The sequence below is a fragment of the Pelagerythrobacter marensis genome (assembly GCF_036700095.1).
Classification (GTDB): domain Bacteria; phylum Pseudomonadota; class Alphaproteobacteria; order Sphingomonadales; family Sphingomonadaceae; genus Pelagerythrobacter; species Pelagerythrobacter marensis_A.
Window position 1 is genome coordinate 583,122 of the sequence record NZ_CP144918.1, and the last position, 111,891, is coordinate 695,012.

Genomic DNA, 111,891 nt, shown 5'->3' on the forward strand with positions numbered 1-111,891 from the left:
GCTGCTTTCGGCCCGTGCCGATTACAAGCATTCCTACCCGCATTCGTGGCGCTCCAAGGCCAAGGTCATCTATCGCTGCACCCCGCAGTGGTTCGTGCCGATGGACAAGCCGCTGGCCCCCGCCCCCAAAGGGGGAGGATCGGGTCACGACAATCCTCCCCCTCTGGGGGAGGTGGCAGCCGCGCCAGCGGCTGACGGAGGGGGCGCGACTCTGCGCAGCACCGCCCTCGCCGAAATCGAGCGCGTGCGCTTCGTGCCCGAAAAGGGGCGCAACCGCATCGGCGCGATGGTCGAGGGGCGGCCCGACTGGGTGCTCAGCCGCCAGCGCGCCTGGGGCGTGCCGATCACGCTGTTCGTGAACCGCAAGACCGGCGAGTATCTGGTCGATCCGGCGGTCAACGCGCGGATCGTGGAGGCCGTGCGCGCGAAAGGCGTCGACGCCTGGACCGAGGAAGCCGCGGCCGAACTGCTCGGCCCCGACTACGACCCGGCGGACTACGAACGCGTGACCGACATTCTCGACGTCTGGTTCGATTCGGGCTGCACCCATGCTTTCGTGCTCGAAAGCGGGCGCTGGCCCGAACTGCGCTGGCCCGCCGATCTCTATCTCGAAGGGTCGGACCAGCATCGCGGCTGGTTCCAGTCCTCGCTGCTCGAAGCCAGCGCCACGCGCGGACGGGCGCCTTACGACGCGGTGCTGACCCACGGGTTCACAATGGCGAGCGACGGCAAGAAGATGTCGAAATCGCTCGGCAACACGGTCGATCCGATCAAGGTCATGGGACAATACGGGGCGGATATCATCCGCCTCTGGGCGCTCTCGGTGGACTTTACCGAGGATCACCGGATCGGCGACGAGATCCTGAAAGGCGTTGCCGACCAGTATCGCAAGCTGCGCAACACCTTCCGCTACATGCTCGGCGCGCTCGACGGGTTCGATTACGAGCGCGAGGGCGTCGACCCGGCGGATATGCCGGAGCTGGAGCGCTATGTCCTGGGCGAACTTCACGCCCTGGATACCACGCTGCGGCGCGCGATCGCCGATTTCGATTTCAACGAATATACCCGCGCGCTGGTCGATTTCGCGAACGAGGACCTGTCGGCGTTTTTCTTCGATATCCGCAAGGACAGCCTCTATTGCGACGGCGAGGACGATTTGCGCCGCCGCGCCTATCGCACCGTACTCGACATCCTGTTCCACGCGCTGGTGCGCTATGCCGCGCCGGTGCTGGTGTTCACCGCCGAAGAGGTCTGGACGACGCGCTTTCCGGACCGCGGCAGCGTGCACCTGCAGGAACTCTCGCCCCTGCCCGACAGCTGGGTCGATCCCGCGCTGGCCGAACGCTTCGCCGGGCTGCGCGCGCTGCGCGAGCAGGTGATGGAAGCGATCGAGCCGCTTCGCCGCGAGAAAGTCGTGCGCTCGGGGCTGGAGGCGGAAGTTGCCGTGCCCGCCGCGGCGGTGCCCGAAGGGTTCGGGGATGCCGACCTGGCCGAGCTGTTCATCACCGCGTCAGTCACGCGCAGGCAGGGCGACGGCGTGACCGTGACGCGCACCGACGACCACAAATGCGGCCGCTGCTGGCGGCTGCTGCCCGAAGTGACCGAAGACGGCGCCCTGTGCGGGCGCTGCGCGGACGTGATCGCCCGAACGGATGCCGCCGTATGAACAAGGCCATGAAATACCGCCTGATCGGCTTTGCCATTGCCATCGCCCTGTTCCTGGCGGACCAGGCGATGAAGTTCTACGTCACGCAGACGCTGGCAATGAAGCGCGGCGACGTGGTGGAGCTGCTGCCGTTCTTCGATTTTCGCATGACGTACAACTTCGGCATCTCGCTCGGCATGTTTCAGGCCGATTCGATGGAGATGCGCTGGCTGCTGGTCGGCGTCACCAGCCTGATCGCGCTGGTCGTGACGATATGGATGCTGCGCGAGAAAGTGCTGGGCGAAATCGTGGGCCTCGCCCTGATCCTGGGCGGCGCGCTGGGCAATATCCGCGACCGGTACGAATTCGGCTATGTCATCGACTATGCCGATCTCCATTTCGGCGAGTTCCGCCCCTTCCTGATCTTCAACATCGCCGATGCCGCGATCACGATCGGCGTCCTGATTATCCTTGCCCGTGCGTTTTTCCTGCGCGACAAGGAGGAAACTTCCCAAACCGAGACGGCGCCTGACGCCGCGGAGAGCTGACATGACCCAATTTCCCGGGCGCAAAGCGACCACCCTCGCCCTCCTTGCCGGCGCCGGCGCCATGCTCGCCGCATGCGGCAGCAACGGCGGCATCCTCGCGCGCGAGCGGCCCGACGAATTCGCGGTGCAGCGGCAGGCGCCGCTGGTCGTGCCGCCCGATTTCAACCTCGTGCCCCCCGCGCCGGGCGCGCCGCGCCCCGCCGAAGGCACCGCGGGCGAGCAGGCGCTGGAGGCGCTGTTCGGCGGCCCGTCGCCGCGCAGCGCAGTGGAAACCAGCGTGCTCGACCGCGCCGGTGCGGCCGAACCCGGCATCCGCTCCACCGTCGGCGACCCGGAGACGAACACCGTCGGCAAAGGCAGCGTGACCCGCGACATCGTCGCCGCGCCGGAGGGCGACGGACAGTATGCGCAGGCCGTGATCCCGGGCTGAGGCGCCCCGGGGCTGAGGCACGGGTCCGGCGTGCGAGAACGTGCGCCGGTATCCCCGGCCATCGCTCGCCCTTTCAGGACCCGCCGCTTACTCGGCGACGACCAGCAGCTTGTCGATCTTGCGCCCGTCCATATCGACGACTTCGAAACGCCAGCCCTGATCGGTGAAGCTCTCGCCTTCCTGCGGCAGGTTCTTGAGCACCGACAGGACATAGCCGGCAACGGTCGCGAACTCGCGGTCCTCGCCATATTCGATCCCCAGCCGGTCGGCCAGGTCGTCCGCGGGTAGCGCGCCCGAAACCAGCAGCGAGCCGTCGCTGCGCTCCACGATCCCGGGCTGCTCGCCCTGGTCCTGGTCGCTCGCGAACTGGCCCGCGATGGCCGTCAGAAGGTCCGAGGGTGTCACGATCCCGTCGAGGTGGCCGTATTCGTCGTGCACCATCGCCATCGCGACTTCGGACTGTTGCAGCACGCGCAGCGCGTCCATCGCGTCGAGCTGGTCGGGAACGACCTCGGCCTGGCGCATGATCGCGCGCGGCGACACGGATTCCCCCGCCACCATTCGCGCCAGGACCTCGCGCACCTTGACCACGCCCACGATCCGGTCGGGCGAGCCTTCCGCTACGGGCAGCAGCGAGTGCGGGCTCGCCTCGATCGCCGCACGGATTTCGGCTTCGTCGGCATCGGCATCGACCCAGTCGAGTTCGGTCCGCGGCGTCATCACTTCGCGCACCGGCCGTTCGGCCAGCCGCACCACGCCGGTCAGGATCTGGTGCTGATCGACCTCGATCACGCCCGAGCGGGTCGCTTCCGCGAAAATCATGTGCAGCTCTTCCGCCGTGACGCTCGACTGTCCGCCGGGCCGCACGCCGAGCAGGCGGATAAGCAGGCCCGAGGAAGTGTCGAGCAGCCATACGAGCGGCGCGGCGATCCGCGCCAGCAGCGCCATCGGGCGCGCCATCACCAGCGAGATCGGCACTGCCGCGCGCAGGGCGACCTGCTTGGGAACCAGTTCGCCGACCACCAGGCTGGCATACGTCGTGAGCGCGATGACCGCTGCGAAGCCGGCCTCGTCCGCATATTTCGCCGGCAGCCCCAGCGCCTCCAGCCGCTCGCCGACAGGCCCGCCGAGGCTCGCGCCCGAATAGGCGCCGGCGACAATCCCGATCAGCGTGATGCCGATCTGCACGGTCGAAAGAAACTTGCCCGGTTCGGCGGCCAGCGCGATTGCTGTCGTCGCCGCGCTGCTGCCCTTGTCGGCGGCCGATTTGAGGCGTGCGGTGCGGGCGGAAACGATCGCCAGTTCGGACATCGCGAAGACGCCGTTGAGCAGGATCAGCCCGGCGATGATGAGCAGGTCTGGCCAGGGAAAGGGTGTCACGCGGCAAGCGCTAGCACAATTGCCGCGCCGCGCCAGCCTCCTGCGTGCGAAGCGTTGACGGCATTGGGGAACAGGCGCACCATTCGGACGTTTCGCAATGGCGAGACGCAGGGGGCCACTCGCTCCCGACGGCTTTACGCGTTTGCAGCAGAGGGAGTTACCCATGAAAAAGTCGAGAATGATCGTCGCCAGCCTTGCCGCCATGTCGCTGGTGAGCGTTTCCGCCTGCGTGACCGATCCCAACACCGGAGAGCGCAAGATCTCGCGCACGGCCATCGGCGGCGCCGGCGGCGCGGCGGCGGGCGCGCTGCTCGGCGGCCTGATCGGCGGCAAGACAGGGCGCATCATCGGCGCCGTGGGTGGCGGCGCGATCGGCGGCGTCGTGGGTTACAAGATGGACCAGCAGATCAAGGAACTGCGCGAATCGACCGCCGGATCGGGCATCGACGTGAGCGAAGTCGACAACGGCGAGGCGATTCTCGTCAACCTGCCCGACGGCGTGACGTTCGACGTCGGCAGCGCGACGCTCAAGCCGGCATTCCGCTCCACGCTCGACGATGTTGCCGCCAACCTGGTGCAATATCCCAACAGCCTGATCGACGTTTACGGGCACACCGATTCGACCGGCTCGGAATCGTTCAATCAGGATCTTTCCGAGCGCCGGGCGCAAACGGTCGCCAATTACCTGACCAGCCGCGGCGTGAACTCGGCCCGCATCCGCTGGCAGGGTTTCGGCGAGACGATGCCGGTCGCCGACAATTCGACCGATTACGGCCGGCAGCGCAATCGCCGCGTCGAAATCAAGATCATTCCGCTGACCCAGGCGGAAATCGAGGCAGCGCAGAACCGCTGAGGCTATCGATCGTCATATGAGACCGGAACGGGGCCGATCCTTGCCGGATCGGCTCCGTTTTCGTCGGCGCTACCGCCGGGGCCGCGCCAATGCGTGGGCCCTTGTCGCAAGGCGATCGACCGCCGCCGCGTGAATCGCAGGCGCGCTCACCAGCAGCCCGAAAGCCCGCGGATCGCGCTTGTTGTAATCGAGAGGGTGGCCGAAAGCGTCGCTGATCGCGGCCCCCGCCTCGCGCGCAATCAGCGCGGCAGCGGCGATATCCCACTCGTATCCCCAGCGCAGGGTGGCGAGCAGGTCCGCCTCGTCCGCAGCGACCATCGCCGCGCGCAGGGCGATCGAATTGGGCTTCGCCACGGTGGCGAGGTCGCGATCCTCCTTCGGCAGCGAATCGGCCGGCACCCGCGCGCCGGGAAACGTCGTGCGGCGCGAGGCGCGCAGGCTTTGCCCGTTGCGCCACGATCCCTGCCCCGAAATGCCGATCCATTCCTCGTCCCGGGCCGGCGCCGAGAGCATCCCGATCAGCGGGCGATGCTCGCTGATCAGCGCAACCGACACCGCCCAGCCCGCCCGGCCGCGGATGAAGTCGCGCGTGCCGTCGATCGGATCGACCAGCCAGATCAGCCCCCGATCGAGACGGGCCGGATCGTCGGCCGTTTCTTCCGACAGCCAGCCGGCCGAAGGGAGCAGGCGCCCCAGTTCGCGGCGCAGGAACGCATCGACCGCGAGATCGGCGGCGCAGACCGGATTGCCCGGGGTCTTCTCCCAGCTTTCCAGCGCATGCCCGGCGCCCGGCCAGGCATCGAACGCAATGCGCCCGGCTTCGCGGACGATTCCTTCGAGGCGGGCACGGTCGATCATCGTCGTTCGCTGTTGGGAGCGGACGCCGGACTTTTCAAGCCGGGCAATCCGTGCTTATGCGCGCGGCATCCTTCCTATCCGCAATCAACGGGGCCCGCCTTCCATGAACATCCACGAATATCAGGCCAAGGAACTGCTCGCGAAATACGGTATCGGCATTCCCGCCGGCCATGCCGCGACGACCGTCGAGGAAGCCGTCGAAGGCGCGAAGAAGCTTCCCGGCCCGCTTTACGTGGTCAAGGCGCAGATCCACGCCGGCGGCCGGGGCAAGGGCACGTTCAAGGAACTCGGCCCCGATGCCAAGGGCGGCGTGCGCCTGGCGAAGTCGGTCGAGGACGTCGAGGCGAACGCGCGCGACATGCTGGGCAACACCCTGGTGACCGTGCAGACGGGCGAGGCCGGCAAGCAGGTCAACCGCCTCTACGTCACCGACGGGGTCGACATCGCCCGCGAATATTACCTCTCGATGCTGGTCGATCGTGCGACGGGCCGCGTGGCCATGATCGTGTCGACCGAAGGCGGCATGGATATCGAGCAGGTCGCGCACGACACGCCCGAGAAGATCACGACGATCACGATCGACCCGGCGCAGGGTTTCATGCCCCATCACGGCCGCGCGGTCGCCTTCGCGCTCAAGCTGACCGGCGATCTCAACAAGCAGGCGCAGAAGCTGGCGAAGCAGCTCTATACCGCGTTCATGGATCTCGACTGCGCGATGCTGGAGATCAACCCGCTGGTGGAGACCGAGGACGGCCAGTTGCTGGTGCTCGACACCAAGATGAGCTTCGATTCGAACGCGCTCTATCGCCACCCTGATGTCGAGGCGATGCGCGACGAGACGGAGGAAGATCCGGCCGAAGTCGAAGCGAGCGAATACGACCTCGCCTATATCAAGCTGGACGGGAACATCGGCTGCATGGTCAACGGCGCGGGCCTGGCCATGGCGACGATGGACATCATCAAGCTGAACGGCGCCTTCCCCGCCAACTTCCTCGACGTCGGCGGCGGCGCGAACCGCGAGAAAGTGACCGCGGCGTTCAAGATCATCCTCAAGGACCCGGCGGTCGAAGGTATCCTGGTCAACATCTTCGGCGGAATCATGAAGTGCGACGTGATCGCCGACGGCATCGTCGCCGCGGCCAAGGACGTGAACCTCTCGGTCCCGCTGGTCGTCCGCCTGGAAGGCACCAATGTCGAACAGGGCAAGGACATTCTCAACAACTCCGGCCTGCCGATCGTGAGCGCCGACGATCTGGGCGACGCGGCGCGCAAGATCGTGGCCGAGGTGAAGCAGGCGGCCTGAGAGGGCGAACGGTTCGCACTGCCCGTCCCGTGTTTCGGAAGGGGGCGTCCGGCGGCGATGGATCATCGCAGCCGGGCGCCCCTTTTCCTTTGCGAGCGGTCGCGCACGACGGCACCTTTCCGCCGGCCGCGGCACGAACCGGCCGACCGATCAGTGCTTGACCCCCAAGGCCGCGGAACGCAAGGAGTATGGCCGCATTCAACCAAGGCGACGCGAGTCCTCGCGACTTGACGCTTACGTAAACGCTAGCTAGGCGAACCCTCGTGTAATTCGAGAGGAAGGACAACCGATGAAAATCCTCGTGCCCGTCAAGCGGGTGATCGACTACAACGTGAAACCGCGCGTCAAGGCGGACGGTTCGGGCGTCGACCTGGCCAATGTCAAGATGAGCATGAACCCGTTCGACGAAATCGCGGTCGAAGAAGCGATTCGGATCAAGGAAGCGGGCAAGGCGGAAGAGATCGTTGCCGTCTCGATCGGCCCGGCCAAGGCGCAGGAGACGCTGCGCACCGCCCTCGCCATGGGGGCCGATCGCGCGATCCTGGTCCAGACCGACGACGAGGTGGAGCCGCTGGCGGTCGCGAAGATTCTCAAGGCGATCTACGAGGAGGAGCAGCCGGGCCTGGTGATCCTGGGCAAGCAGGCGATCGACGACGATTCGAACCAGACCGGGCAGATGCTCGCCGCGCTGACCGGGCGGCCGCAAGGCACCTTTGCCAATACCGTCGAAATCGATGGCGACAGCGTGACCGTGAAGCGCGAGATCGACGGCGGGCTCGAAACGGTCAAGCTGACCCTGCCTGCCATCGTGACGACCGATCTTCGGCTCAACGAGCCGCGCTACGCCTCGCTGCCGAACATCATGAAGGCCAAGTCCAAGCCGCTCGATACCAAGAGCCCGGCCGACTACGGCGTCGACACCGCGCCCCGGCTCAAGACGACCAACGTGTCCGAGCCCCCGGTGCGCCAGGCCGGCGTCAAGGTCGCCGATGTCGACGAGCTGGTCGCCAAGATCAAGGCGCTCGGTATCGCGTGAGGTTTATCTCCCGTGCCGCCCGACGCGATTTTTCCGGCCGCGCAGTGCAGCCGCCGGAACGTAAGCCGGGCAGGCGTGGCCGACGACGCTCGGTCCGGGCGGGACAGATTTGAAGGGAAGCTGAGATGAAGACTCTCGTTCTGGTCGAACACGACAATGCCTCGGTGAAGGATGCGACGCTCGCCACCGTCACCGCCGCCGCCAAGCTGGGCGAAGTCGACCTGCTCGTGGCCGGCAGCGGCTGCGCGGCGGTGGCCGATGCGGCCGCGAAGATTGCGGGCGTGGGCACCGTCTACCTCGCCGACGATGCGGCTTACGAGCATCACCTGGCCGAAAACGTCGCGCCGCTCGCGGCCGACCTGATGAAGGACCACGACGCCTTCCTCGCCCCTGCGACGACGACCGGCAAGAACATCGCCCCGCGCGTGGCCGCGCTGCTCGACGTGATGCAGATTTCGGACATTCTTTCGGTGGAAGGCGACAAGACCTTCACCCGTCCGATCTACGCCGGCAACGCGATCGCGACGGTCGAATCGGGCGACGCCAAGCTGGTAATCACCGTTCGCGGAACGGCGTTCGACAAGGCCGAGGCCGAGGGTGGCTCGGGCACGGTCGAAACGGTAACCGGCCCCGGCGATGCCGGTATCTCCAGCTTCGTCGGCCAGGAACTGGCAGAGAGCGAGCGCCCCGAGCTGACCAGCGCCAAAGTGATCGTTTCGGGCGGCCGCGCACTCAAGGACGCCGAAACGTTCGAGGAATATATCATGCCGCTGGCCGACAAGCTCGGCGCCGGCGTGGGCGCAAGCCGGGCGGCGGTCGACGCCGGCTATGTCCCCAACGACTACCAGGTCGGGCAAACCGGCAAGATCGTCGCGCCGGAAGTCTATATCGCCATCGGCATTTCGGGCGCGATCCAGCACCTCGCCGGGATGAAGGATTCCAAGACGATCATCGCGATCAACAAGGACGAGGATGCCCCGATCTTCCAGGTCGCCGACGTCGGACTGGTGGCGGACCTGTTCAAAGCGGTGCCGGAGCTGACCGAGAAGCTTTGATGGTTCCCCGTTGCGAAGGCCGCTCTCGATGGTAAGTTGAGGGCATGGGGGAATTCCTTAAAAGCGTCGGTGCCGCGTGCGCGTTTGTTGCTGCGCTGGCGGGTGGTGTCGCTTCGGCTCGGGACAAGGCGCCTCTTGTCCTCGAGCCGACATCACAATGGCATCTGGACTACGCCGACGATAGCTGCCGGATGGTGCGGATATTCGGCGAAGGCGACAACAAATCCGTATTCTTGATCGAGCGGTATGAGCCCGGTGATTCGTTCTTCCTGCTCGTCGCGGGGGAACCTCTGAAAGCGAGCCGTTATGCCGACGCCGCGCTCCGCTTCGGGCCGGGTGGCCACGAATGGGAGGGACCGATCCAGCCGGCGAACTTCGGCGAGTACTCTCCCGCGGTCATGGCCAACGGAATGTTTCTCGTGACCCCGCCGGGCTTCCACAAAAAGGGGAAGGAGAAGGACTCCGACCTCGAAAAGGAGGAGGAGGAGGAGGCGCAGCCCCCCGATGTCTTCGGGCAACGGATTTCCCCTGAACAGGAAGCCGTGATTTCATGGCTGGAAGTTCGGCGCGAACGGCGGCGGCCTGTCAGGCTTGAACTCGGTTCGATGGAGAAGCCCATGGCAGCCATGCGCCAATGCACTGACGAGCTGCTGACGCACTGGGGAATCGATCTTGAAGCGCATCGTGGGTTATCCAGGGCCGCAACCCCGGCGACGGATTACACGCGTTGGGTGCGATCGAGCGACTATCCCGTCGGTTTGATACATCAGGGCGCACAGGGAATCGTGCAGTTTCGCCTCAGTGTCGGTGCCGATGGCCAGCCGACACAGTGCCATATTCAAAAGTCGACGCGACCTGAAGGCTTTGACAAGGCAGTATGCAAAGCACTGATGCGCCGAGCACGATTCGAACCTGCCCTGGATGCCGATGGCCAGCCGATCGCATCATACTGGCGCAATACGGTCCACTTCATAATGCCATAAACGCAGCGAAGACAGCTGCGTCTACAGCACGCTGCTGACCGCGTGGATCGTGACGCCCACCAATCCGCCGACAAGCGTGCCGTTGATGCGGATGAACTGCAGGTCGCGGCCGACGGCGTTTTCCAGGCGGTCGGTGATCGTGCGCGCATCCCAGCGGCGCACCGTTTCGGACACGAGCTGGACGATCTGCCCGCCATAGCGAGTGGCCACGCCCACGGCGGTGCGGCGCGCGAAGCGGTTGACCTGCATCTGCAAACGGACATCCTGGCGTAGCGCGGCGCCCAGCTCGCTCAGCGTCGAACCGAGCCACCCGTCGAGCGCGGAATCGGGGTCGCGAGCCATTGCGACGAGACGGATCCGCAGGCGTTCCCACACGCCCTGCCACCAGTCGGCCACCGCCGGGTTGTCGAGCAGCTCGCGCTTCATCCGCTCGACTTTCTCGCGCGTCTGGGGGTCGTGCACGAGATCGTGCGCCGCCTTCTCCAGCCCTTCCTCGATCTTGTGCCGCAACGGATGTTCGGGATCGACCAGGACTTCGGCCAGGAGGCGGTAGAGCCCGTCGAGAACCGAGTTCGCGAGCCGTTCGTCCAGCCCGGTCCAGCGCAGCAGGGCATTGGCCCGCTGGTGGATCATGGCGCGAACCATGTCCTCGTTGTCTTCCAGCGTCAGGCCCGCCCAGCGGATGATCGCATCGATCAGCGGGAGATGCCGCTTGTCCGCAATGGCCGCTTCCAGCATCTGGCCCAGCAGCGGCGCGACTTCGAACTTTTCCAGCTGCTGTTTCAGCCCGCTGCGCACCTGGCCGCCGAGCCGGTCGGGGTCGAGCGATTCGAGCACGCCGGCAAACAGCTCGGCTGCGCCTGCGCCGATGCGCGACTGGCTGCCCGCCGGCGCACGGACCAGGAAATCCCCGATCGCGCGGGCCACGTTCATCGCATACATGCGCCGCGCAACGACGGCCGGCGTCAGGAAATTGTCGCGCAGGAACTGCGCCATCGTATCGGCGATCCGGTCCTTGTTCTCCGGGATGATCGCCGTATGCGGGATCGGCAGGCCGAGCGGGTGGCGGAACAGCGCCGTCACCGCGAACCAGTCCGCCAATCCGCCGACCATCGCGGCTTCGGCGAAAGCGTGGACGTAGCCCCAGGCGGGATGGAGATCGAGCAGGCGGTGCGTCGCCAGGAATATCCCGGCCATGACAAGCAGCATGGCCGTGGCCGTCAGGCGCATCCGGCGCGCACGATCGGGTGGGAGCGGAACGCGCCTCATGAACACGGAACGCGCCGGGGGCGGCTGGGTTTCGCCGTTCACTCTGCCGGCTGCGGCCCCGGCGGCGAACGGGGCGTGGCCGGCACCGGCCCGTCATCGACGCTGCCCGGCCCCGGGGGGCCTTCCTCTGCGCCCGGGCGGTAGGTGAGCAGGCGATTGCGCAGCCACGGGCCGAGGCGCTTCTCCAGCCCGTCTGCCAGGCTGAACCCCGCCGGCACGATCAGGAGGGTGAGCAGGGTCGACATGATCAAGCCGCCGATCACCACGGTGCCCATCGGCGCGCGCCAGGCGCCGTCGCCCGACAGCGACAGCGAGACCGGGACCATGCCCGCGGTCATCGCCACGGTGGTCATCACGATCGGCTGCGCCCGCTTGTGCCCGGCGTCGAGAATCGCGTCGAGCTTGCGCGTGCCCTTGTCCATCTCCTCCAGCGCGAAGTCGATCAGCAGAATCGAGTTCTTCGACACGATCCCGAGCAGCAGGAGAATGCCGATATAGACAGGCATCGACTGCGGCTGGCCGACCAGCCAGACAAGGAAGATGCCTCCGAGCGGCGCAAGCGCGAGCGAGGTCATGTTGACCAGCGGGCTCATCAACCGCTTGTAGAGCAGCACCAGCACGGCGAAGACCAGCAGGATCCCCGAAATTATCGCGATCATCAGGCTGCCGAGCATTTCCTGCTGCCACTCGTCTTCGCCGACGAGATCGCGGATCACGCCCTGGGGCAGGTTCTGCAGGATAGGCAGTGCGTTGATCTGCGCATCGGCTTCCCCCTTGACCACGCCCTGCGCGAGATCGGCCCCCACCAGCACGCGGCGGTTCTGGTTGTAGCGCTGGATCGAGGTCGGGCCGGAGCCGAAGCTGACGTCGGCAACGCGCGAAAGCGGCACGGTGCCGCCGGTGCGCGTCGGCACCGGCAGATTCTCGATCGTCGTGAGAACCTCTCGCGATTGTTCCGGCAACTTTACGCGAATCGGTATTTGCCGGTCGGACAGCGAGAACTTGGCCGCGTTCTGTTCGATCTCGCCCAGCGTGGCGATGCGGATCGTCTGGCTCAGCGCCGCCGTCGTAACGCCGAGTTCGGCGGCGAGGTCGGCGCGCGGTTCGATAATGATTTCGGGCCGGTTGATATCGGCGCTGATCCGCGGAGCGACCAGCGTATCGAGGCCCTTCATCTGTTCGACCAGCGTCGCCGCCGTTTCCTCGAGCAACTCGGGGTCCGAACCGGCGAGCATGACGGTCAGGTCGCGGCCGCTGCCGAACCCGCCCGATTGCGACTGGAACCGCACGCGGGCATCCGGGATCTGCGCGAGTCGGGGAGCGAGCGCACGCTCGAATTCGATCGAAGTGCGTTCCCGGTCGGGCTTGAGCGTGATGAAGATCGAGGCATTGCCCACCCGCACGCGTTCCAGCGCGCGCAGAACCTCCGGCTCCTGGTAAAGGATCTGCGCAACCTCGTCGGCCACCCGTTCGGTGGTTTCGAGAGTCGTGCCCGGGACCATCTCGATCTCGACCCGGCTGTTGTCGCTGTTAATCTGCGGCTGGAACTGCGGCGGGACGTTCATGAACAGCAGGATGGTGAGGATCAGCGCGAAATAGCCGGTCATCATCATCCACACGCGGTGGTCGTAGAAACGCGCCTCGAGCCAGCGCCATCGGTCATGGAAGCGACCGCCGAGCAACCGCCAGGGCAGCCCCAACAGCTTGAGCAACGCCCAGCCGAAACCCAACCCGATCACCACGACAAGTAGGAGTTCGACGATCTCCAGCGGTTTGAGGATGACAGAATGGAGCAAACCCTCGCCACTCGCGGAGACAATGCCGGCGATAGCCTCAGGCGCCCCCACCATCTGAAGTAGAGCATATGAGCCGGGAAGTAGTGGGCCCAGGCCAAATGTAACGATATACGGTACAAGGATGAGCAGAAAAACCGTGCCCGCGAATCCCAGGCCATAGAGAAAGCGGCTCCGCGGCGGCTCCAGCCCTTCGCGCCGGGCATACATCTTGCCGCGATCGAGCGACCACGACAGCACGCGCATATAGCGGTCCATCATCGGCCCTTCGCCGTGCGAGGCGTGGCCCTTGGCCTTGAGGAAATAGGCCGCGAGCATCGGCGTGATCATGCGCGCCACGGCGAGCGACATCAGCACCGCGATCACCACGGTAATGCCGAAGTTCTTGAAGAACTGGCCCGAAATGCCCGGCATCAGCCCGACCGGCAGGAACACGGCGACGATACAGAAACTCGTCGCCACGACCGGCAGGCCGATCTCGTCGGCCGCATCGATCGACGCCTGGTAGGCCGATTTCCCCATGCGCATGTGGCGCACGATGTTCTCGATCTCCACAATGGCGTCGTCGACCAGCACGCCGGCGACGAGACCTAGGGCAAGGAGCGACAGCGAGTTCAGGTTGAACCCCATCAGATCCATGAACCAGAAGGTCGGAATGGCCGAGAGCGGGATCGCGATCGCCGAAATCACCGTCGCGCGCCAGTCGCGCAGGAAGAAGAAGACCACGACCACCGCGAGGATCGCGCCTTCGATCATCGCGGCCATCGAGCTTTCGTACTGCTCCTCGGTATATTTGACCGAGTTGAACAGCGGGATGAAGCGCACTCCCGGATTTTCGGCTTCGATCGCCGCGATCTCTTCTTTCGCGGCATCGAATACGGCAACGTCGGACGCGCCCTTGGCGCGCGACATGGCGAAGTTCACCACTTCCTTGTCGCGCACTTTGCTGATCGAGGTCCGTTCGCTGTAACCGTCGCGAACCGTGGCCACGTCGGCCAGTTTCACGGTGCGCCCGTCGCCCAGCTGGATCTGGCGCTGCGACAGTTCGTAAGCGGTTTCGGTGCTGCCCAGCACGCGCACCGACTGGCGCGTGCCGCCCACCTCGGTATTGCCGCCCGCCGCATCGAGATTGGTCTGGCGCAGGACATTGTTGATCTGGCTGGCCGTAACGCCGAACGCCTGCATCCGCTCGAGATCGATGATGACCTCGATCTCGCGATCGACGCCGGCAAAGCGGTTCACTTCCGCCATGCCTTCGACCGACAACAGTCGCTTGGCGACCGTGTCGTCGATAAACCAGCTCAGCTGCTCGATCGTCATGTCGTCGGCTTCGACCGCGAAAATGCCCAGGAAGCCGCCGGCGATTTCCTCTTTGGTCACGCGCGGCTCGATAATCCCGTCGGGCAGGCTGCCGCGGATCTGGTCGATCGCGTTCTTGACTTCCGACACCGCGTCGTTGGGATCGATGCCGATCTCGAACTCGACGAAGGTGCTGGAATTGCCCTCGCTGGCGGTCGAATTGATCGATTTCACGCCGTTGATCGACCGCACCGCCGATTCGACGCGCTGGGTGATCTGGTTCTCGATCTCGGTCGGAGCCGCGCCCGGCTGCGAGATGGAAACATTGACCGCCGGGAACTCGATGTCGGGATTGTTGACCACGTCCATCCGCGCGAACGACAGCATGCCGGCCAGCAGCAGCGCCGTGAACAGGACGAGCGGAATGACCGGGTTGCGGATCGACCAGGCGGAAATGTTGCGGAAGTTCATGCCTCAGTTTCCGTCCGCATCGACCTTGCGCGGCGAGACCGTTTCCCCTTCGGTAAGGAAGCCGCCGGCTCGCAGGACGACCTGTTCGGTGCCCGAAAGCCCCTCGGCAATGGCGATCCCCCTGTCGGTGACCAGGCCGAGGCGGACCGACCGCCGCTGCGCCTTGTTCTCGTCGTCGATCACATAGACGTAGCTTCCGTCGTCGTCCGAAAGGATCGCCGATTCGGGCAGCATCGGCGCGACCATCGTGCCGCTGTTGATGGTGGCGCTGGCGAACCCGCCCGGGCGCAGTTCGGGCGAATAGGACAGGGCGATACGCGCGGTCCCCTGGCGATTGTCCGCCTCGATCGTCGGCGACAGCTGCCAGATCTGCCCGGTGAAGCTGGTCTCCGCACCCACCGGCCTGACGCTCGCCTGCGTGCCGACCGACAGCCGCGCGAGATCCGCTTCGCTGACTTTCGCCAGCATCTCCATCTCGCCGCCCTTGGCAATGGTGAAAAGCGCCGCGCTGCCGGCGCCGACGGTCTGCCCCGGTTCGACATTGCGCTCGAGCAGGAGGCCCGAGGCAGGCGCATAGATGTTGAGCCGCGCGGTCCGCTCGCGCAGCTCGGCCAGTTGCGCGCGTGCGACCTGCACGCGCGCCCTGGCGGCATCGCGCGTGGCGGTGAGCCGGTCGACATCGGCCTTGGAAATGAAACCGCGGTCGACCAGTTGCAGCGCGCGATCGAGATTGGCCTGGGCAAGGTCCGCATCGGCCTGCGCCACGTCGACATTGGCACGCGCGCTGGCGATCTGCTGCACCTGGACCGCGCGGTCGATCACCGCGAGTACCTGGCCCTGGCTCACCCAGTCACCGGCATCGACCGGGACCGAGAGGACGCGTCCGCCTTCGCCGACCGATCCCACCGGCAGCGGGCGGCGCGCGGCGAGCGTGCCGGAGGCTTCGATCTGCCCCTGGATTGTCGTCTTGCCGGGCGTGATCACGGAAATGACCGGCAGCTGCGACTGATCGTCCCCCGCCCCGGCGCCTCCGCCTTCGCCCCCGCGGGCGACGAAGAATGCGATCGCGCCCAGCACGATCAGTGCCAGTACTCCGATGACGATCCACCGCCGGCGGCGCCGGACGCGCGCTTCGCTCTCGTCGACGAGGCCGCCAGGATAGGCCTTGGCCGTTTCCGCAGTCACGGGACTCTCGTAATTCATCGGGCTCTCGGTCTTGTGGATTGCGAAGTGTGTTACAGTGATAACTCACTTCTGACAATAGTGCACATTTCCCTAGGCCGGCCCGCTCGCCCCGACAATGCACCGTTCGACGGAGGGCATATCTGCCCGACGAATGACCGCGCAAAAAGGGCGGGCGCGAAAGTATTTCGCGCCCGCCCCAAGTATTCTGCAGTCCGGTCCGCGAACTAGCGGACGCGCCCGCGCTGCACGAGATTGACGATCGCGAGCAGTACGACAGCGCCGATGAAGGCGATGATAAGGCCGGTTATCGAGAATTCCTGCACGGACCCTGCCCAGCCGAACTGGTTGGCGATGAGGTTGCCGATCACCGATCCGATACAGCCGACCACCACGTTCCAGAAGATGCCCATCGAGGCGTCGCGGTTCATGACGAGGCTTGCGAGCCAGCCGGCGATGCCGCCAACGACGATTGCAATAATCCAACCCATTATCAATTCCTCCTGTTTCAAGCGCTGCCTGGCTCAAACGTTAGGCGACGCCATGCGGTTCCCCGGCATTCTTCGAGCCGTGGGGAGAGGATACGCGAAATGGGAAAGCTCTGCTAGGCCCCGCCCGGACCCCCGGGACCGTCGGCCCGAATCAGTATTTCAGCTGGCGTTCGTAAAGATTGCGGTAATGCTGGATGCGCGTGACGCGCAGGCCCTGCATGCCCGAGCGATCGACCGCGCGCTGCCACGAGGCGAACTCTTCCAGCGTCAGGTTGTAGCGATCGAGGACCTCGTCGATCGTCAGCAATCCGCCACTGACCGCAGCGACCACCTCGGCCTTGCGGCGCACCACCCACCGCTTGGTATTGCGCGGCGGCAGGTCGTCGAGCGTAAGCGGCTCGCCAAGCGGGCCGATTACCTGGTCTGGGCGGATTTTCTGGTTCTCGATCATTGCATCTCTCGGTCGCCGGTGCGCCTGTTATTCGCGGTAGCGAGAACATTGCCGCCAGCGCCTTTGCCATAGGCTAAATCATCAGGGTTAACGATCGGTTCGCAGGACGGAAGCGAGCCTTCGCCGCGGCTGCCGAAGCATTCGAAATTGCCTGCGCGATGCCGGCCCTCGCACGACACCGCCCGGCGCAACTCGTTCGCGGCGGCGAGGCGCGCGACGAGTTCGGCCCACCCCGGAACGCTGAGGGGGCCGCCATCGGCCGCCGAATCGACGACGGCGGGAACGATCTTGCCTTCGAACATGGCGCCCTCGTAACCGCCACATCGTCAATATCGGGTAAAGGCCGCAATATCGGGTAAAGGCCGCCGCCGCGCGACGTTTCGCGCCGCCGGCACCGGGCGGCACCACTTTATGCGCCGCGGGCGAACGTGTATGGGCGCGCGCATGAACGCTCCCGCACGCATTGCCGGCACATCCGATCCCGCCGCCCTGTTCGACCTGCCGCGTCCCGCGCGCGCATGCCGGATCGTCGTTGCCATGTCGGGCGGCGTCGACAGCTCGGTGGTTGCCGCGCTCGCCGCCGAGACCGGGGCGGAAACGATCGGAGTGACGCTGCAGCTTTACGATTACGGCGCAGCCACGGGGCGCAAGGGTGCGTGCTGCGCCGGCGACGACATTGCCGATGCGCGTGCCGTTGCGGACCGTCTGGGCATCGCGCACTACGTATTCGATCACGAGAGCGCGTTCCGCGAGGAGGTGGTGGAGACTTTTGCCGACGACTATCTCGCGGGGCGCACCCCCGTCCCCTGTATCCGCTGCAACATGGGGCCCAAATTCACCGACCTCCTGCGCATGGCGCGCGAGCTGGGCGCGGATTGCCTTGCGACCGGGCATTACGTGCGCCGCGTCGAAGGCCCGGCCGGGGCGGAACTGCACCGCGCGCTCGACCCGGCGCGGGACCAGTCGTATTTCCTCTACGCGACGACCGAAAGCCAGCTCGACTTTCTGCGCTTCCCCCTCGGCGGCCTGCCCAAGAGCGAAGTCCGCCGGCTGGCCGAGGCGGCGGGCCTGCGCAATGCGGCCAAGCCCGACAGCCAGGACATCTGTTTCGTGCCCGACGGCGATTATGCCGCGATCGTCCGCAAGATGCGGCCCGAAGGGGGAACCCCGGGTCCGATCGTGCATGCCGGATCGGGCGAGATCCTGGGGCGGCACAAGGGAATCGTCCATTACACCGTCGGCCAGCGCAAGGGGCTGGAGATCGGAGGCCAGCCGGAGCCGCTCTATGTCGTCGGGATCGATGCGGAAACCTGTGCCGTGCGCGTGGGACCGCGGCGAATGCTGGCGGTGGACGCGGCTCGGATCGTCGATACCAACCGCATCGGCCCCCTGCCCGACGCACCGCTGACGGCGAAAGTGCGCAGCCTCGCCAAGCCGGTTCCGGTGAGGCTGGAAGGGCCGCTGGGCGACGGCGCTGCCACCACCGTTCGCTTCGCCCAGCCCGAATACGGCGTCGCACCGGGCCAGGCAGCGGTCATCTATGCCGGGGAGAGAGTCGTCGGCGGCGGCTGGATCGATTCGACCGAGGGTGGCAGCGCCGCCTAACCCTCCCACGGCTCCATCACGCAGCCGTATCCGTCGCGCAAGGTGGCGGTTTCGGTGGCGAGGAAGGGGAAGCGGGCGGTGACGCTTTTCGTTTCCACATCCTCGGTCAGGCTGACCAGTTCCATCCCGGCAAGCTTGTCCTTTCCGCAATCGTCGAGGCTGCGGCCCGCGACGAAGCGGCACGAGCAGGCCACGCGCGCCGAATAGGCCGCGGCAATGCCCGAATAGCCGGTGATCGGCCCGCGGAAGTACCAGCCGAGAGCGGCGAGCGCTGCCGCGGCGAGCGCGAGCCAGAGCGGCCAGCGGCGACGCCTTGCCGGGCCGGTGCGTCGTCCTGAACGGCGGGAAGTATTAGCCATTGCCAAGCCCGGTTTGCTGCGCGAGGGGGTGCCGCATGCGCCCGCGGCCCGCCCCCTTTATCGCCTGCCTTGCCCTGCTGCCAGCCCTGGTTTCGTGCAGCGATGCCCCGGTTCCGCCGCCGCCGCTGGACGAAACGGCCATAGCCGCGGTGACCGAGAATGCCGGCGCCCCCGCCCGCCAGCTTGCGCGCCAGGTCGACGATCTGTTCACGAAAGAGGAGGTGGGCGAGACCCGCGCGCTGATCGTGATGCACGGCGGGACGATCGCCGCCGAACGCTACGCCCCCGGCTACGACCGGAACACCCGGTTCGTCAGCTGGTCGATGGCGAAGACGGTGACAGCGGTGATGATCGGCATGCTCGTCGCCGACGGGCGGCTGGCGCTCGACGATTCGCCGCCGGTGCCGCGCTGGCAGCGCCCCGGCGACCCGCGCGGGGAGATCACCCTGCGCCAGCTGCTCCAGATGCGCAGCGGCCTGCGCCACACCGAAGGCGGCGATCCGCCTTACGAATCGTCGGAAGTTCGGATGCTGTTCCTCGACGGGCGCGACGACATGGCCGACTGGGCCGAGAGCCAGCCGCTCGAGGCGGAGCCGGGCAGCACGTTCGAATATTCGTCCGCCACCAGCGTGATCCTGGCCGACATCGCCGCCCGGGTCCTGTCGCGCCGCGACGACCCGGAGGCGCGGCGCGAGGCTGTCGCCGGCTATCTCCACACCCGACTGTTCGGACCGCTCGCCATGGAATCGATGGTGCCCGAATTCGACGCCAGGGGCACGCTGATCGGCGGCAGCCTGATCCACGGCAATGCCCGCGACTGGGCCCGGTTCGGCGACTTCCTGCGCCACAAGGGCTCCTATCGCGGCAGCCAGCTGGTCCCGCGCAAGTGGGTCGAGGCGATGACCACGCCCAGCCCCCGGCGCGAGAACTACGGCTTCCAGACCTGGCTCAACCGCCAGGTCCCGGGGGAGAGCGACAATCCGCTGTTCCCCAGCCGCGCGCCGCAATCGATGTTTGCCGCGATCGGGCACATGGGCCAGTATATCCTGGTCTCGCCCGAACAGAAGCTGACCGTGGTTCGGCTGGGCCACTCCGATGCGGAGGAGCGGGCGGCCCTGCTGCAGGAACTGGCCGATATCGTGGAGCTTTATCCGGCCGAATGATCCACCTCACGGCAAGTGGAATGCGCCTTCCACCACGGTGACGCAGGGCCCGCCGAGCCAGGCACGGTCGCCCTCAAGCCGGCAGGCGAGGTCCCCGCCGCGACGCGAGGCCTGATGCGCGGTGAAGCTGTCGCGACCCAGCCGCGCCGCCCAGAACGGCGTCAGCGCGGCGTGGGCCGAGCCGGTCACGCTGTCCTCGTCCACCCCGCCGCCGGGCACGAACACGCGGCTGACCACGTCGACGTCGCGCCCCGGCGCGGTGCAGATGAACTGATCGTCGCCCAGCGCGCCAAGCCCGCGCAGATCGGGGTCGAGCGCGCGCACCTCGTCCTCGCTGGCGAACAGGTAGATCCCGTAGCGATCGGGATTGCGCCAGACTTCGCGTGGCTGTGCGCCGAGCAGGGCGACCGCTTCGGGCCACTCGGAGCGCTCGGTGGGGATCGCCGGCAGGGCAAGCTCGTACCCCGCATCGCTGCGCCGGACTTCCAGCAAGCCCGCCTTGCGCGTGCGAAAGCGCACCCGGTCGCCCCCGTCGCGCCCCAGCAGGACGTGCCCGGCGGCGAGCGTTGCATGGCCGCAAAGGCGAATCTCGCACGCCGGAGTGAACCAGCGCAGCTCCCAGTCGGCCTCGCCACTGCCGTCCCTCACCACGAAAGCGGTCTCGGCAAAGTTGTTCTCTTCTCCGATCGCCTGGAGAACATCGTCGGGCAGCCAGCTTTCGAGCGGCATGACCGCCGCCTGGTTGCCGGCGAACGGCCGGTCGGCAAACGCATCGACGTGCCAATAGGGCAGCTTCATTCCACGTCCTTCCCCAGCTTCTCGAACTCGTCGGCCTCGACCAGCGGGTTGCCGGGTTCGTCGACGTGCCCCTGCGGGTCGATATGGATCAATAGCTCCATTTGCGGGAAATGGCGGCAAAGATCGGCTTCCACCCGTTCGATGATTTCATGCGCCGCAGCCACCGTGGTCGCCCCGGGCAGGTCGACGTGAAACTGCACGAAGTCGCGCGTACCGCTGGATCGCGTGCGCAGATCGTGCAGGTTGGACAGCTCGGGATGGCGCGCGGCGAGTTCGACGAAGCGCTGGCGTTTTTCCTCCGGCCATTCGCGATCCATGATCTGGTCCACCGCATCGCTGCCGGCGCGCCACGCGCCCCACATGAGCCAGGCGGCGATGGCGAGGCCGAACAGCGGATCGGCCGCGGCAAAGCCGAAATACTGGTCGAGCGCGAGCGCAGCGATCACCGCCACGTTGAGCAGCAGGTCCGACTGGTAATGCACGCTGTCGGTCCTGATCGCTAGGCTGCCCGTGCGGCGGATCACGTGGCGCTGCCAGGCGATCAGGGCGAATGTCGCCGCGATCGCCGCCACCGACACCGCGATCCCCTCTTCCGCAGCGGCCGTCTGCCCCCCTTCGACGAGGTGCACGATCGCGCGAAACCCGATACCCGCAGCGGACAGCGCGATCAGCATGACCTGGAAGATCGCCGCCAGCGCCTCCGCCTTGCCGTGGCCGAAGCGGTGATCCTCGTCCGCCGGCATGGCCGCGATCCACACGCCGGCCAGCGTCGCCAGGCTGGCGACGAGATCGAGCGCAGTATCGACCAGGCTGCCGAGCATCGCGGTCGAGCCGGTGCGCCATGTCGCCCAGCTCTTGATCGCGGCGAGGAACACCGCCACCGCGATCGAGGCCCAGGCCGCGCTCCGGGCCAGCGCGGCGCGGCGCGATGCGTCCGCCCCCGTCACGGCCTCCCCCGTCATGGGTAGAGCAGCGTGCTCGTCCACCCGCCGTCGGCGCGGGTGAACAGGCGGCGATCGTGCAGGCGATTGGGCCGGTCGAGCCAGAACTCGATCCGTTCCGGCGCCAGGGTGAAACCGGTCCAGTGCGGCGGGCGCGGCACACGGCCCTGCGCCCGGCACGCTTCGCCCAGGGCCTCCACCCGGGCCACGTAGTCGGCACGGTCGGCCAGCGGGCGCGACTGGTCGCTGGCGGCCGAGCCGACCTGGCTGACGAAAGCGCGCGAATGGAAATAGGCATCGGCCGCCTCGGGCGAGACCTCGCGCAGCGGCCCCTCGATCCGCACCTGGCGGCGCAGGCTCTTCCAGTGGAACAGCAGCGCGGCATGCGGATTGGCGCGAATCTCCTCCCCCTTGCGGCTTTGCGCATTGGTGAAGAAAGTGAAGCCGTCTTCTCCGTGCCCTTTCAGCAGCACCATCCGAACCGAGGGAAGGCCCTCGCGCGTCGCGGTGGCAAGCGCCATCGCATTGGGATCGTTCGGCTCCGCCTCGCGCGCCTCGGCAAGCCAGGCATCGAACAGCGCCAGCGGGTCCGTTTCGGGCAGTTGCGAGCGTTCTTCGTTCATCGCCCACCTGCGATAGCTGGACCGCATGTCGCGCTGCCCCGGCGCGAAGAACCGCGCTGCCCGTGCGAAGGCGCGGCGCAAGGGGGAACGGACGGGAAAGGCATGGGCCGGAGTGTCATCCGGGTCGCCCTAACGCGCGGAACGCATGTAGGAAAGCCTCGCCGCTTGCACCGGCACACTGTTGCACCTAGCTAACACGCCATGGCCGATCCTTACGCAACGCTGGGAATCTCGCGCAATGCGACCGAGAAGGACATCAAGAGCGCCTACCGCAAGCTCGCGAAGGAGCTGCATCCCGACCGCAACAAGGACAATCCCAAGGCCGCCGAGCGTTTCAGCAAGGTGACCCAAGCCTACGACCTGCTCGCCGACAAGGACAAGCGCGCACGCTTCGACCGGGGCGAGATCGACGCCGACGGCAACCCGGCCAATCCTTTCGCGGGAATGGGCGGCGGCCCCGGCGGTTTCGGCGGCGGGGGCCAGCGCGGTTTCCGCGCCGAGGATTTCCAGGGCTTCCAGCAGGACGGCGTCGATCTGGGAGATATTTTCGAAGGGTTGTTCGGCGGCGGCCAGGGCGGCTTCGCCCGCGGCGGACCGCGCGGGCCGGCGGGTTTCGGGCAGCAGCGGCGCCCGCCCCCGCGCAAGGGCGGCGACATCGCCTATCGCCTGCGCGTCCCCTTCATCGACGCGGCCACGCGCAAGGACCAGCGGATCACCCTGGCTGACGGCAAGACGATCGATCTCAAGCTGCCGGCGGGGGTCGAGGACGGCACCCAGATGCGCCTGAAGGGCAAGGGCGAGCGCGGCCCCGGCGGCAACGGCGACGGAATCGTCACGATTGCGATCGACCGCCACAAGTTCTTCCGCCGCGACGGCAACGACGTGCGGCTGGATCTGCCGATCACCCTGGCAGAGGCGGTGAACGGCGCGAAAGTGCGCTGCCCCACGGTCGATGGGCCGGTGATGCTGACGATCAAGGCCGGAACCAGCGGGGGCACGACGATGCGCCTGAAAGGGAAAGGCTTTTCGGCCAAGTCGGGGGGTCGCGGCGACCAGTTGGTCACGCTCCAGATCACGCTGCCCGACGACGCTGCGGAATTGGCCCGGCGGCTGGATGGGTGGCAGGACGATCGCAATCCACGCGCCGAGCTGGGGGTATAGTGGACGGGCTGCCGTCTCTCCACGCAATGGGCCGATGAGCGAAACCGATCTTCCCCAGCCCGAAGAACGCCGGGCGCATACGCTTTCGCCGGAAGAGCGGCGCAAGGAGGCGATAGAGCAGAAGCTGGGCCTGAAAGGCCAGGTGGTTCGCCGGGTCGGCCCCGGAACGCGGGCGTTCGAAGTCGGCAAGCGGGTGTTCGTGGGCACCTACAACGACGGGTTCATCCATGCGGGCAACCTCGCCTACATGTCGATACTGGCCATCTTCCCGTTCTTCATCCTCGGCGCGGCGATCTTCTCGATCCTGGGCGAGAACAGCGAACGCGCCGCAACGATCGAGGCCGTTCTCTATGCCCTGCCGCCGATGGTCGGCAACGTCATCGAACCGGTCGCTCGCAACGTCGTCGAATCGCGCAGCGGCTGGCTCCTCTGGGCCGGCGGGCTGGTCGCTTTGTGGACCGTATCGAGCCTGATCGAGACGATTCGCGATATCCTCCGCCGCGCCTACGGCACCGCCGCGACCGAGGCGTTCTGGAAATACCGCCTGCTGTCGGCGGGGGTGATCGTCGCAGCGGTCATCCTGCTCATGCTGTCGCTGATCGCCCAGGTTGTCATCGGCGCGGCGCAAGAGCTGATCGATGCCTATCTGCCCTGGCTTTCGCATGTGATCGGCGCTCTGCAGATCTCGCGCCTGATCCCCGCTTTCGGGCTGTTCGGATCGCTCTATCTGCTGTTCTTCACCCTTGCGCCCAAGACCTATCGCCAGCGCCGCTATCCCAAGTGGCCCGGCGCACTGGCGACGACGGTGTGGTGGGTGGCGGTCACGATCGCCCTGCCACCGGTGATCCGCCGGTTCTTCAGCTACGACGCGACCTACGGCAGCCTGGCCGGCATCATGATCGCGCTTTTCTTTTTCTACCTCGTCGGCCTAGGGGTGGTGATCGGCGCCGAACTCAACGCCGCGCTGGCCGAAACTCCCGAGGAAGAGGAGAACCGCATCGGCCAGATGGATGATCGTCGGCGGGCGGCACGGCAGGAACAGGAAACGAAAGAGGACAGGGCATGAGCGGGTTGATGGCTGGGAAACGTGGGCTGATCATGGGCCTCGCGAACGACAAGTCGCTGGCGTGGGGCATCGCGAAGAAATTGCGCGAACACGGCGCCGAGCTGGCGTTTTCCTACCAGGGGGACGCGCTGGCCAAGCGCGTGCGCCCGCTGGCCGAGCAGCTCGGCAGCGACTTCGTGTTCGAATGCGACGTGGCGGACATGGACGCGCTCGACGACGCGTTCGGCCGCCTGCGGCAACGGTGGGAGACGATCGATTTCGTCGTCCACGCGATCGGCTTTTCCGACAAGAGCGAACTGCGCGGCAAGTATCTCGACACCAGCCTCGACAACTTCCTGATGACGATGAACATTTCCGCCTACAGCCTGGTCGCGGTGGCCAGGCGGGCGGCGCAGATGATGCCCGAAGGCGGCAATATCCTGACGCTGACATATTATGGCGCGGAGAAGGTGATCCCGCACTACAACGTCATGGGCGTGGCCAAGGCGGCACTGGAAACCAGCGTGCAGTACCTTGCCAACGATCTCGGCCCCGACAACATCCGCGTCAATGCGCTCAGTGCCGGACCGATCAAGACGCTCGCCGCCAGCGGGATCGGCGATTTCCGCTATATCCTCAAGTGGAACGAACTGAACTCGCCGCTGCGGCGCAACGTCACGATCGACGACGTCGGCGGCGCGGGGCTCTACCTGCTGTCCGACCTCTCGTCCGGCGTCACGGGCGAGGTGCACCACGTCGACGCCGGATACCACGTCGTCGGCATGAAACAGGAAGACGCGCCGGACATCGCGCTGGATCGGTAGGGTTCACGCTATCCCTCGGCGGCGGGAGCGATCTTCTGGCGGCCTCCGTTTATCCGCGGGAAACAGCGCGCCAGGATAAGCAGCGCCGTCGGCAGGGCCATGGTGCACGCGATGTCCCACGCGGTTTCGACCATCAGCGCCTTGCCGGCAGAACCGTAAGTCAGCGCGCGGGACCAGTCGAGCAACTCGTTGCAGCATTCCAGCACCAGAACGAGGAGCCACGGCCACCCGCTCGCCAGCCCGCGCCGGGCGAAGGCCGCAAAAACGATCTGCGCCAGAAGGCCCAGATAGACATGCAGCACCGGGTGGCTCAACGCAGTCCAGTCGGACAGCCAGACCTTCCACCCGATCCACTCGGCCGCAACGCGGACGATCCACGGATCCGCCTGCGCCGCCAACGCCATGATCGAAAGGCCGATATCCATCGTCGGGGAGATGGGGAGCGCCCCCGCGGAGAACAATATATCTACGGCCAAATCGGCTTCATCCTGCCTCAGCGCTTGCGGCACGCCGGAGAACGGCTGCGCTGATTTCGGCCGCCCAACGAATCTGCTCATCAGTAACTGTGGGATGAACCAGCCACATAAGGCTCGTTTCCCCAAGCTCGCGCGCGACCGGCAATCGCTCCGGCGGGCGCAGCCCAGTGCCATCGAAGGCGGTTTCCAGATAGACTTCCGAACAGCTTCCCTGAAAGCAGGGAACGCCGGCAGAGCAGATCTCCGCCACGATACGATCACGGTCCCAACCGGAAGCCAGCGCTTCGGGACGTACGTAGGCATAGAACTTGTACTGGGCGTGCACACTGCCGTCTTCGGCCGGTTGCGGAAGCCTGAGAACTCCATCGGGCGCGCTATGGGGCAACAATGTCTTCCGCAGTATCCGGGCGTTATGCGTTCGTGCATCGGTCCACTCCGCCATCCGGCCTAGCTGGATCCGCCCCAGGACCGCCTGCATTTCGAGCATCCGCCAGTTCGTGCCGAAGCTTTCGTGAAGCCAGCGGAACCCCGGAGGATGCGAGCGCTCGTAAACCGCGTCCCAGCTCTTCCCATGATCCTTGAACGACCACATCCGTGACCAGAGATCGCGGTCTCCGGTCGTGACCATGCCGCCTTCGCCACCTGTCGTCATGATCTTGTCCTGGCAGAACGACCAGGCGCCGATGTGACCGATCGAGCCGACACTGCGCCCCTTGTAGCGCGCGCCATGGGCCTGTGCGCAGTCCTCGATTACCTTGATGTCGCGCGATTCAGCCAGTTCCATGATCGGATCCATGTCGGCGGGCCAGCCGGCGAGATGGACCACGATTATCGCCTTCGTACGGTCGGTCACGTGAGGCGCAATCGTCACTGCCGAGAGATTTCCATTGTCGCGATCGACGTCGGCAAAGATCGGAACTGCACCGGCATTGACCACACAGCTCACTGACGCAAGGAAAGTTCGCGGTGTCACGATCACCTCATCCGTCGCGGCCCCGCCATTGGCCGCCCCGATGCCCAGTCCGTGCAATGCGAGATCGAGTGCGACGGTGCCATTGGCCACCGCGATCGCATGCGGGCATTCCGACCATCGGGCAAACTCGCGCTCGAAATGACGGCATTCCTCGCCGGTCCAGTAATTGACCCGGTTGGAGCGGAGCACAGCAGAAACCGCGTTCACTTCTTCCTCGGTGTAACTGGGCCAGGGGGCAAAAGCGGTATTCAGCATCCTATTTCTTTTCCATGATCCTTGCAGGATTGCCGACCACCGTGGCGCCGGGTGGGACGTCCTTGGTCACCACGGCCCCCATACCCACGGTGGCACCGGCGCCGATGACTAACGGCTTTTCAGGGGTGCCCTGGCGAATAATCGCACCAGTGCCGATATAAGCTCCGTCCTCAATCCTGATATTTCCGTTACACATGACCCGCGGGGCAAAGGTCACAAAATCCCCGATAGTGCAATCGTGAGCAACATAACTATAAATATTTGCGTGGAAACTACGGCCAATTTTGATATTGGATGTTAAAGTCACAAATGGCTGTAAGATTGCACCTTCACCAACTTTAATTGCGTCGCCTTGTGAAATGCTATTAGATCTAATTTCGCAAATGGCGATTTGCGCTTGCAAGCAACGATCCGTCAAGATTTTGCGTGTGCGGGAATCCGCAATCGCTATCGCTACGCTGCGATCAGCAGCAGTTCGATCCAAGAATTTGTCCCAGCTCAATATATCGTAGCCGTTGCATGATGCTCTTGAATCGCTGTCATCGATAAAGACAAACTCTGTTTCTGCATCAGAGTATTGTTCTCGAGCAGTCGGCATGACCTCTCTACCGAACCCGCTCGCTCCGTATATTCCAATCAACTTTGTCATTGCTCTCTCCCAGTAAACAGGGGCATGGTCGCCTCTCCATCAGCGCTGATCCCTTCCCGCCTCAAAACTTTCAGGACCGTGAGCCAAAGTATCCACACGTCGAGCATCATGCTGCGATTATCGACATACCATACATCAAGCGCGAATTTTTCTTCCCAACTCAGGGCATTGCGGCCGTTGACCTGGGCCCAGCCAGTCAGCCCAGGGCGCACCTCGTGACGCCGAGCCTGCTCGGCGCTGTAAAGCGGGAGATACTCCATCAGCAGCGGGCGCGGGCCGACCAGGCTCATATCCCCCTTCAACACGTTCCACAGGCCCGGCAGTTCGTCGAGACTGGTCGAACGGAGGAAGCGGCCAAATGGCGTCAAGCGCTCGGCGTCGGGTAGCGGAATGCCGTCCGGTCCAACGGCGTCGCGCATGGTACGGAACTTGAGCAACGCGAACGGGTCGCCATTGAGGCCAGGCCGCATCTGCCGGAAGAAGACCGGCGCTCCCATCTTCAGGCGAAGAAGCCCTGCGATGAGGAGGAGGAGCGGCAGAAGGATCAGCAACGCGCTCGCCGACAGCAGGATATCAAGGATGCGCTTCATGCTCACTGTCCGTCCGTGACCCAGCTCACCCATCGATCAGCAAGCTTTTGCCTTTGAAAATCGCGCTCCGCCAGAATTTCTGCGCGCGACCCCATTGACTTCAATCCGGCGCGATCGTCGGCCGCACGTTCCAAAGCGTCGGCAAACGCCGCCGCGTCGCCGGGCGCGACCACAAAGCCGCAACCTTCCCGATCGATCATTTCGGCTAGCCATCCCGGGTAATTGTTAAGCACGGGAAGCCCGGCAGCGATATAATCGAAAAACTTGTTAGGCGACGTTCCGTAATAGAATGCAGGCACATTGGCCAGAACTTGCATTCCCAGGTCCGCCCCAGCCATCAACCCGGCCAAGCGCTGCTTATCGACCGGCGGATGGAAAATAACGTTCCACAACCCTTCGCGTCGCGCCCGCTCGTCTAGTGCGCATTTCAGCTTGCCGTCGCCGACCAGAGCCAGTTTGATATCCTCACGCCCCCGGTCGAGCAGCACCCGCGCGGCATCGAGCACGGCATCGAGGCCGTTTGCCATTCCGTGCGTGCCGGTAAATATCGCCAGAAGGTCGTTCTCGCCCACACCCTCCGGACGCCACGGCGCGGCACCGGAGCGAAAGATGTCGATGTCGCAGCCGTTGGGGATGGTCGCAATCTTCGCTTCCGGCACCCCCCGGAGCGCAATTCCCCGCGCAATCCCCGGGGCCAGCGCAACGCATCGATCGGCAGATCGATAGGAAATCCATTCGAGTACGGACATGGCACCCAAAACCACAGGATTGGTGACGACCCCCATTGCACGAGGAAGCTCGGGCCACAGATCACGCACTTCGAACACAAACGGTTTGCGACGCAGCCATCGCGCGACAATTGCCGGAATCCCCGCAGTCAGTGGGGTAGTCGTTGCGAATGCCAGATCGTAGCGTTCGGTCAGCGCGATCCGCAAACTGCCCCAGGCATACTTGAGGAACGTGGCGCTACGGCGAAGGAGCCCGTCGCGGTTGGAATAGGACAGATCGAATTCGATCACGTTGATATCGTCGATCGTCCCTCGACGAACTCCGTCACGGAACGGCCCGATCAAACCGGTATGTCCGCCCCCGTAACTTCCGCAGACCATCGTCACGCGATGACCGCGCATAATCAGGCGCCGCGCCATCTCGTAGGACCTTATGCCGACCGCGCCTCGCGGCGTGGAGAAATGCTGGTGGAAATAGAGGACGTGCATCTCAGAAGCTCAACCGCGTTGTTACCAGAGCCGGGGTCACGAGATGGATTTCAAGCACCGGAAGGGGTGTCTTATGCAAGTAGAACCGGGACTCCATCCCTTCGACTAGGCGCAGGTCCATTGGTGAAGTCGCACTTTCCACCTCGATCGTACAGCGCCGCCCGGTCACACGGCGACCGTCCAGGCGCCATTCGCCTGGGTGGAGCCTCCAACGTATGACCACGTCTGCGCCATCGGGGCTGAGTTCGTCCCGACAGATCAGGGCGTTCGGCCCGAGTTCCAGCGATCGGACGTGTCTGGCGCCGAGATAGTCCCGATATCCCGCACGCGCATGCACGACGCCCCCGGTCGTTGCGATCAGTTCCACATCTTCCCCCCGGGGCCATCCACCGAACAGAAAGCGACCGAGCCGGGGCATCTGGTCGCGCCCTTCGAATTGCGCGGTGTTATGCGATTCCACGCCGCTGAAATATCTGATGTCATCCCATCCGCTGTTGTAACTGTACGTTCCGCCATCACGCAGGATGTTTTCCTGCCCCAACCAGAAGTCGACATGGAGCAGGTCGCTCTGGCTCGGCCGAAATCGGAAGCGGGGATAGCGCAAGAACGCTCGTGCCTTTCCGCAGCGAAGGATGTGCAGGCCGCCCTCATCGAAAGACTGGCTTTTCGGTTCATCCAGACGAGCGGGGGGGAGCGCGATGCCGAGCCAAGCCAACTGCTGGTCCCACGGGCCCGATGCGAGTGCAGCCTTTTCGCAGAACAGTGCGCAGGCCCACTGCAGCGAGGGCCGGAAATCGCGATAGTGGGCGTCGGTCAAAGCCAGTATCCGTGCACCGTCATTTGCGCCCAGGTTGGGAGCGTCCCCGCTTTCCGGATCGGTCAATTGCCGCAACCACCACGCCGCCGCGCACAGCCGCTCCCGGAACTCTACCGAGAAACTCTCCAACCCCATGACCCGGCGCCAGCTCTCGGCGAAAGAGAATGTGTCCAGCATCAGCCGGTGATACACTACGGAATACTGGCTGAAGGTGCCGTCCTGCATAATCAGCGTTCGGGCGCGTTCTTCCAGCCATTTGCGACCGATCCGCGCCCATCGCTCTCCGACTTGTTCTCCCTGTGCAGCAAGCCAGGTGCCACCGATAAAAAGGGCTGCCGCTTCAGACGTGCCGTGGTTATTCTGCTGCCCTATCGCATAACCGATCGTTGGAGCAATTCGAGCGAGGTGTATTTGTACGAGATCGAGTAGCGCGCGTTCCGGCGACTGGGCCTGACCGGTCACGACGGCAGCCAATGCCAGGTGCATCACGCGGATCGACGCCTCTTGTCCGCACTTCCAGTTCGCCCCCAGATAGGGCGGGTTCGCGGCGAGCCAATCTGCAAGCCAGGCGTTGAGACGATCGAGTTCCGCACCTTCGCCGGAAGCTGCGCGCTGCGCCATAGCGACCAGCCAGTCAAAGCGTGAAGCTTCCCAAACGGTCTTGATATCGCCAACGCCGGATTCGAAATCGCCAATCTGCGACCAATGCGCCGCCTGCTCTGCCCGCGAACCGCTGCCGAACGGATTGGCATACCAATCCGGCGGATTTTCACACGGAAGGTGGTGATAGCCGAAGTACAGAGCCTCTTCCTGCCATAAGCGACGCGCCAGAAGGCTCGATGAAGCCGGCACTGGGCGGGCGAAGAATGGGCCATCCGGGCTGTTCGAGCGCACTCGCAGCACTGGATGAAGTCGTGACCGCAGCCCGGCACGATAGCCCGCAACGCGGGCAAGGTTCGCCGGACCAAGGGCCAGATAGGTTCTCAGTTTGTCGAGTAATCGCATCAACCCTGATGCCGCAATTGATCCGCGACATCGATTGTCACTTGCGCCACCTCGAACAGTTCATCCGCGGGAATCGGGGTTTGCCCACCATTTTCGATCGCCTGAAGGAAGGATGCCGTGCAACGATCCTGCCCCTTGTCCTGCCGCCAGAGGTTCTGCTTGCGAAAACCGGGCCAGTTGAACCCCTTCAATCCGATGAAATTGTTCAACTGCAATGTGCGACCGGCGGCAAATACCTCGATACGCTCCTTGGGGAACGATGCACCGCCATTGGCCAGGTAGTGGATAGTCCCGAACGAACCATCGGCGAACCCCAGAGTGATGCTCGCTTTGTCTTCCGTGATCGGCACGGCGTCGTTGTCGCCCATGCGGCGCGCACTGACCGCCGTGATTGCTGCGCCAACGAGGAAACGCATGAGATCGATATGATGGCACGCCTCCCCAATGATGCGCCCGCCGCCAATGGCGGGATCCTGGGTCCAGTGGTCTGGCGGTATCGCACCCGCATTCATCACCATCAGCACGGCCTTGGGCTCGGCAACGCTGTCAAGAAGACGCTTCATGGTCTGGACCTGCGGCGCGAACCGACGGTTGAAACCGACCATTAGATGCCGCCCTGCATCCTTATGTGCGGCACGAACCTCGGCCAGTTCCTCATGAGTCAGCGCAAGGGGCTTTTCGACAAACACGTTCTTGCCCTGGGCAAGCGCAGCTACAGTCAAGGCGGCATGGCTGTCGTGACGTGTGGCAATAGCGACCGTATCGATGTCCGGATCGGCAATCAGATCCTGCGCGCTGGACATTGCCCGCGCAAATCCCGAACGCCTGCCATGGACTACCCCGCTGATGCCGCTAGGTGCGGCAATGCTGTGCAGGATCGCCCCTGCTCGCTTGAACGCTGGAATCAGCATACGGGATGCGTAGTTGCCGGCACCGATGACCCCCAGCACCGGCTTCTGACCGCCCGAGGCGATAGCGGAGGCGCCATCGCCCAAAGCCACGGACTTGCCGTGCCGCTCCGCGACCGGGTGAGGGTATTCCAGGACGATGCCCAGCGCGCCCTTGTCGTTTGCCAGAGTGTCGTAGGCCTCCTGCGCCCGGTCGAATACGAACCGGTGGGAGATCAGCGATTCCACATTGAGCTGTCCGGACGCCATGAGGTCCAGCACCGCCTCGAAGTTGCGTTGCTCGGTCCAGCGGACGAACCCTATCGGATAATCCTGCCCATTGTTCTCGTACGCCGGATCGTAGCGCCCCGGGCCATAGGAGCAAGATACCTGGAAGGTCAGCTCCTTCTCGTAGAAATCGGCGCGATTGAGCTCCAAGCCCGTCACGCCGACCAAAACGATCCGTCCACGCTTGCGGCACATGCGCGCAGCTTGGATCACGGGGTCCGACGACTTGGTCGATGCCGTAATGATCACGCCGTCCACGCCAACCCCGCGGCTGAACGTCATGCCGGCGGCGACGGGGTCCTCTCCGTTAGCGGGGTTGCACGTTTCAGCGCCGAACAAGCGCGCGACGGCAAGCTTGGTCTCATCGAAGTCGATCGCCAGCACACGGCAGCCGTTGGCCCGCAGCAACTGCACGGTCAGCAGACCGATGAGGCCCGCCCCGGTTACCACGAACGCTTCCCCCAAGGTCGGTCGCGCCAGACGCACGCCCTGTAGACCGATGGCACCGACGACCGTGAAGGCCGCAGCTTCGTCGCTCACCGCGTCAGGGATACGGGCACAGAGGTTCCTCGGCACCGAAACCACATCGGCATGCGGCCCATTGGAGACCACTCTATCCCCGGGCCGAAACCCTTCGACGCCCTCACCCGCCTCGCTCACAATACCGACGTTGCAATAACCGAGCGGTATCGGCTGGCCGAGTTTCGAACGCACTGCATCGACAGTAGTGAGCAACCCATCCGTCCGGACCTTATCCAGCACCTGGGCGACCTTTTCCGGCTGCTGACGCGCCTTGGCGACCAGGCCCGCGCGCCCGAAATCGACCAGCATCCGCTCTGTCCCGGCGGAGATCAGCGACACGCTCGTATCGATCAGCAACTGGCCGCGCCGAACCGCTGGGGCCGGGCACTCAACCAACTCGGTGGCGCCGCTGGAGAGATCTTGGAGAATTTGTTTCACATGGACCCTTTAAAGATATCGCGAGGGCGACCCCGCTCAGCAAAAATATGACATTGCCCATCACAGAGTAATTCATAATTGGCTGGGTAATAGCCGTTAATAATAGCGCAAACACACCGCCCATAATGACTCTATACATAGGAAAGGAAAGGCGGTACGTTAAAACTATATTCCTTAATCTCAGTAAAATATACAAAATAAAGCCAAAGTATATGGAGAATCCAATAAGTCCAGACTTAAAAGCTACTTCAAGAAACTGATTGTGTGCCGTTCCAAACAAGGAATGCTGAGAGAAGTATCCAAATTTATATCCAAAAAGAGGGGCTCTAAAAATGAGTTCAATCGTCTCCGACCAGATGTCAAATCTTCCAGACGTAATATCTCCTCTTTGAATACCGGCCTCAATGCGAGCTGCCAAACCTCTTCCGATTAGGGTGTTCTGCAGGTATTCTAGAGCCGTTGAGAAAAATACGAGACAAAGAACGGTACCCAACAGTGCGAATTTCCAGTTGTATGCATACAAGAAGAATATAAGAACTATACAAATAGCTAATGTAGCCGAACGCGATAAAGACATGGGGACGATGAATGCAACAATCGCCAAGCCCGCTAAAAAACTGATTCTCTGCAATCTCGTCTTGGCGACAAAGTAGGCGCCTGAGAACAATGACGACATTATAGCCAGATAGGCTGAGGAGCTATTCACGAAACCATATACATCAAATCCAAAAAGGCATCCACCCCAACGACCCTCGGTGCCACAACCGCGAGGAAAGGATCCGAAAAGTAGATCAGAAATGACGAGGGACAGTGCAATTAAAAGCAAGGCATAGGGCGCCGGTCTAAAAAATGAAAATCCAAAGCGACTGTACAATATGCCGCCAACAAGTAAATGAAGTGTGGGAGAAAAAAAGGAAGCGCCAGAAAGAAAATTTGTGTAATCGCCGCCCGAGGTCACAGAGCCTAGAATAGCAAGAAAAATAAAGTAACTGAGAATAAGCATAGCAAAGCCAAATCGCCTCGGAAGAGGCTTTGATAGCAGCAATAATGCAGGAATAAGAAGAATAATAATATCACTAACAGGAAAATCAATTGGCTTTTGGCCTATGGCTCCAAAACTTATAGAAAGCGGAGCGAGGTATAATACCCAAACTATAAAGCTAAGACTGTTTGACTTCATTAATTGCATCCGCAAACGAATTGATAAATTCGCGATAGGAGAAATTTTTCATTGCAAAGTTTCGGGCCTTCCGGGACATTAGCTTTATACTACTATCCGATAGGGATGCCGTCTCTCTAAACATCGAAACCAGAGCCCCTTTGAGTCCATCGTCGGCCCTCAGGACTATCGAAATATCTGAAACCGCCTTGTAACTCTCCAAATTTCTCAATATCGGAATGACGCCACATGCGGCACCTTCCAGTATAGAGCTTGAAAACTGATCAGATTCTGGTACAGATATGCAGAAATGTGATCGGCTAAGATGCTCAATTAGTTTGTCTTGATCTACAAAGCCAGTTATGATTTCGATACTAGAACAGCCCACTGTTGCCGCTCGTACGCGAGCCGCATAGTGAGTATCTGCATCCCCCTCCAGCAGTACCAGCGCCCCTACACCCCCGCTACCGATAAATGTCTTGAAAGCCTCCACAACCGAAATCGTACAGTATAGCTCCGCCATGCGGCGATTGACAAACCAAGTACGAACTTGACCACGGCGATCTTCTTCGTTAGCTTCTAAAAATATTGGATCAAGAAGCATTTTTGAGAATATGCGCTCGGGTCGCAATCCGTACTTTTTTACTATAGTAGACCTCATATGATCGGAGGATGTAGTTACCAGTTTCGAACTTGATATTATTTCTTTAAGAATCCAATTATAGATCAGTCCGCGCTGGTGCGCGTTGTATATCTCAGAGCCATAGACTGTTACAATATAGTCTCGCCCTGATAACAGGGCCGAAAGGCCATAACCAGACGCGTTGTGCGCATGCAGCAAGCCATCGCGCCGGCAAAACCATCGAAGCCACAGTCCCAATGCAGTATATTGGACCAATTTACCGGTGAATCGAAATACTCGTGCTAGTGGAACAATAATCGGGGTAAGCGAGCTGTCGATGATGCTCGGCCGATTGGTGTGGATATCGTAAACAACAACATTAAATCGAGCGGGAAGTACACGTAACCATGTCCGAAGATGGGGGCTGGAAGAGTTTCCTAGGACATTGAGCTTTTTCATACTATAATATCCAGAATATAATTAATAAAAGCAACTGCGCAATCACCGAAACTGCGAGCCATCGTCCAATTAGGAGAGAAAAGACTAAATCTGCAGCGTCCCGGGACGCCCGATCTATACATCTGGATATCCTGGGTTCTATAACAAATGTCAGGAGAAGCGCTCCTAATGCATTGACAATTCCTGATGACTGGCTTATCGAAGCGCGATACTCTGGAATTAGGGCCGCGAGATAAAATGATAGAAACATGCCGGATGAGTATATAGTGAACACAATTATAGAGACGAATAAAACCTGCCGACCTGCCCCTATTTTTAGATCAGCTGCTAATTCCATGCTGGGGATTTTTGGAGAAAAGAATGAAGATATATATTTTCCGGTTTCATCATGGCGAAGCAATATGCCTGAATAGTATTTTACTATAGATTTGCGGAATGAAACCACTACTCCTCCGGCTAGAAACGAGATAATCAAGCTCACATGGGCCATAATTGCATAGCTATCCTTGTCTATTCCGGCATCAATGGCTAGGCCCAGCAATGGCAGCAACATTACAAGAAGCAGCCTTGTTGCCATGTAAACAGACTGCTGCAAGGCATACCCGGACATACTCTTAGAAACCTGTAGTCCTGCAATCCGAGCGAGAATGGCTGACATTTCAATTGCCTGAATTCCACCATACAGTATCGGTACCACAAGCATTATTATGTGAGTTATTTCCATAGAGCACGCACATCAATCAATGTCCCAGAAGGGACAGGGGTGTGCTGAAATTCAGCATGGTCAACTAGAGCGACATGAATTTTTCCATTCTGACGGGCAATATCTTCATTCACTATAGAAATATAATCGTCAGAAAGCGCTTCAAGAGAGACATTTGGATCAACTGCCAGCACACACCCTGGATGCTTCTTGGCTAAGGTTTTTACAATTTGTAGAGCAGGGCTCCCACGAAGATCGTCAATGTCCGCCTTAAAAGTGAGGCCATATGCGGCGATCGTGACGTCACGTGCCGTCTTGTCCGGATTGTTGAGAAGATACTCACCAATCGCCGCCCAAACCTTCTCCACCACCCACTCCGGCTTCGCGTCGTTCACCTCGCGCGCGGTCCGGATAAGGCGCGCCTCGTCGGGCGTCTTCGAGACGATAAACCACGGGTCCACCGCAATGCAGTGGCCGCCCACGCCAGGTCCCGGCTGAAGTATGTTGACCCGCGGATGGCGGTTGGCGAGCGCGATCAGTTCCCAGACATCGATATCCAACTTGTCGCAGATCATCGACAGTTCGTTGGCAAAGGCGATATTCACATCGCGGAAGCTGTTTTCGGTCAGCTTCGTCATCTCGGCGGTCCGCGCGTTCGTCACCACGCACTCGCCTTCCACGAACACCTTGTAAAGCGCGACTGCCGCTTCCGAGCACCGCGGGGTCATTCCGCCGATGACGCGATCGTTGTGGATCAGCTCCTGCATGACCTTCCCTGGCAGGACGCGTTCCGGGCAATGCGCGATGCGAACGTCGGATTGCTCGCCGGCATCTTGCGGGAACGTAAGATCGGAGCGCTCCTCGGCCAGCCAGGCCGCCATCTGCTCCGTAGCGCCGACGGGCGATGTGGATTCTAGCACCACGAGATCGCCAGCCTTTAGGACCGGCGCAATCGCACGCGACGCGGCCTCGATGTAGGCGAGATCAGGTTCGTGATTGTCGCCCTTGAAGGGCGTGGGCACTGCGATCAGGAAGGCGTCTGCCGCCTCGGGTTGCGTGCTCGCGCGCAAATACCCTTCGTTAACGGCCGAGTGGACCGCAATATCGAGATCGGGCTCCACGATGTGGATCTCGCCGCGATTGATCGTTTCGACCGTGCGCTCGTTCACGTCGATGCCAACGACCTTGACCCTGCGCGACGCAAACATGGCGGCGGTTGGCAGGCCGATGTAGCCCAGCCCCACGACCGAAACGGTTTCGAAACGCCAGTTCATGCAGATTGCCCTTTCTCCGCCAGCTCTGCTGCGGCCCAGTTCCGGATCGCATCGACGATCCGCCCCGATGCCTTGCCGTCCCCGTAGGGATTGTGCGCGAAACTCATATCTTCATAGGCCTTCCGATCATCCAGCAGCCGGCCAGCCCCCTCGACGATAAGCGAAACATCGGTGCCGACCAGTCGGACCGTGCCGGCCTCCAGCGCCTCCGGCCTTTCGGTGGTATCGCGCATGACCAGAACCGGCTTGCCAAGCGATGGCGCTTCTTCTTGGATGCCTCCAGAATCGGTCAATATGATCGCAGCCCGATTCATCAGATAGACAAATGGCAGATAGTCCTGCGGTTCGATGAGCCGCACGTTGGACAGACCTGACAGGAGTCTTTCGACCGGCCCCTTTACATTGGGGTTGAGGTGGACCGGATAAATGATTTCAACATCCGACCGCTTCGCAATCCGCGCGAGCGCTTCACAGATTCGCTCAAACCCGCCACCAAAGCTTTCACGCCGATGGCCGGTCACCAATATCAGACGTTTGTGGGGATCGAGGCCGAAGCGGGCGGCAAACTCCTCTTCCAGTGCGGGATCGGTTTCGATCCGCGACACCACATCCTGAAGAGCATCGATCACCGTATTCCCGGTCACATGGATCCGCTCTGCCGGAATGTTCTCGGCAAGGAGATTGTTCTGCGAGCGCGCCGTCGGTGCAAAATGCAGATGGCTGATTACGCCGGCAATCTTGCGGTTCACCTCTTCCGGCCAAGGCGAGAGGATGTTGCCCGTCCGTAAACCGGCCTCCACGTGGCCTACCGGAATCCTTTGATAATAGGCGGCAAGGGAGGCGGAAAGCGTTGTCGACGTATCGCCGTGTACCAGAATCATGTCAGGCGCGAATTCCGCCAACACCGGACGCAGGCCATTAAGAACCTCGACAGTTATATCCGAAAGATCCTGGCCGGGTTTCATCAGATCGAGGTCATAGTCAGGCGCGATACGGAACAATTCGAGAACTTGGTCGAGCATCTGCCGATGTTGCGCCGTGACGCAGGTGCGCGTCTCGATATCGCCGGCCTCCGTCAGCGCCCGCACGACAGGAGCCATCTTGATCGCCTCGGGCCGCGTACCGAACACGGTTAGTATCTTTATCGGGCGGTGCATATCGGCAATTGCTCGTTGCTATTGAGATTGAGAGGATCAGTCGGTTACCGACTGGCGCTGATATCGCGTAGTGCAGTGGCGAGGAATAGCGAAAGCGGAGGAGCCCCGCCGCTGAGCATTACGCCTATTCCCCGGCATGTCAGAGTAAAGTAAAGCTGGCCCAATTTTTCGCACGATCAGCTGGCAGGAGCCGCTACCTTGGAATCGCAGACAATCGCTGAACGATACTCCGGCACAAGTCTGGATAGGAGCGCAATAGCTCCCGAACTATCCCCTTGGTCGAGGAGTGCATCCATCCTTGACAGCGATGCCGCAAGAGCATTCCACGGGATCATGACTTCGTTCGCGCGCCGAATGCGCTCATGAACCGTCGGTTCCGGACTGTCCCCGATTAGAAGCTCCTCGTACAATTTCTCGCCCGGTCGCAGGCCAACCTCGCAGATTTCGATATCGCCATCCGGGTTGGCTTCGTCGCGGACGGTCATTCCAGACAGGTTGATCATGCTCTTGGCAAGGTCGAGGATGCGCACCGGCTCTCCCATGTCGAGGACAAAGACTTCGCCCCCTTTCGCCATTGCGCCCGCCTGAATGACCAGCTGGGCCGCCTCGGGGATGGTCATGAAGTAGCGCGTCACGTCACGATGCGTCAGGGTAACGGGCCCCCCTTCGCTGATCTGTCGCTGGAAGCGGGGGACGACCGAGCCGCTCGAACCCAGGACATTCCCGAACCGCACCATCGTGAGTATCGTGCGCCCCCGTTTGTCCCCGTGCAGCTGCGCCCGTGCCTGCAGGATCAGTTCGCAGACCCGCTTCGACGCGCCCATCACATTGGTCGGGCGAACGGCCTTGTCGGTGCTGATCAGGACGAAATTCGCAACCCCCACCTCTTCCGCCGCCAGACAGGCGTTGAGGGTGCCGAAGATGTTATTGCGCAGGCCGGCAATAGGATTGCTTTCGACCAAAGGCACATGCTTGTATGCCGCCGCGTGAAATACCGTTTGGGGCCGGTGCCGCTCGAATATCCGCTGCACCGATGCGCGTATCCCGAGATCCCCCAGAACCGGCGTGATCGGTACCGGCACATCCAGCGCCGCCGCCGCGGCATCCAGCTCCGTGCCGATCGCATAGAGCGCATATTCCGAGCGTTCGAGCAGGATCAACTCCGCGGGCCGCGCGCGCAATATCTGGCGGCAGAGTTCGCTGCCGATCGATCCGCCCGCGCCGGTGACCATGACCCGCTTGCCCGCGATCGTCTTTCCGATCAGGAGCTCGTTCGGCCGCACCGGCTCGCGCCCCAGGAGATCGTCGATCGAAACATCGCGCAAGTCGCTGATCGAAACCTTGCCGTCGATCAGGTTGCCCATGCTGGGCAGAGAGCGCACCGCAACCGGATATTCCTGCAGTGCCTCGATAATGGCCTTGCGCCGCGAGCGGGTGGCGCTCGGAAGCGCGAGCAGGACTTCGTCGATCTGCCGGTCGTCCAGCAATGGCCCGAGCATCGTGGGCGGGTGAACGGTGATTCCGTCGAGCTGCTGCCCTGCAAGGCGTATGTCATCGTCGACAAATGCCTCGACCCGGACGTGCGGCTCGTGACGAAGCGAACTCGCCAGCTGCTGTCCCGCGCTGCCGGCACCGTATATGGCAACCACCCGACGCGGATTTTCGGCATGCCGGCTGTTGACGATGTCGATCACCGCGAACCGGATTGCCAGCCGGCTGATCGCCATCAGCGCGAGAAAGACGATCGGCTGGATCAGGGCAATGGTGCGCGGGATGCCGTCAAACCCGTTGGCCATGAACACGATTGTCATGGGCAGCGTGTATATGACCACTGTCATGCCCAGAGCGGCCATCGCCCGGCCGCCCGAGAAGCGCACGATCGAACGGTAGACACCCCGCCACAAGGCAATCGGGAACCATACTGCGATCGCCACGGCGGCGACCATCAGGATATTCGACTCTATCCGGTAGAACTCTCCTAACCTCAGCGAAAAGGCGACCCACACCGCAGCCGTGCAGAGCACAGCGTCAATCACGGCGACGATAACCTGACGCACGCGTCGCGGCAGCGCGCCCAGGCGGTCGAACAAGTCGACGATAGCATCGCCCCAGGACCGCTGGAGCGTCGATAGCCGCCGATCGATCAGGTCAGATAGCATTGGGATCCGTTCCAGCCGTTTGTCCAGTTCAGTGCACAGTCGACATGCACCAAGAGCGGCAGTCGTTTATCGAGTTAACATATGTCCTGCATGTGTCATGGCAGAGCCGGGCCATAGGCCTGGCGATAAACACTGCAAAGATATCGTGTGAACGACGCGACCAATCGTTGCTGGTGCGCGATTAAACGCCTGAAGAGCCGAACCATTCGCAAGTCTGATAGTGCGATGCGCTTTACTCGCAAGGCCACGCCTCCAACATTTGATGCCGCCTGTTGCCTTCCTGCAACTTGACCTCGCCTGACCCGGCTGCGACAGCGCGGATCATGCCTGCGTTCGTTTCGCGCGTCCCGTCGCCCTTTCGTTCCAGCCGATCTCTCGCCCCGCTTTATGCGAAAAGGCAAGGATTCTATCGATGAGCCACTCGGCCAGCCAGCGCAGACGAGCAAGCGAAGCGTCGAGCAAGCGTGGCATGCTGTCCGGGATCTTTTCGGCCGACGCGCGCTTGATCGTACTGGCCGCATTCCTGCTCCTGGTGTTTTTGACAGGCGGCAGCTCGCGCGCGGATATGCCCTCGCTGGCTGTCCTGCGCCCTGTCTCGATTCTGGTGCTGGGTTACGCCCTTTTGACCCTCTCGCGCGAACACCTGCTGACCAATCGCGCCGTTGCCCTTATCGCCGCGGCGGCCATGGCAATGGCGCTACTCCACCTCCTGCCGCTCCCGCCCGAGATCTGGCGCGCTCTGCCCGGCAGAGAGGGGATTGCGGCGATCGACAGCGCGCTCGGCTTCACAGACGCCTGGCGACCGCTCACGCTCGATCCGCAGGCCACTCGCAACGCTCTGATGGCGCTGGTTGTGCCGTGCGCCGTCTTCGCGCTGGCGATCCAGCTGACCGAGCGCGGCCGCGAGACGATGCTGACGGTGGTGCTCGCGCTCGGCGCGCTCACTGCGGTGTGGGCCGTGCTGCAACTCATGGGGAGTCCTCGCGGCCCGCTCTACCTGTATAGTCTCACGAATTACGGCGCCCCCGTCGGCCTGTTCGCCAACCGCAATCACCAGGCGGTGTTTCTCGCCAGCCTGATTCCGCTTGTCTTTTGCTGGGCACTCAGAGCCGAGGGCGCGTGGAGCGATATGCGCAGCGCCCGGGGGCGGCGCGGCGGCATCGCTATCGCCTGTACTCTCCTGTTCGTTCCGCTCGTTCTTATCGGCGGTTCTCGCGCCGGTTTGCTTGCACTGCTTCTGTCGATCTGCGCCACCGCTGCGATTGCCATGGCAATATCCGGCGGGGAGAGACGGAACGGCAAAGCGTCTCGCAACAGGGGATCGCGCAAGCGGAGCCGACATGGCCCAGCGCGGCGTTCCGCAATCGCGCGATTCGCACCCGCCCTGGCCGCTGTCGTCGTTGTCGCCGGCCTGGGGCTGTTGACCATCGGGATGGGACGCGATCGTGCGTTCGAGCGACTTGTCGGTTCGGACCCCATCGACGACCTGCGCGGCGATATTCTCCCCGTCGTGTGGGATATCGCGATCGCTCATTTCCCGTGGGGCACAGGTCTCGGTTCGTTCGACGACGTTTTCCGCAGTTTCGAACCCGATGCGTTGCTTACTCCCAGCTATATAAACCATGCGCACAACGACTTCGTTGAAATCTTCATGACCGGCGGGCTCCCCGGTCTCGCCATCCTGTTTGCTGCGCTGGCCGTCCTTGCGGCACGCGCATGGGCCGTGCTTCGCCGCGGGCGCCAAGGGATCCGCGAAGATGCCCTGCCCGCCGGAGCGCTGATCGCGTTGATCCTCCTTCTTATCGCGTCGCTCGTCGACTATCCCCTTCGCACACCCGCATTGGCCGGTTATGCAGTTCTGCTCGCACTTTGGGCTGGCAGAACAAGATCCGCGATAGATTGACCCGGGGAGAATTCGGTTGTTTGCGGCGACGAAAGGTCGATTCCGGTGGTAATTCCCGTTCAAAATGCGCACGCGCCTTGGCGCGGCGAGCGGCTGCTGCTCGGCAAAACCACCTTTTCGGCCCCCTCCGGGGCTTGTTTCTCCGATGCGCTCCAGTAAGGGCGAGGCCAAACCGACGGACTGGACGAAGATGATGTCATTTTTCAGGAATTTCCTGCTGGCGCTCGCCGGCGCCGGCCTGCTGGCCGGGTGCGCGACCGATCGCAGCGCCGGGATGGCCCCGGGCATCGAGTTGACCGACCTCACCAGCCTGCCCGCACCCGAAGGCGGCTATGTCACGCGGATCCGGCCGGGCGACCAGCTGGAGATCACGGTGGTGAATTCCGAGCTGCTGAGCGGCATGTACATTGTCGATGACAACGGCGAACTCGTATTCCCGCTGATCGGAGCAGTCGCCGTCGAAGGCGACTCCCCGACCCGGATCGGGGAGAAGATCGCCCGGCGTCTGTCGGGCCGCTACGTCCGCAACCCGGACGTGCGGGTCGTCCCCAGCGAGGATTCGCAGCCCACCGTTTCCATCGGGGGCGAAGTGGAAAAGCCAGGGGCCTATCCCGCGCGCCTGTCACGAACCCTGGCGCGAGCGATCAACAATGCCGGCGGCCTGTCCGAATTTGCCAAGTCGGAAGACGTTCTGGTGCTGCGTACGGTCGACGGACAGAACTATATCGGCGTATTCAACATCCAGGCTATCCAGCGCGGAAACTATCCCGATCCGCAGATATACGCCGACGACATCATTACCGTTGGCGATTCGCCGGCACGGCGGCGTCTGAGCCAGATCCTCCAGTTCATGCCGCTCCTTTCAACTACCGCGATCCTGATCGATCGCGTCGGACGCTGAGGGCACACGGCGATGGCAAATGCATTTCCTTACGACGCGGAACTGGAGCCGGTCGACGAGGGCGAGGAGAAGCCCGGGATCCTGGCGCTGGAGCGGTATTGGCGCCAGGCGGTCAATTCGCGGGTCTGGATCGCGGCCATTCTCGCCGCCGGTCTCGTTCTCGGCCTGCTGGTCACGTTGCTTTCGACGCCGCTGTATCAGAGCACCGCTGTGATCGAGATCAGCCGCGTATCCTCGAACGTGACCAATATCGACCAATCCGAAATCGAGGAACTCCAGGCCGACGAACAGTATTTTCAGACTCAGTACGAACTGCTGGGATCGCGCTTCCTGGCCGAAGCCGTGGTCGACGCCGGAAACCTGACCGCCTCGGAAGAGTTCCGCAACGCCTTCGCCGGCGACCCCGAGGTTCCGCTCGAACGGCGTGAGGCGGTCAAGATTCTGCTCGATAACGTCAGCATCCAGCCGGTCCGGATGTCGAACCTCGTCAACGTCAGTTTCTCCAGCCCGAGCCGCACGCTATCGGCCGATATCGCGAACCTGTGGGCGGAACAGTTTCTCGCCGCCAACTACGAGAAGCGCTTCGGGGCGAACATCGACGCCCGCCGTTATCTCCGCGACCAGATCGCCGAACTGCGCGAGCGACTGGCGCAGTCGGAAAAGGAACTCGTCGACTACGCAAACGCCAATCAGATCGTCATTATCGACGCGACCTCCGGCAGCAACGACGACAGCAGCAGCAGCACGGCCCGGTCGCTGATCGGCGACAGTCTTACCACGCTCAATGCCGCGCTGGCCCAGGCGACCGCCAAGCGGATCGCCGCGGAAAGCGCGCTGCGCGCTCGCTCGACCTCGCCCGAAACGCGAAACACTTCCAGTCAGCTCCGAAATGCGCTGGCTGCGGCCGAGGCCAAGCTTGCCAGCCTGCAGGCCAATTTCGGCCCCGACTATCCGGAAGTGCAGGCGGCACGGTCGGAAGTCGAGGCGATGCGCGAGGCCATCGCTTCGTCCCAGGGCCGCGATATTTCGGCGCTCGAGGCGGCCTATCGTCAGGCTCGCGGCGAGGAAGCCGCGCTGCAGGCGCAAGTGCAGGAGATTCAGGATCGTTTCCTCGCGCAGCAAGGCGGCGGGATTCAGTACGGCATCCTCAAGCGCGAAGTGGATACCAACCGGGAGCTTTACGACGCGCTTCTTCAACGATCGAAGGAGCTCGAGGCAGCCGGTGCCGGCAAGAACAACATGACGCTGATCCAGCCGGCAGTGCCCGAGGAAGAGCCCTATCGCCCCTCGCTGATCCTCAACCTGGCGCTCAGCCTTCTGGCTGCAGGAGCAGTGGCCGCGGCGTTCGTGTTCCTCCGCGAAACGATGGATCAGACGGTGCGCGATCCCAACGATGTGCAACGGCTGCTCGGGGTGCCCACCCTGGGGCTGATTCCCCGTGTGGACGAGGACGACATTCTCGAAGAGCTGCATCGACGCAGTTCGGAGCTGTCGGAAGCCTATATCGCGGTGCGGTCGAACATCTCGTTCCTGACACCGCACGGCGCGCCCAAATCGCTGATGCTGACCAGCACCCGCCCGAACGAAGGGAAGTCTCTGACGTCGGTCGCAATCTGTCGCAGCTTCGCCCAGCTGGGGAAACGAACCCTGCTGATCGATGCCGACTTGCGCAACACCGCGCTGGCCGACTTCCTCGGCAAGCAGGCGAACGCGGATACCGGCCTCAGCAGCCTGCTTGCGGGACGCGGCGAACCCCAGTCGCATGTTATTCCGATCGAGGAGCACGGCTTCGATCTGATCCCGAGCGGTGCCACTCCGCCCAATCCCGCCGATCTCCTGGCCAGCGATGCGTTGGAGCGTCTGATTCGCGAGTTCGAGCAATCATACGACTTCATTCTGGTCGACGGGCCGCCGGTTCTCGGTCTGGCCGACGCGCTGGAGATTTCCACCGCGGTCGAAGGGGCGGTTTATGTGATCGAATCCAACGACGTGAAGATCCGCGCGATTGACAACGCATTGCGCCGACTGCGGTCGGCCAATGCGAAGATCTACGGCGCAATCGTGACCAAGCTGGACGCTCGCAATTCGGCCTATGGATATGGCTACGGTTACGGCTATGGTTACGGTTATGGCGATCCCGGCCGCGCAGCGAATGCCACCGACAGCTGACACCCCGCGCATCTGGCGCATCGCGCTTGCGCTGCTGGTGTTCCCGGCGCTGGCGGTGCTATCCGCAGCGCAGACGCTGGCCATCGTCGGAGAATCCAGCAAGCCGGCGCAGGCGGCCGCAATCGCCCCCTGGGATGGATCGGTCAAAGCGCACCTGGCAAAGGGCGCCTATCAGGGGCAGCTCGCGGAAAACGCAGCGGCAGTTGTCCCGCCGGAACCGTGGATCGCAGCGCTCGCCCGCGAAGCTTATCGGCGCCAGCCGCTAACGCCCGAAGCACTCGCCGTGATCGGGTCTTCGTTACCCGAAGACGAGCGGGCCGAATTCTGGGATCTGGCCGCGGCGACCAGCCGGCGCGACACGCTGCTGCAGGGCCTGCTGCTCGATTTTCAGCTCAAGTCGGGGGATCTCAACCGATCGATTCGGACGTTGAACCAGATCCTTCTCGTAAGAGCCGACCAGCGCACGCCAGCGTTCGCCGCGCTGACTCAGGCTCTGCACGATCCACAGTCGGTCGACACTTTCGTCGATATCCTTGGATCGGATTCCGAATGGGGCGATGCCTTCCTGCTCGCCGCTTCCCGCGACAAGGAGAGCCTGGAAAACCTCGAACGCATCCGCGAGAGACTGCCCGACGATGTGGTCGAACCGCGTACCGATCGCGCGCTTATTCTGGCCTTCGCAAGGGCAAACCGGCTGCATATGGCCCACAGGCTCTATGCGCGGCTTGCAACCCCTGCGAACGGCGCTGCGCCGGGATGGCGTTCCGATATCCCGCCCTTCGACTGGCAATTCGCCGGAGAAGCGGGATTCCGCGCCCAGGTCGTTGCCGGGTCCGAACGGCTCGGGCTCACTATCGCGCGGGGCAAAGGCGGGGTCATCGCGAGCCGGATTCTCCCGGCGGACGGGGAGTTCTTGCGCATCCGCGGGAAGCACGATCTGAAGCCGCAGCAACAGGTGGAACGCCTGACGATCTCCGCATCGTGCGTCGATAACGGGGCCCTGCTGGGCGAATCATATTTCTCTGCCAGCGGTATCGCCCTCGACACGGCAGTTCCCGCGGATTGCGAATTCGTGGCCATCGTGCTTTCCGGCCGGGCCTGGTCGGATGGGGAGCGTGTCAGCGGCAGTATCGCCCCGCTGGCCATCGCGACAGACAGCTGACGGTTGCCTCTCGGGCGCGGTGCGAATACGCCGCCCGTGCAATCGAAAGGATCGTCGTGCGCAAAGTGCTTGTCACCGGCAGCGCCGGCTTTATCGGCTACCATCTGTCGCAGCTGCTGCTCGACGAAGGGTTTGCGGTCGTCGGCTACGACGGCATGACCGATTACTACGACGTGCGCCTCAAGGAACGGCGCCATCAGATGCTGCTGCAGAACCAGCATTTCAGCGCGACGGTGGGAATGCTGGAAGATTTCGAGGCCCTGCGCGCACTGGCCCTGGCCGAGCGCCCGGACGTCATCGTCCATCTCGCCGCCCAGGCGGGGGTGCGCTACAGCCTCGAGAACCCGCGCGCCTATGTCGAAGCGAACGTGGTCGGCACGTTCAACGTGATGGAATGCGCCCGCGAACTGGGCGTCGATCATCTGCTGATGGCCAGCACCAGTTCGGTCTACGGCGCGAACGAGGACATGCCCTTCGACGAGCGCGAGAAATGCGACACGCCGCTCACCCTCTACGCCGCGACGAAGAAGGCGAACGAGGCGATGGGCCACAGCTATGCGCACTTGTGGAATCTGCCGACCACGATGTTCCGCTTCTTCACCGTCTACGGGCCATGGGGGCGGCCCGACATGGCGCTGTTCAAGTTCACGCGGGGTATCCTCGAAGGCACGCCGATCGACATCTACAACGACGGCGAGATGTACCGCGATTTCACTTATGTCGCCGATCTGGTGCGCGGAATTCGCCTGCTGATCGACGCGGCTCCCGAACGGCCGGAAAGCCCCGACGACATCGCCCCGCACGACAGCCTTTCGCCGGCCGCACCGTTCCGCGTCGTGAACATCGGCAACAGCGACAAAGTGCGCCTGATGGACTTCGTCGAGGCGATCGAGGCCGAATGCGGCCGCGAGGCTGTGAAGAACTTCATGCCCATGCAGAAAGGCGACGTACCGGCCACCTGGGCCGATGCCACGCTGTTGCAGGACCTGACCGGCTATCGCCCGCAGACCGATGTCCGGGAAGGCATCCGCCGGTTCGTCGCCTGGTATCGCGAATATTACCAGATGTAGGGTGCGACGCGCGCGCGCCTGCTCTTCAGCCTTCCGGCTGCGGTGATTCGGTGGGTTCCGCCGGAGCGGGCTCCATAATCGGCTCGCCCGTCTCGCTCGGCAGGATCGCGGGGTTCTCCTCGCCCGGCAGGTCGGCATCGCGCTCGCGCTCCAGCCGCTCCATATATTCGCGCTCGATCTGCTCGACACGCTCCTGCTCGGCGGCGGCGGATTCGTCGATCGTGGAGAGCCGCTCGGCGCGCGCGGCGGCGATCAGTTCGCTGAAGCGGACGTCGGCCCCCGTGGCGCGTTCGCCATAGGCCTGCCGGATCAGTTGCTGGGTGCAGCCGGTAAAGCCCCCCGCGCCGGCCGTGGAGCACGACAGGGTTCCGAAGTCGCCGATCATCTCGAGCGATTCCACGCGCCGGGTCCAGGCGACATTCGCCGGATCGTCGCTGAAGCGCAGGGTTTCGGGAATGCGATAGCGCTCCGATTCGGGAAGCCGGGCCACGACGCAGATCTCGTTCTCGGGGCACTCGGGCGCTTCGTCCTCGCCATAGACGACCGACATCCGAACGTCGTCCGGCAGGTCCTGATCCTGGGCCTGAGCGAATGCGGTCGCGGGCGCGAGGGCAAACCCGGCAAGTGCCGTGGCGACGAAGAGCGATTTCATGACATTTCCCATCGTTGATCGGCGACCGTTGCGCCGGTTTTCGCGATTTCGGCGTGAACTCTATATGAAGCGCGCCGAGCGCGGAAGCGGTTCCTGCACAACCCGGCCATCCGGCGTCAGATGCGTTCGGCGAGCTTGATCGCAACCCGGCAGCCGAGGCGGATCGCGCCCGACAGCAGCGGATAGGCCGGCGCTTCCTCCGCGCCCGCAGCCAGCGCCGCGTCGCGGTGCTGGCGCTCGTCCTCGCGGAACTCCTCGATCATCGCGGACAGTTCCGGATCGGCCTCGCCCTCGGCCAGCCGATCCAGCTGCTGCGAATAGTGGCGGTCGATTTCCTCCTCCACCGCGGCCGTGCACGCCATCGCCGCCTCCGGCCCCAGCAGCGCGGTTCCGGCTCCGAGTGCGTAACCGGCAGCCGACCAGAAAGGCTGCAGCGCGGTCGGACGCACGCCGCGCCGCGCCATCAGCGCATCGAACCGCGCCCGGTGCCCCTGCTCCTGCTCCGCCATTTCGGCGATCTCCGCCGCATGCGGACCGCGATCGCCCATGACGTCGAGCTGGCCCTGATAGATCCGCGTCGCGCCGAACTCGCCCGCCTGGTCGACACGGATCATCCGCGCAATGTCGCGCTCGCGCATCATGCCTTCCGCCCCCGCGCCAGCAGCCACAGGATCGCAAGCCCGCCGGCAGCGGAAAACAGGAAGTTCCATCCTGCAAGCGAGATGCCGAAGAGGTCCCACGGTGCGTGGTCGCAGCGCACGACGGGGGCGTTCATGATCGCGTCCAGCGGGTCGCCGCTCCCCACCTGCGCCGCCGCGGCGCAGGCGGTAATGCCTTCCCACCAGCCATATTCGACCCCCGCATGGAACGCGCCGATTGCGCCGGAAACGAGGATGGCGAGCGCAGTGAGCGCGATCCAGACCCGGCGGGGCGGGGCCACGGTGGAAACAAGCGCCAGTGCCAGCGCCGCAAAATGGGGCCAGCGCTGCCACCAGCACATCTCGCACGGAAACAGGCCGAAACCGTATTGCGAGATATAGGCCCCGGCGAGCAGCAGTGCCGGCACCGCGAAGGCAAGGCGCTGCGCCAGCCGGACATGGGGCGTATCGGTCATCCCACCCGTCCCGCGCGCATCACTTGCGCTGCGCCAGCGCGCCGGGCGTCGTCCGGCGCAAGGTCTGCAGGGCATAGTGGAGCTGGTAGTCCTCGATACCCTGCTCCTCCAGCTCGGCCGCCGTCAATGTGAAACGCGGGTCCTCTCGCTGGTCGCGCTCCATTTCCTCGTCCTTGAGCGCGGCTTCGTTGACCAGGTGGCCGCGCAAGTCCGATTCGCGCATGACGAAGCGGGCGCGCTTCGCAAGGTCGGGGTCCGAAAGCTGCGGCACCGCGATATCGGGCTCGATCCCGCCTTCCTGCACCGAATGATCGTGCGGGGTGTAGTAGCGGGCCGTGGTGAGCTTGAGCGCAGCGCCGCGACCAAGCGGCAGGAGCGTCTGCACGCTGCCCTTGCCGAAACTGCGGTCGCCCATGATCAGCGCCCGCCGGTGATCCTGCAGCGCGCCCGCGACGATCTCGCTCGCCGAAGCCGAGCCGGCGTTGATGAGCACGATCATCGGCACGCCCTTGGCGATCTGGCCGCGATAGACCGATTCGGCATCGAAGACGTAGGTTTCGCCCTGCGCCCGGCCACGCTGCGAGACGATGCGGCCCTTCTCCAGGAAGAGGTCGGACAATGCGACCGCTTCGTCCAGCGCGCCGCCGGGGTTCGAACGCAAGTCGAGCACCAGGCCGTTGAGGCGCCCCCCTGCCTCGCGGTTGAGCGTTTCCCAGGCGGCGAATACGTCGGCCCCGACATCGCGCGAAAACTCGTTGACGAAGATGACCCCGATATTGCCTTCGGCAAGTTCGTGCGTGACCGGCTCGAGCTCGATCACGCCGCGCGTCACGGTAACGTCGAACGGCTCGTCCCGGCCGGGCCGGAAAACGGTCAGGCGAATGGAGGTTCCGGCGGGGCCGCGCATCCGGCTAACCGCCTCGTCCAGCTCGCCGCCGTAGATCAGGTCGCCATCGAGATGGGTGATATAGTCGCCGGCCTTCAGCCCCGCCTCCATCGCCGGGCTGCCGCGGAAGGGCGAGATGATCTTGACCGCCCCGTCGTCCATCTGGACCGACAGGCCGAGGCCGGAGTAGTTGCCGTCGATCATCGTTTCGAGCCGTTGCAGGTCGGACCCGTCGAGATAGGCGGAATGGGGATCGAGGCTTGCCAGCATGCCGTCGATCGCGCCGCGGATCAGCTTCTCGTCGTCGACCGGTTCGACATAGCTGGCCTTGATCCGTTCGTAAGTGGCGAACAGGCGCGCGAACTCGGGACCGGCACGACCGTCGATCTGCGCGATACCGGCAGTCGTCGCCGGGATCAGCGCGACCGCGGTGACCAGTGCTGCCGACCGGGCGAGAGCGGCAAATTTCATCGGCATTGAGACTCCTTGCAAGAACGCTTTTATCGCGCAGGGGGGCTGAACGCCAGATGAGGATTGCGCGAGGCGCACCGGCGCCGGCACGGCCCGCCGCCGAACCGACCTATGCCTTCACCTGACGTATTCCAGCGGATTGACCGGCCTACCGTTGCGCCGCAGCTCCAGCGTAACCACGGGCGCCTCGGTCGCGGCCACGCCCAGGGGGGCGCCGGGAACCAGCCCCTCGCCCACATCGACGTCGGTCCGCGCGAGGCCGGTGACCAGGCTGGTCCAGCCGCCCTCGTGCTCGATAATCACGATCCGGCCGTAGCCGCGATAGGGCCCGGCAAAAGCCACCCGCCCCCGGCCCGGGGCGACGACTTGCGCGCCCGGCCGGGGAGCCAGCGACAGGCCCGTGCTGACGATCCCGTCCGCGGACACCGCACCGAACCCCGAAACCGTCCGGCCGACGACGGGAAGCTGGAAATCCTCCGGCGGCGCGGTGGCTGCGGGAACGGGCGCGGCGGCGGTGTCGAACGCCACCTCGGAACTCTCCGGGCGCGGCGGACGTATGATCGGGCCGGGCAGGGCGGCCAGCTCGCGCCGCAGGTCGCTGGCGCTGTCGAGTTGGCCGACCAGACTATCGAGATCGCGGGCCTGTTCGGCCAGGGCAAGGGCGCGTTCCGTCTCGCGCGCCGCGATCCCGCTGGCCCGGCGCGATTCGAGCCGCTGACGGCTCTCGATCGCGGCCAGCCGGCGACGGCGCTCTTCCAGCGCGCCCTCGCTTTGCCGAAGGCTGGCGAGCGCCTGGCGCGCCTCCGCCTCGAGCCGCTGCCCACGCGCGATCTCGGCGCGCAGCGCGGCGGTGCGTTCGCGCACTGCGGGAATCGCCGTGTCGAGCATGGCCCGCAGATAGACCGTCTCGCGCAGCGATCCGGGGCGCAGCGCGGACAGCGCGAGCGGGCGGCGGGCAAACTTCTGCAAGGCGGCGGTCAGGCGCAGCAACGGTTCGCGCCGCTCGGCCAGGCGGGCGGCCAGCCGGCGCCGCTCGTCGTCGATCAGGGCGATGCGCGCTTCCGCTGCGGCGATGCCGGCTTCGGCCTGCTGGATACGGGCGGCGAGCGCGGCGCCTTCGCGCGCGGTCCTTTCCGCGGCTTCCGTCGCCGCCCGGGCTGCCTCTTCCAGCCGTGCGCCGCGCGTTTCCGCCTCGCGCGCCTCGCGCTGGGCGCGCTGGAGCGCGGCGCGGGCCTCTTCCGGGCCGGAGAGCGTTTCCAGACGCTGCGCCAGGGCATATCCGCCCAGCGTGGCGGCCAGGATTCCGACGATCGCGAAAGGCGTCGTTGCTGCGAACCGCGTCATCGCGCTATCCTGCCCGATGATAGGGGTGACCGGCAAGAATGGCGGTCGCGCGATAGAGTTGCTCCATCAGCATTGCCCGCGCCAGCAGGTGAGGCCAGGTGGCCTTGCCGAAGGCCAGCAGCAGGTCGGCTTCCGCACGCTCCTGCGGTGGATGGCCGTCGGCTGCGCCGAGGACGAACCGCGTCTCGCGCACGCCGTCGTCGCGCCAGCGACCGAGCAGCGCGGCAAAGTCTTCCGACGAAAGCTGCTTCCCGCGCTCGTCGAGCAGAACGGTGCGACCGGGCGTCTGGGTGGGCGCCACCCGTCCGCCGGTCTCGGGCAGCTCGGTGATCGTGCACGGCCAGGTCAGCCGCTTGCGGTAGCGCGCGACCAGTTCCGCCTCGGGCGAGCGAGCGATCTTGCCGCGCGCGATGACGTGCAGCAGCATCCTATCCTCTCCCCCGAAAAGGCGCCGTCGCCGGGCGCCGGCCGGTATCGTTCAGGCCGTGCCGGCGGCGACCGGCGGCGCGTCGCCGAAGGCCCACATGCGTTCGAGGTTGTAAAAGCTGCGCACTTCCGGGCGGAAGAGGTGGACCACGACGTCGCCGGCGTCGATCAGCACCCAGTCCGCCTGGGGCAGCCCTTCGAGCCGCACGGGCCCGTGGCCGTTCTGCTTGATGCGTTCGGCAAGCTTTTGGGCGATCGACGCCACCTGGCGGGTCGACCGCCCTGAGGCGACGATCATGTGGTCGGCCATGCTCGACTTGCCCGCAAGCGGGATCGAAACGAGATCGAGGGCCTGATCCTCCTCCAGCTGATCGATGACCAGGGCGTGAAGCGAACCCGGTTCGGCCTCGATCGCGGACGAACCATGGGCGTTCTGCGGGGACGAATCCTGATTGGACAGGGAAGATTGCGCCGGCGTCATAGGCGGTCGTTGCGCTCCTGCTGGTTGCAAAGGGATAAGTGGGCCGAGGCGGGCGAGCGCATCATGGCGCCTGCACACGCTCCTGAACCGGGATGGCCTGAACCGGGATGGGTCGTATCGGCCGGAATGTTAGCTGGTCGCGCGGCGGAACCTGCGAAAAGCGATCGGCCCAGTCGGGATCGGCACGGCGGATGGCCGTGGCCGATCGGGGATCCGGATCGAAACGCAACGTCACCAGGCTCGGCGCACTCCATTCGCCCCTGTTCCTGAATGCCGCCGCGCCGACACGATGCGGGCGCAGCCATGCCATCGCGGGGCTGGCGAGGGCAGGGCCATCATAGCCCGGCCGGGCAACGACCGCAATCGGCAAGGCACGCGCTATATCGCGCCAATCCCTCCACTGGTGGAACTGCGCCAGATTGTCCGATCCCATCAGCCAGACGAAGCGATGGCGCGGATAGCGTGCGATCAGCGCGCGCAAACTGTCGATCGTATAGCGGGTGCCCAGATCGCGCTCGATCGCGGTCACGCGGATCGGCGCGCCGCGCGCCATTTGCAGCGCCGATTTCACCCGCGCCCCCAGAGGCGCCATGCCGGCCCTGGGCTTGAGCGGATTGCCCGGCGAAACCAGCCACCAGATCTCGTCCAGCCCCAGCGCCTCGCGGGCGAACAGCGAAATTCGGCGATGTCCGCCGTGGGCGGGATTGAAGCTGCCGCCCAGCAGCCCGATCCGGCGCGCGAAAGTCAGGACCGGCCTCGTACCGTGGTGAACATTCCTGGCGCCTAGCAGCCGGAGCGGCTCTTGTCAGTCGGGGATGTCGGTCGACGATTCGAACCGCGCTGCAGGGCGGGCGCAAACACCTTCTGCCGCGATTCGTTCCGGCGGACACGGTTAAATTTTGTAAGGCGGCAACGCTTCACCCCGCCCAGCTTTCGATTCGACCCCTTTGCCAGAGTCGCGATTCGACCCCTCGCGATTCGCGTGTTAGCCGCCCTCCACGCATAAAACGACGGCAAGAGCGGGGTCGGTTTCGAGTGTTCAATTCTACCGTCGGCGATTGGATGGGGCGCCTGCGGACCTGGTTCCCGGATCGCGAATTCTTCATGCGGTCGCAGGGTCAGGTGCGTTTCATCAAGATTTCTTCGCGCGTGCAGATGACCGCGGCCGGCATCGCCGTCGTCGCCCTTCTTGTCTGGGCGCTGAGCATGGCGATCATGGGCTGGACCCAGTATCGCGCCCAGGCCGAACGGCTTTCGCTGCTCGAACGCGAAGCGAAGATCGCGACATCCGAAGAGCGGTTCGAGGCCTATGGCGCCGATCTGAACGCCGTCGCCAGGGAACTGGAACAGCGCCAGACCGTGCTCGAAGAAATGGCAGAGATGCTGCCCGACGATATCAGCACCGCGGCAAAAGTCAGCGATTCGCGCGGCGAAGCGGCGGAGACCGTGGAGAAAGTCAGCGCCGTTTTCCCGCAGGCGCGCGCCTTGGCCGAGATCGAGGCCCGCCAGCTTGCCCTGGTCGAGAAGATGACGCGTTTCGCCGACCACCGGGCCGAGCGGGCGGCGGCGGCCATGCGCAAGCTGGGGCTCGATCCCACGAAAATGCTCCGCTCCGCTCCGCGTGAGGCGATGGGCGGTCCGCTGGAACTGCTCTCGACCGGTTCCGACGGCAAGCCCGACCCGCGGTTCGAGCGCCTCGGCCTCAGCCTCGCCCGGATGGCCGCGCTGGAACAGGGGCTCGACGGCATTCCGCAGTTTCAGCCGGCGAGCATAAAATTCATTTCATCGGGCTTCGGCTATCGGCGCGACCCCTTCACCGGGCGCAGCGCGATGCACAAGGGGCTGGATTTTCGCGGGCCCAGGGGAGCGCCGATCTACGCCGCCGCCGATGGTCGCGTGACGTTTGTCGGCCGCAAGTCGGGATACGGCAACGTGGTCGAGATCGATCACGGCAACGGGCTGACCACACGCTATGCCCATATGTCGAAGTTTTCGGCCCGTGTCGGGCAGGAAGTCGATGCCGGGCACGTGATCGGCGCAATCGGCAGCACCGGCCGCTCGACCGGCCCGCATCTGCATTTCGAAGTTCGCATCAACGGCCGCGCCGTCAATCCGCGGCCCTTCCTGGAGAATGCTCCCAATGTTCTCAAAGAAGTCCGAACCCTCTCCAACGGGAGCCGTACCCATGGCTAGGCAGTCCTCCCCTCCGGGTTCGACTTTCTCGGTGATCGGATCCGACGTCACGATCAAGGGCGATGTTCGCGCATCCACGGAGCTGCACGTCGATGGACGGATCGAAGGCGATGTCGCCTGCGATTCGCTGGTCCAGGGCGAATCGAGCGTGATCGAAGGGGCGGTAAGCGCCGAATCCGCGCGGCTGGCCGGCACAGTGAGCGGGTCGATCACCGTGCGCCATCTCGTCGTCCTCAAGTCCGCGCGGATCGAGGGCGATGTCCACTACGACGCGCTGACGATCGAACAGGGCGCGCAAGTCGAAGGCCGCTTTGCGCATCGCCTTCCCGAATCGCACGCCGGCGACCGCGCCTTGCCGGCCAGCGCGGCTGCGGCCGAGGACGGCGAACCGAAGCTCACCCTGGCACAGTAGCGCCCGCGGATTTCGGACGAGCGGCGAAGACGCCACGGCCCCTGCGGAAGAGCGCCGCTCAGCCTTCGGCGAGGACTTCGATCCTCAACGCCTTGCGGTCGAGCTTGCCGATCATCGTTCGCGGCAGCTCGTCGCGGATCACCACGGCCGAAACCCGCTCGTGCTTGCCGACCCGCGCGTTGAGCCAGGCCTGCAACGCAGTCGCGTCCGTCTCCGAACCGTCCTGCAAGGTCACGTAAGCGCGCGGCGTTTCGCCCAGATAGTCGTCGGGCACCCCGATGACGAGCGCTTCCTTGATCGCGGGATGTTCCAGCAGGACGGCCTCGACCTGGCTCGGGAAGACCTTGAACCCGCCGACGGCGATCATGTCCTTGATCCGGTCGACAATGGCGATGAAGGCATCTTCGTCGATCTCGGCCACGTCGCCGGTCCGCAACCAGCGCGTTCCGTCGATCTCGGCGAAGGCGGATGCCGCGGCGTCGGGCCGGTTCCAGTAACCCTGCATGACTTGCGGCCCCGCGATCGCCAGTTCGCCCGGCTCGCCTTCGGGGGCGAGGCGTGTCGGGTCCTCCTTGTCCAGCAGGATGATCCGGGTCTGCGGTATGACTTGCCCGATCGTGCCCGGTTTGCGCAGGCCGGTATAGGGATTGGTCGATACGACGCCGGCGCTTTCGGTCAGGCCGTAGCCTTCGACGAGCCGCGCGCCGGTCGTCGCCTCGAACTTGTCGCGGACGGGCGCGGGCAGAGGCGCCCCGCCGGAGATCGCCACCTTGAGCGAGGAAAAATCCGTGGGCGCGATGTCGGGATGATCGAGCAGGGCCTGGAACATCGTCGGCACGCCGGGAAACGCCGTGGCCCGCGTGCGCGCGATGGTCTTGAGCACCTGTTTCGCATCGAACCGGGGAACCATGGCAATGCACCCGCCCTTCGCCACCGTGCGGTTGAGCACGCAGGTGTTGGCGAAGACATGGAACAGCGGCAGAGCGCCCATGATGACATCGGGCTCGTCGTCGTCGAACGGATCGATGGCGTCCACTTGCAGCGCGTTGATCGCCAGGTTGGCATGCGTGAGCATTGCCCCCTTGGGCCGCCCCGTAGTGCCGCCGGTATACTGCAACAGCGCGAGATCGGCGGGCGCGATCGGAACGGCGGCCGGCGGGTCGGTCGCTGCCGTCACGGCCGCCCATTCGCGCACGTCCTGCCGGTTCGGAATGGTCGCAATGCTCTTGCGCCCCAACAGCTTCAGCGCGATGCGCTTGGGCCACGGCAGCATCGCCCCGAGCCGGCCGACGACGAGCGTCTGCAGCGGCGATGCCCGAAGCACTTCCAGCGCCGTCGGCAGCAAGCTGGCCGCGTCGATCGTGACCAGCAGGCGTGTGCCCGAATCCTCGACCTGCTGGGCCAGTTCGTCGACCGTATAGAGCGGCGAGAAGTTGACCACGACCGCGCCCGCCATCATCGCGCCGTAGTAGGCCGAGATGTAGATCGGGACATTGGGCAGAAACAGCCCGACCCGGTCGCCGCGCGCCACCCCCATCGCCTGAAGCCCGGCAGCAAAGCGCCGCGCTTCGTCGTAAAGCTCGCGATAGGAGAAAGTACGCCCGAGGAAATCGACCAGCGGCGCGGCGGGACAACGGTCCGCCGTGCGCGCGAACAGGTCGGGCAGCGTTACCGCCTCGAACGGCGTGTCCCAGGGGGCAGCGTGCTGATAAGTCGCCTTACTGACATCCATGTCAACATGGATGCGTCATACGGCTGCAGAGAGCAAGGATTTTCTGCCGGCAAGTGCCGCGCGACCGGGTGGCGTCAGCCCGGCTCGTCGCCGCCTTCGGCCTCGGCAGCGCGTTTTGCCTCCAGCCATGCCGCAGCCTCCGCCTCCTGCGCGGCCTCGGCAGCGGCTTTCTCGTTCGCCTCGCGCTCGGCACGCAGTTCGGCGATCAGCTTCTCCCGGTCGGTGCCCGAATCGGCGACGACCGGGGCTTCCTCCTCGATCCCGGCTTTCTTCGCCGCCTTGGCAACGACCGCATCGAGTTCGCGCTGGGAACACAGGCCCAGCGTAACGGGGTCCTTCGGCTGGATGTTCTGGATGTTCCAGTGGCTGCGCTCGCGAATCGCGGTGATCGTGTTGCGGGTCGTGCCGATCAGCTTCGAGATCTGCGCGTCGGAGATTTCCGGGTGGTTGCGCAGGATCCAGGCGATCCCGTCCGGCTTGTCCTGCCGTTTCGAAACCGGGGTGTAGCGCGGCCCCTTGGTCCGGGTAACCTCGACCGGCGCCTTGTGCATCTTCAGCGCATAATCCGGGTCGGCCTGCCCGCGCTCGATTTCTTCCTGCGTCAGCTCGCCCGCGTGAACCGGATCGCGGCCGGTATATTTGCTGCCCGCGAGATCGTCCGCCATCGCCTGCACTTCGAGTATGTGCAGGCCGCAGAACTGGGCGATCTGCGAGAAGCTGAGCGATGTGTTGTCGACCAGCCAGGTGGCGGTGGCGTGCGGCATCAGCGGGGTGGGTTGGGGCATGGCGAAACTGTCCTGAAAATATAAGGGCCGCCCCTCGCGGAGCGGCCGTAGCGTGTTCGATTTAGGCGATGCGCCCCGCAAGGGCAAGCGTTTAGGCCCCGCCTGCCGGGATCAGGCCATCGCAGGCTCGGGATCGAGCGCCACGAGGCCCGCCAGGAACTGGTCGGTCGCCGCGTCCCACGAATAGCGCGCGCCCAGGGCGGCGCAGTCCGCCCTCTCGCTGAACAGCGCCCCGGCGATCGCGCGGTCGAGGTCTTCCGACAGGGCGCCCACTTTGTCGGTGACGATATCGACCGGTCCCGCCACCGGATAGGCGGCCACCGGCGTGCCGCAGGCCAATGCCTCGATCATCACCAGGCCGAACGTGTCGGTGCGGCTGGGGAACACGAAAACGTCGGCATGGGCATAGCATCCCGCCAGCTCGGCCCCGCTGCGTCGGCCGATGAAATGCGCATCGGGGAAACGGTCGCGCAGCCCGGCGAGCGCAGGGCCGTCGCCGACAACGACTTTGCTGCCCGGATAGCGGCCGCCCAGAAAGGCCTCGATATTCTTCTCCACGGCGACTCTGCCGACGTAGAGCTGAATGGGACGCGGAAGATCGGCAAATTCGGGCGGCGCCGGGGCCTGCGGATTGAAACAGGCAAGGTCGACCCCGCGGCTCCAGGCGTGAAGCCGGCCAAGGCCCCGCCTGCGCAGTTCCTCCCTGACGCTTTCCGTCGCGACGAGAATGCGCCGCGCCGGGGCGTGAAACCATCGGATATAGCGCCAGAACAGCCCGGGCGGCAGCCCGGTGCGCCGGGCGACGTAGTCTGGGAACTGGGTGTGATAGGCGGTGGTGAAAGGGACACCGCGCGCCATGCAATGGCGCCGCGCCGCGACCCCCAGCGGCCCTTCGGTGGCGATGTGAATGGCATCGGGCGCAATCGCGGCCAGCCGCCGCCCGACGGCACCCGGCGGCGCCATCGCCAGCCGGATATCGGGATATGTCGGGCAGGGAACCGATCGGAACAGGTCGGGCGAGATCACCTCCACCGCATGGCCGCGCCGTTCGAGAATCGCGCAGGTGGTGGTCAGCGTTCGCACCACCCCGTTCATCTGGGGCCGCCAGGCATCGGTGACGATCGCGATGCGCTGGGGGAAGGGCTGCCGGTTTCGCGTTTCGTCCGGGAAACCGGCCATTCGGTTCATGCCGCCGCCTTCTCGCCGACGGGCCGGACCGCGACACGCGGTTCGCGGCGGGCCATCTCTTCGGGCCAGTGGAGCAGTTCCATGCGTCCGTCGAAATGTTCGACCAGCGCATTGCAACCTTCGACCCAGTCGCCGTCGTTGTAATACTCGATCCCGTCGAACTCGCGGATTTCGGCCGTGTGGATATGGCCGCACACCACCCCGTCCACTCCGCGCTCGCCGGCCGCGCGGGCGACGACCTCCTCGTACTTGGAAATGAACTCGACCGCGTTCTTGACCTTGTGCTTGGCCATCTTCGACAGCGACCAGTACGGCAGCCCGAGCATCCGCCGGATACCGTTCACGTACCGGTTCAGCTCCATCATCACGTGGTAGAGCGCGTCCCCGACGAACGCGAGCCAGCGGTGCGCGAGCATGATCGTGTCGAACTCGTCGCCGTGGAGCACCATGAGGCGGCGGCCGTCGGCGGTTTCGTGGAAGGCGGCGCGGCGAATCTCCACCCCGCCGAAGTTCATGCCCGAAAACGGCCGCAGCATCTCGTCGTGGTTGCCGGGGATGTAGACGATCCGCGTGCCGCGCTTCGCCCGCTTGAGGATGCGCCAGACGACATCGTTGTGCTCGGCCGGCCAGTAGAACTTCTTCTTGAGGCGCCACCCGTCGATAATGTCGCCGACCAGATACATCGTTTCGCTGTCGGTGCTGTCGAGGAAATCGATCAGCATCTCGGCGTTGCAGCCCTTGGTCCCCAGGTGGATATCGCTGATCCAGATCGTGCGGTAACGGCGGCGCTTCCCCTCCTCGGGCTCGGGAATGGCGCTGCGCATCGGCGGGAAGCTGGCGACGCTCGCCAGTTCGGCCAGTTCTGCGGGAAGGTCTTTTCCGAGCCTGTCGCTCATCGTCGCAACCCCGTCTCGCTAAAGCATTTTTACGGAGCTGCCATGGCAGACGAATGTTACAGTCGATTCACGGTTCGGTGACCGTTCGGCGTAAGCGTGACCGTTTCGCGTCAGGCGGCGAAGCGCTATCCGCCGGCCACTTCGAGCACGATCTTGCCGATATGGTCGCCCGCTTCCATCCGTGCATGGGCGGCAGCGGCCTCGGCCAGCGGGAAGCTGCGATCCATCACCGGGCGCAGGGTGCGATCCTCGAACAGCGGCCAGGCGTTCTTCTCGATCTCTGCCGCCAGCAGCGTCTTGAACGCATCGGACCGCGGGCGCAGCGTCGACCCGGTGAGCGTGTAGCGACGGCTCATCACCACGGCCATGTTCACTTCGGCCTTCATCCCGCCCAGGACCGCGATCGAGACGTGACGGCCGTCTTCGGCCAGGCACTTGAGATTGCGGGGGACATAGTCGCCCGAGACCATGTCCAGCACGACCTCGACCCCCTTGCCGCCGGTGAAAGTCTTCACTTCCTCGACGAAGTCCTGCTCGCGGTAGTTGATCGCCAGATCCGCCCCCAGCTCGCGCGCCGCCGCGCACTTCGCGTCGTCGCCGCAGGTCACGATGACCCGCAGGCCGAACGCCTTGCCCAGCATCGTCGCCATCGTCCCGATACCGCTGGTGCCGCCGTGGACCAGCAGCGTCTCGCCTTCGCTGGCCCAGCCGCGTTCGAAGACGTTGTGCCAGACGGTAAATAGCGTTTCGGGAATCGCCGCGGCTTCGGCCAGCGGCATCGCCTCGGGCACCGGCAGGCAATGGCCGATATGCGCAAGACAGTATTCGGCATAGCCGCCCCCGGCCACGAGCGCGCAGTAGCGCTCGCCGATATAGTCCTCCAATACGCCCGGGCCGACCGCGGCGACGGTTCCCGCCACTTCCAGCCCAGGAATCGGCGATGCACCGGGCGGGGGCGGATAGAGCCCCTGGCGCTGCGCCACGTCGGGCCGGTTCACCCCGGCCCAGGCGACGCGGAGCAGGACCTGCCCTTCCCCCGGTTCGGGCACTGCCATCCGCTCCGGTCGCAGCACCTCGGGCCCACCGGGCGCCTCGAAACCGATCGCAATCATTTCATCGGGCACTTGCGCCGCCATTGGCAATTCCCCCATGACCCCCTGTGGCCAAGCCGTCACGCAAACGCACCTAACGCGCTGCCCCATTGACAGCAAGCGCAGCGAATTGCGAGATTGGAGGCAATGGAAGAGGACGACCGTCCGCGCCCGCGGGGCGACGCTGCGAGCAAGCTCGCCGGCGAGGACCTTTCGCCTTATTCGCGCGACGAACTGGGGGAGCGAATCGCCCTGCTCGAGGCCGAGATCGCCCGGGTGGAAAAGCACCGCCGCTCGGTCGACGCGCATCGCGATGCCGCCGACGCGCTGTTTCGAAAGCCCGCCCGGTGACAGGCGCCATTCGCATTTCGCGACGGTCGCCCCATATGGATACGACCAGCCACGCCGGCCCCCGTTTGCCCCCTGGACGGAACCGGCATTCCGCCACGAAAGATCGATAGATGCCCAGTTTCGCCCCGAACCTCGAAAAAACATTGCACGCCGCGCTGGAGAACGCCGGCGAGCGCCGGCACGAATACGCCACGCTGGAGCATCTTCTGCTCGCGCTGGTGGACGACGAGGACGCGGCGCAGGTCATGGCCGCGTGCGGCGTCGATCTGGACGAACTGGGCGAAGCGGTGCGCCAGTATCTCGATCAGGAATACCAGTCGCTGAAGACCGAGGACGACGGCGATCCGCAACCGACCGCGGGTTTCCAGCGGGTTATCCAGCGCGCGATTCTCCACGTCCAGTCGAGCGGCAAGGATACCGTGACGGGCGCGAACGTGCTCGTCGCGCTGTTTTCCGAACGCGACAGCTACGCGGTCTATTTCCTCCAGCAGCAGGATATGAGCCGGCTCGATGCGGTCAGCTTCATCAGCCACGGTATCGGCAAGGGCGGCAAGCAGCTCGAAAGCCGGTCGCCGCAGGGCGCCGACGAAGCGGGCAAGACCGACGAGAAAGCCGACAACAAGAAGGAAACGGCGCTCGACCAGTTTACGGTCAACCTCAACGCCAAGGCCCAGGCGGGCAAAGTCGATCCGCTGATCGGGCGCGGGCCGGAAGTCGACCGCACGATCCAGATCCTCTGCCGCCGGTCGAAGAACAATCCGCTCTATGTCGGCGACCCGGGCGTCGGCAAGACCGCGATTGCCGAAGGCCTGGCGCGCAAGATCATCGAAGGCGAGGTGCCCGAAGTTCTCACCGACGCGGTGATCTATTCGCTCGACATGGGCGCCCTGCTCGCGGGCACGCGCTATCGCGGCGATTTCGAGGAACGCCTGAAGCAGGTCGTCAGCGAGCTGGAAGGCATGCCCGATGCCATTCTCTTCATCGACGAGATTCACACCGTGATCGGCGCCGGCGCGACCAGCGGCGGGGCGATGGATGCCAGCAATTTGCTGAAACCCGCGCTGTCCAGCGGCGCGATCCGCTGCATCGGATCGACCACCTACAAGGAATTCCGCAACCATTTCGAGAAGGACCGCGCCCTGCTGCGCCGGTTCCAGAAGATCGACGTCAACGAGCCGACGATCGAGGATACGATCAAGATCCTGCGCGGCCTCAGGACCGCGTTCGAAACGCACCACAACGTCAAGTACACGCCCGACGCGCTCAAGACGGCGGTCGAGCTGTCGGCGCGCTACATCAACGATCGCAAGCTGCCCGACAAGGCGATCGACGTGATCGACGAAGTCGGCGCGATGCAGATGCTGGTGCCGCCCAGCCGCCGCAAGAAGAAGATCACCGCGCGCGAGATCGAGGCCGTGATCGCGACGATGGCGCGGATTCCGCCCAAGACGGTGTCGAGCGACGACAAGAAGGCGCTGGAGAACCTCGAGCGCGACCTGAAACATGTCGTGTTCGGCCAGGACGAGGCGATCGAGCGGCTTTCCACCGCGATGAAGCTCAGCCGGGCCGGCCTGCGCGATCCCGACAAGCCGATCGGCAGCTTCCTGTTCACCGGCCCCACCGGCGTCGGCAAGACCGAAGTCGCGCGCCAGCTCGCCAGCGTGATGGGGATCGAGTTGAAGCGCTTCGACATGTCCGAGTACATGGAGCGCCATTCGGTCAGCCGGCTGATCGGCGCGCCTCCGGGCTATGTCGGTTACGACCAGGGCGGCCTGCTGACCGACGCGGTGGACCAGAACCCGCATTGCGTGCTCCTGCTCGACGAGATCGAGAAGGCCCACCCGGACCTGTTCAACATCCTGCTCCAGGTGATGGATAATGGCCGACTGACCGATCATCACGGAAAGACGGTCGATTTCCGCAATGTCGTACTGATCATGACGACCAATGCCGGCGCCGCCGACATGGCGCGCCAGGGCATCGGCTTCGGCGACGTGAGCAAGGAAGACGCGGGCGAGGAAGCGGTGAAGAAGATGTTCACCCCCGAATTCCGCAACCGCCTCGATGCCATCGTCCCGTTCGGCTATCTCGGCAAGGGCACGGTTGCCCGCGTGGTCGACAAGTTCATCCTGCAGCTCGAACTGCAGCTGGCCGAACAGAACGTGCATATCCAGTTCGACAAGGATGCGCGCGAATGGCTGGCGAACAAGGGATACGACCGCCTGTACGGCGCCCGCCCGATGGGCCGCCTGATCCAGGAGAAGATCAAGCAGCCGCTGGCCGAAGAGCTGCTGTTCGGCAAACTCGCCGACGGGGGCGAAGTCCACGTCAGCGTCAAGGGCGGCAAGCCGGCGTTCGAGCTGACACCGGCGCCGCCCAAGGCGCGGCCCAAGCGCAAGGCGGCGAAGAAACCGGCCGCGAAGAAGGGCGAGGCCGACAAGGCGCCGGACGCCAGCGAGGGCGCCGGGGGCGACAAGGGCGAATAGCGCGGACGGAGGGTGTCGCTGCGCCCTCCGCCGTCCTCGCCCGCGGGGGCGACGCAGGCCTTTCCCGACCGGCCGGCGGAACCGCAGCGCACCGCCGCCATTTTTCACCGTATGGCACGCGATTTCGCATGGATCCGGCCCGAGCCGCACGGCATCCATGTCGTTCCCGCCGATTGCTGGATCGATCCCTCGCAGGCGGTCGATCATGCGCTGGTGACCCACGGCCATGCCGACCATGCGCGCGGCGGGCACGGGCGGACTGTGGCCACGCCCGAAACGCTGGCGATCATGAAGTTGCGCTACGCAACTTCGCACGGGGCGGTTCCAGTCGCATACGGGGAAACGATCCGTCTGCCCGGCGGCGTGGACGCGACCTACATCCCCGCCGGTCATGTGCTCGGCAGCGCGCAGATCCTGCTCGAACACGCGGGCGAGCGGGTGGTGATAACCGGCGACTACAAGCGCGTGTCCGACCCGACCTGCCCCCCGTTCGAGGTCACGCCCTGCGATATTTTCATCACCGAGGCGACATTCGGCCTGCCCGTCTTCTGCCATCCGCCGATCGCAGCCGAGATCGGCAAGCTGCTCGACCGCCTCGCCGCCCATCCGGATCGCTGCGTGCTCGTCGGCGCCTATGCCCTGGGCAAGGCCCAGCGCGTGATCGCCGAGCTGCGCGCGGCCGGGCACCGCGATCCGATCTATCTCCACGGCGCGATGGAGAAGATGTGCCGCCTCTATGAGGATTTCGGCGTCGATCTGGGTGAGCTGCGCCTGGTGAGCGATGCGAGGAAGGAGGACATGCGCGGGCACGTCGTCGTCTGCCCGCCGTCCGCGCTCAACGACCGCTGGAGCCGCCGCCTGCCCGACCCGATCGCCGCCATGGCGTCAGGCTGGATGCGCGTGCGCCAGCGCGCCCGCCAGCGGAACGTCGAACTGCCGCTGGTCATCTCCGATCATGCCGACTGGGGCGAACTGACGCGAACGGTGGAGGACGTCGACCCACACGAGACCTGGATCACCCACGGGCGGGAGGAAGCCCTGCTGCGCTGGCACCAGCTGCACCAGCGGCGCGCACGCGCGCTCGCGCTGGTCGGTTACGAGGACGAGGACGACTAGCGGTGGAAGCGTTCGCCGCTCTGCTCGACGCGCTCGTCTATACCCGCAGCCGCAACGAGAAGCTGCGCCTGATCGCAGACTATCTGCGCGAGGCAGGCGATCCCGACCGGGGATGGGCGCTGGCGGCGCTGACCGGCGGGCTCGATTTTCCTGACGTCAAGTCGTCGACCATTCGCAACCTGCTCAAGGAACGGATCGACCCGGTCCTGTGGACGCTCAGCCGCGATTTCGTGGGCGATACGGCGGAAACCGCCAGTCTGCTGTGGCCGGCGGGGGAGGCGCCGTCCGATCCCCCATCGGTGACAGAGGCGGTCGAAGCGCTGCGTGCGACGACCCGCAAGAGCGCACCGGCCGACCTGGCGAAACTGCTCGACCGGCTCGACGCCTCGGGCCGCTACGCCCTGCTCAAGCTGGCGACGGGCGGCATGCGGATCGGCGTTTCGTCGCGGCTTGCCAAAGTCGCGTTCGCGCAGGCCTTCGCGGTGTCGGTGGAGGACGTGGAGGAACACTGGCACGGCCTCTCCCCGCCCTATCCCGCCCTGTTCGCCTGGGCCGCAGAGGGCGCCGCGCCGCCCGACACCGCCAACCTGCCGACTTTCCGCCCCTTCATGCTCGCCCATCCGCTGGAGGACGCCACGGTCGATCTCGCCGACTATGTGGCCGAATGGAAATGGGACGGCATCCGGGTGCAGCTCGTGCGGATCGGTGGCGAGACCCGGCTCTATTCGCGCGGGGGCGACGATATCACTGCCACCTTTCCCGAGTTGATCGACGCGCTTGCGTTCGATGCCGTGCTCGATGGCGAACTGCTCGTGCGGGGCACGGCCCAGGGCGGCGAGAAAGGCGGTGCGGCCAGTTTCAACGCCTTGCAGCAAAGGCTGGGACGCAAGACCGTGAGCCGGAAGCTGCTGGCCGAAGCGCCGGCCTTCGTCCGTCTCTACGACGCGCTGATCGTGGAAGGGAAGGACTTGCGCGAATTGCCCTGGACCGCCCGGCGCGCGCGGCTGGAGGCGCTGATGCCGCGCCTTCCGGCGGCGCGCTTCGACCTGAGCGAAGTGGTCGAGGCGGCCGATTTCGACGACCTCGCCCGCATCCGCGAAGGCGCGCGCGACGATGCGATCGAAGGGCTGATGCTCAAGCGGCGCGATTCACCCTATGTCGCCGGCCGCAAGGCTGGGTTGTGGTACAAGTGGAAGCGCGATCCCCTGCTGATCGACTGCGTGCTGATGTACGCCCAGCGGGGCAGCGGACGGCGGTCGAGCTTCTTTTCCGACTACACCTTCGGATGCTGGGACGGCGACCCCGACGAGGGGGCCGATCTGCTGCCGGTGGGCAAGGCCTATTCGGGTTTTACCGACGAAGAACTCAAGCGGCTCGACCGCCACGTGCGCACCCATACCGTCAACCGCTTCGGCCCGGTGCGCGAGACGGACAAGTCGCTGGTGTTCGAAGTCGCCTTCGATTCGGTGCACGAAAGCCGGCGGCACAAGTCCGGCCTCGCCATGCGTTTTCCGCGCATCCACCGGATCCGCTGGGACAAGCCGGTCCACGAAGCCGACCGGATCGAGGCCCTGCGCGCCCTGGTTCGGGATTAGCGAAAGTCGCGCGGCACGACTTCGGTTCCGCTCAAAGCCCCGCTTCGACGACAGCCGCCGCGTGAGCCTTCCCATTCTCGACATAGTGGGCGACGCCGGCGCGCATGCCGGCAATGGCCGCGTCGTCGAGGTCGCGCATCTTGCGCGCCGGGCGGCCTCCCCACAGCTCGCGCGCGGCCATCGCCTTGCCTTCGGTCAGCATCGCGCCGGCCGCCAGCATGGCGTCGGAGCCGATCACGGCCTTGTTCATCGCGATCGCGCCCAGGCCCACGAAGCCGCGATCCTCGATCACGCAGCCGTGGACCATCGCCATATGGCCGATCAGCACGTCGTCGCCGATCAGCAGCGGCGAGCCGTCGGGATCGCCAGGCCGTTCGGGGTCGCAATGCAGCACGCTGCCGTCCTGGACATTGGTCCGTTCGCCGATCACGATCCGGCTGACATCGGCGCGCAGCACGCAATTGTACCAGATCGAGCTGTCGGCACCGATCGTGACGTCGCCCACCAGAACGCAGCCGGGCGCGACGAAGGCGCTGTCGTGGATGGTCGGGCGCTTGCCGTGGATCGGGACGATCGTCACGCCGGGGCGGGTGGTCATGTCCTGCTCTCCCATTGTTTGCGGGTGATCGAATAGAGGATCGTCGGATTGTCTTCCGGGGCAAAGTTCGGATCGGTGAAATCGAGATCGGGCCGGCGTTCCATCCCGAGCTTTTCCATCAGGCGCCAGCTGCCCCGGTTGGCGAAGCTGGTGAGCGCGACGATCGCCGGGGGATCGATCCGCGCAAAGGCGAAATCGAGCACGGCGACGACCGCCTCCCAGGCATAGCCGCGGCGCCAGCGGTCCTCGCGGATCAGCCAGCCAACCTCCATGTCGCCCGGATTGCGGGCGAGCGGATTGTCCACTCGCTTGAGCCCCGCGTGACCGACCAGCGCGCCGCTCTCGCGCTCTTCCAGCATGCAGAAGCAGAAGCCTTCGGCCGCATGGAGCGCGCGGGCCCGGGCGTGCTTTTCCGCGATGAACGCGCGCGGCCTCGGCCCGCCGAGATGTTTCATCACCGTGGGGGTGTTGAGACAGGCCATCTGCCGCTCGACGTCGCCCTCGCCCGGCACCCGCAGCACCAGGCGGTCGGTTTCGAGGAGGATCGGGCCCGTCACCGCCGCGCGCCGGGATCGATTGCGTAGAGCACATGCGGCCGCAGGGGATCGCCCTCGGGCACGCGCGGATGATCGAAGTCGCGCTCCGGCCGGCGGGTCATTCCCAGACGTTCCATGAGCGCCCGGCTGCGCGCATTGGCCCGCGCCGTGATCGCGACGACCGGCTCGCCGGACCGATTCGCCTTCGCCCAGTCGAGCGACGCCTCGGCCGCCTCGCGTGCGTACCCCTGCCCCCAGCAGTCGGCGGCAAGACGCCAGCCGATCTCCAGCTCGCCTTCGATCTGCGCGATATTGCCGCGCACGAGCCCGGTGAAGCCGATCACCCGTCCATCGCTCTTGCGCTCCAGCGCCCAGAAGGTGTGTCCGAAACGCGCGGCCCGATCCTGCAGATCGGCGATCAGTTTCGCCGTCTCGCCCCGCGACATGACGGGGCCGAGCGTTGCCATCACCCGCGGATCGCCGCAGACGCGGTGGAAGTCGTCGCAGTCGCCATCACGCCAGTCGCGCAGCCACAGGCGCCCGGTCTCGTGGCGAAAGTCAGCCATTCAGCAACCGGGCCGCGTGCGCGGCATGGTAGGTCAGCACACCGCTGCACCCGGCGCGTTTGAAGGCGGTCAGCGTTTCGAGAACCAGCGCGTCGCGATCGCCGGCGCCGGCGGCAGCTGCAGCCTCGATCATCGCGTATTCGCCGCTCACCTGATAGGCGAAGACCGGAACTTCGAACCGTTCCTTCACCCGGCGCACCACGTCGAGATAGGGCAGCCCCGGCTTGACCATGACGCTGTCCGCCCCTTCGGAAAGATCGAGCGCGACCTCGCGCAGCGCCTCCTCCCCATTGGCCGGATCCATCTGGTAGCTTTTCTTGTCGCCCTTCAGCAGGCCGCCCGAGCCGACCGCGTCGCGAAACGGGCCGTAGAAAGCGCTGGCGTACTTCGCGGCATAGCTCATGATCTGGACGTTGTGATGGCCGCCCATTTCCAGCGCCATGCGGATCGCCTTCACCCGCCCGTCCATCATGTCCGACGGGGCAATCACGTCGGCCCCGGCCTGCGCCTGGTTGAGCGCCTGGTCGACCAGGATCGCAACGGTATCGTCGTTGACCACATAGCCGTCGCCGTCGAGCAGCCCGTCCTGCCCATGGGCCGTATAGGGATCGAGCGCGACATCGGTGAGGATGCCGATATCGCGTCCGCACGCGTCGCGCACCGCCCTGATCGCCCGGCACATGAGGTTGTCGGGATTGAGCGCCTCGGCCCCATCGTCGCTGCGCCTGTCCGCCGGCGTGTTGGGGAAGAGCGCGATACAGGGAATGCCCAGATCGACCGCCTCCTTCGCCCGGGCCGCGATGCCGTCGACCGACCAGCGGGACACGCCGGGCAGGCTGGCAACCGGGTCTTCGACGCCCGATCCCTCGGTCACGAAGAGCGGCCAGATCAGGTCGGCGGGCGTCAGCACGGTCTCGCGGTGCAGGGCGCGGCTCCAGGCCGTCGCCCGCGTGCGGCGCATCCGGAGGGAGGGGTAGGAACCGGTCATGCCGGTCTGTTGCCGGAATTGCCCGCAGCGAACAAGCCGCGAGTCTCAGGCCCCGTGTTCTCCGGTGCGCGACGGCAGTACCGCCCGCAGGATCACCGTATGCGCTGAGGCGCCTCGAGGCGGTCGATCTCGCGCGCCGGCGCCGCCGGCGCCTCGGAAGCGGCAGGCGCCAGATCTTCCAGCGCAGCGCCGGCCTCGACCGTCTTGAGATCGGCGAGCGCGGCCCGGAAGCGCCGCAGTTCCGCCCCCGACAGCTGCGCGCGCGTGACGAAGCGGACCGAGGCGGGATCGACCGCCCGTCCGCCGCGATACATTTCGTAGTGGAGATGCGGCCCGGTCGACAGCCCGGTGGAGCCGACATAGCCGATCACCTGTCCGCGGCGGACGCTCTGCCCCGCGCGCACCGCCATCCGGCTCATGTGGCAATATCGCGTCGCCAGCCCGCCGCCGTGATCGAGCCTGACGGCATTGCCGCAGCCGCCCGCGCGGCCCGCGCTGGTCACCCGCGCATCGGCCACCGCGACAATCGGCGTGCCGTAGCCGGCGCGGAAATCCATGCCCGAATGCATCCGGCGATAGCCGAGGATGGGGTGCCGCCGCATCCCGAAGCCCGACGACACCGGGCCCGGAACCGGCGCGACCAGGCCGTTGCGTTGCTCGCCCACGCCCGACGCTTCGTAAAAGCGCCCCTCGCTGCCCCAGCGCATCAACTGCGCGGTCGGCTCGCCTCCTCGCTCGATACCGGCGTAGAGCAGCTCGCCCGCCTGCCGCTCCCCGGTCGCCGCACGGCGATACTGGACGATCAGGTCGAACGTATCGCTCGAACGCACCGCACGGTCCATGTCGAGCTGGTCGCTCAAAACCTTGAGATACTGCTGCACCGCGCTGGCGGGGGCCCCGGCCGCGCGCATCGAACGGTAAAGGCTCGACCCCACCGTGCCGCGAATCCTCAGCGGGGTGTCGTCCACCCGGATCGGCTTGCGCGAAAGCGCAAGGTTCCCGGCGGCATCGCGGGCGATTTCGAGTTCGAGATCGAACCGTGCGCGGAACGTCAGCGCATCGAGCGGCCTGGCAGCGCCCGGTCGCGGCCGCCGGCCGAGCGTGATGTCCACTTGCGTCCCCGGTTCGATCGTGTCGAGCGCGATCGAGCGCGCGACGAGATCGGCGACCCGCTCGGCATCGTGCGTCCCGACGCCGGCGCGCTGCAGCATGCGAGTGAAGCTGTCTCCCTGCGACAGAGTGGCCAGCAGCTCGACTTGCGGCCTTTCGGGCGCCGACTTCAGCGGTACGACGCGCTCGGTCGCGCCCATGCGCCGGCCGCTGTCCGCACCCAGCGCCAGCGGCATGATCATCTGGCTGCGAAACTCGTCGCGCGCGCTTTCGGTCATCGCCATCGCGGGGGCGGCTTCGACCGGCGCGAAATCGGGCCAGAACGCCAGCGCCAGCGCCGAAAGGCCGATCAACGTGCCCAGCCCGCGAAACCAGCGCCTGCTGCCGATCGCTTCCGCCAGGTCGGGGGCGATATCCGCCCGGGCAAGACGCGCGGACAGATCCTCGCGCCAGGTATCGACCCTTTCGGCGAGAGTCCGTGCCCTCGGAATGACATGCGGCACCGCGTCCGGCAGAATCTGCGCGTGCGAAAGCGTGGCAGGACGCCACAGGTCGTCGCCGAAACCGGCGTTGACCCGCGCCCCTCCATCGCCCTGCTTGTACACCGCGCCTCCTCCGGCTGGCTGCGCGAGGTGTCGCAACCCGATCCCTGGCGTCATCTATGCCGCAATCCCTGCCGGATTAAAGTAAAGGCGCGCTTAACCCGCGACAAGGCGAGTCGCCTTCACGACGATCCGTGGGAACCGCCGTGCCCGGCCCCGCCCTGGCCACGGTGCTGTTGTCGGGAGCGGTCCGCGATGCCACATTGGCAGACGTGACCCCCAATCGAGACGGTTCCGGCATCAAGGCGGTCCTCGGCCCGACCAACACGGGCAAGACCCACCTCGCGATCGAGCGGATGTGCGCGCATTCTAGCGGCGCGATCGGTTTTCCGCTGCGCCTGCTGGCGCGCGAAGTCTACGACCGGGTCGTGGCGATCAAGGGAGACAGGCAGGTCGCCCTGATAACAGGGGAGGAGCGGATCGAGCCGCCCGGCGCACGCTATTTCCTTTGCACGGTGGAGGCCATGCCCCTGCGCAGCACTGTGCGAGCACATGGGGACGGTGCGCAGAACGGGTCGCTGGCCTTCGTCGCGCTCGACGAGGCGCAACTGGCGGCCGACCGCGAGCGCGGCCATGTGTTCACCGATCGCCTGCTCCACGCGCGCGGCCGCGAGGAAACGATGCTGCTGGGAGCGGCGACGATCGAGCCGCTGGTGCGCTCGCTGATCCCCTCCGCGGCGATCGAAACGCGGCCCCGGCTCTCGACCTTGCGCCATATCGGATCGCGCAAGCTCTCGCGCCTTCCCCCGCGCAGTGCGATCGTCGCCTTCTCGGTCGAGCAGGTTTATGCCGTGGCGGAAATGCTGCGCCGCTATCGCGGGGGCGCCGCCGTGGTCATGGGCGCGCTCAGCCCCGAAACGCGCAACCGGCAAGTGGCCATGTTCCAGTCGGGCGAGGTCGACTATATCGTCGCCACCGATGCGATCGGCATGGGTCTCAATCTCGACGTCAACCATGTCGCCTTCGCCTCGCTGACCAAGTTCGACGGCATTCGCCAGCGCCGGCTCATCCCGGCGGAGATGGCGCAGATCGCAGGGCGTGCGGGCCGCCATCAGACGGACGGTACCTTCGGCACTCTGGCGGGCGCGAAGGGGCCGGCGCCCGAATTTTCCGAAGAGGAGATCTATGCGATCGAGGAACATCGCTTCGCCCCTCTGACGAAGCTGTTCTGGCGCGAGGCGCAGCCCCGCTTCGATACCCTTGGAATGCTGATCGCCGATCTGGAATCGCCGCCGGCGCAGCCGGAACTGGCGCCGGCCGTCGAGGCGATCGACCTTGCGGTGCTCAAACGGCTTGCAGGGGAAGATCTCGCCGATGACGTCAAGGGGCCGGGCATGGTGCGCCGGTTCTGGGAAGTCTGTTCGCTGCCCGATTTCCGCCAGCTCGGCCCCGATGTCCATGCGCGCTTCGTGGCCCGGCTGTGGCAGGAACTGCGCGGCGGCTATCTCGGCGCCGACTACGTCGCCGCGCGCATTGCGGAACTGGACCGGGTCCAGGGCGATATCGACACGCTGCAGGGCCGCATCGCCGCAATCCGCAGCTGGGCCTATATCTGCCAGCGGCCCGACTGGGTCCTCGCGCGCGACGAAATGGCGGCACGCGCACGGGGAGTGGAAGCGCGCCTGTCCGATGCGCTACACGGGCGGCTGACCGAGCGTTTCGTCAACCGGAGGACTGCGATTCTGATGAGAACCCTGGGCACCGATCCGGCCCTGCTGCCCGTCAGCCTCGCGCAGGACGGAGCCCTGCTGGTGGAAGACGAGCCGATCGGGCGCATCGACGGCTTCCGCTTCACGGTCGACCACAGCGCCAGCCACGACGACCGCAAGATGCTGCTCGCCGCCGGCGAGAAGGCCCTGCCGCGCATCCTGAGCGAGAGGGCGGACGCGCTCGTCGCATCCGGGATGGAAGGTGTTTCCCTCGCCGGGGGCGCCTTGCACTGGGAAGGCCACGAGCTGGCGCGGGTGGAGGACAACGGCGATCCGCTCGATCCGCGGCTCGCCCCGGCACGCGAGCTGGGCTTTCTTCCCGAGAGCGTGCGCGCGCGGCTGCTGTCGGCGCTGTCCGAATGGTTGAGCGGACAGCTAGTGCCGCTCGCGCCCCTGGCGAAACTGGCCCAGGCCGCAAGGAACCCCGAAGCGGGATCGCAGGCTCGCGCGCTCCTGCTCAACCTTCTGGCAGGGCACGGGGTCGTCGCGCGCGAGAACGCGGGAATCGAGCATCTGCCCAGGGAGATGCGACCGTTCCTTCGCCGTCTTGGCGTCACTTTCGGCGCGCTCGATGTTTTTGCTCCGGCGCTGCTCAAGCCCGCGCCACGCGCATTGCTTCACACGTTGGGGCGCGACCGGCGGCCGTTGCAGGAATCGATGCAGCCGGTGATCGAGACGGGCGGCCGGTTGCCGGCCGGCTATCGCCCTCTCGGCAAGCAGGCGGTGCGGGTCGACGTGGCCGAGAAGATCCTGCGCGCGGCGCACCGGACCCGCGCCGAAACGGCGAAGCGGCGATTCGCGCTCGATCCCGCTCTCGCGATTTCGACCGGGCTTACCCGCGAAAGCTGGATGCGGCTGCTGGCCGCGGCCGGCTTTCGCTGCCTGCCCGCACGCCGGATGGCGGAGGGCGCCTTCGGCCCGCCGGCGCCGGACCTGTGGCAATGGCAACCCGGGCGCGGCCGCAAACCGCGGACGAAACCGGCCTCGCGAGCGCCCGCCAACAGCGCTTTCGCCGCGCTGGCGGACCTCAAGGTGCCGTGATGCGGATCGACCGGCTGCTGTGTCAGCTGCGGTTCTTCAAGACCCGCAGCCGCGCGCAGGCACTGGTCGAAACGGGGCGGGTCCGGCGAAACGGCCGGCGCGTGACGCGCGCCAGCGAGACGGTCGCCTGCGGCGATACGCTCACCTTTCCGCTGGGCAGGGGCGTGCGAGTGATCGAACTCGTCGCCCTTCCCGTGCGGCGCGGACCGGCGGATGAGGCGCGAGCCTGCTATCGCGTGCTTGACCCGGAGGGGCAAAGCGCCATAGCAGCGAGCGGACCCCCTGTTCGGGCCCCAGCCAGGAAGGAAAGCGATCCGAAATGACCTATGTCGTCACCGATGCCTGCATCAAGTGCAAGTACACCGATTGTGTCGAGGTCTGTCCGGTCGACTGCTTCTACGAAGGCGAGAACATGCTGGTGATCAACCCCAGCGAATGCATCGACTGCGGCGTCTGCGAGCCGGAATGCCCGGCCGAGGCGATTCTGCCCGACACGGAAGACGGGCTGGAAAAATGGCTCGAGATCAACACCAAGTATTCGGCGGAATGGCCCAATATCACGAGCCAGAAGGAACCGCCCGCCGATGCGGACGAGCACAAGGGCGAAGAGGGCAAGTTCGAGAAGTTCTTCTCACCCGAGCCGGGCGAGGGCGACTGAACCGGGGCGACAGGCGCACCGCGACGCGGGGGGCGCATCCCGGACTCGCAATTTTGTTACGAGTGTGTTATATAATGCACCAACTGCATCGGCGCCCGTCCGATCGCAGGCGTGACATGTAGAAAGGTCCGGCCCAATCGCGACAGGACAAGTTGGCAATCGCCCGCGCTTTGCCGAGCGCGGCCGGAGGCCGATTCGACTGTTCGCTCCAGGCCCCGACCGCAGAAAGGACTTGTGCATGGCCAGCAAGGCTCCCGCCTTCGATGTCGGCGACTATGTCGTATATCCCAAGCACGGCGTAGGCCGTGTGATCGAGCTGCAGAACGAAGAAATCGCCGGAATGCAGCTCGAACTCTATGTGCTCCGGTTCGAGAAGGAGCGCATGACCCTGCGCGTTCCCACCAACAAGGTCGAAGCGATCGGTATGCGCAAGCTCTCGAGCGACAAGACGCTCAAGGAAGCGATGGAAACGCTCAAGGGCAAGCCCAAGGTCAAGCGGACGATGTGGAGCCGCAGGGCGCAGGAATACGAAGCGAAGATCAATTCCGGCGATCTGGTCTCGATTGCCGAAGTGACCCGCGATCTGTTCCGCCCCGACGACCAGCCCGAGCAGTCGTATTCCGAGCGGCAGATTTTCGAAGCCGCTTCCAGCCGGCTCGCACGCGAACTGGCGGCGATGGAGAAGACCGACGAACCTGCCGCGCTGGAGAAGATTCTCGCCGTGCTGCGCGAACACGCGCCGCAGTATTACGAGAATACCGAGGACGCCTGACGCGTCGCACCGCAACCGGGTTCCGAACGGGACAATGAGGGCCGCCCCGCCGGGCGGCCCTTTTTCTTTGCTGCGGTTGCGGAGTCCGCCCCACTGTATTACATCGGCAATACGGACTGGGATGAACCCCGGACAGCGGCCTTCCAGGCCTGCGACCGGGCCGAAGATGAGGACGACAGGCAATGCTGGACAAGATTCTGAAGGGCGCGGCTCCGTTCGCGGCAATGTTGCTCGCGACCGGCTGCAACGGAATGGTCAACATCAACGGGTCGGACGGCGTGCCGCTCTCCGAACTCGATATCGCCGGCAAGACCCCGACCGAGGTGGTTCTGGCCGGTCCCGACGACGTCGTGGTGGCACGCGGCGAAGCGTTCGACATTTCCGTGACCGGCGACGAACCCGCCATTGCGGACCTGCGCTTCACGCTCGACGACAAAACGCTCGGCATCATGCGCGAGAACGACAGCTGGCGCAGCGCCGATGGCCGCGCGACGGTGCGGGTCACATTGCCCCGGGTGGAAAAGCTGGTGGTCGCCGGATCGGGCACGATCGAGGCAGACCTTCTCGAAGGCAATCCGGAAGTGACCATCGCCGGCAGCGGCACCGCGCGCACCGACAGGGTCGAGGCCGGTTCGCTGGACGTGACGATAGCCGGTTCGGGCACGTACCGCGCAGCGGGGCGGGCCAAATCGCTCGACCTGAACATTGCCGGCTCGGGCAATGCCGAGATGGGCGGGCTTCGGGTCGACGTCGCCGAAGTCACTATCGCCGGCTCCGGCGATGCAGACTTCGCGTCCGACGGGACCGTCGAGGCGAAGATCATGGGATCGGGCGATGTCGCGGTCACCGGGTCGGCCCGGTGCACGGTCAGCACGATGGGTTCGGGCACCCTCACCTGCACGAACGGCAGCGCCGCGACAGGTGGCAATGCCCCGCCACCGGCAGCCCCCGAACCGCGGCAAGCGCCCCAGCCGCAATAAAATTTGCCGGCGTTCATCGCGCCTGCACAAACAATCGGCTATGCCGCGCTCGAGGAGACGACCCGATGCGCGGCATAGCCCTGATTTCGACTTTACTGCCCCTGGCACTCGCTCTCAGCGGGTGCCTTGCCAAGACCGCCCTCGACGTGGCGACTGCGCCGGTGCGCGTGGCCGGCAAGGCGGTCGACGTGGCCACGACCAGCCAGTCCGAAGCCGACGAAAAGCGGGGACGCGAACTGCGCAGGCGCGAGGAACAGCTCGGCCGGCTCGAGCGGCAATACGACAAGGAAATGCGCCAGTGTGCCGACGGCGATCGCCGGGCCTGCGACAAGGCGCGCAAGACCTATGCCGAAATCCAGGTCCTCCTGCCCAGCGTGCCGCGCGAGCCGGAGCCACGCTGACCCGCCACCGTACCGGCCCGGTACTGCCGAGCGGAATCAGGCGGCCGCGCGGCGCAACCGGTCGTTGATCGCGATACCGATCCCTTCGCTGGGCACCGGGGCGACCGCTATGCGCGGTTTGTTCGATCGCGCCGCCTGGTGAAGGCAGGAATAGAGGCGCGCTGCCGCCTCCGCCAGATCGCCTGTGGCGGACAAGCTGACGTCTCCGGGAAACGGTCCGAATCCGATTGCGAATTCGTCGGGCGCCGGCTCCAGACAGTTCAGCCGGACCGGCTTGCCCGGGGCGTAGTGGCTGGCGAGCTGGCCGGGCGCCTCGATCCGCCCGCCCCCGCGGTCGTCTTCCCCCGTCCCGGCAGCCGGCAGATCGCGCAGGGCGGCGAGATCGATCGGTCCCGGGCGCAATTCCTCCCAGCTATCGTCATCCCGGATCGCCAGGATCGTCGATTCCACGCCGGCCTCGCAAGGTCCCGCGTCGAGCACGAGGTCGACTTTTCCGTCGAGCGAGGCGAGCACGTGTGCCGCAGTGGTCGGCGAGATGAACCCGCTTCGGTTGGCGGACGGCGCGGCAAGGGGAAAATCGCATTGGGCGAGCAACGCGCGCATCGTCGGATGGGCCGGCACGCGCAGGGCCAGTGTGGGCAGGCCGGCGCTCACGGCCGGCGCAAGGCCCGCGTCGGCACGGCGGGGAAGAACCAGGGTCAGCGGCCCGGGCCACCAGGTCTCGGCCACCTGCGCCGCCATGCCGGTCAGCTCGGCATAGCGCGCAGCTTCGCCTGCGTCATACACATGGACGATCAGCGGGTTGAAATCGGGGCGGCCCTTGGCCTCATAAATGCGAGCAACGGCCCGAGCGCTGTCGGCGCGCGCGGCAAGGCCGTAAACCGTTTCGGTCGGAACCGCGACCAGCCCGCCCGCGCGCAGTATCGCCGCGGCACGGGCGATCCCGGCCCGGTTTGCTGGTGCGGTTTCCGTAGCGTATTTGCCGCTCATGCCCGCGCGCTATATCTGACGCTGCGCAAAGCCAAGAGGAATGCCTGTGACTTATACCGCCGCAACCCAGGATCAACTGCTCGCGATCCGCGTCAATGCCGGCATCGCGGAACTCGCTGCGTCCGAGCGCTTTGCCGCGGCGGAGCCCGATATGGTCGAGGCGATCGTCGAGGGGATTGGTCAGTTCGCGGCCGGCGAATGGGCTCCGCTCAACCGTTCCGGGGACGAAACGGGGGCAAAGCTGGAGATCGGGGAGGTGCGGTCGCCCGAAGGTTTTGCCGAGGCCTATCGCCACTATGTCGAGCAGGGGTGGAATGCGATCGCAGGCCCGACCGCTTTCGGCGGCCAGGGGCTTCCCTTCACCCTCGCTTGCAACGTGCTGGAGAACCTCGGTACCGCCAACATGGCCTTCAGCCTGCTGCCGATGCTCTCCGTCGGCGCGACCGAAGCGCTCGAACATCACGGCAGCGAGGCGCAGAAGGCAAAGTACCTGCCGAAACTCATCAGCGGCGAATGGTCGGGCACGATGAACCTGACCGAACCGCAAGCGGGTAGCGACCTCGGCGCGCTGCGCACCACCGCCACGCCGATCGAGGACGGCGAGCACGCCGGCAAGTATCGCATAGCGGGTCAGAAGATCTTCATTACCTGGGGCGAGCACGAGTTGGCCGAGAATATCGTCCATCTCGTGCTGGCGCGCCTGCCCGATGCGCCCGAGGGAAGCCGGGGCATCTCGCTGTTTCTCGTGCCCAAGTATCACGTCGGCGAGGATGGCACGCTGGGCGCGCGCAACGACCTGCGTTGCGTCAGCCTGGAGCACAAGCTCGGCATCCATGCCTCGCCCACCTGCGTGATGAGCTATGGCGATAACGATGCGTGTATCGGCGAGCTGGTGGGAGCGGAGAATCGCGGTCTCATGGCGATGTTCACGATGATGAACAACGCCCGCATCAATGTCGGCAGCCAGGGCGTGCAGATCGGCGAGCGCGCCACGCAGGCGGCTGTCGCCTATGCCCGCGAACGCATCCAGTCGGCGCGCGCCGGCGCCGCGGACAAGACCCCCGTGCCCATTATCGAGCACCCTGACGTGCGCCGGATGCTCCTGCGGATGAAGGCCCTGACGGAGGGGATGCGCGCCCTGCTCTACTACACCGCGGGTCAGGTCGACCGGGGCACGCTGGGCGACGAGGCGGCGGCGCGCAGGGCCGAAGTTCTCGTTCCCCTGATCAAGGCCTGGGGAACCGATGCCGGGGTCGAGGTCGCCAGCCTGGGGATCCAGGTCCACGGCGGCATGGGCTTTATCGAGGAGACCGGCGCAGCGCAGCTCTATCGCGACGCGCGGATCGCCCCGATCTACGAAGGGACCAACGGCATCCAGGCCGCCGACCTCGTCACGCGCAAGCTCGGGCTGGAAAACGGCGCCACGTTTGCCGGACTGATGGACGAGATCGTCCGCGACGCGGGCGGAGAAGACGGTCTTGCCCAACTCGCCGGCGCCTGCCGGACCGTCGGCGAGTGGATGCGCGACGACGCCAGTCTGGACGATCGCCTCGCCGGCAGCGTGCCGTTCTGCACCATGAGCGCGGTCGCCGTCGCCGGATGGCAGCTGCTGCGCCAGCTGCGTGCGATCGACGCGGGCGAGTTCGCCGGTCTGGCCGATGCCAAGCGCGCCACCGTGCGCTTCTTCCTCGATCGCATCGTGCCCGAGGCTGCCGGCCTCAAGGCGTCGGCAGCGGCCGGGGCGGACGGTCTCTACGCGCTCGACAGCGCACAGTTCGCCCGCTGATGGCCGATCAGGGCGATCCGCTGGCCCGTATAGCCGACGCGCTGGAGCGTATCGCGGGGCCTCCCCCCGTCGATGTCGACTGGCGGACAGCACCGGCCTATGTCTGGGACGGTGCGACCGGGCGGGCGATCGAGACTTTCGCGTCCGTGCGGCTCGACCTCTTGCGCGGGGTGGACGCCCAGCGCGATGCGGTTGCCGCCAATGTCTCGCGCCTCGCCCGGGGTTATGCGGCCCACGACATGCTGCTGTGGGGCGCCCGGGGCATGGGAAAATCGGCGCTGGTGCGCGCGGCGGTTGCCGCGGCGCAGAAGGAGGCCGGCGACGCACTCGCTCTGGTTCAGGCCGGCACCGACGCGCTCGACACATTGCCGCGCCTGTTCGCCGAGCTGGCCCGTGTTCGGCGCGCTTTCCTGGTCTTCATCGACGATCTGGGGTTTTCCGACGACGATTCGGTCGGCCCGCGTCACTTGCGCTCGTGGCTTGAGGGCGGGGTCGAGGCCCGCCCCGCCAATGTGCGGCTGGCCGTGACGTCCAACCGTCGCGCGATCGTCGCACGCCAGGCGAGCGAGCAGGACGATCCGATCAACCCGCGCGATGCGGTGGACGACAAGCTGGCGCTGGCGGATCGCTTCGGCCTCGCGCTCGGCTTCCACAACTGCGGACAGGAAGACTATCTCGCGATCGTCGCGGGCTACGCCGACGAGTATGGTCTCGCCTGGGACGAGCGCGACGCGCTGGAATGGTCGCGCCGCCGCGGCGCGCGTTCGGGGCGCACTGCCTGGCAGTATGTCGTGGAACTGGCCGGGCGCGCCGGCCGGGCGCTGTAGCGCGCCGCCGTGCCGAAACGCCTTACGGCTGAACGGTTTCGCGCGCGTAATCGTCGCTGAAAGTCGCGCTGGCATTGCCGCTCAGTTCGCGCTGGGGCGGCAGCGAAGTCCCCTTGATCCGCTCGATCGGCGGGGCCGGTTCCGCTCCGGGGGAGACCACCCGCCAGATGATTCCGCCGGTGTCGTCGCTGACCAGCAAGGCGCCGTCGCCGGCCCAGTCGACCCAGGTCGGGCGCCCGCGCGTCGTTCCCTCGCCGGTAAGGAAGTCGGTCAGCACCGGCACCGGTTTGCCCAGGGGATTGCCGCGTTCGTCGAAAGCGACATAGACCACGTCGTAACCTGCGGCCGGAATGCGGTTCCACGATCCGTGGCGCGCGATAAAGGCGCCGTGGCCGAAACGCGGCCCCATCCGGGCCCCTTCCTTGCTGAACACCAGGCCCAGTGCGGCCACATGCGGCCCCAGGGCATATTCGGGACGGCGAGTGTATTCGACCAGGAAATTCGGCATCGGCGCGGTTACGCGCCGGTCGAAATTGTCCTTCCAGTATATCCAGGGCCAGCCGTATTGCGCCCCGATCGGGACATTGGTGAGGTAGTCGGGCACGAGGTCCGAACCCAGCATGTCGCGCTCGTTGACGGTCGTCCACAGCTCGCCGCTCCACGGATTCCAGTCGAGCCCGTTGGGGTTGCGCAGGCCGGTGGCAAACAGGCGCTGGCGATCTTCGACCAGATCGTATTCCCAGATCGCGGCGCGGCCTTCCTCGGCCTCCATTCCCTTCTCCGCGATATTCGAAGCCGATCCGACCGCCACGTAGACATGCTCCCCCTCGGGATCGAGGACGATATTGCGCATCCAGTGATTGCCCCCCGCTGGCAGCGCCATGAGCTGATGCGGCTCGGCAGTGATCCGCGTCGACCCCAGCTCGTAGGGGACGGAGAGCAGAGCGTCGTGATTGGCGATGTAGAGCGTGTCTTCCGCCCAGGCGATGCCCGATGGCGAATCGAGCGAATCGGTCAGCACGAAACGCTGTTCCGCCGCACCGTCGCCGTCGCCGTCGCGCAGCAGGACAAGCTGGTTCGGCGATTCGCCGCGAGCGCCGGCGCGCGACATCAGCAGCCCGGCGACCCAGTCCACGAAGCCGCCCGCTTCCTCTTTTGCCGGCGCCCGGGTCAGGGTGACCAGCACATCGCCATTGGGCAGAGTATGAATGACGCGCGGATGTTCCAGCCCCTCGGCGAAGCGGTTGACCGCCAGGCCTTCTGCAGCGTGCGGGGCCTCGCCATCGTTCCAGCCGACAGGTTCGGCAATGCGAACGGTCGGCACCATCTCGGACTCCGGTTCGGCCAGGACCGGGTCCGTCCCCGTCACCTCTTCCACCGCAAGCTCCGCCTCGTCCCCTTGCAGCAACCACACCGCAGCGAAAATCAGGGCCAGGAGGAGGACGAGGATCCAGATCAGGATCTTGCGCTTGGTGCTCATGGGAACCCGATTTACGCGCTGCAGGGCCTTGCGGCAATGCCCCGAGAGCCTAGATGGCGGGGATGTACGATTTCTCTGCCGATCCCGGGTTGTCCAAGGACGAACTCTATCGCCAGCTGCACGCCGCAGCCGATGCCCTGACTGCGGACGAGCGCGACGGGATCGCCAATATGGCCAATGTCGCCGCGTTGATGTGGGAATTCCTTCCCGATCTCAACTGGGCCGGCTTCTACCGGATGATCGACGGCGAACTCGTTCTGGGCCCCTTTATGGGGCGCCCCGCCTGCATCCGCATCCCGGTCGGGCGTGGTGTCTGTGGCACGGCCGCGCAATCGGGGGAAACGCAGCTGGTGGAGGATGTCCACGCATTCCCCGGCCATATCGCCTGCGACGCCGCCAGCCGGTCGGAGCTGGTCGTTCCGCTGCTCCGCAACGGCACGACGATCGGCGTGATAGACCTGGACAGCCCCACCCCTGCGCGTTTCGACGATGCGGACGCCGCCGGCGTCGGCCGGCTTGCACAGCTTCTGATTAACCGCATCTAACCCGAGTCCGCCCCGAAACGGGACAATCCGCGCGTGCGCGTGGGCTTTGGCGCGTTGCAATGGTAGATTTTCCGTTAAGTCCGGGAGTAGACCCGGCCTAACGAGCAAGGGGAATCGACCATGACTGCCCGCCATGTGATCTTCCTGAGCGCTGCCGCGGGTGCGCTTTCGACGGCTCTTCCGGCCTCCGCAGAGCCTGAAATGACGTATGAATACGCATATCCCGAACCGCAGGGCGAGATCGTCTATCGGCGCGATCCGGTCATCCAGCCCTTGCCCAACCCGGCGGAACCGGCGGAAGTTCATCGCAAGGCGGCACCCTACGTCGAAGACGATCGGAATTACCCGTACGATCCCGAAGAATACGAATACGAGTATGAGTACGAAGACGCCCACGATCGCAACCGCTATGCCGAGGCTGCGCCTCCGCCGCCTGTCGCTCACCGGCCGGCGCCGCACCGCTACGGCGCCTTCGACCGCGAGGCCTGGCTCGAGGACTGTCGCGCCCGCTATCGCGCGCAGAGCGGACGGCGGGACGGCGGTGTCGTCGGCGGATTGCTCGGGGCCGCGACCGGCGGGCTGATCGGCAATCGGGTCGCCGATGGCGAGCGGTTGGCCGGAACGCTGATCGGCGCCGGCGTCGGCGGCCTGGCCGGGCTTGCGATCGGCAGCGCCATCAACGCCGCGGCAGATCGCGACGAAGCGGCCGAGTACTGCGAAAACTGGCTCGACCGCCACCGGCAGGCCTACGCTCCTGCCCCCGCCTACCCGCACCCGGCCCCCTATGGTTACGCCCAACCCGCCGCCTACTATGGCAGTGCCTGCGCCTGCGCGCCGGCCATGGCGTACATGCCGGTCCTCGTGGCGGTCCCCCAGCGGGCGATCGTGCGCGAATATGTGACGGAGGAATGGGTCGATGCGGAACCTGCTCTCCGCCCCAAGAAGCGGCGTGTTCACCGAACCGCACCCGCGGGCGACAAGCGCATCAAATATGTCAAGGGCCGCTAGCCCGAGATCCGCTACGCTGCCGAGACGGCGTTTGGGGCGACGGCCGATTATCCAGCCGTCGCCCCTTTTTTCAACGACTTACTGGTCTGCTAGATGTCGCCGCCGGTAAGCCGCTGGCAGATCAGATCGAGCTGGTCGAGCGTGCGGTAGCGGATCGTCACGGCGCCCGATCGCGGGTCGGCATCGGTTTTGATCTTGACGCTCAGGCCGAGAAATTCCTCGAGATGCCTTTGCACCGCAGCGATATCGGCATCCTTGGCCGGGTCGCGCGAGCTGCGCGGTTTGCGCCTCTGCTCGGGCGAAAGCGAACCTGCCGCCAGCTTTTCCACCTCGCGCACCGACAGTTTCCGCTCCGCCGCGCGTCTGGCCAGCTCGATCGCCGATTCGTGGCCGATCAGGGCACGCGCGTGCCCCATCGAGAGGTCCCCGTCCTCGACCAGGTCGAGCACTTCCTCGGGCAGGCTGAGCAAGCGCTGCAGATTGGCAACGTGGCTGCGCGACTTGTCGACCAGCCGGGCAATCTCTGCCTGTGTCATCCCCTGCCGCTCGGAAAGCCCATGATAGGCTCGCGCCTCTTCGACAGGATTGAGATCCTCGCGCTGGATGTTCTCGATCAGCGCGAGCGCCATGACCTCGGTTTCGTCGAGTTCGCGCACGATCGCCGGAATCTCGTGCACTTTTGCCTTCTGCGCCGCGCGCCAGCGACGCTCTCCGGCAACCAGCTGATAACGTCCGCCCGCAAGAGGCCTCACGATCACCGGCTGGATCACGCCGCGCTGCGCGATCGAGGCGGCCAGTTCTTCAAGCGCATCTTCGTCAAAACGACGGCGGGGCTGCCCCGGCAACGGTTCGATGGCCGAAGTCGCTATCGAGGCAAGGCCGCCGCGCGCGGCATAAGCATCGTCGCCGCCCTCGGTTCCGCCACGCGTCAGCGGCTCTTCGCGCTGGGTTTCGCCCAGCAAGGCGCCGAGCCCGCGGCCGAGCTTCTTCTTCCGATCTGCGGGATTGCGCGCGGGCGCGGAAATACGAATCGGGCCTGCGGGATTGCTCATGCCGCCTTCCTCCTTTCGGGCAGGCGGCCGATCAATTCGCGCGCGAGGGCGATATAGGCCCGGCTGCCGGCGCATGCGTGATCGTAGACGAGCGCCGGCAAGCCATGGCTGGGCGCTTCGGAGAGACGCACATTGCGCGGTATAACCGCTTCGAACACCAGATTTCCGAGGCAGTCGCGCACGTCGTCGGCGACCTGGTCGGTAAGGCGGTTGCGACGGTCAAACATCGTCAGAACGACGCCCACGATGCCCAGATCGGGATTGAACCGTTGCTGCACCCGCTCGACCGTTTGCAACAGCTGGCTCAGGCCTTCCAGCGCAAAGAACTCGCACTGAAGCGGCACTAGCAGGGTGTCAGCCGCCCCAAGCGCATTGAGCGTCAGGAGGCCGAGCGACGGCGGGCAATCGATGAAACAGATTTCGTGACCCCGATGATGCTCCAGCGCCGACCGCAGGCGCGCCGTGCGATCTTCGACCGAGACCAGCTCGACTTCGGCCCCGCTGAGGTCGACCGTGGCCGGTACGATATCGAGGCCGGGGATCGTGGTTTCGTGAACGCATTCGGCGAGCGGTACCTGGTCGACGAGAATATCGTAGCTCGATCCCTCGCGATCCGCGGCCGCCACGCCCATTCCCGTCGAGGCATTGCCCTGGGGATCGAGGTCGACCAGCAGCGTACGCCACCCGGTAGCGGCCATGGCCGTGGCAATGTTGATCGCGGTCGTCGTCTTGCCGACCCCGCCCTTCTGGTTTGCAATCGCGATGGTGATCATGACCCCGCCTTCCCGGCCAAGCGGCCGACGATAATGCCCGACCCCGGGTCGGTTTGCGACTGTTCCACGTGAAACAGCGCCCTCTGCCGCTTCGGCAGGTCCTGCAATTCTTGCGCTGCCGACTGCCCCTTGGGCAACAGCCATATCGTGTTGCCTGTGGAAAATCGCGCGGACAACCTGATGATACGTTCGAGCGGTGCGAAGGCGCGGGCCGAGATCACGGCCGCCGTGAAGGTGTCGATGCTTTCCAGGCGAGCACCTTCAACGCGGCAATGCGCAAGCGAAAGCGCGTCCACCATGCGCTCCAGCCATTCGATCCGCTTTCGCCGGGACTCCACCAGAACGATCGGCCAGTCGGGCCGCATCGCCGCCACTATCAGGCCCGGCAACCCCGCCCCGCTCCCCAGATCCAGCCAGGGCTTTGTTCCACGTGAAACATGGTCGAGCAACTGCGCCGAATCGGCGATGTGCCGCTGCCAGACGGTGTCGAGCGTCGCCCGTGCGACGAGGTTCTGCCGAGTGTTCTCCTCGCGCAAGGCCGCAATGAATCGCTCGATTCGCTCGAGCGCCGCAGCGTCGCACCGCGCGGAGACGAACGCCCGTGCTTCCGCTTCGCCGCCGATCACGCGGCCTGCTGCCGGTGATGGCGCCGTGCGTGCACGAGCAGTGCGGAAAGTGCCGCCGGCGTTACACCCGGCACCCGCCCTGCGGCGGCCAGAGTATCCGGCCGTGCGGCGGTAAGGCGCTCGATCATTTCGTTGGACAGGCCCGGGACTTCGGCGAAGGGGAAGTCGAAACCGAGGCGAACGCCCTCGCTGGCACGCAAGTCGCGCAGTTCGGCTTCCTGTCGCTCAAGGTAGGGCGCGTAGACGGCATCCTCGACCATTTCCTGCGCCACGTCCTCGTCCGCTTCGAAGCCGTCGCGCAGCCATGGAGAGAGCGCCTCCAGCTCGATCCCGTTGTAGCGGAGCCAGACCTCGATCGTGTTGCTGCCTGCGTCTCGCCGGATCGGACGGCCAGCGGCCGCCAGGTCGCTGGCGGCGATCTCGCGCTCGAACTCGGCAGCCCAGGCGCTACGACGTTCCTCGCGCTGCGCAAACCACTCGCGTCGCTCCCGTCCGACACAACCGGTCGCGATCGCCGCCGGCGTCAGGCGCGTCGACGCATTGTTCGCGCGCAGGCGCAGTCGGTACTCTGCCCTGGACGTCAACATGCGGTAGGGTTCGCTGACGCCCTGCAGCGTCAGATCGTCGACCATCACCGCAATATAGGAGTTGGCCCGATCGAGGGGCGCCGGATCGCGGCCGAGAACATCCGCCGCTGCATACATGCCGGCGACAAGCCCCTGCGCCGCGGCTTCCTCGTATCCGGTCGTTCCGTTGATCTGGCCGGCGCAATAGAGCCCGGCGAGATTGCGCAATTCCAGTCGCGGCGTTAGCGAGCGCGGATCGACGTGATCGTACTCGACGGCATAGCCCGGAACGACCATCTCGACCTCGCCCAACCCCTCCATGCTACGCAGCATCGCGAGCTGAACGTCCACCGGCAGCGAAGTGCTGATACCGTTCGGATAGACAAGGTTCGTATCGAGACCCTCGGGCTCGAGAAAGACCTGGTGCCCCTCCCGGTCGCCGAAGCGATGGATCTTGTCCTCGATCGATGGGCAATAGCGCGGCCCCTGCGCATCGATCGCACCGCTGAAAAGCGGCGATCGGTCGAGGCCGCTGCGGATGATATCGTGACTGCGGGCATTGGTGCGGGTGATCGCGCAGAAGACCTGCGGATTGCGGCGCCCCGGCGTCAGCGGCGACATCGTCCAGTCGGCTCCATCCGATGGCTGCTCGGGAAGCCGGGCCCAGTCGATCGTGCGCCCATCGAGCCGGGGCGGTGTCCCGGTCTTGAGGCGCGCCATGGGCAGCGCCGTCTCGCGCAACTGCCCGGCCAGGCGGTGGGCGGCATTCTCGCCGATCCGTCCGCCCTCGAAACGCTCTTCCCCCCGGAACAGACGTCCTCCCAGGAACGTCCCGGTGCAAAGGATGACGGCGGGCGCGGCCAGCCGACTGCCATCGCCCAGCTCGATCCCCGCAACGCGCCCGCTGCGGACCGTCAAGGCGACGGCTTCGCCGGAAATCACATCGAGCCCGGGCTGGTCGCGAACCATGCTCTGCACTGCGGCGCGAAACAACTTGCGATCCGCCTGTACGCGCGGGCCCCAAACTGCGCTCCCTTTCGACAGGTTGAGCATACGATAGTGGATCGCCGCCGCATCGGCCGCCCGCCCGATCACGCCGTCGAAGGCGTCGACTTCCCGCACCAGATGGCCCTTGCCCAGCCCCCCAATCGCCGGGTTGCAACTCATTGCGCCGATGCCGTCAGGGTCGAACGTCACCAGCCCAACACGCGCGCCCATGCGGGCGGCGACGCTCGCCGCCTCCACACCGGCGTGGCCGCCGCCGACTACCAGGATATCGTGGGAGTGCATAGGTGCGCAGATAGGCGATCGATTCGGCCCGGTCAAAGAATGTGTTTCACGTGGAACGTCCCAATTGCGCGCCGCCGCTACGTTCCACGTGAAACGCTACTTCCCGATGCAGAACCGGCCGAACAGCGCATCGAGCATGTCCTCGGTCGAAGCCCTCCCGATGAGCCGATCGAACGCGCTTCGTGCCAGCCGCAGATGCTCCGCGACAATCAGCGGATCGAGATCCTTGCCGATACCTTCCAACGCCGCGCGGGCCTCGCCCAGCAACCCGGCCTGCCGTTCGGTCAAGGCAACTTCGCCCGGAGCCGGCATTGCCGCGCGCGCATGAGCGATCAGTCGCTCGCGCAAAAGGTCGAGGTTCCACCCGGTCTGCGCCGAAACGGCAATCGCGTCGCCGCGCTTGGCCTCGCGCGCCGGATCGTCGGCCTTGGCATCGATCTCCCAGGCCCCGCCCGGCCCCCGCCCCTCTTCGCCGAGCCAGAGCACCAGGTCGGCACGGGCAAGCTGGGCCTCGGCCCGCGCAATGCCGATTGCCTCGATCGCGTCGCCGCCGGCCTTGCGCAGCCCGGCGGTATCGACAAACGTGAAGGGCACCCCCGCAATCGCCACCGATCGTTCTATGATATCGCGTGTCGTCCCCGCCACCGGCGAGGTGATCGCCGCCTCATTCTCCACCAATGCATTGAAAAGTGTAGATTTTCCTGCATTGGGCGGCCCCGCGAGGACAACTCTGTAGCCTTCGCGCAGGAGCTTCGCACGCGGGCGGTCGAGCCAGGCAGCCAGCTCCCCGGCCAGGCTCCGCGCCCTGCCGAAGAAAGACGAAGGCAGCTCCGCCGCGTCTTCCTCGTCCGAAAAGTCGAGCACCGCCTCGACTTCGGCGGACAACGCCAGCACCCGATCGCGCCATTCGTCCGCCTTGTTCGACAGCGCTCCCCCGGCAAGGGCCATGGCCGCGCGTCGTTGCAGCTCGGTTTCGGATTCCAGCAGCTCCGCCAGGCCCTCGGCTTCGGCGAGGTCGATTCGCCCGTTGGCAAAGGCGCGGCGGGTGAACTCGCCGGCAGCGGCCGGACGAAGGCCCGGACACAGAGCCAACGCCCGCTGAACCGCGCCGACAACCGCACGGCCGCCGTGGAGATGGAATTCGGCAACATCCTCGCCCGTGGCCGTCGCAGGCCCGGGCAGCCAGAGCACCAGTGCGCGGTCGAGTTCGCTCCCGTCGGCGGCGCGAAGAGTGCGCGCGCAGGCTCGGCGTGCAGGCGGCAAGCGCTCGCCCGCCAGAGCGCGCAGCGCATCGCCCGCTCCCGGTCCGCTGACACGGACGACTGCGATCGCGGCCGGTGGCGCGCCGCTCGAGAGCGCGAAAATCGTCTCGCCGGACAAGTGTGCCGACCTTATTCCTTGCCGCCTTCGGGCTTCTTTTCCGCCTTCGATGCGCCTTCGACGAAGCTCTGGAACATTTTCAGCCCCATCTGCCCCATCGGGGCCAGCTGGCGGGCATAATCCTGCAACTGGTCGGGGTTGTTGACCCCTTTCATCGCCTTGGTGATCATGTCGACATAGACGTCGTTCGCCTTGCCCACGTCGGGCAGGCCCATGAAGGTCCGCGCTTCTTCGGGTGTGCAGTCGATCTCGATATGGACCTTCATCGCGTTTCCTCCGTTGGGGTCGGGAGATAAACTGGGTTTGGCATTGACCCCGCGCAAGCGTTAAGCCCGGCGCGGGCAATCGCAACCGCGAATGATGGAAGGACAAGGGATATGAGCGAGACCGCCACTATCGAGACGCTTTCGGACGACGGCAGCTTTTCCGCCTATGTGGCGCGGCCCGATGGCACACCCCGCGCCGCGATCGTGGTGATTCAGGAGATCTTCGGCGTGAACGCCGGCATTCGGCGCAAGTGCGATCGCCTGGCCGAAGACGGCTATCTCGCGGTCGCGCCCGATCTGTTCTGGCGCCTCGAACCCGGCGTCGAGCTGGACCCCGACATCGAACCCGAATTCAAGCGCGCCCTCGACCTGATGGGCAAGTTCGACCAGGACACCGGCATCCGCGACATCGAGGCGACGATCCACTGGATCCGCCGCAGCGAGGGCGTGGAGAAAGTGGGCGCGGTCGGCTACTGCCTCGGCGGCCGTCTCGCCTATATGACCGCGGCGCGCACCGATATCGACGCATCGGTCGGCTATTATGCCGTGGGCATCGACAACCTTCTGCGCGAAAAGCACGCGATCGCCCGCCCGCTGATGCTGCATATCCCGACCGAGGACGGGTTCGTCGATGCCGAAACCCAGGCCGCGATGCACGAGGGGCTCGACGATCATCCCAAAGTGACGCTGCACGACTACCCCGGCCTCGACCACGGGTTTGCAACCGAGTTCGGCAAGCGGCGCGACGAAAAGGGGGCCGAACTGGCCGATGCCCGTACGGCCGATTTCTTTGCCCGGCATCTCGGCTGAAGCGGCACCGCGGATGATCAATCGCGCGCCCTGGCGATTCTCAGGCAAGATCGCGGGCCGTTTCGCTGCCCCGATCCTGCTGCTCTTCCTGTCGATTCTGTTCGCGATCTGGGAGCCTTTGCGCTGGGGGCTCGTCGTCACCCTCCCCCTCCTCGCGCTCGCGGCGTGGGATTTCGTCCAGCGCAAGCACACGCTCAGGCGGAATTACCCGCTGCTAGCCCGCGTGCGCTGGATCATGGAAGACTTGCGCCCCTATGCCCGCGCCTATGTGGCGGAAGGCGATCTGGAAGGGCGCCCGTTCAACCACGACGAACGCGCGCTCGTCTACGCCCGCGCCAAGGGCGAGCTGGATTCGCATCCCTTCGGGACCGAACTCAACGTCTATTCCGACGAATACGAGTGGCTGGCCCATTCGATCGTTCCCAACGAGCAGGCTCCCCCCTCCTGGCGGGTAGACGTCGGCAGCTCGCAATGCGCGCAACCCTATTCGGCCTCGCTACTGAACATATCGGCGATGAGCTTCGGATCGCTTTCGGCCAACGCCGTGCTCGCGCTCAACAAGGGCGCGGCGGCGGGCGACTTCTACCACGATACCGGCGAAGGCGGCATCGCGCGCTACCACCGCGAGCATGGCGGCGACCTGGTGTGGGAAATCGGCAGCGGCTATTTCGGATGCCGCGACAGCGAAGGGCGCTTCGATCCCGCGCGTTTCGCCGACAATGCCCGGATCGACCAGGTGAAAATGGTCGAGATCAAGCTGAGCCAGGGCGCCAAGCCGGGTCACGGCGGCGTTCTGCCGGCGGCCAAAGTGACCGCCGAAATTGCGCAAGCGCGCGGCATATTGCCGGGAAAGGATTGTGTCTCGCCCGCGGCGCACTCCACCTTTTCCACCCCGGTGGAACTTCTCGAATGGGCAGCCCAGCTGCGCGATCTCTCCGGAGGCAAGCCGGTGGGGATCAAGCTTTGCGTGGGAAAACCGCACGAAGTGTTCGCCTTGATGAAGGCAATGCGCGAAACGGGTATCCGGCTCGATTATATCGTCGTCGACGGCGGCGAGGGCGGCACCGGCGCTGCGCCCGTGGAAATGTCCAACCGTGTTGGAATGCCCCTGCGCGAAGGTCTGATTCTGCTGCGCAACGCATTGATCGGTTGCGACCTGAAAGGCGAGGTGCGTCTCGCAGCGGCAGGCAAGATCCATTCGGGCGCCGGCATGGCCATGAGTTTCGGCCTGGGCGCCGACTGGTGCAACGCCGCGCGTTCGTTCATGTTCGCGCTCGGGTGCGTGCAGTCCATGCGCTGCCACGACGACACTTGCCCCACGGGCATTACGACGCAGGATGCAACCCGGCAGCGCGGGCTGGTGGTGGAAGACAAGGCCGAGCGGGTTGCGCGTTTCCACCGCCACACCCTGCACGCCTTGCGCGAACTCGTGGTCTCGATGGGTCTCGACAATCCGTGGCAGATCGAACCGTGCAATATCTCGGAACGGCAGAACAGCGCGCGGTCGGACAGCATCGACCAGATCTACGGGTTCCTGGGGCGGGGACAGCTTCTGGCCGATCCCGCGAGCACCCAGTACGCACGCGATTGGCAGGTCGCGCGGGCCGACAGCTTCAAGCGAGCGCTCTGATCGCCCATCTGCAGTGCCAGATAGCGTCTTCCACGACAAAGTCGGCCACCGTTCGGCGCTGTTCGCGATCGCGATTTCCCTGCAGTCGGGCGTAGCGACGGCTCACGGTGCGACGGGCAGATGCGACATCACGAAATCGGCCCTTTGCGCCGGATCGGCCAGCGGCAGATCGATCGGGGAATAGCCATATTCGCGCCATGCCGCCGACACCGCGGCATCGCTGGCGACCGCGGCATCCCAATCCTGGATCCGCTCGGCATCGCGGCGATAGATCGCACTCCACGGAGGCGCCCGGAAGATCGGGCCTTCGTAGCGAAGTTCGCGGCAGGCCCGATCGATCGCAGCGGGCACGGGCAACCCTTCGAGATGCAGGAATCCCGCGATATCGGGGAAGCCGCGATCGAACAGGATCGGGCAGGACCCGGCTTCCGCCCTGCGATAGGCGGAAAGTTCGGCATCGAACATGGCATCGGCAAATCCGGCCGGATCGCCGGCGCGCAGCGCCATACCGCCATCCTTGCGCAGAATGGCCCGGGCCACCTCGGGCTCGGTCGCCAGACCCCGCCGCGCCAGCTCGTCGATCAAAGTCGACTTTCCGGTGCCGGGCCCGCCGGTCACGACCATGCGACGCAAGGCCGCCACCGGTCGGCCTTACTGGTTCATCGTCGCGAAGAAATCTTCGTTGGTCTTCGAATCCTTCATCTTGTCGAGAAGGAATTCCATCGCGTCGACCGTACCCATCTGCATGAGGATGCGGCGCAGGACCCACATCTTCGACATGATATCCTTCGACACCAGCAGCTCTTCCTTGCGCGTGCCGGACTTGCCGACGTCGAGCGCGGGGAAGATCCGCTTGTCCGCAACCTTGCGGTCGAGCACGATCTCGCTGTTGCCCGTGCCCTTGAACTCTTCGAAGATGACCTCGTCCATCCGGCTTCCGGTATCGATCAGCGCGGTGGCGATGATCGACAGCGAACCGCCCTCTTCGATATTGCGCGCCGCGCCGAAGAAACGCTTGGGCCGCTGCAAGGCGTTGGCGTCGACACCGCCGGTCAGGACTTTGCCGGAACTGGGCACCACGGTGTTGTAGGCGCGGCCGAGGCGGGTGATCGAATCGAGCAGGATCACGACGTCCTTCTTGTGCTCGACCAGCCGTTTCGCCTTCTCGATCACCATTTCCGCGACTTGCACGTGGCGCTGCGCCGGCTCGTCGAAAGTGGAGGAAATCACCTCACCGTTCACGCTGCGCTGCATGTCGGTCACCTCCTCCGGCCGTTCGTCGACCAGCAGGACCAGCAGGAACACTTCGGGATGGTTGTCGGTGATCGCCTTGGCGATGTTCTGCATCAGCACGGTCTTGCCGGTCCGCGGCGGTGCAACGATCAGCGCACGCTGGCCCTTGCCCTGGGGCGAAATGATGTCGATCACCCGCGCGCTCTTGTCCTTCACTGTCGGGTCGAGCGTGTCGAGGTTCAGCTTCTCGTCTGGATAGAGCGGTGTCAGATTGTCGAAATTGGTCCGGTGGCGGACCTGTTCGGGATCGTCGAAATTGACCTTGCTGAGGCTCGTCAGCGCGAAATAGCGTTCGCCATCCTTCGGCGCCCGGATCTCGCCTTCGACCGTGTCGCCGGTTCTCAGCCCCCATTTGCGGATCTGATTGGGCGAGACATAGATGTCGTCGGGTCCGGCGAGATAGTTCGCCTCTGGGCTGCGCAGGAAGCCGAAACCGTCCTGCAGCACCTCTATGGTGCCCACGCCCATGATCTTCTCGTCGTATTCCTCGTCTTCGGCCAGTTCGCGCAGGATGCAGAACATCAGGTCCTGCCGGCGCATGGTCGAAGCGCCTTCGACGCCCAGCTCTTCGGCCATCTCGACCAGGTCGGCCGGGGCTTTCTGTTTCAGTTCTCTCAGATGCATTGTTCGGTTTCCGTGGTGGAGATGGCCGGCAGGTCGGTTGAGTCCCGCGATCGAACGCGAGGACATGCTTGGGGAAAGCGGACCCGGCAACCGCGCGAGAGCGGCGCCTCAGCCGGAAAAGGAAGCTTCGGAATAATCCTGCGCCGCCGCGCCGTCAATTCGGATTACGCGCAGTCGGGCGCGAATGGCCCGCCGTTCAGAACGGGCGGACGACGACCAGCACGACGATCAGGGCAACCGCGATCCCCGGCACTTCATTAAGCAGGCGCAGCTTGCGGCCTTCGAGCGCACGCTCGCCCCGCCCCAGCTTGCGCGCATAACCCGCCATCCAGCCATGGTAGCCGGAAAGCGCGAGAACGAGCGCGAGCTTGGCATGGAACCACCCCTGGCTCCAGGCATCGACGCTGAAAGCCAGCAGCAGCCCCAGGAGCCACACGACGGCGATCGACGGTGCGAGGATGATCCGCAGCAGCCGCTGCTCGCGTTCGGCCCAGGCGGCATCCTCAGCCGATCCTGGAGCGCTTTCCTGGTGATAGACGAAGAAACGCGGCAGCATGAACAGGCCGGCCATCCAGAAGATCACGAAGATCAGATGGCCTGCCTTCAGCCAGGGATAGAGCGTGCCGAGAATCTCCTGCATGGGCGCGATGTACGATGCTGCGCGGCTTTCGTCACCCCCTCCAGCCGCGCACCGTACCGATCAGCGTTTCGACATGGGCGATCGGCGTATGCTGGCCGATACCGTGGCCGAGATTGAACACATGGGGGCGTTCGGCAAAAGCCGCGAGGATGGCAAGCGTGCGCTCCACCAGCCGGTCGCCACCCGCCAGCAGAAGCAGGGGATCGAGATTGCCCTGAACAGGCATATCCGCCGGCAGTTCGCGCGCGATCCAGGCCGGATCGACAGTCTCGTCGACACCGACCGCGGCGACCCCCGTTTCGCGTGCGTAAGCGGGCAGTTTTTCGCCCGCCCCCTTGGGGAAACCGATCACCGGCAGGCCGGGAAAGCGCTCCGCAATCGCGCCGGCGATCGCGGCGTTGGGGGCGATGACCCAGCGTTCGAACTCGTCGGGGGCAAGGCTGCCCGCCCAGCTGTCGAACAGTTGCACGGCTTCCGCCCCCGCCTCGATCTGTCCGGCAAGGTATTCGACCGTTACCGATGCAATGCGGTCGATCAGCATCTGAAAGGCCGGCGGATCGCGATAGGCCATCGCGCGCGCTTCGTGCTGGTCGCGGCTGCCCTCGCCGGCCACCATGTAGGTTGCCACGGTCCACGGGCTGCCGGCAAATCCGATCAGCGTCGTCGCGGCGTCCAGGCGGGCCCGGACGCGGCGGACGGTTTCGTAGATCGGGGCGAGCCGTTCGGGCACCGATTCCAGCTCGCCCAGCGCGACATCGACCAGCGGCGGCGAAAGCCGCGGCCCCTCGCCGGCCACGAACGACAAGTCCTGACCCATCGCATAGGGCACGATCAGGATGTCGGAAAACAGGATCGCACCGTCGAAACCGAAACGGTCGATCGGCTGCATCGTGATCTCGGCAGCGGCCTCGCTATCGTAAACAAGCTCGAGGAATCCGCCCTTTTCCGCCCGCAGCGCACGGTATTCGGGCAGATAGCGGCCCGCTTGCCGCATGAGCCACATCGGAACGCGATCGCCGGGCTTTGCGTGCAGGGTGTCGAGGAGAAGACCGGGCATTCAGGAAGGTCCAATCAAAATAATAAGATTCTTTAAGAAGGATTATGGAGTCTGTTGGTCCTGTGGATTTCGGGGACGGCGCCGCACTGCCCGATTTCTCCCGCCCTGAACAGACCTGCGGCGTTCGGGACTCGCCGGGATCGCGCGTCAATCGATCGTTTTCCCCGCTGTCCCCAGCCTGTCGACAAGCCTTCCGGCCTGTCCATAAGCCCGACGGGGGGAAGCCGGCAGTGGGCATGAATTGGGCGCGCGAACTTGTCGCCAGGCCTGTCCCATGGTTTATGCCGCACATTCTCCACAACCGATCGCGCCAGAACGCATATACTCCGAATGACCCGTCTTCACCTCCATCTCGTCTCCGATTCCACCGGGGAAACGCTCGAAATGGTGGCCAAGGCGGCGCTGGCGCAGTTCGACGATGCCGAGATCGTGCGCCACTTCTGGCCGATGGTGCGCTCGCGCCAGCACCTCTCGCGCATTCTGCCCGATCTTGCGGACAATCCGGGATTGGTGCTGTTCACTCTGGTCAACCCCGAAACGCGTGCGACGCTGGAGGAACATTGCCGCCAGGCCGGGCTGCCGGCCGTGCCCGCGCTGGATGCGGTGACCGAGGCGCTCGAAACGCAGCTGGGCCAGGCCGCGCATGGGCGGCCGGGGCGCCAGCACGCGATGGACGACGCCTATTTCCGCCGCGTCGACGCCATCCATTTCACCATCGCACATGACGACGGGGTCGGCTGGGAAGACTGGGAGGAGGCGGACATCGTGCTTGCCGGCGTGTCGCGTTCGTCCAAGACGCCAACCAGTATCTATCTCGCCAACCGCGGGTACAAAGTCGCCAATATTCCGCTCGTGATCGAAAGTCCGCCACCGCCCGCGCTGTTCGCGTTGCGCCGCCCGCTTGTCGTGGGGCTGACCACCGCGCCCGAGCGGCTGGTGCAGATCCGGCGCAACCGGCTTCTCAGCCTCAACGAAGGGACCGAGACATCCTATGTCGACAACGAGCGTGTGCGCGAGGAAGTGCAGTTCGCCCGGCGCATGTTCGCCGACAACGGCTGGCCGGTGATCGATGTGACGCGCCGCTCGATCGAGGAAACCGCTGCGGCCGTGATCCGCCTGCACTCCGAACGCGGCGATTCGCGCGACGAGGGACAGGCGGGATTGTCGGGCGGCAAGCCGATATGATCGTGCTCGCATCGAAAAGCGCCTCGCGCGCGGCCATGCTCGCGGCGGCCGGGGTCCGGTTCGACGCCCGGCCGGCGGCGATCGACGAACGCGCGCTCGAAGCCGGGATGAAGGACGCGCGGCCGGAGCAGATCGCGCTGGCCCTGGCCGAAGCCAAGGCGCTGGCGCTCGATGCGCCCGAAACGGTCGTCCTCGGCAGCGACTCGCTGGTGGTGGTCGATGGCCGGCGCTTCGACAAGCCGGCCTCGCGAGACGAAGCCGCCGAACACCTGCAATTCTTTTCGGGACGCGCGATGCAGCTCCATTCGGCCGCCGCGATTGCGCGCGGCGGAGAGATCGCCTGGCGCCATACTGCGATGGCGACCCTGCATGTGCGGACGCTCTCGTCGCCGTTCATCGAATCCTACCTCGATGCCGAATGGCCCGCGGTCGGCCACTGCGTTGGCGTGTTTCGGATCGAGGCGATGGGCGTGCAATTGTTCGAGCGTATCGACGGGGACCATTTCACCGTGCTGGGAATGCCGCTGCTTGCTGTCCTCGGCGCGCTACGCGATCTGGGCGAGTTGCCTGTATGAGCACGCCTTATGCCGAAGTGATCGGCGATCCGATTGCCCATTCCAGATCGCCTGCGATCCACGGCTTCTGGATCGCGCAACTGGGCCTTGCGGCGGACTATCGCGCGCACCGCGTGCCGGAGGGTGCGCTGGGCGCCTATCTCGACGCGCGCCGTGCCGATGCCGACTGGCGCGGGTGCAACGTCACGATGCCCCACAAGCAGGCGATCATCCCGCTGCTCGACCGGCTCGATCCGCTGGCGGAGGAGGTCGGGGCGGTCAACACGGTCGTTCGCGAAGGCGAGCTGCTGCTCGGATACAACACCGATGTCGCCGGCTTCCTCGAACCGCTCGGCGAAATTCTCGCGCAACGGCACCTCTTTCGCATGGCGCGAGTGCTGGGCACGGGAGGTGCCGCGCGGGCGGTAATCGCCGGCCTGTCGAAGCATGGCTTCACTCTGGTCGTGGCCGGCCGCAATCCTGCCAAGGCCCGCGCCCTGCTCGACGAGCTGGTTCCCGATGGCGAGCATCATGCAGTCGATATCGGGCATTTTGCCGAACCGACCGATTTCGCTTTCGACGAGCGCGAGCAATGCTGCGACCTCGTGGTCAATGCCAGCCCGCTGGGCATGAAGGGCCAGCCGCCGCTGGCGTTCGACTGGAGCCATGCCCCGCCGGGCAGCGTCGCCTACGACATCGTGACCGACCCTGTGGAGACCGATTTTCTCGCCAAGGCCCGCGCTGCCGGGTTCGCCGCAACCGACGGTCTGGCGATGCTGATCGGCCAGGCTGCGGCGGCGTTCGAGCGGTTTTTCGGCGTAGCGCCGCCCCGCCGGCACGACGCCGAACTGCGCCGGAGGATCGGCGGATGACCCGTCCGCGTATCGTCGGCCTTACCGGTTCGATCGGCATGGGAAAATCGACGGTCGCGGCGATGTTCGAACGCGCCGGCGTACCGGTCTTCGATGCCGATGCGCAGGTGCGGGCGATGCAGGGGCCCGGCGGCGAGCTGGTGGGGGCGATCGAGGCGGCCTTCCCCGGTACGACCGGCCCCGAAGGCGTGTTGCGCGATCGCCTGGGCCAGCTGGTATTCGGCGATGCGGCGGCCCTCGCCCGGCTGGAAGCGATCGTGCATCCGGCAGTGGCGCGGCGGCGCGCGGAGTTCCTGATCGAACATGCCGCCGCCCCGCTGGTGGTGTTCGACATACCCCTGCTGTTCGAAAAAGGCGGGCACGACCAGGTGGACGCCGTCGTCGTCGTATCCGCCCCAGCCGAAGTTCAGCGCGCCCGCGTGCTCGCCCGGCCGGGAATGACGCCCGAGAAGTTCGGCCAGATCCTGGCGCTCCAGGTTCCCGACGAGGAAAAGCGCGAACGCGCCGACCACGTGATCGATACCGGCGTGTCGCTGGCCGAGACCGAGGCCGCGGTGCACGATCTCGCTGCGCGGCTTGCGCACCCACAGGATTGAACCGGCAGGATCAAAAAAGCCGCCTGTCACCCCTTGTCACGGGGCTGTCGGAGTCCGATAGATAATCCGATGCGTGAAATCGTGTTCGATACCGAAACCACCGGCCTCGACCCTGCCAGCGGGGACCGGATGGTGGAAATCGGATGCGTCGAGATGATCAATCGCGTCCCCACGGGCGAAACGTTCCACGCCTATTTCAACCCCGAACGCGATATGCCGGCCGGTGCGGAGGCGGTGCACGGCCTGTCCAGCGCTTTCCTGGCGGACAAGCCGCTGTTTCGCGACACGGCCGATGCCCTGCTGGAATTCATCGCCGATTCCCCGCTCGTCGCCCACAACGCCGCCTTCGACTTCGGCTTCCTCAATGCGGAGCTGGCCCTGTGCGAGCGAATGGCGATTTGCACCAGCCGGATGATCGATACCGTCGCGCTGGCGCGCAAGCGGCACCCCGGGGCCAAGCTTTCGCTCGATGCGCTCTGTTCGCGTTACGGCGTCGATCGCAGCCACCGCGTGAAACACGGGGCCTTGCTCGATGCCGAGCTTCTCGCACAGGTCTATGTCGAGTTGACCGGCGGGCGGCAGATCGGTCTCGAACTCGCGGCGCACACGACCACGAGTACCGATGCCATTGCCGCAATGCGCCGCGCACCGGTTCGCCGAACGCCGCGGCCTGCGCGGCCGCATACGGCCAGTGCGGAAGAGCTTGCCCGGCATCGTGCGTTCCTCGCACGGATGGACGCACCGCTTTGGGGCAGTTGACCCGGGATCGGGGGGTCTCGCATTAGCAACGGAGAACACCGTCGATGGATATTCGCGTATCAGGCCACCAGATCGAGACCGGCGCCGCCCTGCAGGATCATGCCACGGACCGCCTCAACGGAATCGTCGAGAAGTATTTCAGCCGTGCGCTGACGTCGCAGGTCACGTTCGGCAAGGCGCCGGCGGGCGCGTTCAGTTGCGATATCGTGACTCATGTGATGCAGGGAACCGTGGTCAAGAGCCATGCCGAGGCGCAGGATGCCCATCAGGCTTTCGACCGCGCGGCGGAAAAGATCGACAAGCAGTTGCGCCGGTACAAGCGGCGATTGCAGGATCGCCACGCGCAGATGGTCCACGCCCAGCAGGAAGAAGAGGCTGGCTATACGATCTTCGCCGCGCCGGAAGACGATGCGGAAGAGATCGAGGGCGGCGATACGCCGATGATCGTCGCGGAAACCACTGCCGATATTCCCGAAACCAGCGTGGCGGATGCGGTGATGATGCTCGATCTGCGCGACACCAACGCGCTGTTCTTCAAAAACGCTGGCACGGGGCGGCATAATATGGTCTATCGCCGCCGGGATGGCTCGATCGGCTGGGTCGAACCTCGTTGACACGCAAGGCATGCGAGCCGCGCGCCTGAAAATCCGCCGGATTGCAGGGATATAATCCCCGGAGGTCGCGTTATCCACGCTCGCACCGGCCGATCCGCGGACCGCTGGACAGAATCACGACCGAACGATGAATGTACATTTCAGACTGATTCCCGAAGCTATCGCGACCAGCGATGCCTCTTCCAAGGCCGGTGTGCTGGCGGATCTCGCGGGCTGTTTCGAACATGCTTACGGCTTCGCGGCGGCGGACGTGCTCGAAGCGCTCGAGGAGCGGGAAAAGCTGGGCAGCACCGGCTTCGGCCGCGGTGTCGCGATCCCGCACGCCCGGCTCGCTCACGTCAATCGGCCCGTTGCCGCCCTGCTCAAGCTGTCCGCCCCGGTCGAATTCCATTCCGCCGACGGCATGCCGGTGGAGCTGGCATTCGGTCTGATTTCCCCCGAAACCGCGGGCGCGGCCCATCTCCATGCGCTCGCGGCGATATCGCGGATGATGCGCGAGGAAACGATCCATCGCATGCTGATGGAAGCCACCGACGCGGAAACGCTGCGCGCCTCGCTCGCCAACGCCAACGACCGTGACGTTGCCTGAGGCCCCCTCGGGCGCGGCGCCGCATTACCGCGCGCTCGAATCGCTCTACAGCTCGGCGCCGGTCAATGCGCTGTTCGATTCCCGGCTCGAAATCGTCGGCGAAGGGCAGACCCGGATCGAATTCGTCGTGACCGAGGCCGCCTATCACGCCGCCGGGGCGGCCCACGGCACGATCTACTTCAAGATGCTGGACGATGCGGCGTTCTATGCCGCGAATACGCTGGTGACCGACCGTTTCCTGCTCACGACCTCGTTCAACCTGCATTTCACCAAGCCGGTGCGCGCGGGCAAAGTCTTTGCCGAGGGGCGCTGGGTCAGCGGCAAGCGGCGCGTCCTGGTGGCGGAATCGCGCCTGATCGATGGCGAGGGAGACGAGATCGGTCGCGGGACCGGCACGTTCATGCGCTCGCGTATCGCTCTCTCGAGCCTGCCCGGCTATCGTTCCAACGCCGGCTGACGTGGGGGACGGCCGCCTGCCCGCGCATCTGGAAGCCGGAGCGATTCTGCGCCTGGCAGAGGCCCAGGGGGGATTCGGCACGGTTATCGAAAAAGGTGAACGGGACGCAGGCACGATATTGATCGTAACGATATTTCGCGGCGAGCCGTCCCGCCTTTACGAAAGAATGCCCCAGCGGGACGGAACGCGTCCATTCCGATTGTCTCGGGAGCAGGACGTTGAAAACAATACAGAATTTTCCGAGTATCTGGCTCGCAGAAAGCGCCAGGATCCCGATATCTGGATCATCGAGGCAGATGTCGCGGACAGCGAACGGTTCATCGCATCCCTGCCGCAATAGGTTGACATGAAAAAGCCACAGTCTATCTGGCCGCGCAACTTCCGATGCGCAGGCGGTTCGGGCGGCACGTGGTCGCGCGGCTAGCACGCAGACGGGGAACGGCCGGCAGGCCCGAAAACTGGACCAATCCCAAAACGCAAGAAACCGCATTCAGGTCCCAGCCTGCGACAGTGCTCGTTCACCGCCGAGATATGACGGATATATGAGTCGCAAGACCCGCATTTCCATGTACGCGGCCCTGGCCGCATGCACGATTTTTACGATTGCCAGCGTCGAAGGTTCCGACGCCAACGCCCAGCCGGGCGAGAACCAGCAGATTTCCGAAGAACGGCTGACCGAAGAGGTCGTGCCCGTCTTCGTCGAAAACGAAGTCGTCCAGCCCCTGCCGGAGGAAAAGGTCGAGGCACCGCTGGACATCGCCGCGCCTTCGCTGAGCGCGCTGGTCGCGCGCATCCCCGATCGCGAAACGCTGTCGCCCGAAATGGAGTGCCTCGCCGGTGCCGTCTATTTCGAATCGCGCGGCGAACCGCTCGCCGGCCAGCTTGCGGTCGCCCAGGTCGTGATCAACCGGGCGGAATCGAATCTCTTTCCCGAAAGCTATTGCGGGGTCGTGTTTCAGCGTGCCCAGTTCTCGTTCGTGCGCGGCGGAACGATGCCGCGCATCCGCCGCAACTCGGCCGCATGGAAGCGCGCGAAAGCCGTCGCCCGCATCGCTCACGAGGCGCTGTGGGAGAGCGAGGCTGCCGATTCGCTCTATTTCCACGCGAAGTATGTAAAGCCGTCCTGGAGCCGGAAAAAACAGGCGCGGGCGACGATCGACACCCACATCTTCTATCGCTGAAGGCGCGCATCGTCGCCTGCGTCAGTCGCGGATCTCGACCCAGACCGGCGCGTGGTCGCTCGCCTTCTCGCGGCCGCGATGGTCCTTGTCGACGCCGGCGGCGACCATTCGGTCGGCCAGTTCCGGGCTGAGCAGGAGGTGGTCGATGCGGAATCCGTGGTCGCGCTGCCAGGCCCCGGCCTGATAGTCCCAGAACGTCCACACGCCGCCGCGCGGATTGAGGGTATCGATCGCATCGGTCCATCCATCGGCGAGGAGGCGGCGATAGGCGGCGCGCGATTTGGGCTGCATCAAAGCGTCGCTGGCCATCGCGGCGGGCGACCAGACGTCCTTGTCTTCCGGGATCACGTTGAAGTCGCCCACAACGGCGCACGGAATTTCGAGCGCCCACAACTCGGCCATACGGGCCCTCAGGCGCTCCATCCAGGCGAGCTTGTAGTCGAATTTCGGACCCGGCTGCGGATTGCCGTTGGGCAGATAGAGGCACGCGATGCGAACGCCTTCGACGTCGGCTTCGATATAGCGCGCGTGCAAGTCGTCCGGGTCTCCGGGCAAAGTGCGCTGTGCCTCAACGGGCTCAACCCCCTCGGCCAGGATGGCGACGCCGTTGAAACCTTTCTGTCCGTGCCAGATGGCACGATAGCCGATCTTTTCGAACTCGGCGGCGGGGAAGCCCTCGTCCTGGCTCTTGATCTCCTGCAGGCAGGCCACTTTGGGCCGCGTTTCCTCGAGCCATTCGAGAAGCCGCGGCAGTCGCGCCTTGACCCCGTTGATATTGAAACTGGCGATACGCACCGGGTCCCCTTTCGGCAGGTCGGCCGCGCCGGCGGCACGAGCTTTCGATACGATCGCAGCGCTAGACAATAAAGCGGGGGCGCGACAAGCGCGCTGCCGACGGAACGCTCAGATTCCGAAGCTCGATCCGCAGCCGCACCCTGCCGCCGCGTTGGGATTTTCCACCCTGAAGGCCGCGCCGCCCAGCGATTCGACGAAATCCACCGTGCTTCCGGCGACGAGGTCGAGGCTGACCGGGTCGATCACCAGGCGAACGCCGGCGGTCTCGCTGACGATATCGTCGGCCTCCGGGGCTTCGGCGAGGTCGAACCGGTACTGGAAGCCCGAGCAGCCGCCGCCCTCCACCGAAAGGCGCAGAATCGCCGGCCTGGACTGGCGCTCTGCAATCCAGGCGACACGCTTGGCAGCGGCGGGGGTCAGCGAAGGGGTTTCGATCATGGCCGGGATATGGGGTCGTGGTCGTCCCGTCTCAAGCCGTGCGGATGTAATCGCGCATGGCGGCCGCTTCGCGCTCGGCCTCGTCGATGCGCGACTTGACCAGATCGCCGATCGAGATGAAGCCGCACATGACCTCGCCTTCCATGACCGGCAGGTGCCGAATGCGCCGCCGGGTCATCAGCGCAAGCGCCTCGTCGACTTTGGTCGCCGGGGTCGCGGTGATGGCGGGGGCTGTCATGACATCGCCGACGGTCCGGTCGAGCGCGGCCCCGCCTTCCTCTGCCAGACGGTAGAGAACATCGCGTTCGGACACGATTCCGACCACGCGGCCGCCCTCCATCACCGGAAGCGCGCCGATCCGGCGCCTGGCCAGCGTAGCGACGGCCTGGCGCACCGGGGTGCCCGTTTCGCAGCGCACGATGTCGCTGCTGGAACGGCCTGCAATCAGCCTTGCTATGTCCATGGATTTTCCGACCTCCTTCGCGGAAGGGGAGAGGATGCCACGAAATGCGCGCCATTGCCAATTGCCTGCGCGAGGGCCAAGTGAGGCGGATGGTTCCGCGCTCCCCACTCGAAGATCCGGACCGGGCCGCTTTCGCCTGGGCCCGCTACAAGCGGCTGATGCGGGCAATGGTGCTGGTCACCCTCGTGGTGGTCGTGCTGGCGCTGGGTTATCTCTATGTAACCGACAGCGCCCTTTCGATTCACTTCTACATTGCGACCGGGCTCGGCGTGGGGGTGGCGATGCTGCTCACGGCGGCGCTGATGGGGCTGGTATTCCTTTCCAGCGGCACCGGCCACGACGAAAGCGTGACCGACCTGATGGACGAGGACGAGGATCGGCGCTTCTAGAGTCGTTTTCAGCGAGGCTGAAGCGGCACCGGCCGTCAGCTGCGATAGAGCGCATCGAGCCGCGGGCCGTACCGCTCGCGGATCTTGTGCCGGCGAATCTTCATCGACGGCGTCATCTCCTCGTTCTCGATCGAGAACGGCTCGTCGGCGAAGGCGAACTGGCGGATCTTCTCGATCACCGACAGGTCCCTGTTCACATCGTCGATCACGGCGCGGATCGCGCTGCGGAAGGCGGGCAGGTCCTGCAAGGCCTTGAGATCGAACTTCTCATCGTTCGCCCGCGCCCATTCTAGCGTCCATTCGGCATCGGGAACGATCAGGCCGACCACATAGGGCCGCTTGTCTCCGCTGACCATCGCCTGCGCGATTTCCGGCCGCAGCGTCAGCATCCCTTCCAGCTTCTGCGGGGCGACGTTATCGCCCTTGTCGTTGACGATCATGTCTTTCTTGCGGTCGGTGATCACGATCCGGCCCTTCTCGTCGAGATGGCCGATATCGCCGGTGTGCAGCCACCCGTCCTGCAAAGCGCGCGCGGTTTCCGCCTTGTTCTGCCAATAGCCGTGCATCACCAGTTCGCCGCGGCAGAGGATTTCGCCGTCTTCGGCAATCGTGATCTCCACCCCGCGAAGCGGCGGCCCCACGGTGTGCATCGCGATCCCGGCGCGCGGGCGGTTGCAGCTGATGACCGGCCCGGCCTCGGTCTGGCCGTATCCCTGGAGCATCGTCAGGCCCATCGCCTGGAAGAACACGCCGACTTCGGGATTGAGCGGTGCGCCGCCCGAAACCATGGCCTTGATCCGCCCGCCGAAGCGCTGGCGGATCTTGGGCCGAAGCAGGCGTTCGAGCACGAAGTCGAGCGTCTTGTCGCCGAGCCGATAGCGGCCCTCCGCCTTGCGCTGGCCCAGGGCAAGTGCGCGATCCATCAGCATCTTGGCGGCCCCGCCCTGCTTGTCCACCTGCTTCATGATCCGCTGGCGCAGGACCTCGAACAGGCGGGGCACGACGACCATGATCGTCGGCTTGGTTTCCTCGATATTGCTTGCGAGCTTTTCCAGGCCCTCGGCATAGAAGATCTCGGCCCCGACCGCGATCGGCAGGCACTGGCCGCCGGTGTGCTCGTAGGCATGGCTGAGCGGCAGAAACGAGAGGAAGCGATCGTCGGCGTCGAGTCCGAAATCGTTTTCGAGAATCTCGGCGGCGCCGGCCACATTGCACAGGATCGCGCCGTGGTGCTGCAGCACCCCGCGCGGGGCGCCCCCGGTGCCGCTGGTGTAGATGATGCAGGCCGTGTCCGAGCGGCCGATGGACGCGACCCGTTCCTCCACCGCCTTGCGAGCGGCCGCCGGGTCTCCGCGGGTCATGTCCGACCAGGCATGGCAGGCGAGACCGCCCGACTGGTACTGGCGAATGTTCTCGATCGAGATCAGGTGCTCGGCAATACCCGTACGCATGATTGCGGGCAGCAATGGCTGCGACAGCCTGTCGGTCGATACGATGGCCGCGCGGGCCCCCGAATTGTCGAGGATATGGACGTGATCGCGTTCGGTGTTGGTCACGTAGGCGGGAACGGTCACGCAGCCGGCGGCCATGATCGCGAGGTCGGCCATGCACCATTCGGGCCGGTTTTCGGAAACGAGCATGACCCGGTCGCCGTCTTCCAGGCCGAGTGCGCGCAGGTTCTCGGCCAGGACGCAGACGGTCTCCGCCGCTTCGCGCCATGAAATGGTTTGCCATGCCCCTTCGCGCTTGACGCCCAGAAAAGCTGCCTCGCCCTTGGCATCCGCGCGCTTGAGAAACAGTTCGACGAGGTTGTTCGCCGCATCGATGTCGGACAATTGCAAGTTTCTCGGCTCCTGATCCCGCCCGGCTTCGTCGACGGCCGGTTGCGGACACGATTACGCGCCTCGCGCCGTGCCAGCAAGCTTGCGCTGTTTCCCGCGAATGCGCGATGCCGCTGGCCGTTCCCCCGTCAGGGAACGACGACTTGCGCTTCGAGCCGCGGATCGCGCGCGCCGGTCCAGCGCCCGCCCCGGTTCAGCACCGCATTGGCCTTCAGCCCGACTTCGCGCGCCACCACTTTCGCGTGTCCGAGAGCCTCGAGGTGCGGGATCGCCTGTTCGAGCCAGGTGCCCTGTTCGACCACGACCGTGCCGCCGTATGCCATCGCGAACGGCATGGCGAGCGCGTCTTGCGCGTTCATCCCGAAGTCGATCACGCCGATGATGCTGCGCGCGGTCTGGACCGGTATCGTGCTGCCGCCGGCGGCGCCGACCGCCAGCAAGGGGCGCCCTTGCGGGTCCCATACGACCATCGGGGCCATCGAGCTGCGCGGCCGCTTGCCCGCCTCCACGCGGTTGGCGACCGGCCTGCCGTCGATCCGGGGCGTGCGGCTGAAATCGGTCATCTCGTTGTTGAGAAAGAACCCGCCGCTCATCAGCCCCGAACCGAACGCGCTTTCGACGGTGGACGTATAGCTGACCATCGTGTCGCGCGCATCGACCACTGCGAAATGCGAGGTGCCGCGTTCCTCGGGTTCGTCGCCGTCGGCGAGCGCGACAGGTGCGCCGGCCGGCACGCCTGCGGCAACCGATTGCATTGTCGATTCCGGGTCGATCAGCGCGCTGCGCCGCGCGATGTAGGTCCTGTCGATCAGGCCGGCGACAGGCACCGACACGAAATCGCTGTCCGCGAGGTAGAGTTCGCGGTCGGCGTAAGCGAGGCGCTGCGATTCGACGAACAGGTGCCAGGTCACCGGATTGTCCGCGCCCAGCGCGGCAAGATCGAAGCGTTCGAGCTGGCCGAGTATCTGCAGCACCGCGATCCCGCCCGAAGTCGGCGGACCCATCCCGCAGATGCGATAGTCGCGGTACGTCCCGCAAACCGCCTCGCGCGATTTCGCCTCGTAAGCAGCGAGGTCGGCTGCCGTCATCGCCCCGTCGCGCGGCGTTGCGGCGGCAACGATACCTGCCAGTTCTTCCGCCCGCGGGCCGTGGTAGAAGACGTCCGGCCCGCCCGCGGCGATCGCCTCCAGCGTCTTTGCAAGTTCCTCGTTCACCACCAGATGGCCGGCGGGGAGCGGCTTGCCGTCATCGTCGAAGAACAGCTTGCGGCCGGTCTCGGTCCAGCCGGCGCGGTCGGCGGTGCTCGCCAGCGACCGGTTCAGGCGCGGCGTGATCCGAAAGCCTTGCCGGGCGAGGGCGATCGCCGGTTCGAACAGCGCCGCCCAGGCGAGTTTGCCGTGCCGTTCGTGCGCCATCGCGGCCAGTGCCAGATTCCCGGGTACGCCGACGCTCAGCCCGCTTTTGATCGATTGCGCGAACGGTGGCACTTCGCCGTCGGCATCGAGGAACCAGTCCGGCGTGGCACCCGCAGGGGCCGTTTCGCGCCCGTCGAACGTCTCGACCCCGCCATCGGCAGTGCCGCGCACGAGGAAGCCGCCCCCGCCAATGCCCGAGCTTTGCGGTTCGACCACCGTCAGCGCCAGCATCGTCGCGATTGCCGCGTCGGTCGCGCTGCCGCCCCGGCGCAGCATGGCCATGCCCGCTTCCTCGGCACGGGGATCGGCGGCACTCACCGTGCCGGCGAAACCGGAGCCGCCGCCGACGTCGGCGGTGGGGGGTGTGGTGGTGGTGGCGCAGCCGGCGAGGAAGAGCGCGGCGGCGAGCGGCAGGAGCGTGTTGCGGATCATGGCCTTCGGGCTATTCGCTCCCGACCGCCTCGGCAAGCGTTGCATAGCCATCGCGCCGCATAAGCTCTTCCAATCCCCGGGTTATGCGGCGAGCGAGCCCCGGCCCTTCGTATACCATCGCGCTGTAGAGCTGGACCAGGCTGGCCCCGGCGCGGATGCGGACCCATGCATCCTCGGCACTGGCGATGCCGCCCACCCCGATCAGGGGGATCGCGCCGCCGGTCGCCCGGCGGAAGTCCCGCAACCGAGTGTGCGCCAGATCGCGCAAAGGAGCGCCCGAAAGGCCTCCGCCCTCGCCCGCATGGCGCGAAACCAGCGGCGGGCGAGAGATGGTGGTGTTGGAAACGATCAGCGCGTCCAGTTGCCTGTCGAGCGCGATCCGCGCAATGGCGTCCACATCGGCCGGTTCCAGATCGGGCGCGACCTTGAGGAAGACCGGCGGCCCGTCTGCCGGCCGCGCCTCGAGCACGGCATCGAGCAGCGCGACCAGTGCCCCTTCGTCCTGCAGGGCGCGCAGGCCCGGAGTGTTCGGGCTGGAGATATTGACGGTGAGGTAGCTGGCGACCGGTGCGAACCGGCGCGTCAGCAGCGCATAGTCGGCCACGCGATCGGCCGAATCCTTGTTCGCACCGATATTGACCCCGACGATGCCGGCGCGGCCCTCGCGTCGGCGCAGGCGCGCCTCCGCCGCTTGCGCGCCGCCGTTGTTGAAACCCATGCGGTTGATCACGGCCCGGTCTTCGGCGAGGCGGAAGAGGCGCGGTTTCGGATTGCCGGCCTGGGGTCGCGGCGTGATCGATCCGATTTCCACCGAACCGAAGCCGAGCCCCAGTATCGCATCGGGCACCTCGCCGTCCTTGTCGAATCCTGCGGCCATCCCGACCGGGTTGGGAAACCGCAGGCCGGCCACCTCGATCGCGAGCGGGCCGGGCGGGGCCGGCTTGCGGACCGGCGACATCTTCAGCGCGGCGATCGTGGTGCGGTGTGCGACTTCGGGGTCGAGCGCGAAGAGCGCAGGGCGGGCCAGCCGGAAAAGCATCGCAGCAACCTATGGCAAGCGGATACAGCACTGTCGACCGGCCTTGCGGCAAGCGCGAGACTCGTTCGACGAAACGAAATTTCGTGCACGCTTGTCGCATACATACAATCGTTCGTTGCGGATTCGTCTAGTGGAAGCGGCGCGACCCGAGGGGGCTCGGCGCAATGATGCGGCGAGTCCCTTGCCTTTCTGGACGGTTTCCTCAGGGAGACCGTCCACTTTTTTCCGTCTCCTCTGGCCACTTTTCGCGTTTCGCGTCACAACCGCCGGCGTTTGCCAGGATCAAGGAGGGCGCAAATGATGAAACGGCTGGGATTTTTCGGTGCTTCGGTGGCCGCGATGGCGCTTGCAGGCGGTGCCGCAGCGCAGGAAGCGCATTCTTCCGCACCGGAAGCCGCCATGCCGCGGCCCGAGGCGGGGATAAATGCGCTGTTCGAGGCCTACGACGAGGCGCAGCTCGCGCTCTCGCCGCTGTCGAAGGCCTATCGCGGCATTCGCGACGAGGACTACGGCGAATGGGGCGATTTCAGCGATGCGGCCGCGCTTCGCCAGCACCGGCTGCTGCAGGCGACCGCGGCGACGATGCGGGCCAATTTCGATCCGCACGCGCTCCCGCCGCAGGATGCGCTCAGCTACCGTCTGTTCGACGCCCTGGCGGAGCGCCGGGCTTCGTTGTTCCCCTTCCGCGAATACGGATACATTTTCGACCAGATGAACGGCGCGCAGAGCGACCTGCCCGCTTTCCTCATCAATATCCATTCGATCGCGAACGAGCGGCAGGCGCACGACTATATCAGCCGGATCGAGGGGCTGGGGAAAGTGCTCGACACGCTGATCGCCGAATCGCGCGAACGGGCCGCGAACGGCGTGATGCCGCCCGACTGGGTCTATCCCTATGTCATATCGGATATCGAGAATCTGCTGGATGCGGGCGACGACAATGCGGTGCTGGAGGATTTCGAAAGCAAGGTCTCCGCACTCGATCTGTCCGCCGCCGACGCTGCGGACCTCGTCGCCCGGGCGCACGCGGCCTGGAACAGCGCCGCCCGCCCCGCCTATCGCCGCCTGCTGGCCGAGATGCGGCGGCAGCAGCCGCTCGCGCCGACCGACGACGGCGTGTGGCGCTTCGATCGGGGGGACGAATATTACGCCGCGCTCCTGAAAAACTACACCACGACCGATCTCACCGCTGACGAGATCCACCGGATCGGCCTCGACAATGTCGCCCGCATCCACGGCGAGATGCGCGCGATCATGGAGCAGGTCGGCTTCGAAGGGACCTTGCAGGATTTCTTCGAGCACGCCCGCACCGATCCGCGCTTCTACTACGAAACGCGCGAGGACTATCTCGCCGATGTCGAGAAGCACCGGGTGGCGATCGAGGCGGTTCTGCCGCAGTTCTTCGCCACCCTGCCGACCGATCCGATGGTGGTGAAGCCGGTCGAGGCGTTCCGCGAGAAGAGCGCCGGCAAGGCGTTCTATTCGCGGCCCGCGCCCGACGGTTCGCGCCCGGGAACCTATTACGTCAACCTGCACAACCTCAGGGATATGAGCCGGAACGAGCTGGAGGCGCTGTTCTATCACGAGGGTCTGCCCGGCCATCACCTGCAGCTCTCGATCCAGACGCAGCTCGGCGACGTGCCGGCCTTTCGCCGGTTCGGCGGAGTCACGGCCTATTCCGAAGGCTGGGGCCTCTATGCCGAGGAGCTGGGCAAGGACATGGGGTTCTACACCGATCCCTATTCGGATTTCGGCCGCCTGGGGATGGAACTGTGGAGAGCCTGCCGGCTGGTCGTGGATACCGGCATCCACCACAAGCGCTGGAGCCGCGAGGAGGCGATCGCCTATCTCACCGAGAACACGCCCAATCCCGAAGGCGATATCCGCAAGGCGATCGAACGCTATGCCGTCTATCCCGGCCAGGCGACCGCATATATGATCGGCAAGCTCAAGATCATGGAACTGCGCGAGAACGCCCGGGCCGAGCTGGGCGAGCGATTCGACATTCGCGGGTTCCACGACGCCATC

Annotated in this window: 109 protein-coding genes (2 of these 109 running past the window's edge); 48 read left to right on the forward strand and 61 right to left on the reverse strand. The window is 65.3% G+C overall.

The window, feature by feature from the left end; all coding sequences use genetic code 11:
* The 3 genes in view from ileS to V5F89_RS02725 are tightly spaced (at most 1 nt apart) and all read left to right on the forward strand, a layout consistent with a single transcriptional unit that may run on beyond the window.
* Window positions 1-1,666, forward strand: partial view of an isoleucine--tRNA ligase gene (ileS, locus tag V5F89_RS02715; protein ID WP_338446724.1) — the 3' portion only. The gene continues 1,301 nt to the left of window position 1, outside the view; the window shows 1,666 of its 2,967 coding nt (coding positions 1,302-2,967); its start codon lies off the left edge, out of view; its stop codon occupies window positions 1,664-1,666.
* Entirely contained in the window at window positions 1,663-2,193 is a 531-nt protein-coding gene (lspA, locus tag V5F89_RS02720; protein ID WP_338446725.1) for a signal peptidase II, read from the forward strand. Before ileS ends, lspA begins: the two co-directional genes overlap by 4 nt.
* A gap of 1 nt (window position 2,194) precedes the next feature.
* Window positions 2,195-2,623: a DUF3035 domain-containing protein gene (locus tag V5F89_RS02725; RefSeq protein WP_338446726.1), complete on the forward strand. Its 429-nt coding sequence runs from the start codon at window positions 2,195-2,197 to the stop codon at window positions 2,621-2,623.
* Between the two features lie 87 nt (window positions 2,624-2,710).
* On the opposite strand, the gene V5F89_RS02730 is transcribed toward V5F89_RS02725, so the two are convergent.
* On the reverse strand, window positions 2,711-4,003 hold the full coding sequence (locus tag V5F89_RS02730) for a hemolysin family protein (RefSeq protein WP_338446727.1): 1,293 nt from the start codon (window positions 4,001-4,003) through the stop codon (window positions 2,711-2,713).
* A 163-nt stretch (window positions 4,004-4,166) separates the two neighbouring features.
* Between V5F89_RS02730 and V5F89_RS02735 the strand changes: the two genes are divergently transcribed.
* A complete protein-coding gene (locus tag V5F89_RS02735; RefSeq protein WP_338446728.1) occupies window positions 4,167-4,856 on the forward strand; it encodes an OmpA family protein in 690 nt (229 codons plus the stop codon).
* 69 nt (window positions 4,857-4,925) lie between these two features.
* On the opposite strand, the gene V5F89_RS02740 is transcribed toward V5F89_RS02735, so the two are convergent.
* Window positions 4,926-5,714, reverse strand: coding sequence for a 3'(2'),5'-bisphosphate nucleotidase CysQ (locus V5F89_RS02740; RefSeq protein WP_338446729.1), 789 nt, complete (start codon window positions 5,712-5,714; stop codon window positions 4,926-4,928).
* 103 nt (window positions 5,715-5,817) lie between these two features.
* Here V5F89_RS02740 and sucC point away from each other — a divergent pair, with 103 nt between their 5' ends.
* The 4 genes from sucC (at window position 5,818) to V5F89_RS02760 (ending at window position 10,091) form a co-directional block, all read left to right on the forward strand.
* Entirely contained in the window at window positions 5,818-7,017 is a 1,200-nt protein-coding gene (sucC, locus tag V5F89_RS02745; RefSeq protein WP_338446730.1) for an ADP-forming succinate--CoA ligase subunit beta, read from the forward strand.
* Between the two features lie 289 nt (window positions 7,018-7,306).
* Complete coding sequence (locus V5F89_RS02750; protein ID WP_338446731.1) at window positions 7,307-8,053, forward strand: electron transfer flavoprotein subunit beta/FixA family protein; 747 nt, start codon at window positions 7,307-7,309, stop codon at window positions 8,051-8,053.
* Between the two features lie 125 nt (window positions 8,054-8,178).
* Window positions 8,179-9,108 carry an electron transfer flavoprotein subunit alpha/FixB family protein gene (locus V5F89_RS02755; RefSeq protein ID WP_338446732.1) on the forward strand — a complete coding sequence of 310 codons (930 nt, stop codon included), beginning with the start codon at window positions 8,179-8,181 and terminating at the stop codon, window positions 9,106-9,108.
* A gap of 44 nt (window positions 9,109-9,152) precedes the next feature.
* Window positions 9,153-10,091 (forward strand): energy transducer TonB, encoded by a 939-nt coding sequence (locus tag V5F89_RS02760; RefSeq protein ID WP_338446733.1) that lies wholly within the window; start codon window positions 9,153-9,155, stop codon window positions 10,089-10,091.
* Between the two features lie 21 nt (window positions 10,092-10,112).
* Here V5F89_RS02760 and V5F89_RS02765 read toward each other — a convergent pair whose 3' ends face one another.
* The 6 genes from V5F89_RS02765 to V5F89_RS02790 form a co-directional block, all read right to left on the reverse strand.
* Window positions 10,113-11,360: a DUF445 domain-containing protein gene (locus tag V5F89_RS02765; protein WP_338446734.1), complete on the reverse strand. Its 1,248-nt coding sequence runs from the start codon at window positions 11,358-11,360 to the stop codon at window positions 10,113-10,115.
* Between the two features lie 38 nt (window positions 11,361-11,398).
* Window positions 11,399-14,923 carry an efflux RND transporter permease subunit gene (locus V5F89_RS02770; RefSeq protein ID WP_338446735.1) on the reverse strand — a complete coding sequence of 1,175 codons (3,525 nt, stop codon included), beginning with the start codon at window positions 14,921-14,923 and terminating at the stop codon, window positions 11,399-11,401.
* 3 nt (window positions 14,924-14,926) lie between these two features.
* A complete protein-coding gene (locus tag V5F89_RS02775) occupies window positions 14,927-16,126 on the reverse strand; it encodes an efflux RND transporter periplasmic adaptor subunit (RefSeq protein WP_338446736.1) in 1,200 nt (399 codons plus the stop codon).
* 206 nt (window positions 16,127-16,332) lie between these two features.
* Window positions 16,333-16,596, reverse strand: coding sequence for a GlsB/YeaQ/YmgE family stress response membrane protein (locus tag V5F89_RS02780; protein ID WP_338446737.1), 264 nt, complete (start codon window positions 16,594-16,596; stop codon window positions 16,333-16,335).
* A gap of 151 nt (window positions 16,597-16,747) precedes the next feature.
* Window positions 16,748-17,047 carry a DUF1153 domain-containing protein gene (locus tag V5F89_RS02785; protein ID WP_338446738.1) on the reverse strand — a complete coding sequence of 100 codons (300 nt, stop codon included), beginning with the start codon at window positions 17,045-17,047 and terminating at the stop codon, window positions 16,748-16,750.
* Window positions 17,044-17,349, reverse strand: a complete 306-nt coding sequence (locus tag V5F89_RS02790) for a hypothetical protein (RefSeq protein ID WP_338446739.1) — start codon at window positions 17,347-17,349, stop codon at window positions 17,044-17,046. The genes V5F89_RS02785 and V5F89_RS02790 overlap by 4 nt, the downstream gene beginning before the upstream one ends.
* A 142-nt stretch (window positions 17,350-17,491) precedes the next feature.
* On the opposite strand from V5F89_RS02790, the gene mnmA reads away from it, so the two are divergent.
* The gene (mnmA, locus tag V5F89_RS02795; RefSeq protein ID WP_338446740.1) at window positions 17,492-18,652 is read left to right on the forward strand and encodes a tRNA 2-thiouridine(34) synthase MnmA; all 1,161 of its coding nucleotides are present in this window, start codon (window positions 17,492-17,494) and stop codon (window positions 18,650-18,652) included.
* Here the strand turns inward: mnmA and V5F89_RS02800 are convergent.
* Entirely contained in the window at window positions 18,649-19,011 is a 363-nt protein-coding gene (locus V5F89_RS02800) for a hypothetical protein (protein ID WP_338446741.1), read from the reverse strand. The two genes, mnmA and V5F89_RS02800, sit on opposite strands and share 4 nt — an antisense overlap.
* Window positions 19,012-19,046: 35 nt before the next feature.
* Between V5F89_RS02800 and V5F89_RS02805 the strand changes: the two genes are divergently transcribed.
* The gene (locus V5F89_RS02805; RefSeq protein WP_338446742.1) at window positions 19,047-20,174 is read left to right on the forward strand and encodes a serine hydrolase; all 1,128 of its coding nucleotides are present in this window, start codon (window positions 19,047-19,049) and stop codon (window positions 20,172-20,174) included.
* Window positions 20,175-20,180: 6 nt separating this feature from the next.
* Here the strand turns inward: V5F89_RS02805 and V5F89_RS02810 are convergent, their stop codons facing one another.
* The 3 genes from V5F89_RS02810 to pdxH are packed head-to-tail and all read right to left on the reverse strand — an operon-like array spanning window position 20,181 to window position 22,536.
* Entirely contained in the window at window positions 20,181-20,972 is a 792-nt protein-coding gene (locus tag V5F89_RS02810) for a PhzF family phenazine biosynthesis protein (RefSeq protein WP_338446743.1), read from the reverse strand.
* Window positions 20,969-21,934 carry a cation diffusion facilitator family transporter gene (locus tag V5F89_RS02815; RefSeq protein ID WP_338446744.1) on the reverse strand — a complete coding sequence of 322 codons (966 nt, stop codon included), beginning with the start codon at window positions 21,932-21,934 and terminating at the stop codon, window positions 20,969-20,971. The genes V5F89_RS02810 and V5F89_RS02815 overlap by 4 nt, the downstream gene beginning before the upstream one ends.
* Complete coding sequence (gene pdxH, locus V5F89_RS02820; RefSeq protein ID WP_338446745.1) at window positions 21,931-22,536, reverse strand: pyridoxamine 5'-phosphate oxidase; 606 nt, start codon at window positions 22,534-22,536, stop codon at window positions 21,931-21,933. Before pdxH ends, V5F89_RS02815 begins: the two co-directional genes overlap by 4 nt.
* 201 nt (window positions 22,537-22,737) lie before the next feature.
* Here pdxH and V5F89_RS02825 point away from each other — a divergent pair, with 201 nt between their 5' ends.
* From V5F89_RS02825 to fabI, 3 genes are read left to right on the forward strand one after another with little or no spacing between them, the layout of a single operon-like run.
* On the forward strand, window positions 22,738-23,697 hold the full coding sequence (locus V5F89_RS02825; RefSeq protein ID WP_338446746.1) for a DnaJ C-terminal domain-containing protein: 960 nt from the start codon (window positions 22,738-22,740) through the stop codon (window positions 23,695-23,697).
* 34 nt (window positions 23,698-23,731) lie between these two features.
* Window positions 23,732-24,763: a YihY/virulence factor BrkB family protein gene (locus V5F89_RS02830; RefSeq protein WP_338446747.1), complete on the forward strand. Its 1,032-nt coding sequence runs from the start codon at window positions 23,732-23,734 to the stop codon at window positions 24,761-24,763.
* Window positions 24,760-25,566, forward strand: a complete 807-nt coding sequence (fabI, locus tag V5F89_RS02835; RefSeq protein ID WP_338446748.1) for an enoyl-ACP reductase FabI — start codon at window positions 24,760-24,762, stop codon at window positions 25,564-25,566. Before V5F89_RS02830 ends, fabI begins: the two co-directional genes overlap by 4 nt.
* 8 nt (window positions 25,567-25,574) lie before the next feature.
* Here fabI and V5F89_RS02840 read toward each other — a convergent pair whose 3' ends face one another.
* The 13 genes from V5F89_RS02840 to V5F89_RS02900 all read right to left on the reverse strand — a co-directional run bounded on the left by V5F89_RS02840 (window position 25,575) and on the right by V5F89_RS02900 (window position 41,216).
* Window positions 25,575-26,042: a hypothetical protein gene (locus V5F89_RS02840; protein ID WP_338446749.1), complete on the reverse strand. Its 468-nt coding sequence runs from the start codon at window positions 26,040-26,042 to the stop codon at window positions 25,575-25,577.
* A 7-nt stretch (window positions 26,043-26,049) separates the two neighbouring features.
* Window positions 26,050-27,270, reverse strand: coding sequence for a DegT/DnrJ/EryC1/StrS aminotransferase family protein (locus V5F89_RS02845; RefSeq protein WP_338446750.1), 1,221 nt, complete (start codon window positions 27,268-27,270; stop codon window positions 26,050-26,052).
* A 1-nt stretch (window position 27,271) separates the two neighbouring features.
* Window positions 27,272-27,919 (reverse strand): acetyltransferase, encoded by a 648-nt coding sequence (locus V5F89_RS02850; RefSeq protein ID WP_338446751.1) that lies wholly within the window; start codon window positions 27,917-27,919, stop codon window positions 27,272-27,274.
* Window positions 27,916-28,509 (reverse strand): sugar transferase, encoded by a 594-nt coding sequence (locus V5F89_RS02855; RefSeq protein ID WP_338446752.1) that lies wholly within the window; start codon window positions 28,507-28,509, stop codon window positions 27,916-27,918. The genes V5F89_RS02850 and V5F89_RS02855 overlap by 4 nt, the downstream gene beginning before the upstream one ends.
* 2 nt (window positions 28,510-28,511) lie before the next feature.
* Complete coding sequence (locus V5F89_RS02860) at window positions 28,512-29,726, reverse strand: glycosyltransferase family 4 protein (RefSeq protein WP_338446753.1); 1,215 nt, start codon at window positions 29,724-29,726, stop codon at window positions 28,512-28,514.
* Window position 29,727: 1 nt separating this feature from the next.
* Window positions 29,728-31,548, reverse strand: coding sequence for a heparinase II/III-family protein (locus tag V5F89_RS02865; RefSeq protein ID WP_338446754.1), 1,821 nt, complete (start codon window positions 31,546-31,548; stop codon window positions 29,728-29,730).
* Complete coding sequence (locus tag V5F89_RS02870) at window positions 31,548-33,683, reverse strand: bi-domain-containing oxidoreductase (RefSeq protein WP_338446755.1); 2,136 nt, start codon at window positions 33,681-33,683, stop codon at window positions 31,548-31,550. Before V5F89_RS02870 ends, V5F89_RS02865 begins: the two co-directional genes overlap by 1 nt.
* Window positions 33,634-34,863, reverse strand: coding sequence for an O-antigen ligase family protein (locus tag V5F89_RS02875; RefSeq protein WP_338446756.1), 1,230 nt, complete (start codon window positions 34,861-34,863; stop codon window positions 33,634-33,636). Before V5F89_RS02875 ends, V5F89_RS02870 begins: the two co-directional genes overlap by 50 nt.
* Window positions 34,844-35,923 carry a hypothetical protein gene (locus tag V5F89_RS02880; protein ID WP_338446757.1) on the reverse strand — a complete coding sequence of 360 codons (1,080 nt, stop codon included), beginning with the start codon at window positions 35,921-35,923 and terminating at the stop codon, window positions 34,844-34,846. Before V5F89_RS02880 ends, V5F89_RS02875 begins: the two co-directional genes overlap by 20 nt.
* 1 nt (window position 35,924) lies before the next feature.
* Window positions 35,925-36,647, reverse strand: a complete 723-nt coding sequence (locus V5F89_RS02885; protein WP_338446758.1) for a lipid II flippase family protein — start codon at window positions 36,645-36,647, stop codon at window positions 35,925-35,927.
* On the reverse strand, window positions 36,638-37,900 hold the full coding sequence (gene wecC / locus V5F89_RS02890; RefSeq protein WP_338446759.1) for a UDP-N-acetyl-D-mannosamine dehydrogenase: 1,263 nt from the start codon (window positions 37,898-37,900) through the stop codon (window positions 36,638-36,640). Before wecC ends, V5F89_RS02885 begins: the two co-directional genes overlap by 10 nt.
* On the reverse strand, window positions 37,897-39,057 hold the full coding sequence (wecB, locus tag V5F89_RS02895) for a non-hydrolyzing UDP-N-acetylglucosamine 2-epimerase (RefSeq protein ID WP_338446760.1): 1,161 nt from the start codon (window positions 39,055-39,057) through the stop codon (window positions 37,897-37,899). The genes wecC and wecB overlap by 4 nt, the downstream gene beginning before the upstream one ends.
* A 176-nt stretch (window positions 39,058-39,233) precedes the next feature.
* Complete coding sequence (locus tag V5F89_RS02900) at window positions 39,234-41,216, reverse strand: nucleoside-diphosphate sugar epimerase/dehydratase (protein WP_338446761.1); 1,983 nt, start codon at window positions 41,214-41,216, stop codon at window positions 39,234-39,236.
* 412 nt (window positions 41,217-41,628) lie between these two features.
* Here V5F89_RS02900 and V5F89_RS02905 point away from each other — a divergent pair, with 412 nt between their 5' ends.
* The 5 genes from V5F89_RS02905 to V5F89_RS02925 all read left to right on the forward strand — a co-directional run bounded on the left by V5F89_RS02905 (window position 41,629) and on the right by V5F89_RS02925 (window position 48,421).
* The gene (locus V5F89_RS02905) at window positions 41,629-43,119 is read left to right on the forward strand and encodes an O-antigen ligase family protein (protein WP_338446762.1); all 1,491 of its coding nucleotides are present in this window, start codon (window positions 41,629-41,631) and stop codon (window positions 43,117-43,119) included.
* Window positions 43,120-43,309: 190 nt separating this feature from the next.
* Complete coding sequence (locus tag V5F89_RS02910) at window positions 43,310-44,020, forward strand: polysaccharide biosynthesis/export family protein (RefSeq protein ID WP_338446763.1); 711 nt, start codon at window positions 43,310-43,312, stop codon at window positions 44,018-44,020.
* 12 nt (window positions 44,021-44,032) lie between these two features.
* A complete protein-coding gene (locus V5F89_RS02915) occupies window positions 44,033-46,189 on the forward strand; it encodes a GumC family protein (RefSeq protein ID WP_338446764.1) in 2,157 nt (718 codons plus the stop codon).
* Window positions 46,173-47,351: a hypothetical protein gene (locus V5F89_RS02920; protein WP_338446765.1), complete on the forward strand. Its 1,179-nt coding sequence runs from the start codon at window positions 46,173-46,175 to the stop codon at window positions 47,349-47,351. Before V5F89_RS02915 ends, V5F89_RS02920 begins: the two co-directional genes overlap by 17 nt.
* A 56-nt stretch (window positions 47,352-47,407) precedes the next feature.
* Window positions 47,408-48,421, forward strand: a complete 1,014-nt coding sequence (locus V5F89_RS02925) for an NAD-dependent epimerase/dehydratase family protein (RefSeq protein WP_338446766.1) — start codon at window positions 47,408-47,410, stop codon at window positions 48,419-48,421.
* Window positions 48,422-48,446: 25 nt separating this feature from the next.
* On the opposite strand, the gene V5F89_RS02930 is transcribed toward V5F89_RS02925, so the two are convergent.
* The 8 genes from V5F89_RS02930 to V5F89_RS02965 all read right to left on the reverse strand — a co-directional run bounded on the left by V5F89_RS02930 (window position 48,447) and on the right by V5F89_RS02965 (window position 54,543).
* A complete protein-coding gene (locus tag V5F89_RS02930) occupies window positions 48,447-49,073 on the reverse strand; it encodes a hypothetical protein (RefSeq protein ID WP_338446767.1) in 627 nt (208 codons plus the stop codon).
* A 116-nt stretch (window positions 49,074-49,189) separates the two neighbouring features.
* Window positions 49,190-49,711 (reverse strand): demethoxyubiquinone hydroxylase family protein, encoded by a 522-nt coding sequence (locus tag V5F89_RS02935; RefSeq protein ID WP_338447496.1) that lies wholly within the window; start codon window positions 49,709-49,711, stop codon window positions 49,190-49,192.
* Window positions 49,711-50,187 carry a disulfide bond formation protein B gene (locus V5F89_RS02940; protein WP_338446768.1) on the reverse strand — a complete coding sequence of 159 codons (477 nt, stop codon included), beginning with the start codon at window positions 50,185-50,187 and terminating at the stop codon, window positions 49,711-49,713. Before V5F89_RS02940 ends, V5F89_RS02935 begins: the two co-directional genes overlap by 1 nt.
* 19 nt (window positions 50,188-50,206) lie before the next feature.
* Window positions 50,207-51,544: a S41 family peptidase gene (locus V5F89_RS02945; protein WP_338446769.1), complete on the reverse strand. Its 1,338-nt coding sequence runs from the start codon at window positions 51,542-51,544 to the stop codon at window positions 50,207-50,209.
* A 117-nt stretch (window positions 51,545-51,661) separates the two neighbouring features.
* Entirely contained in the window at window positions 51,662-52,888 is a 1,227-nt protein-coding gene (locus V5F89_RS02950) for a murein hydrolase activator EnvC family protein (RefSeq protein WP_338446770.1), read from the reverse strand.
* Window positions 52,889-52,892: 4 nt separating this feature from the next.
* On the reverse strand, window positions 52,893-53,315 hold the full coding sequence (locus tag V5F89_RS02955; protein ID WP_338446771.1) for a 23S rRNA (pseudouridine(1915)-N(3))-methyltransferase RlmH: 423 nt from the start codon (window positions 53,313-53,315) through the stop codon (window positions 52,893-52,895).
* 51 nt (window positions 53,316-53,366) lie between these two features.
* Window positions 53,367-53,795, reverse strand: a complete 429-nt coding sequence (gene rsfS / locus V5F89_RS02960) for a ribosome silencing factor (RefSeq protein ID WP_338446772.1) — start codon at window positions 53,793-53,795, stop codon at window positions 53,367-53,369.
* A gap of 61 nt (window positions 53,796-53,856) precedes the next feature.
* A complete protein-coding gene (locus V5F89_RS02965; protein ID WP_338447497.1) occupies window positions 53,857-54,543 on the reverse strand; it encodes a nicotinate-nucleotide adenylyltransferase in 687 nt (228 codons plus the stop codon).
* A 356-nt stretch (window positions 54,544-54,899) separates the two neighbouring features.
* Between V5F89_RS02965 and V5F89_RS02970 the strand changes: the two genes are divergently transcribed.
* Window positions 54,900-55,988 carry a M23 family metallopeptidase gene (locus V5F89_RS02970; RefSeq protein ID WP_338447498.1) on the forward strand — a complete coding sequence of 363 codons (1,089 nt, stop codon included), beginning with the start codon at window positions 54,900-54,902 and terminating at the stop codon, window positions 55,986-55,988.
* The gene (locus V5F89_RS02975) at window positions 55,981-56,400 is read left to right on the forward strand and encodes a polymer-forming cytoskeletal protein (RefSeq protein WP_338446773.1); all 420 of its coding nucleotides are present in this window, start codon (window positions 55,981-55,983) and stop codon (window positions 56,398-56,400) included. Before V5F89_RS02970 ends, V5F89_RS02975 begins: the two co-directional genes overlap by 8 nt.
* Before the next feature lie 58 nt (window positions 56,401-56,458).
* Here V5F89_RS02975 and V5F89_RS02980 read toward each other — a convergent pair whose 3' ends face one another.
* From V5F89_RS02980 to V5F89_RS03000, 5 genes are all read right to left on the reverse strand, one after another.
* Complete coding sequence (locus V5F89_RS02980) at window positions 56,459-58,132, reverse strand: long-chain fatty acid--CoA ligase (RefSeq protein WP_338446774.1); 1,674 nt, start codon at window positions 58,130-58,132, stop codon at window positions 56,459-56,461.
* Between the two features lie 74 nt (window positions 58,133-58,206).
* A complete protein-coding gene (locus V5F89_RS02985; RefSeq protein WP_338446775.1) occupies window positions 58,207-58,917 on the reverse strand; it encodes a DUF1013 domain-containing protein in 711 nt (236 codons plus the stop codon).
* A gap of 111 nt (window positions 58,918-59,028) precedes the next feature.
* Window positions 59,029-60,105: a glycosyltransferase family 1 protein gene (locus tag V5F89_RS02990; protein ID WP_338446776.1), complete on the reverse strand. Its 1,077-nt coding sequence runs from the start codon at window positions 60,103-60,105 to the stop codon at window positions 59,029-59,031.
* Entirely contained in the window at window positions 60,102-60,929 is an 828-nt protein-coding gene (locus V5F89_RS02995) for a UDP-2,3-diacylglucosamine diphosphatase (protein ID WP_338447499.1), read from the reverse strand. Before V5F89_RS02995 ends, V5F89_RS02990 begins: the two co-directional genes overlap by 4 nt.
* A gap of 197 nt (window positions 60,930-61,126) precedes the next feature.
* Window positions 61,127-62,137, reverse strand: a complete 1,011-nt coding sequence (locus tag V5F89_RS03000; RefSeq protein ID WP_338446777.1) for an NAD(P)H-quinone oxidoreductase — start codon at window positions 62,135-62,137, stop codon at window positions 61,127-61,129.
* 102 nt (window positions 62,138-62,239) lie between these two features.
* Between V5F89_RS03000 and V5F89_RS03005 the strand changes: the two genes are divergently transcribed.
* From V5F89_RS03005 to V5F89_RS03020, 4 genes are all read left to right on the forward strand, one after another.
* Window positions 62,240-62,443 (forward strand): DUF1192 domain-containing protein, encoded by a 204-nt coding sequence (locus V5F89_RS03005; protein WP_338446778.1) that lies wholly within the window; start codon window positions 62,240-62,242, stop codon window positions 62,441-62,443.
* Between the two features lie 110 nt (window positions 62,444-62,553).
* Complete coding sequence (gene clpA, locus V5F89_RS03010) at window positions 62,554-64,929, forward strand: ATP-dependent Clp protease ATP-binding subunit ClpA (RefSeq protein WP_338446779.1); 2,376 nt, start codon at window positions 62,554-62,556, stop codon at window positions 64,927-64,929.
* A gap of 111 nt (window positions 64,930-65,040) precedes the next feature.
* Window positions 65,041-66,045 carry a ligase-associated DNA damage response exonuclease gene (locus tag V5F89_RS03015; protein ID WP_338446780.1) on the forward strand — a complete coding sequence of 335 codons (1,005 nt, stop codon included), beginning with the start codon at window positions 65,041-65,043 and terminating at the stop codon, window positions 66,043-66,045.
* Window positions 66,046-66,047: 2 nt separating this feature from the next.
* Window positions 66,048-67,640, forward strand: a complete 1,593-nt coding sequence (locus V5F89_RS03020; RefSeq protein ID WP_338446781.1) for a cisplatin damage response ATP-dependent DNA ligase — start codon at window positions 66,048-66,050, stop codon at window positions 67,638-67,640.
* A 31-nt stretch (window positions 67,641-67,671) separates the two neighbouring features.
* Here V5F89_RS03020 and V5F89_RS03025 read toward each other — a convergent pair whose 3' ends face one another.
* The 5 genes from V5F89_RS03025 to V5F89_RS03045 form a co-directional block, all read right to left on the reverse strand.
* Entirely contained in the window at window positions 67,672-68,238 is a 567-nt protein-coding gene (locus tag V5F89_RS03025; RefSeq protein WP_338446782.1) for a gamma carbonic anhydrase family protein, read from the reverse strand.
* Window positions 68,235-68,795: a GNAT family N-acetyltransferase gene (locus V5F89_RS03030; RefSeq protein WP_338446783.1), complete on the reverse strand. Its 561-nt coding sequence runs from the start codon at window positions 68,793-68,795 to the stop codon at window positions 68,235-68,237. The genes V5F89_RS03025 and V5F89_RS03030 overlap by 4 nt, the downstream gene beginning before the upstream one ends.
* The gene (locus V5F89_RS03035) at window positions 68,792-69,340 is read right to left on the reverse strand and encodes a GNAT family N-acetyltransferase (RefSeq protein WP_338446784.1); all 549 of its coding nucleotides are present in this window, start codon (window positions 69,338-69,340) and stop codon (window positions 68,792-68,794) included. Before V5F89_RS03035 ends, V5F89_RS03030 begins: the two co-directional genes overlap by 4 nt.
* Window positions 69,333-70,328 carry a porphobilinogen synthase gene (hemB, locus tag V5F89_RS03040; RefSeq protein WP_338446785.1) on the reverse strand — a complete coding sequence of 332 codons (996 nt, stop codon included), beginning with the start codon at window positions 70,326-70,328 and terminating at the stop codon, window positions 69,333-69,335. Before hemB ends, V5F89_RS03035 begins: the two co-directional genes overlap by 8 nt.
* A 92-nt stretch (window positions 70,329-70,420) precedes the next feature.
* Window positions 70,421-72,097, reverse strand: coding sequence for a peptidoglycan DD-metalloendopeptidase family protein (locus tag V5F89_RS03045; protein WP_425334369.1), 1,677 nt, complete (start codon window positions 72,095-72,097; stop codon window positions 70,421-70,423).
* A 239-nt stretch (window positions 72,098-72,336) separates the two neighbouring features.
* Here V5F89_RS03045 and V5F89_RS03050 point away from each other — a divergent pair, with 239 nt between their 5' ends.
* The 6 genes from V5F89_RS03050 (at window position 72,337) to V5F89_RS03075 (ending at window position 77,601) form a co-directional block, all read left to right on the forward strand.
* A complete protein-coding gene (locus tag V5F89_RS03050) occupies window positions 72,337-74,790 on the forward strand; it encodes a helicase-related protein (RefSeq protein ID WP_338447500.1) in 2,454 nt (817 codons plus the stop codon).
* Window positions 74,790-75,113 (forward strand): S4 domain-containing protein, encoded by a 324-nt coding sequence (locus V5F89_RS03055; RefSeq protein WP_338446787.1) that lies wholly within the window; start codon window positions 74,790-74,792, stop codon window positions 75,111-75,113. The genes V5F89_RS03050 and V5F89_RS03055 overlap by 1 nt, the downstream gene beginning before the upstream one ends.
* A complete protein-coding gene (gene fdxA, locus V5F89_RS03060) occupies window positions 75,110-75,448 on the forward strand; it encodes a ferredoxin FdxA (RefSeq protein ID WP_338446788.1) in 339 nt (112 codons plus the stop codon). The genes V5F89_RS03055 and fdxA overlap by 4 nt, the downstream gene beginning before the upstream one ends.
* Window positions 75,449-75,686: 238 nt before the next feature.
* Window positions 75,687-76,220 (forward strand): CarD family transcriptional regulator, encoded by a 534-nt coding sequence (locus tag V5F89_RS03065; protein ID WP_338446789.1) that lies wholly within the window; start codon window positions 75,687-75,689, stop codon window positions 76,218-76,220.
* 182 nt (window positions 76,221-76,402) lie between these two features.
* The gene (locus V5F89_RS03070; protein WP_338446790.1) at window positions 76,403-77,200 is read left to right on the forward strand and encodes a head GIN domain-containing protein; all 798 of its coding nucleotides are present in this window, start codon (window positions 76,403-76,405) and stop codon (window positions 77,198-77,200) included.
* Between the two features lie 65 nt (window positions 77,201-77,265).
* Window positions 77,266-77,601, forward strand: coding sequence for a hypothetical protein (locus V5F89_RS03075; protein WP_338446791.1), 336 nt, complete (start codon window positions 77,266-77,268; stop codon window positions 77,599-77,601).
* Between the two features lie 36 nt (window positions 77,602-77,637).
* Here V5F89_RS03075 and V5F89_RS03080 read toward each other — a convergent pair whose 3' ends face one another.
* Window positions 77,638-78,591, reverse strand: coding sequence for an L-threonylcarbamoyladenylate synthase (locus tag V5F89_RS03080; protein ID WP_338446792.1), 954 nt, complete (start codon window positions 78,589-78,591; stop codon window positions 77,638-77,640).
* Window positions 78,592-78,637: 46 nt separating this feature from the next.
* On the opposite strand from V5F89_RS03080, the gene V5F89_RS03085 reads away from it, so the two are divergent.
* Both V5F89_RS03085 and V5F89_RS03090 read left to right on the forward strand, forming a co-directional pair.
* Window positions 78,638-80,377, forward strand: a complete 1,740-nt coding sequence (locus V5F89_RS03085; protein ID WP_338446793.1) for an acyl-CoA dehydrogenase — start codon at window positions 78,638-78,640, stop codon at window positions 80,375-80,377.
* On the forward strand, window positions 80,377-81,204 hold the full coding sequence (locus V5F89_RS03090; RefSeq protein WP_338446794.1) for a DUF815 domain-containing protein: 828 nt from the start codon (window positions 80,377-80,379) through the stop codon (window positions 81,202-81,204). Before V5F89_RS03085 ends, V5F89_RS03090 begins: the two co-directional genes overlap by 1 nt.
* A 22-nt stretch (window positions 81,205-81,226) precedes the next feature.
* On the opposite strand, the gene V5F89_RS03095 is transcribed toward V5F89_RS03090, so the two are convergent.
* Window positions 81,227-82,684: a sorbosone dehydrogenase family protein gene (locus tag V5F89_RS03095; RefSeq protein ID WP_338446795.1), complete on the reverse strand. Its 1,458-nt coding sequence runs from the start codon at window positions 82,682-82,684 to the stop codon at window positions 81,227-81,229.
* 62 nt (window positions 82,685-82,746) lie between these two features.
* Here V5F89_RS03095 and V5F89_RS03100 point away from each other — a divergent pair, with 62 nt between their 5' ends.
* Both V5F89_RS03100 and V5F89_RS03105 read left to right on the forward strand, forming a co-directional pair.
* Window positions 82,747-83,229, forward strand: coding sequence for a GAF domain-containing protein (locus tag V5F89_RS03100; protein WP_338447501.1), 483 nt, complete (start codon window positions 82,747-82,749; stop codon window positions 83,227-83,229).
* 120 nt (window positions 83,230-83,349) lie between these two features.
* The gene (locus V5F89_RS03105; protein WP_338446796.1) at window positions 83,350-84,237 is read left to right on the forward strand and encodes a hypothetical protein; all 888 of its coding nucleotides are present in this window, start codon (window positions 83,350-83,352) and stop codon (window positions 84,235-84,237) included.
* An 89-nt stretch (window positions 84,238-84,326) separates the two neighbouring features.
* Here the strand turns inward: V5F89_RS03105 and V5F89_RS03110 are convergent, their stop codons facing one another.
* The 6 genes from V5F89_RS03110 to V5F89_RS03135 all read right to left on the reverse strand — a co-directional run bounded on the left by V5F89_RS03110 (window position 84,327) and on the right by V5F89_RS03135 (window position 90,190).
* Window positions 84,327-85,289, reverse strand: coding sequence for a ParB/RepB/Spo0J family partition protein (locus tag V5F89_RS03110; RefSeq protein WP_338446797.1), 963 nt, complete (start codon window positions 85,287-85,289; stop codon window positions 84,327-84,329).
* Window positions 85,286-86,062 carry an AAA family ATPase gene (locus tag V5F89_RS03115; protein ID WP_338446798.1) on the reverse strand — a complete coding sequence of 259 codons (777 nt, stop codon included), beginning with the start codon at window positions 86,060-86,062 and terminating at the stop codon, window positions 85,286-85,288. The genes V5F89_RS03110 and V5F89_RS03115 overlap by 4 nt, the downstream gene beginning before the upstream one ends.
* Window positions 86,059-86,688 carry a 16S rRNA (guanine(527)-N(7))-methyltransferase RsmG gene (gene rsmG / locus V5F89_RS03120; RefSeq protein WP_338446799.1) on the reverse strand — a complete coding sequence of 210 codons (630 nt, stop codon included), beginning with the start codon at window positions 86,686-86,688 and terminating at the stop codon, window positions 86,059-86,061. The genes V5F89_RS03115 and rsmG overlap by 4 nt, the downstream gene beginning before the upstream one ends.
* Entirely contained in the window at window positions 86,685-88,544 is a 1,860-nt protein-coding gene (mnmG, locus tag V5F89_RS03125; protein ID WP_338446800.1) for a tRNA uridine-5-carboxymethylaminomethyl(34) synthesis enzyme MnmG, read from the reverse strand. Before mnmG ends, rsmG begins: the two co-directional genes overlap by 4 nt.
* Window positions 88,545-88,640: 96 nt before the next feature.
* Window positions 88,641-89,924 (reverse strand): tRNA uridine-5-carboxymethylaminomethyl(34) synthesis GTPase MnmE, encoded by a 1,284-nt coding sequence (gene mnmE, locus V5F89_RS03130; RefSeq protein WP_338446801.1) that lies wholly within the window; start codon window positions 89,922-89,924, stop codon window positions 88,641-88,643.
* A gap of 11 nt (window positions 89,925-89,935) precedes the next feature.
* Window positions 89,936-90,190 (reverse strand): DUF6489 family protein, encoded by a 255-nt coding sequence (locus V5F89_RS03135; protein WP_338446802.1) that lies wholly within the window; start codon window positions 90,188-90,190, stop codon window positions 89,936-89,938.
* Between the two features lie 111 nt (window positions 90,191-90,301).
* Here V5F89_RS03135 and V5F89_RS03140 point away from each other — a divergent pair, with 111 nt between their 5' ends.
* Window positions 90,302-91,000 carry a dienelactone hydrolase family protein gene (locus V5F89_RS03140; protein ID WP_338446803.1) on the forward strand — a complete coding sequence of 233 codons (699 nt, stop codon included), beginning with the start codon at window positions 90,302-90,304 and terminating at the stop codon, window positions 90,998-91,000.
* A 13-nt stretch (window positions 91,001-91,013) separates the two neighbouring features.
* Window positions 91,014-92,630, forward strand: a complete 1,617-nt coding sequence (locus V5F89_RS03145) for an FMN-binding glutamate synthase family protein (RefSeq protein WP_338446804.1) — start codon at window positions 91,014-91,016, stop codon at window positions 92,628-92,630.
* Between the two features lie 102 nt (window positions 92,631-92,732).
* Here the strand turns inward: V5F89_RS03145 and V5F89_RS03150 are convergent, their stop codons facing one another.
* From V5F89_RS03150 to hemE, 4 genes are all read right to left on the reverse strand, one after another.
* Complete coding sequence (locus tag V5F89_RS03150; protein WP_338446805.1) at window positions 92,733-93,272, reverse strand: AAA family ATPase; 540 nt, start codon at window positions 93,270-93,272, stop codon at window positions 92,733-92,735.
* A 9-nt stretch (window positions 93,273-93,281) separates the two neighbouring features.
* Window positions 93,282-94,547 carry a transcription termination factor Rho gene (gene rho, locus V5F89_RS03155; protein WP_338446806.1) on the reverse strand — a complete coding sequence of 422 codons (1,266 nt, stop codon included), beginning with the start codon at window positions 94,545-94,547 and terminating at the stop codon, window positions 93,282-93,284.
* Window positions 94,548-94,743: 196 nt separating this feature from the next.
* Entirely contained in the window at window positions 94,744-95,187 is a 444-nt protein-coding gene (locus V5F89_RS03160; protein WP_338446807.1) for a CopD family protein, read from the reverse strand.
* Window positions 95,188-95,218: 31 nt separating this feature from the next.
* Window positions 95,219-96,244, reverse strand: a complete 1,026-nt coding sequence (hemE, locus tag V5F89_RS03165) for a uroporphyrinogen decarboxylase (RefSeq protein ID WP_338446808.1) — start codon at window positions 96,242-96,244, stop codon at window positions 95,219-95,221.
* 330 nt (window positions 96,245-96,574) lie between these two features.
* On the opposite strand from hemE, the gene V5F89_RS03170 reads away from it, so the two are divergent.
* The 10 genes from V5F89_RS03170 to V5F89_RS03215 all read left to right on the forward strand — a co-directional run bounded on the left by V5F89_RS03170 (window position 96,575) and on the right by V5F89_RS03215 (window position 103,051).
* A complete protein-coding gene (locus V5F89_RS03170) occupies window positions 96,575-97,429 on the forward strand; it encodes a pyruvate, water dikinase regulatory protein (RefSeq protein WP_338446809.1) in 855 nt (284 codons plus the stop codon).
* A complete protein-coding gene (locus V5F89_RS03175; protein ID WP_338446810.1) occupies window positions 97,426-98,004 on the forward strand; it encodes a Maf family protein in 579 nt (192 codons plus the stop codon). The genes V5F89_RS03170 and V5F89_RS03175 overlap by 4 nt, the downstream gene beginning before the upstream one ends.
* On the forward strand, window positions 98,001-98,855 hold the full coding sequence (locus V5F89_RS03180; RefSeq protein ID WP_338446811.1) for a shikimate dehydrogenase: 855 nt from the start codon (window positions 98,001-98,003) through the stop codon (window positions 98,853-98,855). The genes V5F89_RS03175 and V5F89_RS03180 overlap by 4 nt, the downstream gene beginning before the upstream one ends.
* On the forward strand, window positions 98,852-99,451 hold the full coding sequence (coaE, locus tag V5F89_RS03185) for a dephospho-CoA kinase (RefSeq protein ID WP_338446812.1): 600 nt from the start codon (window positions 98,852-98,854) through the stop codon (window positions 99,449-99,451). Before V5F89_RS03180 ends, coaE begins: the two co-directional genes overlap by 4 nt.
* A 69-nt stretch (window positions 99,452-99,520) precedes the next feature.
* The gene (gene dnaQ, locus V5F89_RS03190; RefSeq protein ID WP_338446813.1) at window positions 99,521-100,210 is read left to right on the forward strand and encodes a DNA polymerase III subunit epsilon; all 690 of its coding nucleotides are present in this window, start codon (window positions 99,521-99,523) and stop codon (window positions 100,208-100,210) included.
* A 44-nt stretch (window positions 100,211-100,254) separates the two neighbouring features.
* On the forward strand, window positions 100,255-100,824 hold the full coding sequence (gene hpf / locus V5F89_RS03195; RefSeq protein ID WP_338446814.1) for a ribosome hibernation-promoting factor, HPF/YfiA family: 570 nt from the start codon (window positions 100,255-100,257) through the stop codon (window positions 100,822-100,824).
* A gap of 127 nt (window positions 100,825-100,951) precedes the next feature.
* Complete coding sequence (locus V5F89_RS03200) at window positions 100,952-101,413, forward strand: PTS sugar transporter subunit IIA (protein ID WP_338446815.1); 462 nt, start codon at window positions 100,952-100,954, stop codon at window positions 101,411-101,413.
* On the forward strand, window positions 101,400-101,870 hold the full coding sequence (locus V5F89_RS03205) for a PaaI family thioesterase (protein WP_338446816.1): 471 nt from the start codon (window positions 101,400-101,402) through the stop codon (window positions 101,868-101,870). Before V5F89_RS03200 ends, V5F89_RS03205 begins: the two co-directional genes overlap by 14 nt.
* 1 nt (window position 101,871) lies before the next feature.
* Window positions 101,872-102,210 (forward strand): DUF1491 family protein, encoded by a 339-nt coding sequence (locus V5F89_RS03210; protein WP_338446817.1) that lies wholly within the window; start codon window positions 101,872-101,874, stop codon window positions 102,208-102,210.
* Between the two features lie 202 nt (window positions 102,211-102,412).
* Window positions 102,413-103,051, forward strand: a complete 639-nt coding sequence (locus V5F89_RS03215) for a cell wall hydrolase (RefSeq protein ID WP_338446818.1) — start codon at window positions 102,413-102,415, stop codon at window positions 103,049-103,051.
* 21 nt (window positions 103,052-103,072) lie between these two features.
* Here the strand turns inward: V5F89_RS03215 and xth are convergent, their stop codons facing one another.
* The 3 genes from xth to V5F89_RS03230 form a co-directional block, all read right to left on the reverse strand.
* Window positions 103,073-103,846, reverse strand: a complete 774-nt coding sequence (gene xth, locus V5F89_RS03220) for an exodeoxyribonuclease III (protein WP_338446819.1) — start codon at window positions 103,844-103,846, stop codon at window positions 103,073-103,075.
* 108 nt (window positions 103,847-103,954) lie between these two features.
* Complete coding sequence (locus tag V5F89_RS03225) at window positions 103,955-104,284, reverse strand: iron-sulfur cluster assembly accessory protein (RefSeq protein WP_338446820.1); 330 nt, start codon at window positions 104,282-104,284, stop codon at window positions 103,955-103,957.
* Between the two features lie 31 nt (window positions 104,285-104,315).
* Window positions 104,316-104,747, reverse strand: a complete 432-nt coding sequence (locus tag V5F89_RS03230) for a CBS domain-containing protein (protein ID WP_338446821.1) — start codon at window positions 104,745-104,747, stop codon at window positions 104,316-104,318.
* A gap of 44 nt (window positions 104,748-104,791) precedes the next feature.
* Between V5F89_RS03230 and V5F89_RS03235 the strand changes: the two genes are divergently transcribed.
* Window positions 104,792-105,136, forward strand: a complete 345-nt coding sequence (locus tag V5F89_RS03235; protein WP_338446822.1) for a hypothetical protein — start codon at window positions 104,792-104,794, stop codon at window positions 105,134-105,136.
* Between the two features lie 35 nt (window positions 105,137-105,171).
* On the opposite strand, the gene V5F89_RS03240 is transcribed toward V5F89_RS03235, so the two are convergent.
* The 3 genes from V5F89_RS03240 to V5F89_RS03250 form a co-directional block, all read right to left on the reverse strand.
* A complete protein-coding gene (locus tag V5F89_RS03240) occupies window positions 105,172-106,977 on the reverse strand; it encodes a long-chain fatty acid--CoA ligase (RefSeq protein ID WP_338446823.1) in 1,806 nt (601 codons plus the stop codon).
* 128 nt (window positions 106,978-107,105) lie between these two features.
* Complete coding sequence (ggt, locus tag V5F89_RS03245; RefSeq protein WP_338446824.1) at window positions 107,106-108,824, reverse strand: gamma-glutamyltransferase; 1,719 nt, start codon at window positions 108,822-108,824, stop codon at window positions 107,106-107,108.
* 10 nt (window positions 108,825-108,834) lie between these two features.
* Window positions 108,835-109,863 (reverse strand): quinone-dependent dihydroorotate dehydrogenase, encoded by a 1,029-nt coding sequence (locus V5F89_RS03250; protein WP_338446825.1) that lies wholly within the window; start codon window positions 109,861-109,863, stop codon window positions 108,835-108,837.
* 297 nt (window positions 109,864-110,160) lie between these two features.
* On the opposite strand from V5F89_RS03250, the gene V5F89_RS03255 reads away from it, so the two are divergent.
* Window positions 110,161-111,891, forward strand: the 5' portion of a protein-coding gene (locus V5F89_RS03255; RefSeq protein WP_338446826.1) for a DUF885 domain-containing protein. It continues 78 nt past the right edge of the window; the window shows 1,731 of its 1,809 coding nt (coding positions 1-1,731); the start codon lies at window positions 110,161-110,163; the stop codon falls past the right edge of the window.

Excerpts from the sequence above, each read along its gene's own strand:
- V5F89_RS03105 (WP_338446796.1), top strand. The coding sequence starts at position 83,350 with ATGACTGCCCGCCATGTGATCTTCCTGAGCGCTGCCGCGGGTGCGCTT.
- V5F89_RS02950 (WP_338446770.1), bottom strand. The coding sequence starts at position 52,888 with ATGACGCGGTTCGCAGCAACGACGCCTTTCGCGATCGTCGGAATCCTG.
- lspA (WP_338446725.1), top strand. The coding sequence starts at position 1,663 with ATGAACAAGGCCATGAAATACCGCCTGATCGGCTTTGCCATTGCCATC.
- V5F89_RS03140 (WP_338446803.1), top strand. The coding sequence starts at position 90,302 with ATGAGCGAGACCGCCACTATCGAGACGCTTTCGGACGACGGCAGCTTT.
- V5F89_RS03175 (WP_338446810.1), top strand. The coding sequence starts at position 97,426 with ATGATCGTGCTCGCATCGAAAAGCGCCTCGCGCGCGGCCATGCTCGCG.
- V5F89_RS02980 (WP_338446774.1), bottom strand. The coding sequence starts at position 58,132 with ATGGATGTCAGTAAGGCGACTTATCAGCACGCTGCCCCCTGGGACACG.
- V5F89_RS02780 (WP_338446737.1), bottom strand. The coding sequence starts at position 16,596 with ATGGGTTGGATTATTGCAATCGTCGTTGGCGGCATCGCCGGCTGGCTC.
- V5F89_RS02935 (WP_338447496.1), bottom strand. The coding sequence starts at position 49,711 with ATGCGCGAGCGCGACATTGCGCGGATGATCCGTGTCGACCAGGCGGGC.
- V5F89_RS02940 (WP_338446768.1), bottom strand. The coding sequence starts at position 50,187 with ATGACCGATACGCCCCATGTCCGGCTGGCGCAGCGCCTTGCCTTCGCG.
- V5F89_RS03145 (WP_338446804.1), top strand. The coding sequence starts at position 91,014 with ATGATCAATCGCGCGCCCTGGCGATTCTCAGGCAAGATCGCGGGCCGT.
- V5F89_RS03110 (WP_338446797.1), bottom strand. The coding sequence starts at position 85,289 with ATGAGCAATCCCGCAGGCCCGATTCGTATTTCCGCGCCCGCGCGCAAT.
- V5F89_RS02915 (WP_338446764.1), top strand. The coding sequence starts at position 44,033 with ATGGCAAATGCATTTCCTTACGACGCGGAACTGGAGCCGGTCGACGAG.
- V5F89_RS02760 (WP_338446733.1), top strand. The coding sequence starts at position 9,153 with ATGGGGGAATTCCTTAAAAGCGTCGGTGCCGCGTGCGCGTTTGTTGCT.
- V5F89_RS02785 (WP_338446738.1), bottom strand. The coding sequence starts at position 17,047 with ATGATCGAGAACCAGAAAATCCGCCCAGACCAGGTAATCGGCCCGCTT.
- rsfS (WP_338446772.1), bottom strand. The coding sequence starts at position 53,795 with ATGACGCCGGCGCAATCTTCCCTGTCCAATCAGGATTCGTCCCCGCAG.
- V5F89_RS03215 (WP_338446818.1), top strand. The coding sequence starts at position 102,413 with ATGAGTCGCAAGACCCGCATTTCCATGTACGCGGCCCTGGCCGCATGC.
- V5F89_RS02810 (WP_338446743.1), bottom strand. The coding sequence starts at position 20,972 with ATGAAGCTGCCCTATTGGCACGTCGATGCGTTTGCCGACCGGCCGTTC.
- V5F89_RS02905 (WP_338446762.1), top strand. The coding sequence starts at position 41,629 with ATGAGCCACTCGGCCAGCCAGCGCAGACGAGCAAGCGAAGCGTCGAGC.
- V5F89_RS02725 (WP_338446726.1), top strand. The coding sequence starts at position 2,195 with ATGACCCAATTTCCCGGGCGCAAAGCGACCACCCTCGCCCTCCTTGCC.
- clpA (WP_338446779.1), top strand. The coding sequence starts at position 62,554 with ATGCCCAGTTTCGCCCCGAACCTCGAAAAAACATTGCACGCCGCGCTG.
- V5F89_RS03045 (WP_425334369.1), bottom strand. The coding sequence starts at position 72,097 with ATGACGCCAGGGATCGGGTTGCGACACCTCGCGCAGCCAGCCGGAGGA.
- V5F89_RS03025 (WP_338446782.1), bottom strand. The coding sequence starts at position 68,238 with ATGACCACCCGCCCCGGCGTGACGATCGTCCCGATCCACGGCAAGCGC.
- V5F89_RS02865 (WP_338446754.1), bottom strand. The coding sequence starts at position 31,548 with ATGCGATTACTCGACAAACTGAGAACCTATCTGGCCCTTGGTCCGGCG.
- V5F89_RS02945 (WP_338446769.1), bottom strand. The coding sequence starts at position 51,544 with ATGAAATTTGCCGCTCTCGCCCGGTCGGCAGCACTGGTCACCGCGGTC.
- mnmG (WP_338446800.1), bottom strand. The coding sequence starts at position 88,544 with ATGCACTCCCACGATATCCTGGTAGTCGGCGGCGGCCACGCCGGTGTG.
- V5F89_RS02855 (WP_338446752.1), bottom strand. The coding sequence starts at position 28,509 with ATGAAGCGCATCCTTGATATCCTGCTGTCGGCGAGCGCGTTGCTGATC.
- V5F89_RS03135 (WP_338446802.1), bottom strand. The coding sequence starts at position 90,190 with ATGAAGGTCCATATCGAGATCGACTGCACACCCGAAGAAGCGCGGACC.
- V5F89_RS03005 (WP_338446778.1), top strand. The coding sequence starts at position 62,240 with ATGGAAGAGGACGACCGTCCGCGCCCGCGGGGCGACGCTGCGAGCAAG.
- V5F89_RS03015 (WP_338446780.1), top strand. The coding sequence starts at position 65,041 with ATGGCACGCGATTTCGCATGGATCCGGCCCGAGCCGCACGGCATCCAT.
- V5F89_RS02860 (WP_338446753.1), bottom strand. The coding sequence starts at position 29,726 with ATGCACGTCCTCTATTTCCACCAGCATTTCTCCACGCCGCGAGGCGCG.
- hemB (WP_338446785.1), bottom strand. The coding sequence starts at position 70,328 with ATGACCGGTTCCTACCCCTCCCTCCGGATGCGCCGCACGCGGGCGACG.
- V5F89_RS03250 (WP_338446825.1), bottom strand. The coding sequence starts at position 109,863 with ATGCTTTTCCGGCTGGCCCGCCCTGCGCTCTTCGCGCTCGACCCCGAA.
- V5F89_RS03115 (WP_338446798.1), bottom strand. The coding sequence starts at position 86,062 with ATGATCACCATCGCGATTGCAAACCAGAAGGGCGGGGTCGGCAAGACG.
- V5F89_RS03230 (WP_338446821.1), bottom strand. The coding sequence starts at position 104,747 with ATGGACATAGCAAGGCTGATTGCAGGCCGTTCCAGCAGCGACATCGTG.
- V5F89_RS03235 (WP_338446822.1), top strand. The coding sequence starts at position 104,792 with ATGCGCGCCATTGCCAATTGCCTGCGCGAGGGCCAAGTGAGGCGGATG.
- V5F89_RS02775 (WP_338446736.1), bottom strand. The coding sequence starts at position 16,126 with ATGAATTACGAGAGTCCCGTGACTGCGGAAACGGCCAAGGCCTATCCT.
- V5F89_RS02770 (WP_338446735.1), bottom strand. The coding sequence starts at position 14,923 with ATGAACTTCCGCAACATTTCCGCCTGGTCGATCCGCAACCCGGTCATT.
- V5F89_RS03225 (WP_338446820.1), bottom strand. The coding sequence starts at position 104,284 with ATGATCGAAACCCCTTCGCTGACCCCCGCCGCTGCCAAGCGTGTCGCC.
- V5F89_RS03065 (WP_338446789.1), top strand. The coding sequence starts at position 75,687 with ATGGCCAGCAAGGCTCCCGCCTTCGATGTCGGCGACTATGTCGTATAT.
- V5F89_RS03080 (WP_338446792.1), bottom strand. The coding sequence starts at position 78,591 with ATGAGCGGCAAATACGCTACGGAAACCGCACCAGCAAACCGGGCCGGG.
- V5F89_RS03055 (WP_338446787.1), top strand. The coding sequence starts at position 74,790 with ATGCGGATCGACCGGCTGCTGTGTCAGCTGCGGTTCTTCAAGACCCGC.
- hpf (WP_338446814.1), top strand. The coding sequence starts at position 100,255 with ATGGATATTCGCGTATCAGGCCACCAGATCGAGACCGGCGCCGCCCTG.
- fdxA (WP_338446788.1), top strand. The coding sequence starts at position 75,110 with ATGACCTATGTCGTCACCGATGCCTGCATCAAGTGCAAGTACACCGAT.
- V5F89_RS02845 (WP_338446750.1), bottom strand. The coding sequence starts at position 27,270 with ATGCTGAATACCGCTTTTGCCCCCTGGCCCAGTTACACCGAGGAAGAA.
- V5F89_RS03000 (WP_338446777.1), bottom strand. The coding sequence starts at position 62,137 with ATGGCGGCGCAAGTGCCCGATGAAATGATTGCGATCGGTTTCGAGGCG.
- V5F89_RS02805 (WP_338446742.1), top strand. The coding sequence starts at position 19,047 with ATGCGCCCGCGGCCCGCCCCCTTTATCGCCTGCCTTGCCCTGCTGCCA.
- V5F89_RS03200 (WP_338446815.1), top strand. The coding sequence starts at position 100,952 with ATGAATGTACATTTCAGACTGATTCCCGAAGCTATCGCGACCAGCGAT.
- wecB (WP_338446760.1), bottom strand. The coding sequence starts at position 39,057 with ATGCACCGCCCGATAAAGATACTAACCGTGTTCGGTACGCGGCCCGAG.
- V5F89_RS02740 (WP_338446729.1), bottom strand. The coding sequence starts at position 5,714 with ATGATCGACCGTGCCCGCCTCGAAGGAATCGTCCGCGAAGCCGGGCGC.
- V5F89_RS02825 (WP_338446746.1), top strand. The coding sequence starts at position 22,738 with ATGGCCGATCCTTACGCAACGCTGGGAATCTCGCGCAATGCGACCGAG.
- pdxH (WP_338446745.1), bottom strand. The coding sequence starts at position 22,536 with ATGAACGAAGAACGCTCGCAACTGCCCGAAACGGACCCGCTGGCGCTG.
- V5F89_RS02900 (WP_338446761.1), bottom strand. The coding sequence starts at position 41,216 with ATGCTATCTGACCTGATCGATCGGCGGCTATCGACGCTCCAGCGGTCC.
- dnaQ (WP_338446813.1), top strand. The coding sequence starts at position 99,521 with ATGCGTGAAATCGTGTTCGATACCGAAACCACCGGCCTCGACCCTGCC.
- V5F89_RS02815 (WP_338446744.1), bottom strand. The coding sequence starts at position 21,934 with ATGACGGGGGAGGCCGTGACGGGGGCGGACGCATCGCGCCGCGCCGCG.
- sucC (WP_338446730.1), top strand. The coding sequence starts at position 5,818 with ATGAACATCCACGAATATCAGGCCAAGGAACTGCTCGCGAAATACGGT.
- wecC (WP_338446759.1), bottom strand. The coding sequence starts at position 37,900 with ATGAACTGGCGTTTCGAAACCGTTTCGGTCGTGGGGCTGGGCTACATC.
- V5F89_RS03170 (WP_338446809.1), top strand. The coding sequence starts at position 96,575 with ATGACCCGTCTTCACCTCCATCTCGTCTCCGATTCCACCGGGGAAACG.
- V5F89_RS02850 (WP_338446751.1), bottom strand. The coding sequence starts at position 27,919 with ATGACAAAGTTGATTGGAATATACGGAGCGAGCGGGTTCGGTAGAGAG.
- V5F89_RS02975 (WP_338446773.1), top strand. The coding sequence starts at position 55,981 with ATGGCTAGGCAGTCCTCCCCTCCGGGTTCGACTTTCTCGGTGATCGGA.
- V5F89_RS02885 (WP_338446758.1), bottom strand. The coding sequence starts at position 36,647 with ATGGAAATAACTCACATAATAATGCTTGTGGTACCGATACTGTATGGT.
- mnmA (WP_338446740.1), top strand. The coding sequence starts at position 17,492 with ATGAACGCTCCCGCACGCATTGCCGGCACATCCGATCCCGCCGCCCTG.
- coaE (WP_338446812.1), top strand. The coding sequence starts at position 98,852 with ATGACCCGTCCGCGTATCGTCGGCCTTACCGGTTCGATCGGCATGGGA.
- fabI (WP_338446748.1), top strand. The coding sequence starts at position 24,760 with ATGAGCGGGTTGATGGCTGGGAAACGTGGGCTGATCATGGGCCTCGCG.
- V5F89_RS02985 (WP_338446775.1), bottom strand. The coding sequence starts at position 58,917 with ATGCCCCAACCCACCCCGCTGATGCCGCACGCCACCGCCACCTGGCTG.
- V5F89_RS03070 (WP_338446790.1), top strand. The coding sequence starts at position 76,403 with ATGCTGGACAAGATTCTGAAGGGCGCGGCTCCGTTCGCGGCAATGTTG.
- V5F89_RS03035 (WP_338446784.1), bottom strand. The coding sequence starts at position 69,340 with ATGGCTGACTTTCGCCACGAGACCGGGCGCCTGTGGCTGCGCGACTGG.
- V5F89_RS03160 (WP_338446807.1), bottom strand. The coding sequence starts at position 95,187 with ATGCAGGAGATTCTCGGCACGCTCTATCCCTGGCTGAAGGCAGGCCAT.
- V5F89_RS02910 (WP_338446763.1), top strand. The coding sequence starts at position 43,310 with ATGATGTCATTTTTCAGGAATTTCCTGCTGGCGCTCGCCGGCGCCGGC.
- V5F89_RS03095 (WP_338446795.1), bottom strand. The coding sequence starts at position 82,684 with ATGAGCACCAAGCGCAAGATCCTGATCTGGATCCTCGTCCTCCTCCTG.
- rho (WP_338446806.1), bottom strand. The coding sequence starts at position 94,547 with ATGCATCTGAGAGAACTGAAACAGAAAGCCCCGGCCGACCTGGTCGAG.
- V5F89_RS02750 (WP_338446731.1), top strand. The coding sequence starts at position 7,307 with ATGAAAATCCTCGTGCCCGTCAAGCGGGTGATCGACTACAACGTGAAA.
- V5F89_RS03050 (WP_338447500.1), top strand. The coding sequence starts at position 72,337 with ATGTGCGCGCATTCTAGCGGCGCGATCGGTTTTCCGCTGCGCCTGCTG.
- V5F89_RS02955 (WP_338446771.1), bottom strand. The coding sequence starts at position 53,315 with ATGCTGCTGCACGTCATCGCGCGCGGCAAGATCGCTCGCTCGCCCGAG.
- hemE (WP_338446808.1), bottom strand. The coding sequence starts at position 96,244 with ATGCCCGGTCTTCTCCTCGACACCCTGCACGCAAAGCCCGGCGATCGC.
- V5F89_RS02755 (WP_338446732.1), top strand. The coding sequence starts at position 8,179 with ATGAAGACTCTCGTTCTGGTCGAACACGACAATGCCTCGGTGAAGGAT.
- V5F89_RS03100 (WP_338447501.1), top strand. The coding sequence starts at position 82,747 with ATGTACGATTTCTCTGCCGATCCCGGGTTGTCCAAGGACGAACTCTAT.
- V5F89_RS02990 (WP_338446776.1), bottom strand. The coding sequence starts at position 60,105 with ATGAACCGAATGGCCGGTTTCCCGGACGAAACGCGAAACCGGCAGCCC.
- V5F89_RS02765 (WP_338446734.1), bottom strand. The coding sequence starts at position 11,360 with ATGAGGCGCGTTCCGCTCCCACCCGATCGTGCGCGCCGGATGCGCCTG.
- V5F89_RS02830 (WP_338446747.1), top strand. The coding sequence starts at position 23,732 with ATGAGCGAAACCGATCTTCCCCAGCCCGAAGAACGCCGGGCGCATACG.
- V5F89_RS02800 (WP_338446741.1), bottom strand. The coding sequence starts at position 19,011 with ATGGCTAATACTTCCCGCCGTTCAGGACGACGCACCGGCCCGGCAAGG.
- V5F89_RS02875 (WP_338446756.1), bottom strand. The coding sequence starts at position 34,863 with ATGAAGTCAAACAGTCTTAGCTTTATAGTTTGGGTATTATACCTCGCT.
- ggt (WP_338446824.1), bottom strand. The coding sequence starts at position 108,824 with ATGATCCGCAACACGCTCCTGCCGCTCGCCGCCGCGCTCTTCCTCGCC.
- V5F89_RS02735 (WP_338446728.1), top strand. The coding sequence starts at position 4,167 with ATGAAAAAGTCGAGAATGATCGTCGCCAGCCTTGCCGCCATGTCGCTG.
- V5F89_RS02995 (WP_338447499.1), bottom strand. The coding sequence starts at position 60,929 with ATGCGCAGCGCCATTCCCGAGCCCGAGGAGGGGAAGCGCCGCCGTTAC.
- V5F89_RS03180 (WP_338446811.1), top strand. The coding sequence starts at position 98,001 with ATGAGCACGCCTTATGCCGAAGTGATCGGCGATCCGATTGCCCATTCC.
- V5F89_RS02920 (WP_338446765.1), top strand. The coding sequence starts at position 46,173 with ATGCCACCGACAGCTGACACCCCGCGCATCTGGCGCATCGCGCTTGCG.
- V5F89_RS03075 (WP_338446791.1), top strand. The coding sequence starts at position 77,266 with ATGCGCGGCATAGCCCTGATTTCGACTTTACTGCCCCTGGCACTCGCT.
- V5F89_RS03090 (WP_338446794.1), top strand. The coding sequence starts at position 80,377 with ATGGCCGATCAGGGCGATCCGCTGGCCCGTATAGCCGACGCGCTGGAG.
- V5F89_RS02790 (WP_338446739.1), bottom strand. The coding sequence starts at position 17,349 with ATGTTCGAAGGCAAGATCGTTCCCGCCGTCGTCGATTCGGCGGCCGAT.
- V5F89_RS02970 (WP_338447498.1), top strand. The coding sequence starts at position 54,900 with ATGCGGTCGCAGGGTCAGGTGCGTTTCATCAAGATTTCTTCGCGCGTG.
- V5F89_RS02930 (WP_338446767.1), bottom strand. The coding sequence starts at position 49,073 with ATGAAATCGCTCTTCGTCGCCACGGCACTTGCCGGGTTTGCCCTCGCG.
- V5F89_RS02880 (WP_338446757.1), bottom strand. The coding sequence starts at position 35,923 with ATGAAAAAGCTCAATGTCCTAGGAAACTCTTCCAGCCCCCATCTTCGG.